Origin of the sequence: Ruegeria sp. HKCCD7251, from assembly GCF_013031165.1 — a bacterium.
Lineage (GTDB): Bacteria > Pseudomonadota > Alphaproteobacteria > Rhodobacterales > Rhodobacteraceae > Ruegeria.
Genome location: NZ_WPZC01000006.1, coordinates 113,956 through 225,906, shown reverse-complemented (window position 1 = coordinate 225,906; position 111,951 = coordinate 113,956). Strand labels below are relative to the sequence as shown.

Below are 111,951 nucleotides of genomic sequence, written 5' to 3'. Positions count from 1 at the left end.
GACAGCGATGAAGACTATGAAACTGATGCACCAAACTGCGAACTTCACCTGTTTGCGTGTGGGCAGGTTTCTGAGCAGTCTAATCATAGTCAAACCTTTCAGACAAAATCCGGTGGGGCGCGGTGCCCCGTGCGATCAGATGATCTTCGACGGCGTCCATCATGGCAGGGGGGCCGCAGAGAACAAAAAGCCAGCTTTCAAATTGTTCAGAAGACAAATTGCGATCCAACAGGGGACCGTCGATCAAGCCTGTCTCTCCGGACCAATCCCTTGGCGGTTCGGATAGAACAAATACTGTTTCTTCTTTGGACAATTCCTGGCGAAAAACAATCTGCTCCTCCACCCGGTTGCCATAGATAAGCTTGAGATAGCGCTGTGTTCTACTCAGTCGAACTTGACGCATAATGCTCAACATGGGCGCGATCCCGACACCACCTGCGATTAAAACAATTCCTGTCTCAGGGCGGTGGCTGATCGACAGATTCCCATGTGGGGCATCCAGATAGACCCGGGTTTGCAGGGCGATCTGTCCGAGACTGCACGTAAAATCCCCAAGTTCCTTTATCAGGAATGAAACTTCGGAGCCTTCGGCTGGTGCCGAACTAATCGAGAATGGGTTCTCGTGCAGCGAGAAAGCACTGTGGCCGACGTTTAGCCAGGCAAACTGCCCTGCTTCGAAGGTTAGTCCGTTGTGACCATCTGGCTTGATGCGAAACTCCCATTGCCTCGGTGTTAGTCGAGACACAGAAGTGACGCGCCACGGCCTTTTCCTCTGACGTAAAGGCCGAACGAGATAGACATACAGCACAGTTCCAACTGCAATACTGGTCAGGGTAAGCCAGAGATACGCCAATAGCGGATGCCCACCGTAGCGCCCAGCATAGACCGTGTGGTGCAACAGCAGGCAAGCAATCACCAAGGCTCCCAGCCAGTGAAAGAGGCGCCATGTTTCGTACTTGTAATCAAGGGATTTACGGGCAATTGCCGAGGCGACCAGAATGAACAGTAAAAAATATGCGCCGATGCCCGATACCAGCGCTGAAAAGTCGGTCGAAATCGTAATTTGATTTGTTTCATCCCACGGTCGGCGTCCGCCAGAAGGCGTACCCTGATACAGAAGCGGGTGTATCAGCGCAAAGCCGAGTGCTGTACGCGCCATCAACTGATGCACCCGCATGGTCACATCCATACCCAAGCCGGAAGAGATGAACCTGAACCGCCCAGACAGCAGGAACTCGACTAAGATTATTGAAAACGCAAGCATTCCAAGCCCGGACGCGAGCTCTTGATGAAAGGATCGTGGTGGCCATCCCAGAGACCAAGAAAAACCCAAGGGAGCCAAGATCAGCAAAACGTAAATCAGCGCCAGATAAAGCCATTTCATACGGTTTCGCTCCACTGTGCTAAAGCTAGGCAGTTCGGGCTCATTCAAAATAAACGCTAGGCTGACCTGGGGTTCCGATCAAGACTACTGAGATTGGTGTTAAATCCACCACGACATGGCAAGCTTGGTGGGCGATGTTACCCGATTCTGTTCGTTCAACCGGTGCGTGCGATCTGGCGAAGGATGAGGTTGCATGCTTGCGCAAGATCAAGGTCCTTGACGGCTTTTTCTGTCATAATGTTGCGCGCGCGAAATCAGACCAAAGGAGGAGGCTCAAAAAATGCTAGAAGACAAAAAATCCCCGCAACTTTTCACTGGAACGCATCCGCTCTCCGACAACTTTCGGCGTGAAATGGAAACCCTGATGTCGCGTTTTTTCGGGGGAGGATCACCTTTCCTACCAATGGAAACGGCTGCGCAACGCACGGGTTTTCCGTCTCTTGACATGACAGGTGCGATTTCACCTGCAATCGATGTCCAAGAAACGGATTCTGCGATTGTCCTGACGGCTGAATTGCCAGGGCTCGAAGAGGATGATGTGGAAATTGAAATCAAGGATCGCAGGCTAATCCTGCGCGGTCAGAAGAAGATTGCGCATGATGAAACGGGCGATCTACGTGTCAGCGAAAGAAGCTATGGCAGTTTTTCTAGAGCCATGTCGCTGCCAGACACTGTGGAAATCGACAAGATTTCAGCTGAATTCGACAAAGGCGTTCTGCACATCGAAATGCCGAAGTCTGAGCCTCAGAATCCAAGCCGTAAGATCAAGGTATCGTCGAAATAGACGGTCTGTTGGCTCGATACCATGCAAAAAAATGCCAATGCAAAGGGTCGATCATGGATCGGCCTTCTTAGAGTTGCGGCCTGATAAGTGTCTTTGGTTGAATCCGGGCAGGTATCGCAAGTGTTTGTATAAATGCGTTTTTTGTACATTCGCACCAGGCCATGGGTTTGGTGTTGCAGCGTGGTAGAATGCCCTCACGCGTTTGGATAGGGGGTCATAATGCGAAAACCAGAAGCGAGTAGCATTACATCCTCAGGAAATGCTGGTGAAGGTGAAGTGCGAGCCTTTCTGGAGAGCCTGACCGGACCCTCGCGCGGAAACGTGAACTGGCTTGTAGATAAAACCCTAACGGTTTCAGTTGACAATGGCAGGGTGCTAAACCTTCGACCTAAAGACAACCTGCCTCCCCATGATAACGATATTGCGACCCTACAGTGGGCTGACGACGGTTACACAATAACCGCATCGGTAGGGCGCAATGTATGGGTAAACGGACAAAAAACCTCATCGGCGTCTCTTAACCATGGCGACATGATCGAGTTTGGCGAAATGGGTCCTATGTCTCGATACAGGTTGTGCGATCACTCATTTCCCGCGCACCATACAGTCGAGGATATCCTCAGTGATGCATATGCTTACACCCGAACGAGCCGTCGACCTTTCGCTAAAAAGATGTCTGGTGCCCTGCGCGATAGTGGGCGGCGGCTTGCCTCTCAAACGACGATATTGTTCAGGATCACAGTTCTTTCGACGCTTCTTGTGATCGCGGGGTTTGGGTACCTGCTTTACCAAAACGACCGGCGCTTGGCGGATAGTATTGAACAGGAGTCCCGCAAGATTGAAGCGGTCGCAGTTATGCTCGCTCAGACGCGAGAAGACGCGCTTACGCCTGATGACTTGGCTTCGTTGCGTGACGCTTTTGAGAACCAGGTTTTGTCGACCGATCAGCGTCTTGGAACCTTGGAGCAACGGGCGGGGGCACCCACACGGGTGATAGCTGCCTCCACTCGATCTGTAGCTTTCCTTCAGGGGGCTTATGGATTGCGCCACGTGGAAAGCGGGAAGATATTGCGGCACGTTTTGGGACCGAACGGAGAAAACCAGAGGACCCCGTTTGGCCAGCCTTGGATAGAACCGGACGGGACCGGCGAACCTGCAGAATTTCAGTTCACCGGAACAGGGTTTTTGATTGCTGGGGTGCCATTGATGGCCACCAACCGCCATGTCGCTTTGCCCTGGACCTCGGGGAACCGAGAGAAAGCGCTGAGCGACGCTGGTCTTGAGCCAGAGATGTTGAGGCTGCTGGCCTATTTGCCTGATCAGACGAAACCAATAGAGGCGCGTTTGGTCCGGTTCAGTGAAGCGGCAGACTTGGCGATTTTGGCAGTTGAGCCAAGCCGCGTTCAGGACCTCGGCCTTCCTTTGGCGGATGCCACGTCGCGCGTCGGTGAAGAGCTTTATCTGTTGGGATATCCAACGGGTTTGAAAGCTTTGATCGCGCAGGCTGGTCCGAGCTTTCTAGAGGAACTGGAGGCAGAAGGAACGATGAACTTTTGGTCGATCGCGTCCCGGCTTTCCGCTCAAAGCAAGATTCACCCGCTAGCAAGCCGGGGGATCGTTGCGCGGACGAGTGGGAGCGCCATCGTTTATGACGCTGAGACTACGACCGGTGGGAGCGGAGGGCCAGCATTGAATCGGCGGGGCGAAGTAGTTGCCATCAATGCTGCGATCCTGCCCGAGTTTGGTGGTTCAAACATCGGCGTCCCGGTCTCACATCTCAGAGTTCTGCTGGGAGAGGTGGAAAGCCAGTAATCATTCGCTCGTTCGGAAGCGCGAGTTTTGAACGACGAACACTGTAGCCAGTGGAACGATCACTGAGATCACGGCCACAGAGATCAGCAAGTATCCAAGTTGACTATAGTCCGCGGTGGACGTGACCTCACCGGTCTCAGGGTTGGTGACAGCGCGCGTGATTACGTACGTCTGGTTGAGGTACTTGGTGCTGAGGCTGCTGGCCGACAATGCCATGTTTGTGAACGATGCCATCACGGCAAAAAAGGTCGCTTTCAATTGAACTGGGGCATTGCGTGCGATCCAAGCCAACATCGGGACCATGGCAATCTGCCCAAGCGGCGATTCAACCGCTGTATCAAGAATGGCAATGAACCTTGCGTCGACAACTCCGCCGGTATGCGCCGCCGTCCATTCATGTACACCGTAGTAGAGGGCAAGGTTGGGCAGTGCGAGAACGCCCGCGGCGATCGTCAGCAATGCTACCACATGCGCAATGGAGCGATTGGCCATAAACGGCCGGAGAACGATTAACCCCAGCAACGCCAGCAGCGAAGTTAACAGAGCCAGAATTGCTAGGAATTGTTCATCGAACCCCAGTTCATCGATTTCAAACCAAGTCAGGCCTGGTCCCGGCAGAGGAACGGCACGGAAAACAAAAATGATTGTCGCTGTCCCGATTAAGGCTTTGGCTTGGGCCGGTTCCAGCTCTTTGAGCAGGCGCGACATGAGGTACAAGATTACCGCCAGGGAAACCGCAAAGACTGTTTCCTGCGCAAATTCGAAATCAGCGGTTCCCAGCACGATGCTAAGCACAACGAATGCCAGGCCGCCCAGCAATATGGACCATTTGACTTCGGTGACTTCATCCGGTGTGTAGGGCGGGTGGCCCGATCTTATACGCTGACGCTGGATCAAGCTGTGAAGGACGACGCCGCTTACAGACAATACAGGGATAGCCAGAGCTATCAGGTAAACTTGGCCATAAAGTGCAAGACGATCGGGCTTTTGCAAGTCCTCTTTTCCAGAGAAAATCCAGATGTTTACAGCCGCAACCGCGGCAAACCCTGAAATAATGGAAACTCTGCCCAAGGTTTGCATCGTCGTGTGCTGAGCACGGGTTTCTTCAGGCGAAAATGGTAGGCCGTTTGGGTCAACCTTTGGCACCGCCTCAACCGTCATGGCGTCGGCAACAACGTCCTGAATGGCATAGCCCGAAGGCGCCAATAGCAACGCGACGACATACCAGTCTTCCAGTGGCATAATGGACGCCATTTGCACGGGAGCGGTCACAAGCCCATACATTGTGAGCAAAGAGAATGTGATCAGGGATGCGCCGAACAGAATCAGCAGGGACTTCCAGCGCCAGAACAGGTCCACGACATGACCAAGCGGCATTTTGAGGATCCAAGGGATACCGGCCCAAAACGCGAGTCCTGCAACGAAAGAGGCGGATAAATCGAGGTAATCTTTCAGGAAAAAAGCGCCGACGACCGAGGTCAGGCCGGACACGCCGGCCGCAAAATAGACCATCAATGGCGGCAGATAGGACCATTGCAGCTGCTGAACTAGATCCACAAACGTTCTATGCCACCAGGCCGAGAGTTTTGATCCTATGGAAGTTTGGTCAGTCGTCATATGCCGTGGTAGCTCGTGGAAGCCTTTGGGTCGTTGTATTTAGTTAGAGAAATCCAGATCCGAAAAGCAATGCGCTGGTGATCACCCCAAGGATCGGTACCATAAGAGGAACGCGGAAGTGCTTGGCAGCCTCGTCCGTCTGCATCTTCAGCAGGATCAGCGAAATGTTGACAAGTACAAAGACACCCAGAACGATCTGGGATGTGCGCTCTGCCAGAGTACCAATCGGTAAAGTTTGAGTCAGCAGTACGATGATCGCCACGACCAGCAAAGTAGCAACTACTGGTGTCTGCGTTGCTTTAGGGACTATCGCCAGAACCTTCGGCAAATGGTCACGGTCAGCTAGTCCGTAGATCACCCGCGAGGCCATGATCATCTGGATCAGTACTCCGTTGACTGTCGCCACAATCGCAACTGCGGAAAAGCCCTGTTTAATCACCTCGGGGGCGTTTGAAAACACAAGCGCGAGGGGTGCTGCGGACGTCGAAAGAACATCGATCGGAACAACAAGTAGAACGGTCATTGAGGTTCCAAGATACAACACGGTCGCCAGAACGAGCGTTAGCATAATCGCTTTTGGGATGGTGCGCACAGGGTCTTTAACCTCTTCAGCGACATTGGCCATGTCCTCAAAGCCAACAAATGCAAAGAAGGCGAGAAGTGATGCTGCGAAAATGCCTCTCCACGCGTCGAGTTCCAGCGGCGGAAGCATCGAACTGATCCCATATCCCTGCGGATCTTGGATCGACATGCCCCAGCCAATCACAAAAAGAAGACCTGCGATCTCAATGATCGTGATGACAGCCGCGACAAAGACCGACTCAGTGATCCCCCAAAGCGCGATTAGACCCATGATCAAAACAACACTGATAGTCAAAATAGGGATCGCAAAACCGGTCAAAGCGTGAAGGTATGATGCTGCGCCAATTGCAACGGCAGAAGCGGAGATAACGCCCGAGGCTGCCACCGCGAGTCCAACGAAAACCGCCATCCAGTTTTTCCGAAATCCGGCCTCAACATAGGCTGCTTCACCTGCGCTGACAGGAAATCGAGTTGCGAGTTCTGCATACGAAAGCGCGGTGAGTGATACGACGAGCGCAGCTACAACGAACGACAACGCCGCAAACGGTCCGGCAATGTCTGCTGTTGCACCGACTAAAACGTAAATGCCAGCACCGACCGTTACCCCAAGGCCATAAAGCGTGAGCAACGGGGTAGTAAGGGCCCGTCTGAGTTTCTGTTCGTTTGGATCAACAGAGTTCATAAGTGATTTCCGCCAACTGCCCATTCCGAACGTCGTCAGTGGCGTCCTTCTCTTTTTGTCTCGATTGGCGCAGCGACTTAATCCTTTGGTCAAAGCTGCACCGAATGCCTTGTGTCTCAACGTCTGGGCGCATTCGGCGCCAATCAACTAACTGGGGGCTCGCCATCACTCCTGCCGAGCCCCCGTGGGTGGAACCTCCACTCCTTCAAAATTCCGTTCACCTTTGTGTTACTTGGGGACAGGACGGTGAACGTAGAATATGTTGAAACATTCGAATTTCACTATGTAGTTCATGTTGGTGCTTTGATCTATGTCAATCAACTCGCGGCGTCGGGTCTGCGAGGCTGAACGCAAACCAACTGTCGTTTGTCGTCGAACTTAAAGGCAAAGCAAATGTGTTAGGCGGTGTGAGATTTAGGGTGGAAAGCTATTCGTGATGTTTTGGAACCTGTTACCAGCCTTGGGCGGCATCGGCCTGTTCCTTGTCGGAATGCTGTTGATGACGGACGGATTGAAGGCTTTGGCAGGGGCGCGACTGCGGGATATTTTGGGCCGGTTCACGTCGACACCGTTTACCGGGGCCGTAACAGGCGCGGTCACGACAGCTGCAATCCAATCTTCCAGTGCGACCACAGTTGCGGCCGTCGGATTTGTCGCGTCTGGTCTGCTCACGTTTCCCCAAGCGCTTGGGATCATCTTTGGGGCCAATATCGGAACGACCATGACAGGTTGGCTCGTCGCGCTCTTGGGGTTCAAGTTAGAGTTGGGGCAAGTGATGTTGCCCGTTGTTTTTGTTGGGGCTTTGCTGGCGCTTTCGGGAAGGAAAGCGGTTGCCGGCCTTGGGCTGGCGTTGGCCGGATTCAGCTTGATTTTCATTGGGATCGAGCAACTCAAATCCGGGCTTGACGCCTTTCGCGGCGTAGTTACCCCTGCCGATTTTCCACCTGATACGCTGCTGGGCAGGCTGAAGCTTGTATTGATCGGTGTCGTTATCACCATGGTGACGCAGTCTTCGAGTGCTGGTGTTGCAACGGCATTGGCTGCGTTGAGCGTCGGTGCCGTGAACTTCCCCCAAGCAGCGGCTCTGGTCATTGGAATGGACGTGGGGACAACTTTCACCGCTGTTCTGGCCACCTTGGGTGGGGGCACGATGGCGCGCCGCACCGGTTTTGCTCATGTGATCTACAACGTGATGACAGGGGCAATGGCATTTTTCCTGCTAGGGCCGTTTACTGCGGTCTTTGTAAGCGGGACGGGGGCTGGAAACTCTCTGACCGCGCTTGTCGCGTTCCATAGTTTCTTCAACGCCATAGGTGTGGCGCTGATCTTGCCGTTCGCGAAACCTTTCGCCAGATTTGTCGAGGCGCTCGTATCCGACAAAGGGGCTGACTTAACGAGACCTCTGGATCCTCTCGTCCTCGGGATGCCGGAAATAGCGGTGGATGCAGCAAAAGCCGCAGTCGAACAAATTGTAAGGGCCGAAGTGGCGCACCTTCGGTCATGTATCGGGGCATCTCAGCCAAGCGGACCCGACTATGGGCGGGACAGCATTGAGACTGCTGTATCGGAAGCGCGCTCGTACCTAGACAAGATTGAACTGCCCAGCAGGTCCGACGCAGAGATATCCAGCATCAAGGGTATGTACCATGTCCTCGACCATCTTGACCGGCTGCTTTACCGGTGTAGCCAAGATGATCGGATAAGCGAGTTACCAAAAGACCGGCGTTTGAAACGGCTTGCTTCGGTGTTGATTACAGCGACTGACGGCTATTTAGAGATCGACAATCCAGTGCGGTGTGAAAGCACGCTGAACCGTCTTCGCCGTTTTATGCGGCGACAGAGGAAACTTCGCAGAGACTTGCTCATCTCCGACGCTGCAACTGACAGTCTGCCGGACGACGTCGTTTGGGCTCGGTTGGATGCTCTCAGATGGCTGCATCGGGTGTCTTATCACCTCTGGCGAATTCGCTGGCATTTGAACGCATTGGAAGGAGTGCCGTCTGGGCGCAAGGGTGCTGAGGTCAATGACGACGTGGCGTAGTTGGAGGCTGGCCTTGATTAGATTTGGCACGTGCTCAAGCGCTATTCGACCTAAACGCCAATCTTCGTGCTGAAGGGTGCAACATGAGCGAGGTCAAAGAAGTTTCTTAAGGATGCGCATTAATAAGATTTGCATCCGGGGCAGCTAATTGGAGGAGCGTATGCAGATTGTTCGCGGGATTTTACTGGCACTGTTCGTCACAAGGCCCGTACTAGCGCAGGAGGTCAGCGTCGATGAGGGACGAGATTTGTACCGGACGTATTGCTGGCAATGTCACGGTTTCGAAGCGACCGGAGACGGACCAATGGCCGAAATGCTGGCTATTCGAACACCCGACCTAACCAAATTGGCGGGCGAAAACGACGGTGTGATTCCGATAGTTCGCATAGCTGAACAGATTGATGGTCGTTCACAATTGCTCGCCCATGGCGGCGAAATGCCAATCTTTGGCGCGGTGTTTGAGACAGACCAACAAATCGCAGTGGCTCTAACTAATGGGCAACCTATGATGGTAGGCCTGCCGTTGGCGAATTTGCTCGCCTTCCTTGAGTCGATCCAGTCTGAATAGTCACTGACCAATCTGCTAGTCCGTGTCAGCCGTGCGTTTGATTGACATGAGAGTCAGTGGCGGCCCCAACACCTCGAAGACCACAGTACTGGCTAGAGTAAAGGCCATGATCGACGCGGCCCAATGCGGAAATTGTTCTCCAGCTACAAGGGCCATACCTACCGCGACACCAGCCTGTGGCAACAAAGCGGGACCGTACCAGCGGGTCTGACGGCGAGGCAGGCCGCCCAGTTTTGCTCCGCAGTAACCTCCGACAAGGCGGGCCACGGCACGCAAGAATAGGAAAAGAGCACCAGCCCAGCCCATCAAACCGAAGGCTTCAATTTCCAACGTGGCGCCAGCCAGTAGGAAGAACAAAATCATGAACGGCCACTGAATATGTTCGATCTCGTGAAAAGCACGATCATGATGGCGGGCAAGATTCCCGATCACTGCGCCCGCAACCATGCCTGCGACCAAGAATGAAACCTCCAGCCAAAGCGCGAGGCCCGCTGTAAGAAAGACTATTCCCACTGCTTCTGCCTGCATTGGCTCTCCCGGTTTCAAGCGGCCAGTCAGGTAAGCGGATGGCACGCCTAGTGCGGAACCCAACAAAATAGCCCCTCCGAAATCCCAAATCGCCGTGGTCGTGACTGTGGCCCAACCATCCGAATGACCGGCCAGAACTAAGGCGATGCTGAAAACTAACAGACCCCAAGCGTCATCAATTGCGACGACGCCCTTTAATGTCTCGGTGAAGCTGTTGGACACCCCAGATTGATTGATCACGTCTGTCATTGCGGCCGGAGCTGTAGCCGTAGCAATTGCCGCCAGCACCAACGCCAACCCGAAGGGTACGCCAATTGCGGTCAGTCCGGCAGACACAATAACAAGGGTTGCCACCACGATTGAAACCGAAATCGTCAGAATGGCTCGGCCATGTTGGACCAGGTTCTCGCGAGTCAAAGATCCTCCAAGAAGAAACGCGACCATCGTCAAGGCCACAATGGATATCTCGTCGAACCACATTGCAACGTCGAGTGGGATCAACCCCATTCCGGCGTTCCCGGCGATCAGACCGAGGAAAAGCAAGGTTGTAACACGAGGAAGATGCGTGGCCCGACCAAATTGATCGGCCGCCAATCCGGCAAGGAAGAGGACACCAAGGGTAATCAGAAAGCCGGCAACGTGCATAGAAAACCAAGCGTTAAGTTCTTGTCTAGATTACTCTAACTCCAACCCTGCCTGCTAGGAACCGGTGTCGGAGAGAATGCGAGCGCCCTGTCGCGGTCTAAGCCGAGAGTGCTAAAGATAAGGGTAATTGATCTGTATTAAGGCGAAAGCATGCCGCAGGTGGCACAATAGCTTATTCAGGAAATGAGGAGGAATTTTCGATGCCGAGAAAGAAATCTAGCACAAATAGCCCGACCTCACTTGTGGATGTTTTCAAGCAAATGCAGCCGCCCATGTCTGGTAATCCGGCCTTCGGTGCCCAGATCGAACAGTTTTGGGACGCACAAGAAAAATTGCTCGAAGAAACAGAGGCCTTTGCACAGCATTGGTTCGAACGGCGTCATGAGGCGGTCCGAACGGCTCTAAAAGCTGCACGCAATGTGTCTTCCGCGCACCCGTCCGATCCCTCTAAAGCCGTTCAGAGCATGGCGGAGTGGCAGCGCCATTCGGCGGAGCGGTTGGTTGCTGACGCTCAGGAATGGTTCGAAACCGTGTCCCGTTGTGCATCTTATGTCGCTGAAACCGAAGCTGAAGCTGTTGAGAAAACAGTTGATGAGGTTGTAGCCGCTACAAAGAGCGCGGGGAAATCTTCAAAGTCCGAGCCTGTATAGGTTTCCTGCTGCCGAGGAACCAAACTGGAATCATCGGAGCAGTAGATAGGAGGTCAAATGTACAAGAATATCCTGATCCCGGTTGCTCTGGACCAAGAACACGACACACAAGCGTCGTTTGAAGCCGCGCGCCAATTGGCTGATGCGGACGCTGTATTCACCGTGATACACGTCCAAGAACCAATTCCGGCGTATGTAGGGTCTCAGATTCCCAGCGAAGTACTTGCCAATACGCGGCATGAAATCCTGGAAAACCTGCATCAAACTGCTTCTGAAATTCCAGGCGCGAAGGCTCGGCTCATCTCTGGGCACGCAGGTAGGGCTATTGTCGACTTCGCAAATGAGAGCGATGCGGATTGCATCTTCTTGGCTTCGCACAAGCCTGGTTTTGAGGACATATTTTTAGGTTCCACTGCAAACAGAGTCGTGCATCACGCCAGGTGCTCGGTTCATGTAATTCGTTGAGCCAATGTTAGCGGTGTGGCTTCCTTTTTGAGTGGCTCGATTCTTAGTGAGCCAAATCAGATCAAGAGAATTGACCGCTGAGCCAAAGAACCCTTGGACTGCAGCTTGCCTGCGGTTTCGAATTAATTAGAACGCTGGATTTCTTTATTGTGAAGAGCAGTTGCTGGTCGGTCGCTTGGACGCTTTCGACACTTGGGTTGCTTCGGAGCTTCAGATTGTGTTTCGAGATGTAGTCTACTTTCCTTTTCTTCGAAGGACGGTTGTTCGATGAAGGCCAAATCCTGCTCCCGCAACCAATATTCCAAACCAGACCGTTCGATCTACAAACAGTCCACCAGATCAATCGATTAATGCCTTCACCGCGTCGTTAGTCGGGGCTTACGCGGCCCCCTTAACCTCAACCCATTAGGTAGGAGTATGACGGAGTCGGGAAATCCTGATTTTATGATTGTTCGCGGTTCGTTGACTCTTAGTGCACTAGAATTGCTTCTCTATCCCAGGCGGGAATTTTCACTAAGGCTTTGAGAAAGAATCAAAATTGATTGGAAAGCTGAAAATTCTTTTCTTGGCTATCGCAACCCTTTGCATTCTTGGGATGATTAGCTCTTCGACGGTTCGCTATAGAAATCGTACCAATCTGGAAGAGAGAATAAGAAACTACGCAATAGAACTGGTTCAAACGGACAGTTTTCTGGTCAAGTTTTTTCCTCCTCCGCACTCACTTGCGGATGTTTACCAGCTTAGAAAGCCGTTCTTTAATGCAACATGGGCTATAGCACCTTTAGAGCAAATTTCTGAGTTCTCAAAGCGGAACCAGAGTAGAGTTAATGGAGATGTTCACGCAATTATTCTCGATAACTGGACGAAAGATGACACAGCTATTTTGTTCACTTTAAAGGACTGCGGCGGGTTTTTTTGCGAGTTGGATAACTCTGACTTACAAGTCGTTCCCCGATCTGATGTTACGTACATTTTGCGGTCGGGAAACCCAAAAGTGAATAGGACCATTAGAAGTGACGGCTACCAAACCGCGAACATAACGCCGGATTTTGCTTCCAAAAAAGACTACTTGGTTACAGCTCAGATAATTCGAAACAATGGCGGCGATATTGTGGAGATATTCGTTTTCTATGAGCGACCGGCATCTTCGTTCGAAAGCTTCGTGCAGTCGTTCACTGGCGATCCACATAACAGACATATCGCAAAAAAAAGGTTTTTCCACTATAACTATGCTCTGCAATGGAGCGTCGAATACTAGATTGATGCGACCCGATCTGACTGCCGAATAATTGCTTCGTCCGGGAGGGCGACAATAGGCTGAAGAGGTTAAAACCGCTTGTGTTTCGTCTCACGCAACGAACTCAATCACTTCCAAGTGGCCTCCAGTTCTATACGCCAAATCCTGCCAAATCAGCTCAGTAATAGCCACTTCTGCAGCTATTACTATGTGATGGTTCCCCCCGGGAATAGGAGGAAGAGGCGCCCAGCGCAAAAATTCCCTGTAGTGCTACTTGCCCGAACACGCGCCCTCAGGACACGGCGTCCGTCGAATGTGTCACTACTTGCAAGTGCTGAGCCAGTTTGTCGACTTCCGACATCCAGCTTTGCACAAGCTTAGGATCGCTGGGGGCGGCATGAACGCCGGCAGGAATTTCGCGATTCAACACAGACTCAACAGCCAGAGACACGGGGATAGACACCAGTCGCGCCATTGCGGTTCCGCGTTCGTCACCCCAGGCATCCATAACATAGGTCTTGTGCCAGACCTCGGAGCCGTCTTTTTCGGCCTTCAGGCCCACGCACAGAACCACGCGGTCAGGCTCGCCTTCGTCATAGGCGTTTTCGTCCCAGAACTGATCCGACATTTCTTTCAGGCGCGCGTCGCCTTCAGGGCCGGACAGGGTTTCGATTTCGGTGAACACGTCCGACCAGGCATCGGCCCAGCCATTCAGGCGCAAGGTGCCGCGGACGAATTCCTTGATCGGCCAGTGATCCTCGAACTGGTATTCGGCCATGAAGGGCAGCGAGTCGCGGTTGGGGTAGACCTCGAAGCTTTCCGGGCTTGGCAGAGGCGCGATGTAGCTGGTGATTGCGTCCCACGGGCGGGCGACGTCCAGTGGTGCGTAGTCACGGACTGATTTTGACGGCGACCGTAGGGCTTTTAACACCCCCAGAGGCGACCAGCTAAACTTGTAGCGGAACGGGTTGGGGTTCTTCGGGATGCCGCCGCAATAGGAAATGAAACTCAGGTGGTTTTGCGGATCAAACGCATCCGAGGCGCGGTAATCGGCGACCAGCGCGTGCGCCATCAGGTGATCAATGCCGGGGTCCAGACCCACTTCGTTGATCAGGGCGACACCGGCTTCGCGCGCCTTTTCGTCCAACGCGCGCATTTCGGGTGCGATGTAAGAAGACGAGACGAAATTCGCGCCCTTCGCAATCGCCAGCTCGGCCAGAGGAACGTGCCAGTCGCCAGGCAGCATGGATACGATCACGTCGCCTTTTTCCAGCACTGCGCCAAGCGCGTCGATGTCAAAGGCGCGGATGTCGTCGGTCAGGTCTCCGACCTCGGCGCGGGCCTTGTCGATGGTCCGGTTCCAGACGGTGACTTTGTGGCCGCCCTCAATCAGGCGGCGCAGGCCGGGGATGGCCGACAGGCCGGTGCCACACCAGTGAATCGTCATCGCTCAGATCCCTCTCATATGAGTTTTGTAGGTTGTTTCGGCCCTGCCCCAGACGCCTTTGTCCAGATCGGTCAGGGTCAGCAGCGAGGGCAACAGTTGTGCGGCGTAGTCTTCCGAGCTTTCGACGGGCAGCATCGACGGCAGGTTGTCAATGGCCATAACGTCCATCACTGGATCGGTCGCCACGCGCAGGGCGGGTGCTTCCCATGTGGTTGCGCGGTCATAGACCGGCACCGGGTTGTAATCGCTGTCGGGGTCACACGCCACGTCGCCAATGGCGGTCAGGTTGCGCGGTGCGCTCATCGCGTCACGCGGGACAAAGACCGGCGTGCCGGGGCGCGCGAAGATGCAGTTCAGGAACAGGTCATGGTCAAGGATTTCAGGGAATGGCCCACCGCTGGCGGTTTCGGCCATGTCCCATTTGGTGACGGCAACGCCCATCGCCTCGCACATATCCGCAGCACCCGTGCCGACGCGGCCCAACGCGCCTATGACAATAGCACGGGGGCGGGTGCCCGTGGCGTCCAGCTCGGCAAGCAGCTCGGCGTTCAGAGCGTACTTGTTCGGATACACTCCGACCGGAGGGCATTCCTGCCCCCGTTGTTGCGCGGCCCATGTCTTCAGCGTGACTGCCGCGCCCGCATACCCCGCCCAATAGCCAAAGGCGGCAACCCGGCGGCTGTCTTCGTCGACCAGATATTCCAGATCATACAGCGTGCCGCCCCCGGCCTTGAATCGCTGGAGCAGCGCCCGGCCCGAATGTTGCCCCTTATAGGCATGGCCGAACATGATGTGGCGGTGGGGCAGGGGCGTGCCGTCTTCGGGCAGTTCCTTGAGGCCGAAGATGATCGCATCCAGCGGGGCGTCCGGCCATGAATTCTCAGTCGCGATCTCGCAGCCTGCATCCTTGTAGCCCTGCAATGGGATGGCGCGGACATGGCTTTCCTCGACCGTCACGCGGATACCTGCGGCGATCAGGGCGGCGGCACCCTCGGGGGTTAGTCCGACCCGTTCCTCGTTCGGGCGCTGTTCCGCCCGGACCCAGAGATGTGTCATATCAGTTCCTTTAGTCAAAGCATTCCGGCAGTGCGTACCGCCTGCACGGAAGGCCGCGCCTCCATCGCCTTGCGAAATGCGATGATCTTGGGAAAGGCCGACACATCAACACCGTCGCCCTCCAGCCAACTACACACCACATAAAGGTAGATATCCGCAAGCGAGACCTCATCCCCCAGTACAAACGGCCCACGCAGCCCGTTCGAGCAAATGTATTCGCAAGAGGCCGTCATCGTTTGTGTGACCTTGCCCTGCATATCTTTCCAACTGGATTCCTTGTCGGCCCACCGTTCACCTCGTACCTTGTGGGCGTGGTTCACATGCATGGTCGAGGCAAGGTAATACATCACCTCGCGCATCCGCGCGGCCATAATCGGGTCAGACGGAATCAACCCGTCCTGCGGAGCCACAGTGGCGATGTAATCCAGCAGCGCACCGGTTTCGGTCAGGATGCCCCCGTCAACGACCAGCGCGGGCACGCGGCCCTTGGGATTGATCTGCTTGTAGGCGGGTTTGGTCTGTTCGCCGTTTGGGAAATCCAGCTTGATCGCCTCATACTCTAGCCCGGCCTCTTCCAGAGCTATGGCAACAGCGATCGAGATCGTGCGGGGGGCGTAATAAAGCTGCATCTGAGCCTCCGGTTACAGGTGGGTCTGGGCGAATTGCCGGTCTGGGGCTTCCAGGTGTGGAACTGCGTTGAACAGCACAGGGGCAAGCTGTGCACCGATCGGGTGCAGACGATGCATTGACGTGTTCATGATGGCAAGAGCCACGCGTGCCATGGAAGGTATATCCAGCCCCATTGCCTGCCGCACCACCATCGAGATCAACCCCCCCGAGGTCACCACAATCGCGGGTCCGCCTTCCGTGCCGATATCACGCAGCGCACCAGATACGCGGCTTTCGAATTCCTCGAAGGTTTCTGGCGCACCTGTGATTTGTCCTTTGGCCCATGCGTCGAACGTGCGCGGCAGATGCTCGACAAACTCCTCGCGGTCGGTCGGAACTGCAATGCCGTGCTGTTCCTCGAACAGTTTCGCAATGGTGAAATACTCTAACTCATTCAACCGGGCGTCCCGCGTTGGTTCCGGCAAGCCCATGCTGGCGGCGGTTTCCACGTGCCGCGCGAGCGTTCCACAAAATACCCGCGGATGATGTGCGCGTGTACTTTGTAAATGAGCACCCAGCCAGCGTGCCTGCTGATGACCCAGATCGCTGAGTTTGTCGTAGTTTGCCTCGTCACGTGCTGCTGTATTCGCCTGGCCGTGACGCACCAGTGTAATATGTGACATGGCCGTCCCTCTTGGGCGGAGTCTTAGGGCAGGTTACCGGTCGGGACCAGAGCCGTTGGGCCAGTGTTTGAAAATAATTCTATTTGTCAGAATGCCTTGCTCAATGCTGAACCGGTCGTGATACATTTCGTGCATGACGGGTGTTGCGTAACGGAAAAAAGTTTCCTATACGCTACAAATCTGCTGTATGCCCCTGTATGCCGAATGGTCGGGTGACCATTGCTTTTTGCACAGCATTGACTGACAACGGGATTGGAAAGGTCACGGATATGACTGACGCACCGAAGCGTACTCCGCTATATGATCTTCACGTCGAGCTTGGCGGTAAGATGGTCGATTTCGCCGGTTGGGAGATGCCGGTTCAATACCCGCTGGGGATTATGGGCGAGCATAAGCAGTGCCGCGAAAAGGCGGCTGTGTTTGATGTCAGCCACATGGGGCAGGTGATCCTGCGTGGCGAGAGTGTGGGCGAGAAACTGGAAACGCTGTGCCCCCAAGCCTATGCGACCCTGAAAGAGGGCAAGGCGCGTTATGGGTTTTTCACGAATGCCGAAGGTGGGATTATGGATGACCTGATCGTGTCGAATGCGGGCGATCATTGTTTTGTCGTCGTGAACGCTGCGCTGCGTCATCAGGACATTTCACATATGCAGGCCAATCTGGACGGTGTCGAGGTAATCGAGATTTTCGACCGCGCGCTGGTGGCCGTTCAAGGCCCCAAGGCCCAGGATGTGGTGGGTGACCTCTGCCCCGCCGCCCGCGATCTGAAATTCATGGAAACCACCGTGGCGGACATCATGGGCACCGAGTGTCGTATTTCGCGGCTGGGCTACACTGGCGAGGACGGGTATGAAATCTCGATCCCCGAGGACAAGGCCATCGAGATCACCCGTGCCTTTCTTGCCCATGACGATTGCGAAGCCGCCGGTTTGGGCGCGCGCGACAGCCTGCGGCTGGAGGCCGGGCTGTGTCTCTATGGTAACGACATCGACCAGACGACCTCACCCATTGAAGCGTCGCTAGGATGGGCCATCCAGAAGCGCCGCAAGGAAGAGGGCGGCTTCCCCGGCGCTGACCGCATCCAAAGGGAATTGGCCGACGGCCCCGCACGCAAGCTGGTGGGCATCAAGCCCGAGGGCCGCGCACCTGCCCGTCAGGGCGTTGAAATCCAGTGCGCCGAAGGCAATACAATCGGTCAGATCACATCCGGCGGGTTTGGCCCCACTGTGGGTGGCCCGGTTGCGATGGGCTATGTGTCCGCGGGCCATGCCGCACCCGGCGAGACCGTCAATCTGATCATCCGGGACAAACCGCAACCCGCACAGATCGTGGCGCTGCCCTTCGTTACCCAGAATTACAAGCGTTGAAGTCAGGAGAGAGACAAGATGGCAACCTATTATTCCGAAGAGCACGAGTGGATCGACGTTGACGGCGACACTGCAACTCTGGGCATTACCAAACACGCGGCCGAACAGTTGGGCGATGTGGTCTTTGTGGAACAGCAGGAAGTTGGGGACGAATTCGCAAAAGACGGCGAGATCGGCGTAATCGAATCCGTCAAGGCGGCCTCGGAACTCTACGCTCCGGTGGATGGTGAGATCGTCGAGGTCAACGAAACGCTTGCCGACAATCCCGGTGCGCTGAACGAAGACCCCGAAGGTGAGGCATGGATCTACAAGATCAAGATCACGGACGCGTCGCAGCTCGAAGATCTGATGGATGAGGCCGGCTACAAAGACTTCATCGGCTAAACCCACGGCGGATCTTTGCACGGATCCGCCCTTCATCTGGCTAAAAATATCCCCGCCGGAGGCTCCCGCAGTCGCCGCCGGGCCTGACCTACCCGACAGGAGCGCACCACATGGCTTTCAAACTGACTGACTACGAAGCCTATGACTTTGCCAACCGTCGCCATATCGGACCCAGCCCGACCGAGATGCGCGATATGCTCAAGGTGATCGGCTTCAAGACGCTGGACCAACTGATCGACGCCACCGTCCCGCCCGCGATCCGGCAGAAGGAACCCTTGGACTGGGGTCCGGCGATGACGGAACGGGATGCGCTGTTCCACATGAAAGAGGTGGCGAGCAAAAACAAGGTTCTGACCTCGCTGATTGGCCAAGGGTATTACGGCACCACCACGCCCGCGCCGATCCTGCGCAACATCCTGGAAAACCCGGCCTGGTACACCGCCTATACGCCTTATCAGCCCGAGATCAGCCAGGGTCGGCTTGAGGCGCTGTTGAACTTCCAAACCATGGTCAGCGACTTGACCGGGCTGGACGTGGCGAATGCTTCGTTGCTGGACGAAGCCACCGCCGCAGCCGAAGCTATGGCGATGGCCAAACGCGGTGGCCGGTCCAAGGCCAACAACGCGGCTTTCTTTGTCGACCGCAACTGCCACCCGCAGACCATCGCCGTGATCAAAACACGCGCCGAACCTTTGGGCATCGACGTGCAGGTGGGCGATCCTGACCAACTGGAGGCCGGTGCCGTCTTTGGCGCGATCTTCCAGTATCCCGGCACCCACGGCCATGTGCGCGACTTCACATCGGAAATCGCGGCCCTGCATGAACACAAAGCCATTGCCATTGTCGCCGCCGATATCCTGTCGCTGGCTCTGCTGAAATCGCCCGGAGAGATGGGCGCGGATATTGCAATCGGCTCGACCCAACGGTTCGGCGTGCCGATGGGCTACGGCGGGCCCCACGCGGCCTATATGGCGACCACCGACAAGCTGAAGCGCGCGATGCCTGGCCGTATCATCGGTGTCAGCATCGACAGCCGTGGCAACAAAGCCTACCGCCTGGCGCTGCAGACCCGCGAGCAGCATATCCGGCGTGAAAAGGCGAACTCGAACGTCTGCACCGCGCAGGCGCTTCTGGCGGTGATTGCCTCGATGTATGCGGTCTATCACGGCCCAGATGGCATCAAGGCGATTGCACAATCGGTACATCGCAAAACCTCGCGTCTGGCCGTCGGGCTGGAGGATGCGGGCTTTGCCGTCGAACCAGAAGTGTTCTTTGACACCATCACGGTCGAGGTTGGCCATCTGCAAAAGACCGTCATGGAGGCCGCCGTGGCCCGTGGCGTCAACCTTCGCAAAGTCGGCGAGACGAAAGTGGGCATCAGCCTGGACGAACAGACCCGCGCCGAAACCATCGAGGCCGTCTGGGGTGCCTTTGGCATCGACCGTCAGGACGACAGTTCTAACGTTGCCTATCGCCTGCCGGACTACGCCTTGCGCGAGACGCCTTATCTGACCCACCCGATCTTCCACAAGAACCGGGCCGAAGCCGAAATGACCCGCTATATGCGCCGTCTGGCCGACCGCGACTTGGCGCTGGACCGGGCGATGATCCCGCTGGGCTCGTGCACCATGAAGCTGAACGCCACGATCGAGATGATTCCGGTCACATGGCCCGAGTTCGGCAATCTGCACCCGTTCTGCCCCGAAGATCAGGCGCAGGGCTATCATGAGATGATTGCCGATCTGAACGACAAGCTGTGCCAAATCACCGGCTATGACGCGATCAGCCAGCAGCCTAACTCGGGCGCGCAGGGTGAATATGCAGGCCTGCTGACCATCCGCAATTATCACTTCGCGCGCGGCGAAGGGCACCGCAATGTCTGCCTGATCCCGACCTCGGCCCATGGCACCAACCCGGCCTCGGCGCAGATGGTGGGCTGGCAGGTGGTGCCGGTGCAATCGGATGAGAATGGCAATATTGATCTGAACGACTTCCGCGCCAAGGCCGAGAAGCATTCTGATCATCTGGCCGGGTGCATGATCACCTACCCCTCGACCCACGGTGTGTTCGAGACCACCGTGCAAGAGGTCTGCCAGATCACCCATGATCACGGCGGTCAGGTCTATATCGACGGGGCCAACATGAACGCCATGGTGGGCCTGTCGCGTCCCGGTGACATCGGCGGCGACGTCAGCCACCTAAACCTGCACAAAACCTTCTGCATCCCGCATGGCGGCGGCGGCCCCGGCATGGGTCCGATCGGCGTTAAGGCGCATCTTGAGGAACACCTGCCCGGCCACCCGGAATACGGCACCGCCGTCGGTCCGGTCTCGGCGGCACCCTTCGGCTCGCCGTCGATCCTGCCGGTCAGCTGGGCCTATGTGCTGCTGATGGGTGGCGCGGGTCTGACGCAGGCGACCAAAGTGGCGATCCTGAACGCCAACTACATCGCGGCGCGTCTTCAGGAGGCCTATCCGATCCTCTACACGTCCGAGTCGGGTCGTGTGGCGCATGAATGCATCCTCGACACCCGGCCCTTGGACGAGGCAGCCCATGTCAGCGTGGATGACATTGCCAAACGTCTGGTCGATTCAGGCTTCCACGCGCCTACGATGAGCTGGCCGGTGGCTGGAACCCTTATGGTCGAACCCACCGAATCCGAACCGATGGCTGAGTTGGACCGCTTCTGCGACGCGATGTTGTCGATCCGGGCCGAGGCGCAGGACATCATCGACGGCAAGATCGACGCGGAAAACAACCCGCTGAAAAACGCCCCCCACACGGTGCGCGATCTGGTCGGCGACTGGGATCGCCCCTATACCCGGGAACAGGCGTGTTTCCCTCCGGGTTCCATGGGTGTCGATAAGTATTGGTCGCCGGTCAACCGCGTCGATAATGCGTATGGGGATCGGAACCTCGTCTGCACATGCCCGCCCATGTCAGAATATGAGGAAGCCGCAGAGTAACGAGAACCCCGCCACGTGCGGGGTTTTTCTTAGGGTTGGAAATTGTCGGGCACGCCGAATGGTGGCGTGTCCACGCTCGTCCCGGTCAGTGCGTTCAGAAACGCCACGAGCTTTGTGATTTCGGCGTCCGACAGTTGCAGCGGAGTGATGTCAATCTTGCTGCGCTGCCGGTCCATTTCCAACTTGTCATCCCAGACCAAGAAATCGGCTTTGTGCAGCCAGGGTACCTTGGGCAAAGCCGCCATGTCGTGGGTCCATTGTGACAGGCTGCGTTCCGGGTTCAGGTGATGGCGGATCATGCTTTCGAGATCGGGAAACGCGCCGTTATGTCCATAAGGCGCGGTCAGAGCCACGTTGCGCAGCATCGGCGTGCGAAAGCGATAAGCATCTTCTAGCCGGTCGCTTTCCCCCATGCGACCGACGTCGCGCACGTAGGGGTCCCATTGCCGGGTACGGCCCGGACCAAAGGGCGGCAAGGCCAGCGCGTGGAATTTCTGATCTGACATCAACGGACCGGAATGGCAGGTGGAACACTGGGCCTTACCGAAAAACAAGGCCATCCCGTCCTTTTGGGCAGGTGTCAGGGCGTTGGCGTCGCCTGCAAGATATTGATCGAACGGGCTGTCCGTGCTGCGCCACTCAACGGCCATGAACGCGGCCAGCGCGTTCGCGATCTGGGTGATCGTGATGTCCTCGGTCGTGATGACCTCATCAAAGGCGGCGACCATCGCAGGGCCATAGCGCGGATCGGTGCGCACGCGTTTGGCAAGGATCGGCCAGCCCAGATCAATCCGGTCGGCAACCGCTCCGGTCACCTGGTTTTCGCCGACATTTCCGGCCATTTCGAATTGCGAGGTTAGCGGAAATAGCGCTTGCGCAGCCAGTAATGAGTTCAACCCTTCAGGCATCCATTCCTGCGCGGGTGAGTTGAAGCCGTTGCCGTAGACATCCGAGACACTCAGGCGGCCATCGTGGAAGACCGTGTGAATTTCTTTCGCACCAAGGTTCCAAAGACCGGGCGAATTGCGTGGAATGCGCTTGCGGATTTTATTCGCACCGACACCCGGTGTGCGCTCTGGCCCCAGCCCCTGTCCGCCTTCCCCAATCCCAAGCGACAACCCGTCGGAGGTGCCGAAATCTGGGTGGTGGCAATGGGCGCAGGCGATGTTCTGATTGCCCGACAGGATAGGATCGTAAAACAGTTGATGACCGATGGCGGCCTGTTCCATATCAAAGAGGATAAAGTCATCATCGGTCAGCGGGCGCGGCAAGTCCTGTGCCGCAGCCGCGCCGACGAACAGGAAGAAAACCCCGTGCGCCAGCTTGTATTTGCCCTTTGTCTTTTTGCATCTCCGGCGCTGGCCGAACTGGAACAGGCCCGCGACATGATGGAAGCCGGTGAATTTGAAACCGCGCGCGAAGAACTGCTGCCAGCGGCACGGTCCGGCAATGCCGAGGCCGAGGAGTTGATCGGCGTCATGTACGGTCTTGGGCTGGGGGTCGAACAGGATTACGAACGCGCGTTTGAATGGTATCTGCGCGCCTCGATGAAGGGGCACCCGGGCGCGCAATCGGGTATCGGCTGGTACTATGAACTGGGTCTGGGAATGCCCGCGCCCGATCTGGTTAGGGCTTATATGTGGTACACGCTCAGCGCCATTGGCGGCGATCCCGACGCGGCGATCAGCCTTGAGGAAGTGGTCAAGAAAATGTCGCCGGAGCAGATCGAAAGGGCGCATGTTTTGGTAAATGACTACAAAGGGTGGATGTACCCGTTTCGGTAAGGGCCGGACGCCATCGCCCGGCCCTGTTCGCTTAGTTCAGGTCCGCATCGCGAGAGGCGTTGATGTCGGCCTCCGCCTCGGCGACGGCCTCGGTCAGCGCGTTGAACACCTCATCCCCACGGCCCACATTGGTCTGGAACCACTCATAGACAGGGGTTGCGGCCTCTTTGAAGGCAGCCTTCTGTTCGGGCGTCGGGACATAGAGATCTCCGCCACCGGCGACGAAATCTTCATAAGCCTGGATCGACTTGCGCTTGGGCGAGGCAAAGGTCGCCTGTTGCAGCGCGTAGAATCCGTCGACCACGACACGGCGCATGTCCTCGGGCATCTCTTGGAACTTGGCGTTGTTCATCCACCACAGCGCGCCCATATAGGCGTGGCCGTCCAGTGTGACGTATTGCAGACCCGCATCGGGGAATTTCATCCCCATGATGTCCGTGATGCCGTTTTTCGACCCTTCAACCACACCGGTCTGAAAGCTGGTGAACAGTTCCGGCCACGGGATCGGGGTGGGCGACGCACCCAACGCCTTAACCAGTTCCTGTGGTAGGTCGGCGACTACGGTGCGGATTTTCAGGCCTTTCATATCGGCTGGTTCAGCAATCCGACGCTGCGTGTTGGCAAAGTTGCGCCAGCCTCCGGTGTTGCCGATGGTCATCAGACGGATCGCGCCACCGGAATCCTCAAGTGCCATTTCGCGCATCTTGCGAGTGAAATCGCCGGACAGCACGTGCTCGGCCACGCGGTCATCCGCCATCAGGTAAGGCAAGTCCAGAACCTGAACATAGGGGAAGATACCCGACGCGCCGCCCGAGGTTGAGATGTAGATGTCGATGGTGCCATCTGCCACGCCCTGCAGACATTCAGCACCGTTCGAGCAAAGCTGGGTGCCAATGAACAGTTCCACCTCGATGGCTCCGTTCGATGCGGCCTCGACATAGTTCTTGAAAACGATCAGACCGTCATAGTCTTCGTCGTTTTCGTTCGAGTTCGCGGTGGCGCGCAGGGTGTAGTCTGCGGCGGTGGCGGCAAGTGCGGATGCGGCCAGCACCGAGGTGGCCACCGCAGCGGTTTTCATAAATCTTCTGAGCATTCGTTTCCTCCCTGTGATACTCAGTTCAGTTTGCAAATCCCGTTATCCTCGGGATCGTCATGGATAGTGCGGGGACATAGGTGATCAGGAAGATCACTATGATTTCGACAGCCAGAAACGGCAGAATCGCCTTGGCGATGGTCTCGACCTTTTCGCGCGACACGGCAGCGGCCACGAATAGCACCAGCCCCATGGGTGGCGTGGCAAGGCCGACGGTCAGGTTGACGCTCATGATAATGGCAAAGTGGATCGGGTCCACACCAAGGCTGGTGAAGATGGGCGCAAGGATGGGGCCAAGGATGATGATCGCCGGGCCTGCGTCCAGAAACATGCCGACGACAAACAGCAGCAGGTTGATCAGGAACAGCAGGATCAGTGGGTTTTCCGACAGGCCAAGGATCAGCGCCGCCAGTTGTTCCGGCGCATGGCTGAGGCTGACAACCGTCTTGAACGCCATCGCGGCACCGACCAGCAGCAAGACGACCGCCGAGGTCAGACCCGCGTTGCTCAGGATCTCGGGCACTTCTTTCAGGGTCAGCGTGCGCAGGACGAAGAACCCGATGATGAATGCATAGCCTACAGCGACCGCAGCGGCCTCTGTCGGGGTGAAGATGCCGCCGAGGATGCCGCCCAGAATGATGACGGGTGTCAGCAGCGGAAAGAACGCTTTGAGGCTGGCCTGACGACGCTCGGGCCATGTGTATTTGCGGCTGGCGACAGGGAAGTCGTACTTGTCGGCCATCACCTTGATCATCAACATCAGACCGACGCCGACCATCACGCCGGGCACGATGCCCGCAAGGAACAGGGCCGCCACGCTTTCACCCATGACGTAGGCGTAAATGATCATGATCCCCGAGGGTGGAATGATTGGCCCGATCACCGAGCTGGCCGCTGTGATTGCGGCAGCGAAGCGGCGGGTATAACCCTGTTTCTCCATCGCCGGAATCAGCATCGACCCCAGTGCCGAGGTATCGGCTACCGCCGACCCCGAGAGGCCAGCGAACAGGATTGAACTCAGGACGTTCACATGGGCCAGACCGCCCCGGAAGTGACCCATCAACGCCTGAGAGAACTCGACCAGACGGATCGTGATGCCGCCGCGGTTCATCAACTCTCCGGCCAGCATGAAGAACGGGATTGCCATCAGGGGAAAGCTGTCCATGCCGTTATAGACGTTCCGATACAGCAACGTGATGTCGTTGGTCTGGCCGTTCAGCCACAACAGAATGCCGGGCGCGGCCAGAAGGGCGAAAAAGACCGGCAGGCCGATCATCAGGAAAATCAGGAAGGTGGGCAGGAACCAGATCAGCATCTATTCAGCCCCCACCGGTGCGTCTGCGATTTTGGGCAACAGGTCTCCGCCCCCCAACAAAGTCAGGATGGCCCGCAGGATCAGCTCGATATTCACCGCGATCAGTAGGATCACCCCAACCAGCAACGAAGCCATCATCCAGCTACGTGGGACGCGGTACCACTCGTCGAACCCGAAGGAGGTGGGGATATACAGCGCAGCCGTCGCAAACTTGCCGCCAAAGCCGGTCACTTCGGACCAACCGATATTGACCGCCACCAACAGAACGGCAAGTGAAACGATCAGCAAAAACAAGGTCAGCAACTGCCCCAGCACACGCGGCAGCATCATGGGCACCATGTCGATTGCAACGAACCCGCCACGCCGGAACGCGGTAGGCGCCATCAACCCGGTCATCCACAACATACAGAACCGCGCGGCCTCATCCGGCCAGGGCAGGGCGTTGCCCAAAACGTATCGGAAGAACACCTGAATCAGGATTGCGATCACCATTAATGCAATCGCAACAATGCCAACCGCGCGGCCAAAACGCAGCACGGTTTCGTTCACGAATGCAATCGGCGCAAGCACCGACGCCAGTCCGCCCATGCGGATCCTCCCTTGTTCAGCCGCAGGTTTGCCCTGCGGTCGTCAGATCGCGCTTAGTTCTGCGCGAATTGGCCGAGTTTCCCGGCGTAAAAGGTCAGCGCGTCTCCATCCGCCATGCTGACCTTGAGAATTTTGCCCACGACGATCACGTGGTCGCCTGCGTCGTGATAGGCGTGCTGTTCGCATTCGAACCGCGCCAGACAATCCGGCAGCAGCGGTGTTCCGTTCCCGCACCGGTCATGGTCAATTTCCCGCAGCGCAAACGCGTCTTTCGAGCATCCAAAACATAGTTCGGCCTGTTCCGACGATAGCACGTGCACACTGAAATGGCGTGCCTTGTGGAAATAGGGGAACCGGCGAGAGTTGCGGTCACCGGCCCACATGATCAGCGGCGGGTCCAGCGACAGGGACGAAAAGCTGTTCGCCGTGATACAGACTGGGCCGTCATCGCTGTTGCAGGTGACGATCGTGACACCTGTGGCGAACCGTCCAAAGGCGTCCCGCAACGTGCGGGTGTCGTCCTTGTGCGGGACGAATGTGTGGGTCATGTCCTTTGAGATTGCATTCATCATGGTACCTCATGCCCCAGCGCCGCCTCGTACAGGCGGAACCAGCTTTCGCGATCCAGATTAACTTTCAATGCGTCCGAGATGGTCTTGATCCGGGACAGGTTGTTGGTGCCCATAACCGGAAGGATACCTGCCGGGTGAGCCAGTAGGAACGCAACAGCCACCGCCGCGCGGTCCACACCGAATTCAGCAGCGATTTCATCCGCGACTACCCCGACAGGTGGGTTTCCGGCCATCAACATCCCGCCTCCCAGCGGCGACCACGCCATCACGGGCTGACCATGCTGCTGGTGAAAGGCCAGATCGCCATTGGTAAATGGGCTGATCTCGCCCAGAGAAATTTCGATCTGATTGGTGACCAGCGGTGTATTCATCGCTGACTGCAGCAGGGTCCAGTCCCAAGGTCGGAAATTTGACACACCAACCGCACGGACCTTGCCGCTGGCAACCATTTCGTCCAGGGCGGCGCCGGTTTCATGGTGATTCATGAACGGATCAGGGCGGTGGATCAGCAGCAGGTCGATATGGTCGATAGCCATTTCGGTCAGAGAAGTCTCAACCGAATTCAGAATATGGGCGCGCGAGGTGTCATAGTATTTGACCTTCGCGTCCGAATATCGCCCGATCGGTGCCACGATATCGCACTTGGTGACGATCTCCATCTTCGCGCGCAGCGCAGGATTGGCGCGCAGGGTATTGCCCAATACAGCCTCGGCCCCGTAATCGCCATAGATATCCGCCTGATCGAAACTGGTAATGCCCTGATCTAGGCAGGCTTGAATCTTGGCCTCGACATGAGCAGCCGAGGTATCGCTGTCATCGCCCAGCCGCCACATGCCATAGACAAGGCGGCTCATTTCCAGCGTGTTGGATAGTTTTACACGTTGCATCAGCGACGAACTCCGTTGCCCAGCGGGGTGGCCGGGGTGGTTGCGGGTACGCGCCCATAGGCTTCGGGCAGCGAACAGGTTTTCAGGTTGGGCATGACACGGGCACCAAAGTGCTTTGCCTCATCCATGTGCGGGTAGCCCGAGAAGATGAAAGCGCGGATACCCATCTTCTGATATTCCTCGATCTTGGACATGACCTGATCGGTCGACCCGACCAAAGCTGCGCCGCAGCCCGAGCGCGCGCGGCCGACGCCTGTCCACAGACCGGGTTCGACATAGCCATATTCATCCGCCAAATCGCGGTTCTTGGCCTGATGCGCTACGCCCAAAGACGTCGCGTCCAGCGCCCGTTCCCGGATCGCACGGCCATATTCGTCGTCCAGTTTCGAGACGATGTAATCCGCATATTCCTGCGCTTCGGCCTCGGTATCGCGGACGATCATGTGCACGCGCAGGCCGTAATCCAGTGTGCGGTCGTAATTTTCTGCAACCGCGTGGACGGCCTTCATTCGTTCGGCCAATTGATCCTTGGTTTCGGGCCACATCAGATAGACATCGCAATGCTCGCCACACAGGTCCAACGCGGAAGGAGAGTACCCTCCGAAATACAGAAGCGGTCCGCCGGTTTGGTAAGGCTTGGCTGGATCAGTGGTCAGGCCCGAGAAGTTATAGACCTCGCCCGCGTGGTTGATTTCATCCTGTGTCCACGCTTGCTTGAGAATCTCGACTACCTCGCGCGAGCGCTGATAGCGGAACGCGCTGTCGGCTTTCTCACCGGGGAAATCGGATGATATGATGTTCACCGTTAGCCGCCCCTGCAGCATGTGATCCAGCGTCGCAATGGTACGGGCCAGCATGATGGGCTGCATCTCGCCACAGCGCACGGCGGCCAGCAGGTTGATCTTTTCGGTGATTGGCGCGCAGCCTGCCACGAAACTCAGCGTGTCCTGACCGACCTGATAGGAAGACGGGCACAGAATGTTACGAAAGCCCTGCGCCTCGGCCTCGCGCACGATGCCGGAACAATGCTCCCAACTCGACCGCAGGTCGCCGTCCGGCACGCCCAAGAACTGATAGTCATCCGAACACAGCGCCGCAAACCAAGAAACTTCGGCCGCATCCAGATCGGGGGATGTGATGGGGACGATTGTCATTTGATTCGTTCTCCGTGCATCTTTTGACTTTCCTCTTGCGTAGCAATCACATTGATGTAGATCAATAGTGTATCAATTTTTTCCGCGACTCGGTGAACCACCCCGAAATGACTGCCAACAGCCGCAACCCCAACGCGCTGCCGATCTATGTTCAGATCGCCGAGCTTTTGATCCGCGATGTTGCTGCGGGTCGCTTGATTGATGGTGAACGGTTGCCGCCCGAGCGCGAGATGGCGGCGAACCTGAATGTCTCAGTCGGGACGCTGCGAAAATCGCTGGCTGAGCTTGAGAAAAAAGGGATGTTGGAGCGTATTCAGGGCTCGGGCAATTACATCCGCGAGACTGGGACGCAGAACAGTGTTTATGCGATGTTCCGGCTGGAACTGCCCCAAGGCGGTGGCCTGCCGCGCGCCGATATCCTGTCGGTGGATCATCTTGAAAAGCCCGCCGATCTGCCGGAATTCGGCACCTCGGCCAAAGGCTCGCGGGTGCGGCGGATGCGCTATTTGAATGACACAATCATCGCGGTCGAGGAAATCTGGCTGGATGATTCCGCCGGAAAAGTCGATCAGGCGCTGCTGTCGGATTCGCTCTATCGTTATTATCAGCAGCAGCTTGGTTTCTGGATCACGCGGGCCGAGGATCGCGTTTCGGTCCGCGCGCTGCCCAAGTGGACACCAGATTCCTTTACCAAACCCGCTGGCGAAACGGCGGGTTATATTGAGCGGTTCAGCTGGTCCGAGGGACCGGAGCCGGTCGAGTTTTCAAAAACGTGGTTCGACCCGGATCGGGCCACTTATGTCCAACGTCTGAAGTAGAAGGAAACGTGCATGACCCGGACCATCCATTACGGGCTGATCGGATGCGGCATGATGGGGCAGGAACACCTGCACAATATCGCGTTGCTAGAGGGCACGCAGGTATCGGCGATTTTCGAACCCGACGCCGAGATGGCCAAAACGGCGCAAGCGATTGCGCCCAGTGCGCAGATGGTGGCGTCGGTCGAAGACCTGCTTGCCGTGGAGGATCTGGATTGCATTGTTATCGCCAGCCCAAATCACTTGCACGTGGATCAGATCGAACAGATCGCGCGGGCGCGGCCTTTGCCCTTGCTGGTGGAAAAACCCCTGTTCACGGACCCGTCGGATAAGGCGCGATTAGAGGCCATCCAGCGCGATTACCCCCATCCGATCTGGGTGGCGATGGAGTATCGTTATATGCCGCCCATCGCTGCCCTGATTGACGAGGCGCAGGTGACCGGCGGGGTCAAAATGCTGACCATCAGGGAACACCGCTTTCCATTTCTGGAAAAGGTCGGCAACTGGAACCGCTTCAACCGCAATACGGGCGGCACGTTTGTCGAAAAATGCTGCCACTTCTTCGACCTCATGCGTCTGATCCTGCAATCGGACCCGGTGCGTGTAACGGCCAGCGGTGGGCAAGCCGTCAATCATCTGGACGAGGCTTACGACGGCGAAACACCCGACATTCTGGACCACGGCTACGTCATGGTCGACTTCGCCTCGGGCGCGCGGGCGATGTTGGAACTGTGTATGTTCGCTGAAGGCGCGCGGTATCAGGAAGAAATCTCAGCGGTTGGTCCGGATGCCAAGATCGAAGCGTTGGTGCCCGGGCCGGGCCGTTTCTGGCCCGAGCATCTGGGCGATGCGCCGGTGCCGCAACTGATTGTCAGCCCGCGCGCGCCCAAGGGGCCGGTCGCCAAGGACATCCCCGTCGATCCGCGCCTTCTGGCGGCGGGTGATCATAACGGATCCACCTTTTACCAGCATCAAGGCTTTCTGGCCGTCCTGCGCGGTGAAAAGCCCGTCCCCGAGGTAACCTTGCAGGACGGGATGTGGGCCGTGCGCATTGGTCTGGCCGCGCAGCAGGCGTTGGAGACTGGCGAGTCTGTGCGCTTCTAGGGTTACTGGGCGGCCTCTTTCTGGTGCGCTGACGCCAGCAGGCTTGCCAGTTCCGGGCGGCATGATCCGCAATTGGTTCCGGCCTGCAACGCGTCGCCAATGGCTTCGACGGTCATCAGACCTTTGGTTTCGACGGCGGTGAGGATGGTGTTCACGCCTACGTCGAAACAGGAACACAGTACCGGGCCGGGGTCGGGCCGGTCCGCAGGTGCACGACCAGACAACAGGTCGGGGACCTGCGGCAGCGTCGCCAGATAGTCGCGCATCACGGCCACCGGTTCAGGTGCGACGAACAAGGCCGCCACCAGACGCCCGTTTTCGTGAAACGCAAGCCTCGCCAAATTGCGTGCCGGGTCCTCAAGCAGTGTGACGTCGGCGCCAGGCAGCCCAAACAGGTTGCGCGCGGCAGTTTGCCAATCTCTGACGCTCTCGGACCCTGCCAATTCCGCGCGGTAGCCGGATTTGGTGGGTGTTTGCGCCCAATATTCGCACGCAGGCGTCATTTCACGATCCGACACCGCAAACCCATACCATTTGGCGTTGAACCGGGTGATGTTCACCACGGACGCTTTGCTTTCGGGTTGCCCCGATACTGGGTCCGTCGCCGCCGCAACCACAGTGTCGATCCGGGCCGAAGGAGCGGTTTCCCCTGTCCAGTGGATGGGCGCAAACACCTGCCCTTTGGTGACATCACGAGTGATCCGCGCCCGCAGGATGGATGTACCATGCGGGCTGGAAACCTGCACCAAATCGGCGGGGTCTATTCCCTTGTCGCGCGCATCGTCGGGGTGGATGTCCAGAAACGGTTCGGGCAGGTGCGCGGACAGGCGCGCGGACAGGCCAGTGCGGGTCATCGTGTGCCACTGATCGCGTAGTCGCCCGGTATTCAGCCAGAACGGATAGCGTGGTTCGGTCTTGGCCGCAGGCGCGCGCCATGTGACCGGCAGCAGCCGGGCTTTGCCGTCAGGATGATAGAACTGCCCATCCGCAAAAAACCGCCCGCCCTGCCGGTTGGCGGTAATGGGCCAGCGCGTCGGCTCCAGAGCGTCATAGCCCGCCGCGTCCAGATCGCTAAGGCCCGAGATGTCGAAATCGCGCCCGAACTTGGCAGCCACACCAGACAGCGTGGCGTATTCGCGGAAAATCTCTCCGGGCGTTTGGTAATCAAAAGCCGAGGCCCAACCCATCCGACGTCCGACCTCGGCCAGAATGTCCCAATCCGCGCGGGCCTGTCCGGGTGCAGGCAAGACCGAGCGTTGTCGGCTGATCGTGCGGTCGGAATTGGTGACGGTGCCGTCTTTCTCGGCCCATGCGGCGGCGGGCAGCAGCACATCGGCCAGTCGCGCCGTATCGGTACGCGCCGTGATGTCCGAGACCACGGTGAACGGACAGGCGGCGATGGCGTCGCGCACTGCGTTGGCCTCGGGCATCGACACCACGGGGTTTGTATGGATCACCCACAGCGCCTTGATGCGGCCGTCGCACACGGCGCGGAACAGGTCGACGGCTTTGAGGCCCGGAGCCTCGGGCATGGTCGGGGCCGACCAAAAATCACGCACGGCGGCGCGGTGATCGGCGTTTTCGATATCCAGATGACAGGCGAGCATATTGGCCAGCCCGCCGACCTCGCGCCCGCCCATGGCGTTGGGTTGACCGGTGACTGACAGCGGGCCGCACCCGGGCTTGCCGATGCGCCCCGTGGCCAGATGGCAGTTCAGGATCGCGTTGACCTTGTCACTACCCGCGCTGGATTGGTTCACGCCCTGACTGAAGATCGTCACGACCTTTTCGGTGCCCATCCACATCTGACAGAACTGCGCGATATCGTCGGGGTTCAATTCTGTGACTGAGACGTCATCGGCCTGCGCGCTGTCCAGCGCCGCCTGAATGCCGGTGGTGTGGGTCAGGAAATCCGTATCCACAAGCCCAGCGGCGTCGATCTGTGTCAGCAGGTGATTGAACAGCGCCACGTCGCTGCCCGCCGCCAAGGGCAGGTGCAGGTCGGCGCTGTCACAAGACGCCGTGCGGCGCGGGTCTATCACGATGATCCTGGTCCCGCGCGCCTGCCGCGCCGCCATCAGGCGCTGATACAGAACCGGGTGGCACCAGGCCAGATTGGACCCGACCAGCACGACCAGATCGGACTCATCCAGATCTTCATATGTGCCGGGTACAGTGTCGGTGCCAAAGGCGCGTTTGTGGCCCGCAACGGTCGATGCCATGCACAGCCGCGAATTCGTGTCGATATTGGCCGAGCCGATAAAGCCTTTCATCAGCTTGTTGGCGACATAGTAATCTTCGGTCAGCAACTGGCCCGAGACATAGAAAGCCACCGAATCCGGCCCGTGTTCAGCGATGGTGTCGCGGAAGCGGTCGGCGACCAGTTGCAGGGCATCGTCCCAGCCGGTCTGCTCGCCCGAGACTACGGGCGACAGCAGCCGTTGCGACAGGCCCACCGTTTCGGCCAAGGCCGAACCCTTGGAACACAGCCGCCCCTGATTGGCCGGGTGATCCGGGTCGCCGGTGACGGTCAGGCCCCCCACGCCATCCGGTTGCAGCAGAACACCGCAACCCACCCCGCAATAGGGGCAGGTTGAGCGAGTGGCGCAGGCACTCAGGTCTTTCACGCGGCGCTCCTTTGCCCCAATGAGGTGCTGTCCAGCAGGATGCGTTCGCCGTCCAACTGTACCGAATAAGTGGCGATCTGGCCTTCATCCGCGCCCTGCGCCTGCCCTGAGTTCAGGTCGAACACCCAATTGTGCAGCGGGCAAGTGACGGATTGCCCATGCACGATGCCCTCTGACAGGGGGCCGCCCTTGTGCGGGCAGGTGTCCGAAGCGGCAAAGACTTCGTCCTCAGCCGTGCGGAACAGGGCAACGCAGCCAACGGGCGTTTTCACCACGCGTGCGCCGCGCAGGGGGATGTCGTCGATATGTCCGATGTCGATCCAGCTCATTCTGCGGCCTCCAATGTCAGATCGGCGATAGGCGCAAAGCGTTGGGCTTCTTTGGCGTGTTCTGCCCACGGGTCTTTGCGATAGATGGATTGGCTGAGTTCAAACCGCTCGACCAGTGCGCGGCGGTTGTCGAGGTCATCCACCACGGTTTCCTTGATCCAGTCGAGGCCGACCTTCGCCATCCATTTATACAGGCGGTCCAGATACTTGCCGCCCTCGCGATAGGCCTGAGTGACGGCCATGACGACCTCGATCGCCTCATCCTCAGTGGGCACCTGAACCAGCAACTCGGTTTCCTTGACGTCCATGCCAGCGGCACCGCCAATGCTGATCTGATAGCCACTGTCGACACAGACCACGCCGATATCCTTGCACGTCGCCTCGGCACAGTTACGCGGGCAACCCGAAACCGCTAGCTTCAGCTTGTGCGGCGTCCAAGAGCCCCAGAGGATCTTCTCTAGCTTCACGCCCAGCCCAGTGCTGTCCTGTGTCCCGAACCGGCAGTGATCGGTGCCGACACAGGTTTTCACCGTGCGCAGACCCTTGGAGTACGCGTGGCCCGAGACCAGCCCGGCCTTGTTCAGATCGGACCAGATATAGGGCAGGTCCGTGCCTTTCACGCCCAGCAGGTCGATACGCTGCCCGCCGGTGACTTTGACCGTGGGAACATCGTACTTCTCGGCCGCATCTGCGATGGCACGCAGTTCTGCCGGGTTGGTGATGCCACCCCACATACGGGGCACGACGCTGAATGTGCCGTCCTTTTGAATGTTGGCGTGTTTGCGTTCGTTGACGAAACGGCTTTGCGGGTCGTCCTGATATTCCACTGGCCAGTCGGCCAGCAGGTAGTAGTTCACCGCCGGGCGGCAGACATGGCAACCGTTCAGCGTCTTCCAGCCCAGCTCCTGCCAGACGGCTTCCTGATTTTTCAACTCTTGCGATTTGATCAGGCGGCGGATGTCTTCGTGGGTCAGGTCGCAGCAACCGCAGATCGGTTGGGCGGTGGGCATCTGGAAGTCATCGCCCAGTGTGACCTGAAGCAATTGTTCGACCAGTCCGGTGCACGTCCCGCAAGAGGCGCTGGCCTTGGTGGTCGCGCGGATCGCGCCCAGATCGGTTGCGCCATCTGCAATGGCTGTGGTGATGTCGGATTTGCAAACGCCGTTGCAGCCACAGATTTCCGCCTCAGGCGGCAATGCTGCAACGGCTGAGAGAGGGTCCGCAGAGCCGCCCCCCTGATAGGCCGGGCCAAAGATCAGCGTCTCACGCATCTCGGATACGTCCTCGCCATTGCGGATCAGGCCGAAGAACCAGTTGCTGTCACCGGTGTCGCCATACATGACCGCGCCGACCAGCTTGTCACCTTCCAGCACCAGCCGTTTGTAAACGCCGCGCGCCGGGTCGCGGAACACGATGTCTTCGCGGGTCTCGCCCTCGGCAAAATCTCCGGCGCTGAACAAATCACAGCCGGTGACCTTCAGCTTGGTCGAGAGCGAACGTTGTTTGAACGCTGCGTCCTCGCCCAGCAGGGTCTGCGCCAGCACCTTGGCCTGATCGTAGAGCGGCGCGACAAGGCCAAAGACCTCGCCCTGATGCTCGACGCATTCGCCTACGGCATAGACATCGGCGTCCGAGGTGATCATTTGGTCATCGACATGAATACCCCGACCCACGGCAAGGCCCGTTTCCTGCGCCAGCGCGGTGTTGGGGCGGATGCCCACAGCCATCACCAACAGGTCGCAGGGCAATTCCGTGCCGTCCTCCAACAGCAGCGCCCGGGCCTTGCCATCCTTGCCCGCGATCTCGGTCGATTTGGCATTCAGCAGAACGGTGATGCCTTTTTCTTCCAGCGATTTCTTCAGCAGATACCCTGCGGCAGGGTCCAGTTGACGCTCCATCAGGTGACCCATGATATGCACCACGGTCACGTCAGCGCCGCGCGCGGCCATGCCTGCGGCGGCCTCAAGCCCCAGCAAGCCGCCGCCAATCACGACGACCTTGTTGCCCGTGCCCATGCCCATCATCTGTTCGGTGTCTTCCAGATCGCGATAGGCGATCACGCCGTCCAGGTCGTGCCCCGGCATCGGGATCATGAAGGGGTTCGACCCGGTGCCGAAGATCAGTTTGTCATAGGGAACGTGACCGTTTTCGCCTTCGACCACTTTCAGGTCGCGGTCGATTTTGACGACCTTCTCGCCAAACCGGCAGGTGATGCCGCGCTCTGCGTACCAAGTGTCGTCATGGGTGACGATCTCTTCATAGGTCTGATCGCCTGCGAGAACTGGGCTCAGCATGATGCGGTTGTAGTTCCCGCGTGGCTCGGCGTTGAACAGGGTGATGTCGAACGCATCGGGGGCAGCGTCGGTCAGGTGCTCCAGCACCCGGCCCGAGGCCATGCCGGCTCCGATGACAACCAATTTCTGTTTCATATCAGTTCACTCCGCGGCAATGGCTTTGGGGGCAGGGGATTTGGGCTTGGGCTTTGCGCCGTGCTCGTATTCCTCGAGGAAATCCAAAACCTCTTGCCGGTATTCGTAGTAATCAGGATGGGCCAGCAGCGCTTTGCGGGTGCGCGGGCGCGGCAGGTCGACATTGGTGATCTTGCCGATGGTGGCCTGCGGGCCGTTCGTCATCATCACCACGCGGTCGGCCAGCAGGATGGCTTCGTCCACATCGTGGGTGACGCAGATGGTGGTCACTTTGGTCCGCGACCAGACCTCCATCAGAACCTCTTGCAGTTCCCACCGGGTGAGGCTGTCGAGCATCCCGAAGGGTTCATCCAGCAGCAGCAGTTTCGGCGACAGGGCAAAGGCGCGTGCAATGCCAACACGCTGGCGCATCCCGTTCGACATATCGGCGGCGGATTTGTCCATCGCGTCGGCCAGACCGACCCGTTCCAGATAGTATTCCACCACATCCTGCCGCTCGGCCTGGCTGGCGCGCGGGTACACACGGTCCACACCGACCGAGACGTTTTCCTTGGCGGTCAGCCATGGGAACAGCGAGGGCGACTGGAACACCACGGCGCGTTCTGGGTCCGCGCCTTCGACGTGGCGGCCGTCCAGCTTGATCGCACCCTTGGAGATTTCGTTCAGACCTGCGGCCATGGTCAGCACCGTGGACTTGCCACAGCCCGAGTGGCCGATCAGCGAGATGAACTCGCCTCGGTTAAGTTTCAGGTTGAAATCCTCGACCACGGTCAGCGGGCCTTTGGGCGTGGGGTAGACCTTGTGCAGCTGGCTGAAATCCAGATAGCGCTCGTCGATCAGACCCGACTGTGCCTCCTTCACCGCAGCCGGAACACCATGGATCGGGGTCACGTCGGGCAGGGTCTTGGTGCCTTCGACCTTGGCCTCGATCCCTACATCCATCAGGTATTTCGTGACCTCGCCGCGCAGGGCCTTGAACGTCTCGTCATGATTCATCGCCGACCGGTCGCGCGGGCGCGGGATCGAGACCTTGAATTCGGTCCCCAGCGTGCCATCGGGGTTCAGCGGGATGATGCGGTCGGCCAGCAGGATCGCCTCGTCCACGTCATTGGTGATCAGGACACAGGTCTTGCGGTCGGACTCCCATATCTTTTCGATTTCTTCCGCCAGATTGCCTCGGGTTAGGGCATCCAGCGCCGACAGGGGTTCGTCCAGCAGCAGCAACTCGGGGTCCATCGCCAGCGCGCGGGCCACGTTCACCCGCTGACGCATCCCGCCCGACAATTCGGCGGGGCGACGACCGGCGGCGTGGCTCAGGCCCACCATGCGGATGTAATGGGCAACCTTTTCCTCTTTTTCAGGTTTGGGCATCTTGGTAAAAACCGCATCCACTGCCAGCCGCACATTGCCCGTCACCGTCAGCCACGGCATCAGCGAGTAGTTCTGGAAGATCACCCCCCGTTCCGGCGCGGGGCCGGTGATGGCTTTGTCGCGGAAGGTGACGCTGCCCTTGGTGGGGAATTCGATCCCCGCCATCAGGTTGATCAGTGTGGTCTTGCCGGTGCCGGAAAAGCCCAGCAGCACCACGAACTCACCTTCCTGAACCGAGAGGTTGATGTCTTTCAGTACATCCGTCGCAGCGGTGCCGGTACCGAAAGATTTGCTGACATTCTTGAAGTCGATCACAGCCATATCGGTCACCGGTTGTTCGAGAAGGTAAACAGCGACTGCAACGCATACATCACGCGATCCAGCAGGAAGCCGATGATGCCGATGGTAAAGACAGCCACCATGATCTTGGCGAGCGAGCTGGAGGAGCCGTTCTGGAACTCATCCCAGACAAACTTGCCGAGACCGGGGTTCTGCGCCAGCATCTCGGCCGCGATCAGGACCATCCAGCCAACGCCCAAGCTCAGACGCAGGCCGGTGAAGATCAGTGGAAGGGCCGAGGGCAGCACCAGCTTGGTGATCTTGGTATAGGTGTTCATTTTCAGAACTTTTGAGACGTTGACCAAGTCCTTGTCGATTGACGCCACACCCAGCGAGGTGTTGATCAGCGTGGGCCACAGCGAACACAGCGTGACAGTGATGGCCGAGATCAGGAAGGACTTCGCGAACCAGCCGTCATTGGTGACGTAAACGGCCGAGACGATCATGGTCACGATGGGCAGCCAGGCCAGCGGCGAGACCGGTTTGAAGATTTGGATCAGCGGGTTCAGCGCCGCATTTGCGGTGGGCGACAGACCCGCAGCGATACCCAGCGGAACGGCCACGATAGTTGCGATCAGAAAGCCGAAGAACACGGTTTTGATCGAGGTCCAGATCTGTGTGTAATAGCTGGGCGCGCCGGTATAGGCGACCTCTTTGACCTTTTCAGGCTGGCCTGCGTCTATGAACTTCTGGTTACGCTTTTCGACCATCGCCTCGAACTTGGCCTTTTTGGCGGCCTTGGCCTGCGCGTCCTGATGCAGGCTGACGGCTTCGGACCAGACCTGCGCCGGGCCGGGGACGGCCCCCAGCGAGGTCTGCACCTTGGGGGCCAGCGTGCCCCACATCAGCAGGAAGGCGAAGATGGCCAGCAGCGGTACGACCAGCAGGCGCCAAATCTCGCCCATCTGGGCGCGCGGGTTGTCGCCTGCGCCAGCCTTGAGGATCGGGGTGATCCAGGCCAGGCCCAGAACCTGAAACCATTTATCGGCGGCGTTGATCCGGGTGAACAGGCGGGCGCGGCGGGCCTCGCGTTCAGCATCAGCGGATAGCGTATCGTGGTTGATGGCTGTCATCTTGCGGTCTCCTGGCCCGGTCGATCAGCGCCAGGCGGGGGTGGAATTCTGTTTGGAAGGGGAAGCCCCGGCCAAACGGGCCGGGGCGAGGGGGCGTTAACCCTGAACTTCGGTGCCGATGACGACCTGCTCACCCTTCAGGCCGATCGGCAGGCTTTGCAGATAGGCGTTGGGCTGGCGGGCGTCATAGGGAATGCCGTCGATGATATCCTCGGCAGGCGTGGGGGCTTTGTAGCCATCGCTGTCCCAGGGGAAATCGGCTTCGTTGGCCAAGCCTTCGTCGACCAGCATTTTCGCAGCGTCCAGATAGATGTCGGGGCGATAGACGGACTTGGCGACCTCGTCATACCACGCATCGGTCTGCGGCTCGGCGATCTGGCCCCAGCGGCGCATCTGGGTCAGGTACCAGATGGCGTCCGAATAAAACGGGTAGGTCGCGTTATAGCGGAAGAACACGTTGAAATCGGGCACTTCACGTTTGTCACCCTTCTCGTATTCAAACGTGCCTGTCATCGAGTTCGCGATCACGTCATAATCCGCGCCCACATATTCCGGCTGGCTCAACATCTCGACCGCAGCGGGGCGGTTGGCGTTATCGTTTTCATCCAGCCACATCGCGGCGCGGATCAGAGCTTTGGTGACGGCGCGGGTGGTGTTGGGGTACTGCTCGGCGAACTCGGCATTAATGCCGAAAACCTTTTCGGGGTTGTTCTTCCACAGCTCGTAATCGGTGATGACCGGTACGCCGATGCCTTTGAACACGGCCTGCTGGTTCCACGGCTCACCAACGCAATAGCCGTAGATGGTGCCTGCCTCCAAAGTGGCGGGCATCTGCGGCGGAGGCGTCACCGACAGGAATACATCCGCGCCAATCTGACCGGTCACGTTTTCAGGGCTGTAGTAACCGGGGTGCAGACCACCTGCCGCCAACCAGTAGCGCAGTTCGTAGTTGTGGGTCGATACCGGGAAAACCATGCCCATGTTAAAGGGCTTGCCTTCGGATTTGTATTTCTCGACCACCGGGGCCAGAGCCTCGGCCGAAATCGGGTGCTGCGGGCGGCCATCGTCCATTTTCGGGATATTGGGCTTCATCTCTTCCCAGACCTCGTTCGAAACGGTGATGCCGTTGCCGTTCAAGTCCATCGAGAAGGGGGTGATGATATGCGCCTCGGTGCCATAACCGATCGTTGCGGCCAGCGGTTGACCGGCCAGCATATGCGCGCCGTCCAGTTGCCCGTCAATCACACCGTCCAGCAGCACTTTCCAGTTGGCCTGCGCTTCCAGCGTGACGAACAGGCCCTCATCCAGAAAGTACCCGTTCTCATAAGCCACTGCCAGCGGGGCCATGTCGGTCAGTTTGATAAAGCCAAAGGTCAGTTCGTCCTTTTCCAGCTCCAGCGTTTCAGCCAGCGCCGGGCTAAGCAGGGCGGTGGTGGCGACAAGGCCTGCAAGCAATTTCTTCATGTGGGTCTGTCCCTTTTTTGGTCCCGGCCATCCGGGAGGGGTGAAAAACAAAAAGCCGCTGCACGCTCTGACCGGGAGGAGTGGTCAGAGTGTGAGCGGCTTTGCTCAGTCGTTCCCAAACTTTGGGAGGAATTCTTGCGGCACACGCCATTGCGTACCGATGGGCTCACAGTGGTAAATGCGCCGGTGCCGTTCAAGTGATTTTGCTGCGACGCGGCGTTAAATGCTGCGATTGCGCACTATGGGGCGCGGTTCTGCCTAATTCTTGGGCGTCAGAAATCCTGTGGGTCAAAAATGCGCCCGTCCAGAAACGCATCCCGTTTCAGCGATAGCTGTCCGTTATGGGATGCAACGGGCGTGGTGCCGCGAATCGCGCCTTCCAGCTTTTCCGACGCACCGGGCAGATCGGCGCCCAGCCCGACCATCTGATCGCGGTAGATATCGCTGCGGAACACGCTGCCTGCCTGCGCCAGCGCCAGATGGGGATCCAGACCGTATCTCTGAGCCAGACGATGCGCGATCCACTTGGCCTGACTGCGCCACGGGAAATTCGCGGCCCCGTCGTGAAACTCGACAAACCCCGGCACCTCGCGCTGCTCGGCATGCCCGGTGATCGTGAACCGACCCGACAGCGCCCGGTCGATCAGTTCCGAGGGCAGGTTCAGATAGGTATCGCGCGCAAGGATTTCGGCGGCGGCGGTGTGACTGCCCGGCTGATCCAACCAACGCCCGGCGCGCCAGACGGCCCGCATCAGCTTGCCCAGCAGGTGCGGCTCGGTATCCGCCCAGTCGGTGCGCACGGCCAGCACCTTTTCCGGCGCAAAGGCCCAGATCGCCTGACCGGGCAGCAGTAACGCCCCTGCCTGCGATTCCACCGCGACCGAGCCCCAGGGTTCCCCCACGCAGAACGCATCTACATCGCCTTCGGCTAAGGCCTGCGCCATCAGCGGTGGCGGGATGGTGCGCACCTCGACAGCGATTTTGGACAGTTCGGTGGCTTCAAGCCAGCAATGCAGCAGTTCCACATGCAGCGAAAAAGGGAAGGGCACGCCAAAAACCAGTGGCCCGTCCGCGACCGAGGCCAGCGTTGCGGCCGCCTTGAACGGATCGCGGAAATCGAACCCGTATCCCGTGTCGCGCAGGCGGGTCTCCAATGCGCGGCTGACGCCGATGACATCTCCATTTACCGACAGGACCGACACAGCGGACAAAGGCTGCGTCACCCCGCCCAGCCCCAATGCCATCGCAACGGGAACCGGCGACAGCAGGTGCGCCGCATCAACCCGCCCAAAGGCCAGCATATCGCGCACCGACGACCAAGAAGGCGCTGCGATCAGGTCCAGCTCGACCCCTTCGGCGCGGGCCAGGCCCATTTCATGCGCCACGATCAGGGGGGCGGCGTCCACCAGTGGAACATAAGCAACGGGCAGGGTCACGGCGTTCATGACAATAGCCCCGAGGCTGTGACCAGCGCCTCGGCCACATCGGCGACGCGGCGGCCCTGATCCATCGCGGCTTTGCGCAGCAGGGCATAAGCCTCTTCTTCTTCAACCCCGCGCGCCTTCATCAGCAGGCCCTTGGCGCGGTCGATTACTTTGCGTTCTTCCAGCGCGCGCTTGGTCTCGGCCAGTTCACGGCGCATCTGGCGCACGATCTGGAACCGCGCGATGGCGGCGTCCAGCACGGGCTTCAAGCGGTCCGGCTGCATCCCGTCGACCACATAGGCTGACAACCCAGCCTCGATCGCGGTCGAGGCCAGATCACCGGCAGCGCCCGACACGAACATGGCCACGGGCCGTTCCAGCGGGCCGGATGCCAGCGTCAGCTCCTCAAGCATGTCACGGGTCGGGTTGTCGATGTCGATCAGCACCACATCGGGCACCAGCGCGGCTATCTTGCGCGCAAGGCTGGAGACATTGCCGATCACATGCACATCATAAGCCCCGGACGACTTGAGCGCGTCGACGATGGCAATCGCACGCTCGCGGTCTTCTTCAACAACGACAATGGTCAGGGTATCGGGCATGGGACCTTTTCACTGTGCTTCAGAATGATCACAAGTGTTCCGGGCCCTTTCCGTTGCGGTCCGAGGGGAGCTGCCTAAAAATTAGTCAAAAGCTCACCGAGTCGCGTTAACGGACTGCAAATCTTTCGCCTATCGGAAACTCATGACTGCGGATCGGGCGAAATTGAATGTCGTTTTCCGACTTTGAAGCGTCTTTTCCGCTTGCTGCAGCGCGGCGGGCTTTCTAGGTGTGGCGGCGGGACACCCCTCCCCAACGAGGGGCGTGTATCTGGAAGGGTAATACACATGAGCATTGAACAACCGGTCACGCGGCCGGCCAATCCGCGTTTTTCCTCGGGCCCCTGCGCCAAACCTCCGACATTTGATCTGACTAAACTGGCCGATGCCGCGCTGGGCCGGTCGCACCGTGCCGCCGTTGGCAAGGATAAGCTGAAGGCGGCCATCGAAGGCACGCGCGAGGTGCTGGGCATTCCGGCGGATTACAAGATCGGCATCGTACCCGCATCCGACACAGGCGCGGTCGAGATGGCGATGTGGTCGCTTTTGGGTGAACGCAAGGTCGAAATGCTGGCGTGGGAAAGCTTTGGCGCCGGTTGGGTTACCGACGTGGTTAAGCAGCTGAAGATCGACGCTGAGGTGAAGACCGCCGAATATGGACAGATTGTCGATCTGACTTCGGTCGATTTCGCCAATGACGTGGTGTTTACGTGGAATGGCACGACCTCGGGCGTGCGGGTGCCCAATGGCGACTGGATCGCGGATGATCGTCAGGGTCTGACGATCTGTGATGCAACCTCGGCTGCCTTTGCGATGGACCTGCCGTGGGACAAGCTGGATGTGACTACCTTTAGCTGGCAAAAGGTGCTGGGTGGCGAGGCTGCGCACGGGATGCTGATCCTCAGCCCGCGCGCGGTAGAACGGCTTGAAAGCTACACCCCCGCATGGCCTCTGCCGAAGATTTTCCGCCTGACCAAGGGTGGCAAGCTGATCGACGGTATCTTTACAGGGGCTACGATCAACACGCCTTCGATGCTGGCGGTCGAGGATTACCTGTTCGCGCTGGACTGGGCGCGTTCAGTTGGCGGCCTGCAAGGGTTGATCGCCCGCGCCAATGCCAATGCGGGTGCAGTGCACGCCTTCTGCGACCAGAACGATTGGATCGCCAATCTGGCCGAAGACTTGGCGACGCAGTCAAACACCTCGGTCTGCCTGAAATTCACAGATGGGCGCATTCAGGACGGTGCAGCTTTTGCGAAAGCCGTGGCCAAGCGGCTTGAGGCCGAGAATATCGCCTTGGACATCGGTGCCTATCGCGACGCGCCTGCGGGCCTGCGGATTTGGTGCGGCGGTACTGTCGAGTCCTCGGATATCGAAGCGATGCTGCCGTGGCTGGCCTGGGCCTTTGAAGCCGAGATCGCGGCACAGTCTGAGGCTGCCTGAACCGCAAGTGCCGGGCTGAAGCCCGGCCTACACCCCCTCTCAACGTAGGGCGGGCTTCAGCCCGCCACCCGTAAAACTTTTTAAAGGACCAGAGAATATGGCCCCCAAAGTACTCGTATCTGACAAGCTCAGCGAAACAGCCGTGCAGATCTTACGCGATCGCGGTATCGACGTGGATTTCATGCCCGATCTGGGCAAGGACAAGGACAAGCTGGCCGAGGTGATCGGCCAATATGACGGCCTTGCCATCCGTTCGGCCACCAAGGTCACGCCGACCCTGCTGGAAAAAGCCGACAATCTGAAAGTCATCGGTCGTGCCGGGATCGGCACCGACAATGTCGACAAGGAAGCGGCGTCTAAGAAGGGCGTGATCGTGATGAACACGCCCTTTGGCAACATGATCACCACCGCCGAACACGCAATTGCGATGATGTTCGCCGTGGCGCGGCAAATCCCCGAGGCCAGCACCTCGACCCATGCGGGCAAGTGGGAAAAGTCGAAATTCATGGGGATCGAGTTGACCAACAAGACGCTTGGCGTCATCGGTGCAGGCAACATTGGCGGGATCGTCTGTGAACGCGCGCTGGGTCTTAAGATGAAAGTGGTCGCCTATGACCCTTATCTGGGCGAAGAGCAAGCCGCAAAGATGGGTGTCGAAAAGGTCGAGCTGGATGAGTTGCTGGCGCGGGCCGATTTCATCACCCTGCACGTGCCTTTGACGGATCAGACCCGCAACATCCTCAGCCGTGAGAACCTGGCCAAGACCAAGAAGGGCGTGCGCATCGTGAACTGTGCGCGTGGCGGTCTGGTCGACGAGGACGCGCTGGCTGACCTGCTGCAATCGGGCCACGTTGCGGGCGCGGCCTTTGATGTGTTCAGCGAAGAACCAGCCAAGGAAAACGCGCTGTTCAATCTGCCCAACGTGGTCTGCACACCGCATCTGGGTGCTGCAACGACCGAGGCGCAGGAGAACGTCGCGCTGCAGGTTGCCGAACAGATCTCGAACTATCTGCTGACCGGTGCCGTGGAAAACGCGCTGAACATGCCCAGCGTGACGGCTGAAGAAGCCAAGATCATGGGGCCGTGGATCAAACTGGCCGGGCATCTGGGGAGCTTCATTGGCCAGATGACGGATGAGCCGATCAAGGCGATCAACATCCTGTATGACGGTGTCGCGGCTGAGATGAACCTGGCGGCTCTGAACTGTTCGGTCGTGGCCGGGATCATGAAGAAATTCAATCCCGAGGTGAACATGGTTTCAGCGCCGGTTGTAGCCAAAGAACGGGGGATCAAGATCTCGACCACCAATCAGGACAAATCGGGCGCCTTCGAAGGGTACATCAAAGTGACCGTCGTGACAGAAAAGCGCGAGCGGTCTATCGGTGGTACCGTTTTCAGCGACGGTAAGCCGCGTTTTATCCAGATCAAAGGCATCAATATCGACGCCGAGGTGGGTTCGCACATGCTCTACACCACCAACGAGGACGTGCCCGGCATCATCGGTGCACTGGGTCGGACCATGGGCGACCACGACGTCAACATTGCAAACTTTACTCTGGGCCGGTCCGAGGCCGGGGGCGAGGCCATCGCCTTGCTGTACGTGGATGAGCCTGTTCCGGCCGAGGCGCGAGCGCAATTGGCGGAAACCGGTCTGTTCACACAGATCAAGCCGCTGAAATTCGACGTTGCGTAAGCATCTTTAAACGGACAACAAATTTAATGCCCGCGCTCAGGTAGTGCGGGCATTGTCTTTTTTCGCTGACCATCATAGGCCGCACACGCGGCGCGCTAAGAAAGGGCATTGCAGTGACGACACCAATCTACGCCGTCGGGGATATCCATGGGCAGCTTGATATGCTGCAGGATGCGCTGTCGCGGATCGAGAAAGATGGCGGTCCCGATGCGCGTGTCGTGTTTCTGGGGGATTACGTGGACCGGGGGCCGAACAGTCGCGGCGTGCTTGACCTATTGATCGAAGGTCGGCGCGCAGGGCGGAACTGGGTGATGGTCAAAGGAAACCACGACAGGATGATGGCGCGGTTCGTCCAAGACGCCGAGATCGCCGACACGCACCTTCCGATCACGCTCAACTGGTTGCACCCGCGTCTGGGTGGGCGCGAGACCCTGGCCTCTTACGGGGTTATGATCGACGATACAGACCGTATCTATCAGGCTTATGAACGCGCGCGTGATGCAGTGCCGCAAGCGCATCTTGATTTCATCAATGCCTTGCCGACTTACCACACGGAAGATGATCTGTTGTTTGTGCATGCCGGTATTCGCCCCGGGGTGCCCTTGGATCAGCAGTCGGAGAATGATCTGGTTTGGATTCGGCACGAATTCCTTAGGGACATGAATGCGCATCCATGGCTGATCGTGCATGGGCATACGCCGGTGGATCAGGTTGAACATTGCGGCAATCGGGTCAATCTGGATACGGGTGCTGGCTACGGTCATCCACTGTCGTCAGCCGTGTTCCAAGGGCGGCAGTGCTGGCTTTTGACGGATCGCGGGCGGATGCCGCTTATGCCTGTGTGAACAAGTCCTGATACCTTTCCCGCAGTATGTTTTTCTGAACTTTTCCCATCGTATTGCGGGGCAGTTCGTCCAGCACGATAAGCTTGCGCGGATGTTTGAAACGGGCCAGTTCTTTTTGCACATTTGCCTGAATCAACGCGATATCCGGTGTTTGGCCCGGTTCCACCACCAGAATACCCAGAACGGTTTCGCCAAAATCCGGGTGCGGTACGCCGATCACGGCGCTTTCCAGCACGCCGGGTTGATCATCCAGCACCAGCTCTACCTCTTTTGGGTAAACGTTATATCCGCCCGAGATTATCAGGTCTTTGCCGCGCCCGACGATATGAACATACCCGTCCGCGTCCACGTGCCCGAGATCACCCGTGATAAAGAACCCATCGTCGCGCAATTCGGCGGCTGTCTTTTCCGGCATGCCCCAATAGCCCTGAAAAACATTGGGGCCGCGCACCTCGATCATTCCAATTTCACCCTGAGGCATCGCGTCGCCGGTGTCCGGATCGGTGACCTTGAGCTCGACATCCGGCAAGGGAAAGCCAACTGTTCCGGCACGGCGTTCCCCGTCATAGGGGTTGGACGTGTTCATGTTGGTTTCGGTCATGCCATAACGTTCAAGAATGCGGTGACCAGTGCGTGCCTCAAACCGCTCGTGCGTTTCTGCAAGCAGGGGGGCCGATCCTGAAATGAACAGCCGCATGTGCTGCGCCAAATCGCCGGTAAATCGGTCATCGGCCAGCAGGCGCGTGTAAAAGGTCGGGACGCCCATCATGGAGGTGGCCTGCGGCATCAGGCGCAGCACGTCGTCCAGATCGAATTTCGGCAGAAATATCATCGACCCACCTGATGCCAGCACCACGTTCGTCGCCACAAACAGCCCATGTGTGTGAAAGATCGGCAGCGCGTGCAAAAGCACATCGTCGCGGGTGAACCGCCATTCCTGCACCAAAGTGTCTGCGTTGGACAGCAGGTTGGCTTGTGACAGCATCGCCCCCTTGGATCGTCCGGTCGTGCCCGAAGTATAAAGGAAAGCCGCCAAGTCATCCTCGGTCCGTCGAACCGGCTCAAAGGCGGGCAACATGCCAAGCGCACGCCGCATAAGGCTGCCTGTGCCGTCAGAACTCAGAGTTTCAAGCCGCGCATTTTGTGCTTGGGCGATTGGCGCAAGGTCTGCCTCGTTTCGGGGATCGCACAGGACCAGCGACGCGCTGCTGTTTTCGATAAAATAGGTCAGCTCGCCAACCGTGTACCCCGTGTTGAGCGGCAGAAAGACCAATCCGGTTTGCGCACAGGCCGCATAGACGGCCAAGGCTTCGGGCGACTTTTCCACCTGAACGGCAACCCGGTCTCCGGGCTCCAGGCCATATCCGGTCAGTGCGTTCGCGATCCGTGCCGCCATGTCCAGAAACGCGGCATGGGTCAGTGTCTGGCCACCCGGCAATTGCAGGAACGGGGTGTCTTTGCCCGCGTGAATGCCAAACAAGCGATCATAGAGCGGGTTGCCCATGCCATCAGTCCCTTATGCCGGAATATCCGGTTCTGAATCTGGCTTGGATTGCAGGGGCGGTAAAGTCAAAATTGCGAAAACCCTGACCCTCTCAGAACTGAGTGGTCATGCGGTACCCGGCTGCAAAATACATCTTGGCAAAGGTAACCGGTCGCCCCTCAAGCCACGTGATGCGTTCACCTGTAAAAACCGGCTCACCTTCTGCGACATCCAGAAAATCAGCCAGTGCTGCATCGGCGCGACTGGCCAGAAAGGTCAGTTCCACATTGGTGAAAGGCACGGTCTGGATCAGCCATTCATTCGGGCCGATCTCCGAAAAATTCGCCTGCTTCACTTGCGGTACGCTGTCGGTAACGATCCAGCGGTCCTCGTACTGAAATGGGGTGTTGCCCGAATAGTGCATGCAGCGCACATGCATGACGTCCCGACCCGGCGATAGGGCAAGCCGCGCGGTCAACCAGTCGGGTGCTGTTTTCTGATCGCAGGATACAAGCGCATAGCGATAGGTTCCGCCCAACGCCTCAACCTCGTCCCGCACCATGGGGATGGTGAAGCGCGCCTGTCGTTGCGGTGCGCTCAAGACCCGCGTTCCGGCCTTGCGGCGACGTTCCAGATATCCTTCCTCGGCCAGTTCCCTCAGCGCCCGGTTGACGGTGGTACGGGTGCACGAAAACTCGGTGGCAAGTTCCGATTCATTCGGCAGCAGCGAGTCCGGCTGCCAATCACCGGACCGAATACGTGCCAGAACGGTTTTCTTGATGTCTTTGTAGCTGGTGTTTTCGGTGGATTGGGTCATGTGGCCTCGGGTTTGGTACCTTGTCTTAGAGTTCACTCAGCAGTTCAGCAATCGCTTCCCGGTACGCAGGGATGATCTGATCGCGATGAATGTGCCGCCCTTGCCGCACCATATGGCGCCCTGCCGACCACAGATCTGTCACCAGCCCATCGGCGGCTGCAAAACACAGGCCGTCCAGCACCTGACCGTCGCGCAAGGCACACAGCGTCGGGTGCGATTGGTCGATGGCAACAAGGTCTGCTAACTTGCCTACGGCAATTTCCCCTCCCTCACGTGCCAGCGCCTGCGCGCCACCGCAGGCCGCACCTGTGTAAAGGGCGTGGCCAACCGACCCTTCTGGCGAAACCATAATGGTGCGCGCCCGGTCACGGAGGCGTTGCGAATACTCCAGCATCCGAAGCTCTTCGGACAGTGAGATTCGGATGTTTGAGTCTGATCCGATCCCGAACCGCCCACGATTGCTGATGTACTCCGCCCCGTTGAAGATACCGTCCCCAAGGTTGGCTTCGGTGATTGGGCACAGCCCTGCCACGGCCTCGGATCGTGCCAGCCGCTGTGTTTCCTCGTCGGTCATGTGCGTGGCATGGATCAGGCACCAGCGGCTATCCACGTCAAAGTTGCTGAGCAGCCAGCTTAATGGACGGTCACCAAGGGCGGCTTCGACGGCGGAGACTTCCTGCACCTGCTCGGCGATGTGCATGTGAACAGGACCGGTTGGCCGCTCGTCGAGTACGGCCCGAATGTCCTGCACTGTGGTTGCACGCAGTGAGTGGGGTGCGACCCCGATTACAGAATCCGCATGGGGTAGGGCCTTTTGGCAGTCTTCAACCAGTTTCAGAAACTGATTGGTCGAGTTGCCAAATCGCAATTGCCCGCCGGTCAAAGGCTCCTGCCGCACGCCACCATAGGTGTAGAGCACCGGCAGATGTGTCAATCCGATGCCGGTCTGACTTGCGGCGGCAAAGATGCGCTGACTGAGTTCGGAAGGCGAGTCGTAAGGCTGCCCACCGGGTTGGTTGTGGACATAGTGAAACTCACCCACCGACGCGTATCCGGCCTCCTGCATCTCCATGTAGACCAATGCTGCAATGGCTTGAATCTGTTCCGGGGTTAGCCTGTCCAGAAAGCGGTACATCAGGGTGCGCCACGTCCAAAAGCTTTCGCGTCCGGCTGCGCGCACTTCGGTCATGCCTGCCATGGCCCTTTGGAAGGCGTGGCTGTGCAGGTTTGCTAAGGCTGGCAACAGAACATCGACGCGCACGTCATCCGGTTTGGCCGCGACCCCGGTTTGTAGCTGCGTTATCCGGCCATTCTCGACCTTGACCCAAAGGTCGTGGACCCAATCAGAGCCTAATAAGGCAGTTTTGGCATGGACCGACATAGGCATTCCAATTTGTATAGACTTTAAATATTTATACATATACGAAATAGCAAATTGCAACGGGAACCCCAAGGAATCGTCATGGCGGCACAATCGGTCCTTTTCTGTTCTCAGGTGGCCTCGATGATGCCGGGGTCTGAGCCATACGGTTTGGGCCGGGAAATGGCGGTTGCGGTCGAAGGTGAGAGAATTGCGTGGTTCGGCCCCAAGTTAGCCTTGCCCCAGCATTATAAGGCGTGGCCAAGCACGGATTTTGGGGACAGATTGATGACACCGGCCCTGATTGACGCCCACACGCATATTGTATTCGGGGGCAACCGGGCAGCAGAGTTCGAGATGCGGCTGAACGGTGCCTCATACGAACAGATTGCGCGCGCGGGGGGCGGAATCCTTTCGACGGTCACGGCGACACGACAGGCCAGTGAAGCAGAGCTATTGACCGATGCCCTGACGCGCGTGGATGCATTGATGGCCGAAGGTGTCGCCTGCATCGAAATCAAATCCGGTTATGGGTTGGATACTGAAACCGAACTGAAAATGCTGCGCGTGGCGCGTCAGATCGGGCAGGCTCGCCGGGTTCGGGTCAGAACAAGCTTTTTGGGCGCACATGCTGTGCCACCTGACCATGCGGGCCGGCCAGACGACTATCTGTATGACGTTTGCCTTCCAACCCTGCGCGCGGCTCAGGCCGAGGGGTTGGTGGATGCGGTAGACGGCTTTTGTGAAGGAATAGCCTTTTCGCCAGACCAGATCACCGTTGTTTTTGACGAAGCCAAGCACCTTGGGTTGCCCGTTAAACTGCATGCCGAACAGCTTTCAAATCTTGGCGGCGCAAAACTGGCGGCCAGATACGGGGCTTTGTCCGCTGATCATATCGAGTATCTGGACGCGGATGGCGTATCGGCAATCGCGGAAGCGGGCACCGTAGCGGTGCTTTTGCCGGGGGCGTTCTACACCTTGCGGGAAACGCAGGCTCCTCCGGTGCAGATGCTAAGAGACAGTCATGTGCCTATCGCGCTGGCGACGGATTGCAATCCGGGGTCGTCACCGTTGGCGTCCATTTTGCTGACGATGAACATGGCCTGCACCCTGTTCCGCCTGACCCCCGAAGAAGCATGGGCCGGGGTCACCCGGAATGCGGCCCGCGCGCTTGGGCTTCGGGATACCGGCACGATCGCTGTAGGTCAGCGCGCCGATCTGACAGTGTGGGATGTTCAGCATCCGGCAGAGTTGCCGTACCGGATTGGATTCAACCCCCTGCATACGCGCATATCCGGAGGTCAGGCATGACGCGCTACGCTTTGGTGCCGGGACAGGTTTCGCTGTCTGATCTTGCGGAGGTCTATTGGACGCAGGCTTCGGCTTTTCTGGAAGACGGGTGCAGGCCGGCAGTCGATGCGGCAGCGGCACGTGTTCGTGAGGCCGCCGCAGGAGAAGCCGCCGTTTATGGCGTCAATACCGGCTTTGGCAAGCTGGCCAGCCATAAGATCAAGGCGGATGACACCGCCAAGCTGCAGCGTAACCTGATCCTCAGCCATTGCTGTGGCGTCGGGTCTGCTGTGCCCCGCCGCATTACCCGGCTTATGATGACGCTTAAACTGATCTCGTTCGGGCGCGGAGCGTCGGGTGTGCGTTGGGACTTGATCGAGCTGTTGCAAAATATGCTAGAGCGCGGGGTTACTCCGGTTGTGCCTGCGCAGGGGTCTGTAGGCGCTTCTGGCGATCTTGCACCGCTGGCGCATATGACAGCCGTGTTTATCGGAGAGGGTGAGGCCGACGTAGACGGCAGCCTATTACCCGGGCGCGAAGCGCTGAATTCGGTCGGGTTAGAGCCTGTTGAGCTTGGACCAAAAGAAGGGTTGGCCTTTATTAACGGCACCCAATTCTCAACCGCATACGCGCTGGCCGGATTGTTCGAAGCCTGGCGTGCAGCCCAGAACGCTTTGACCATTTCAGCGCTTTCGACGGACGCGATAATGGGATCTACCGCCCCTCTGCGGCCCGAGATTCACGCCCTGCGCGGTCATCGTGGGCAAACCGAAGCCGCAGGTGCCATGCGATCCATTCTCGCCGGGTCCGAAATCCGTGAGAGCCATCGTGACGGGGACACCCGCGTGCAGGACCCGTATTGCATCCGGTGCCAGCCACAGGTCACTGGCGCGGCGATGGATGTCATGCGTCAGGCGGCGACCACGCTGGGGATTGAGGCCAACGCCGCCACGGATAATCCGTTGGTGCTTGAGGACGCAATTCTGTCAGGTGGGAATTTCCATGCCGAACCCGTGGGATTTGCGGCGGATATGATCGCACTGGCCCTGTCAGAAATCGGCGCGATTGCGCAGCGCCGTATTGCTTTGATGGTTGACCCTGCGCTCAGCTTTGACCTGCCGCCCTTCCTGACGCCCGAGCCGGGATTGAACTCGGGCCTTATGATCGCCGAAGTCACCACAGCCGCGTTGATGAGCGAAAACAAGCATCAGGCGAACCCTTGCGTGACAGACAGCACTCCAACATCTGCCAACCAAGAAGACCACGTCTCGATGGCTGCACACGGGGCGCGGCGTCTGATGCGGATGGTGGACAACCTAAGCTATATTCTGGGGGTCGAATTGCTGTGCGCTGCTCAGGGTGTGGAATTTCGCGCTCCGCTGAGGACCAGCGTGCCGTTGCAGCAGGTCATCAAGCGTCTGCGCGCGGACATCGACCCGCTAAAGGATGATCGCTATCTTGCCCCGGACCTTGAAGCTGCGAAAAAGCTGGTTGCAGGTGGGGATATCCTGCGCGCGGTAGGCACCCCAATGCCGGGGCTGAACTGATGCAAGTGGTCAACGTCCTAAAGGGCGACGGGCCGATCGTGCTGGGGCAACCTCATGGCGGGACATTTGTACCCGCCGATATCGCGGCGCGCCTGAATGATACCGGCCGTGGGCTTAGCGATACCGACTGGCACATAAACAGGCTCTATGATGGCCTTTTTGACGGGGTTTCCGTCGTTCAATTCAACATCCATCGCTACGTCGTTGATGCCAATCGCGCACCGGATGGGGCGTCGCTGTATCCCGGGCAAAACACGACGACGCTTGTCCCGTTGACAGATTTTGACGGGCACCCGATCTGGGCCGAGGGTCAGACTCCTTCGGCGGAGGAAACGGAAAGCCGGCGGCTGGCGTTTCACGCACCCTATCACGATGCTTTGCGGCAAGAGTTGGAACGGGTCCGCGATCGCCACGGTGTTGCAATCCTGTTCGATTGCCACTCGATCCGGTCGGTGATCCCTTATCTGTTTGAAGGCGAATTGCCGGTGTTCAATACAGGCACAAATGTCGGCCAGAGCTGTCATCCCGCTGTTGAGCAGGCTGTGCATCACTTCGCGACTGAGGCGGACGGGTTTTCATCCGTTCTGAACGGTCGCTTCCGGGGGGGATGGACGACGCGCCATTACGGCCGCCCGTCCGAGGGTATCCACGCGATCCAGATGGAAATCGCACAGCGGGCCTATATGGACGAAACACCCCCCTGGACGTGGCGGGATGACCGGGCCGCAGCCGTGCGACCTCATCTGCGCAATATGTTGTCCCGTTTAAACGAACTGGCGCTTTCAGGCGAACTCACCAACACAGGAGCCCACACATGAGCGATCCGCGTAAAAACACCCGCGATGTCTATCCGCCGACCGGCCCCGAGTTGAATGCCAAAAGCTGGGTAACCGAGGCCCCGCTGCGGATGTTGATGAACAACCTGCATCCGGATGTGGCCGAAAACCCGCATGAGCTGGTGGTTTATGGCGGTATCGGACGGGCGGCGCGCACGTGGAAGGATTTCGACAGGATCGTGGCTGGCCTAAAGGATCTGGAGGAGGACGAGACCCTGATCGTCCAGTCTGGTAAACCTGTGGCCATCATCCGCACGCACAAGGATGCGCCGCGCGTCTTGATCGCCAATTCCAACATCGTGCCGCATTGGGCGACATGGGACCATTTCAACGAGCTCGATAAGAAGGGCTTGATGATGTACGGCCAGATGACTGCGGGGTCGTGGATCTATATCGGCACGCAAGGCATCGTTCAGGGCACCTATGAAACCTTTGCCGAAGCTGGACGCCAGCACTATGGCGGCGATCTGACGGGCCGATGGATTCTGACCGGCGGTCTGGGCGGCATGGGCGGCGCGCAGCCTTTGGCGGCTGTTTTCGCCGGGGCCTGTTGTTTGGCGGTCGAGTGCAATCCCGACAGCATCGATTTCCGCCTGCGGACAAAATATCTGGACGAAAAGGCCGACACTCTGGACGAGGCATTGGCGATGATCGACCGCTGGACTAAAGCGGGAGAGGCGAAATCGGTTGGTTTGCTGGGCAATGCTGCTGAGGTTTTCCCCGAGATTTACCACCGTATGGCCGACGGTGGGATGCGCCCTGACATCGTTACTGACCAGACCAGTGCACATGACCCGATCAACGGCTATCTGCCCTTGGGATGGTCGATGGCCGAATGGCGCGATAAGCGTGAAACAGACCCTAAATCGGTCGAAAAGGCCGCGTGCGCATCAATGAAGCAGCACGTTGCGGCGATGGTGGACTTCTGGAACGCAGGCGTGCCGACTCTGGATTATGGTAACAACATCCGACAGGTGGCGCAGGATGAAGGGCTGGAGAATGCCTTTGCCTTTCCCGGTTTCGTTCCTGCCTATATCCGACCGCTGTTCTGCAAAGGGATCGGTCCGTTCCGCTGGTGCGCGCTGTCCGGTGACCCCGAGGATATCTACAAGACCGACGCCAAGATGAAGGAACTGTTCCCCGAGAATGAGCACCTCCATCGTTGGCTGGACATGGCCCGAGATCGGATCGCATTTCAAGGGTTGCCTGCCCGTATCGGTTGGATCGGGCTGGGGGACCGGCACCGCGCGGGTTTGGCTTTCAACGAGATGGTGGCCAATGGTGAGTTGAAAGCCCCGGTCGTGATCGGACGCGACCACCTGGACAGCGGCTCGGTCGCCAGTCCCAACCGCGAAACCGAAGCGATGCTGGATGGATCCGACGCGGTAAGTGACTGGCCTTTGCTGAATGCGTTGATCAACACGGCCAGTGGCGCGACATGGGTATCGCTGCACCATGGCGGCGGTGTTGGCATGGGCTTCAGTCAGCACGCTGGCGTGGTGATCTGCGCCGACGGAACCGAGGATGCAGCACGGCGGTTGGAGCGTGTGTTGTGGAACGACCCGGCCTCGGGTGTGTGGCGACATGCGGATGCGGGCTATGACATCGCAAAGGATTGCGCACGCGACCATGGTTTGCGGTTGCCGGGAATTCTGGGCTAGGCCGCATCAATCTGTCTCTGGCGAAAATGCTGCACCTGCGATATGCGCAGGGCAGCTTGCAGGAGACCGAAGATGTACGTTGCCACACTGATCACCAACCCCGACGCGCCGACGCTGAACCAGACACTGGTGGACTCGTTGCGCAATGCGTGGGGCGGGGGCGACATCGTTTGGCTCAGCCCGAACGAGGCGGCCGAGTTTTCGGTTACTCGGACGCCGGACAATCAATGGGACGTCTGGGCGGATTTGCAGAAGATGGGTGTTGATCTCGTCCTGCAGCCCACCGAAGGACGGCGAAAAAAGATGCTGCTGGCCGATATGGACAGCACCATGATCCAGCAGGAGTGTATCGACGAATTGGCGGACGAAGCGGGCGTCGGCGACCGTGTCAAGGATATCACCGCCCGCGCGATGAACGGTGATCTGGATTTCGAAGGCGCGCTGACTGAACGCGTCGGTCTTTTGAAAGGTCTGGACGAGGCCGTGATCGCCAAAGTGCTGGCCGAACGGATTACCCTGATGCCCGGCGGTCAGGAACTGGTCGCGACCATGCGTGCAACCGGCGGATACGCAGCGCTTGTTTCAGGCGGGTTTACGGCCTTCACAGCAAAAGTCGGAGAGGTTTTGGGCTTCGATGAAAACCGGGCCAACACCCTGCTGGCCGAGAACGGCAAACTGACAGGCGACGTTCAGCACCCAATTCTGGGACGGCAGGCCAAGGTAGACGCCCTGGAGCAGATCACGGCGCGGCTGGGTTTGTCTGAGGAGGACGTGATTGCCGTGGGCGACGGTGCAAATGATCTTGGGATGCTGGGCCGCGCTGGAACGGGTGTCGCGCTGCATGCCAAGCCCTCAGTCGCCGAGAAATGCGATGTTCGGGTCAACCACGGTGATTTGACTGCTCTGCTATACGTGCAAGGATACGCTCGGTCCGATTTTGTCTGTGCGTGATATCTGGGCTTTTCTAAATTTAACAAAAATGTTAATAATCGGTTATGAACACACTTCTGACCGCTTTTTCCGCATTGTCCGATGCCACCCGGTTTTCGATCGTCGAACAGTTAATGCAAGACGGAGAACTGCCTGCCGGTGACCTGATCGAAGGGCGCGGCATGTCCGGTGCTGCGATCTCGCGGCATTTGAAGGTGCTGCGTGAGGCGGGTCTGGTTCAGCAGCGTGTGCATGGGACGCAGCGCATGTATTCCATCCGGGCCGAAGGGCTGCGGGCCGTTGCTGAATGGACCATCTCGAAACGGCAATTCTGGGAAAGCAGCCTTGATCGTCTGGGCGACGCTATCGAAAAGGAGCAGTCATGGCCGACCTGAAACTGGAGCGAGAGTTCCCGATAGACCCCAAGGACCTGTTTGCCTGGATCAGCAATGCAGAAAAGCTGTTGCTGTGGTGGGGGCCGGAAGGCGTGCATGTGCCCGAACACAATCTGGATTTTTCACGCCTTGGCCCGTGGTATTCGGTGATGCAGAACGCAGAGGGCCAGCGGTTCAAGGTATCGGGGCAGGTCACACACGTTGATCCGCCCAAATCCGTCGGGTTTACGTGGGGCTGGCATGACGATCAGGATCGGCGCGGCGCGGAAAGTCACGTGACGCTATTCGTTGAAGCCGCTGGCCAAGGCGCACGGTTGATCATTGATCACCGCGAACTGGGTGACGACGATATCGCAGCCAACCATGAAAAAGGCTGGACCTCGACGCTCAACAAGCTTGCTGCGCAGTTGAATTAGATTTCAGTAGGGAGGAAAGAATGCCGCAATTTCTTTTTGTTTATCACGGTGGTCATACTCCGACCGACCCGGCCGAGATCGAAGCGACCATGGCCGCCTGGGGCGCTTGGTTCCAGAATATGGGCGCGGCGCTTGAAATCCCGGGAAACCCGGTTGGTCAGTCCTATACGGTCAGCTCCAGTGGTGTGGTTGACAATGGCGGCGCAAACCCGGCCTCGGGCTTTACTGTCATCAAGGCCGATAGCATGGATGCCGCAACCGAGATGGCCAAGGGCTGCCCGATGGTGGTGAACGGTTCAGGCTCGGTCGAGGTGGCCGAGGTACACGAGATCGAGATGTAACGCCTAGCCGGGGAAACCCGGCGCTGGGCGTATTAGCCCGCATTCCAGACCACGACGGCTGTATTGTATGGCGTTCATGAACTTACGGGTGGCCGGGTGATCGGCCTCCAGCACACCAAGGCTGACCAGAATGGCGGCAATGGCACATTCGCTGGCCCGCGTGGTGCCGTCGGTGATCTTCAGCGCGACCCCCATGCGTTTCTCCGGGAGTATTGCAACAAAAACGGCCTCAGCCCCGGTTTTGATAGCTGCACGGCCACCCATGGCGCGCATTAATTCGGTGCAGGCGCGGCTTTCCCCGGCAACCAGTTCAGGATGTTTGATCATCGCAGCCGTCAGTTGCGCCGCCGCATCGCTGGCGCGATCCGACCGGTCCGCGGCGCTGGCAAACCGTGCCATCGACCGCGCCAACCCAGCCAGCGAGGTTGCAAAGTTGGGGGCCGAGCAACCGTCGATCCCATAGGCCGGGCTGGTCTCGCCGGTTGTTTCTTCGATGGCTGACAGGCACGCCTGTTGCACGGGGTGGTCGATCTCAAGGTATTCTGGCCCGGCCCCCATATGCTGGGCCACGGTCAGGAACCCGCAATGCTTGCCAGAGCAGTTGTTGTGAATCTGGCAGGGTGTGTCATCCGCCAGTATCAAGCCGTCGCGTGCCGCCATGTCTTGCGGTTCTTGCGGGCCGCAGCGCAGATCGTGTTCGGTCAGGCCCAGATGATCCAGCCAGGCCGACACCCGATCCGTGTGGATGTGCGCGCCGCTGTGGGACGCGCAGGCCAGTGCCAGATGTTCCGAATTCAGCCCGTATTTCGCCGCCGCCCCGGATGTAATCAGCGGAAGCCCCTGGATCATCTTGGCCGAGGATCTCGGATAGATCACCGCGTCAGGATCGCCCCAGCTTTGCACGATCTGGCCGCTGTCATCGCAGATCACCGCGTGGCCCAGATGCAGGCTCTCCAGCAAGGGGCCGCGCCACAGTTCTGTCATTGGTACCGGCTGCGTCATCTGGACCCTCCGTAACATGCGCAAAATTCTGCCAATCGCCCTTTCGCCTGTGGCGAAACCTGCGTTAGTGTGTGTATGTCGGCAATCACCGGATTACGCAACTCACAGACGAACCAGGCAGGGTTCGCAGGCATGTTCGGTGGGTATGAGGTATTAGGTCGAGCTAGGAGGCTGGACAATGGGATCAAAGCTTGTCCGCGTGATCGCGGGTCTTTGCGTGGCAGGGATGGCTACAACAGCAACCGCTCAGCAGGCGACCAGCACAAATCGCGTTGCAGCCAAAACTGACTGGAGCGTGTTCGTCGAGGATGATCCCACGGAATGCTGGAGCGTATCCGCCCCGAAAGAAACGGTAAACACACGCGGTGGGCGTGTTGTGTCGGTCCGCCGCAGCGACATCCTGTTGTTCGTCTTTTACCGCCCCAACGCCGAAGTGAAGGGTCAAGTCACGTTCACCGGCGGCTATCCCTTTGCAGCTGGTTCAACTGTTAACCTGGACGTTGACGGCACCAAGTTCGAGCTTATCACCGAAGGCGAATGGGCATGGCCCGCAACTGAAGGCGAAGACCTCAAAGTGGTTGCAGCTATGAAGCGCGGCACCGAAGCTGTCCTGACGGCCCGGTCCGAGCGTGGCACGCAGACCAAGGACACGTTCTCGTTGCTGGGGTTCACGGCTGCGATTGAAGACGCAGAAAAGCGCTGCACCAACCAATAGGTTTGTTCGGCAGATCGCCCCGTCATTTAGCTGGGTTCTCTTTTGCCGGGTGTTGACCGTCAATTTGATCCGTATCAAAGCGAGGAGCCTCATTTTCTGAACTCATCGGTTCAGTAATGATGAAGGAACCTGCAGATGCTGAACAAATCCCTTTCTGCGTTGTTGATGGCGGCCACCGTGTTTCTTGGTGCGTGTGAAAAAGAAGCAGATACCTACCCAGTAACCGGGGACCAATGCGGCCCGGATGATCCGGTGAAAACATTGGACGCCTCGGACTGTGATATCCTGCCTGCCGGGGTCTGAGCGTCTTTCGGCGGCACAACTCAGTCCGAACAAACCTTAGGGCATCGGCCGCATAAGCCCAGCTGATGCGGCCAACACGCGTTTGGGGTCGCTGCCGATTGCGTGCTATTATAGCAATTGCCGCACCAGTGATTTCAGGGGGTTGGTCATGCGTTTTGCTTTTTTCGTCTTGTTGCTTTCGTCCTCCGCAGCGGCGGATCCTGCTTTGGAGTGTGGGGACGCAAGTTCCCAGGTCGAAATCGGAACATGTGTCGGCGACATGGAACAGCGCGTCGAACTGGCACTGGAGACAAGTTATGCCATTGCGATGCAGTCCGCGAAAGAACTGGACGACGTGACGCAACGCGTTGTCGTCCAGCCTGCCTTGGAAGCGTCGCAAGATGCGTGGATAAGATACAGGGACGCGCAGTGCGAAGCAGTGGGTGCATCGTATGGGGGCGGGTCGGGGACAGGCATCGGCATCAGCTCTTGCCGTGTTGAGCTTGGCCGGGTGCGCGTGGACGAACTGCTGCGTCTTGCAAATTGATCTGTACGATTCCTTTTGATCTTTGCGCTGGGTCCTATATAGAGGCGCATCCCAAGCCAGAATCTGCCGAGATAGCCCATGTCGCCCAAAGCGCCGATCACTCAAGACGTCATGACGATCCCCCGCAAATTGCCCGAGGGGAAAGTGAACCTTGTCGGGCTGACCCGTGACCAGTTGCGCGCGGCGCTGATCGACCATGGCACGCCGGAAAAGCAGGCCAAGATGCGCACCGGTCAGATCTGGCAGTGGATTTACCAGTGGGGCAAGCGCGATTTCGCCGAGATGACAAACCTTGCCAAAGCGTATCGCGCCCAACTGGCCAAGCATTTCGTCATCGAAATCCCCGAGGTCGTGACCCGTCAGGTGTCCGAAGACGGCACCCGCAAATACCTGTGCCGCATCGCCGGTGGGCATGAGGTCGAGGTTGTCTATATCCCCGAGGAAGATCGCGGCACGCTGTGCATCTCGTCTCAGGTCGGATGCACGCTGACCTGTTCCTTCTGCCACACTGGCACGCAGAAACTGGTGCGCAACCTGACCGCTGCGGAAATCGTCGGTCAGGTTATGATGGCGCGCGACGATCTGGACGAATGGCCCACCCCCGGCGCGCCCAAGGATGAAACACGCCTGCTGTCGAACATCGTTCTGATGGGCATGGGTGAACCGCTCTACAATTTCGAAAATGTCCGCGACGCGATGAAGATCGCCATGGACCCCGAAGGCATTTCTCTGTCACGTCGCCGGATCACATTGTCGACCTCGGGCGTTGTGCCTGAGATTGCGCGCACTGCCGAAGAAATCGGATGCCTGCTGGCGATCTCGTTCCACGCCACCACGGACGAGACGCGCGACGTACTGGTGCCCATCAACAAACGCTGGAACATTGAGGAATTGCTGGGCGCTTTGGCCAGCTATCCCAATGCGTCGAATTCTGAACGGATCACGTTCGAATACGTGATGCTGGATGGCGTGAATGACAGTGATGATGACGCGCATCGTCTGATCGACCATATCAAGCGCCACAAAATCCCGGCCAAGATCAATCTGATCCCCTTTAACGAATGGCCCGGTGCGCCCTACAAACGCAGCTCGAACAACCGCATCCGGGCCTTTGCGAACATCATCTATCAGGCGGGATACGCGTCGCCGATACGGAAAACGCGCGGTGAAGACATCATGGCGGCCTGCGGCCAGTTGAAATCGGCCACCGAACGCGCCAGAAAATCCCGCAAGCAGATCGCAGCAGAAGCGGGCCTGGACGGGAACTAAGCCCTAAATTTATGCCATCCTCTGCCAGATTTTCTGCGTCAAACGCTGTCTATTGCATGCGTAGTTTGATATATTTGTCTGATCTAGACTCGGCATTTGCCTTCACTCAAGCACACAAAGCGGTGAAGGTAGGTACCCGGACATGGCGCGATTGTTCAAGAGCGCTATTGTTGCTCTTGCACGGCACGCGGCTTTCAACTGAACGAATTGACCATTTGGGCGATCAGTATGTTTTCTCGTTTGATAGCACTAAGACTTTGTTTAATTTACGCACTTTCATTTGCAATTATTGATGCGGGTCAGGCGCTGGCTCAGTCCGGGGGGGAGGATGCGCATCTGGCGATTGAAAACCCGGCAGAGTTGTCAAAGGAAGAAGCGCTGCAAATCTACACATCATTGCAAAGGCGAATGGCGCAAGGATATGCGGCAGCGCAGTTTGAACAGTTGAGAAATTACCAGAACTGGCCTCTGTTCAATGACGCGCCCTATATATCAGCGACGCATGGGCAGCGGTTCGTGAACAGCTATGCAAACCGTATGGCGCACAATTATGGGACTTTGCAGGAAGGTGAAAAACTGCCGATCGGGTCGGTGCTGGCCAAGGACAGCATGACCGTGACGGACGAAGGAAACACCCATCCCGGTGCGTTGTTCGTCATGGAAAAACTGGCCGAAGGCACCAGTCCGGAAACGGCTGACTGGCGCTATATCATGGTCATGCCGGACGGGTCCCTGTTTGGCGACACAATGGGGGATCGCGCAGATAACGTCGCCTATTGCCACGATTGTCACGAGGCCGTCGCGGATCGTGACTATACCTTTTTCGTGCCCGAGGAATACGTGGTCGGTAACTGACCAGTCACCTGGGGCCGAACCGCGCCGCGCCGATTACTTCGATCAGGGTTTGCCGCACGGGGTCGGGCTGGGCTTGGACCGCGCTCAGAACCTCGCGCAGTTCAGCACGCAACCCGTGCATCTGGTCAATCAACGAGATCATCATGGCCAGCGCGTCAGTTTCCATGTCGTATTGCTCGTGCAATTCACAGGCCAGCTCCAGACGCGCCACATCCAGAGTGTGATATACCAATCCCCGGTTTGTCTGCTCCGGGATGACGATTTCGGCGGCGAGATATTCGGACAGCCGGGTCGACGTCAGCCGGGCAACGGTTGTGATCAGTTCCTCTTCGGTCAGGGTGCGTGTCATGACGGCATTCCTTTGCGCGGGTCATAGCTGTGGGCTTCGCGCCATGTTTCGAAGAAAGTTTTCAGGTCTGCATCTATCTCGTCTGGCAGGGCAACAGTCAGTTCGATCAACTGGTCGCCCCGTTCAGATGACCCGCGTTTTTTGACTCCCTTGCCACGCAACCGCAGCGTCTTGCCGCTGCTGGTTCCTGCAGGGACGCTGACATTGACGCCACCATCAATCGTTGGTGCAGGGACTTTTCCACCCAATATGGCCTCATCAATCGAGATGGGCAGAGTGATGTGGATATCGTCCCCCTGACGGTCAAAGACCGGATGCGGCGCGACCGAAACCGTGACCAGAGCATCACCCGGCGGCCCTTCTCCAAAGCCGGGATCGCCTTTGCCCCGCAGACGGATTGTCTGGCCATCGGTGATGCCCGCCGGAATTTTGACCTCGATCCGGTCGCCATCGGGCAGCGTCAGCTTCTGACTTGCCCCGAACACAGCATCCAGAAAACTGATTTGCAGGCTGTAGCCGCGATTGTGGCCGGGCGCGTGAAACTCCTGAGTGCGCTGGCCAAAGCCACCGCGCCCCCGCATGAACTCGGCAAAGATGTCGGACATATCGTCCGGGTCCGCAGCCCGCCCGCGATAGGGGTTTCCAGCGGCCTCGGCATAGTCGCGGTAATATTGCTTCTGGGCGCGTTCCTGACCCGAGGCGTCAATCTCGCCATTGTCGTATCGCGCGCGTGTGTCGGGATCTTTCAGCAGGTCATAGGCAGCAGCGGCAGCTTTGAACTTGGCCTCTGCCTCGGCGTCGCCGGGTTTCAGGTCTGGGTGACATTCCTTGGCGATACGCCGATAGGCTTTCTTGATTTCGGCAGCGGTGGCGTCTTTCGCAACACCAAGGACGGAGTAAGGATCGTCGCTCATCTCACCTCTCATCGGTGGGGGTCTGATCTTGATAGTTCCGTTTTATCATGCGATTTCAACAGGCCAAAAGGAAGGGGCTTTTGAAACGCCTCGCTAAATTGCTTAGTTCTGCTAATATCTTCATGTTTCTAATTGATTGCTGACGGAGACCTCAATGACGCGCAGACTCAAGTCCATTCTGGCCCTGCTGGTCGGTAACGCCATCGGGTTGTTGCTTGCCGCGATTTTGCTGCCCGAATTCGCGATCCGGCCGATTTCGTTCATCGTTGTGGTGATCGTCTTTACGCTGGTTCAGTGGATCGCGGAGCCGCTGATCCTGAAGCTGGGTGAAAAGCGCGCCCCCGCGATCAAGGGCGGTATCGCACTGATCGTGACATTCGTGGGGCTGTTGCTGACCGACCTGATTACCAACGGTCTGACCGTGGGTGGAATTTCGAACCTGCTGGCGGCGACCTTGCTGGTCTGGCTGGGGGCGTTGATCGCCAGCATCGTGCTGCCGATCTATGTGTTCACTGAGCTGCGCGAGCAGAAGAAAAAGTAATCACAGCGCAGTCAGGCTGGTATTGATCGCCTGCCAAAGTTCTTCGACGGGTTCGCAACCAACTGAAAGGCGGATGAAGGCCGGGTCCACATCGTCGCCCCACCGCGCGCGGCGTTCGGCTGAACTGTGGACACCGCCGAAGGATGTGGCGGGGCGCAGCATCGGGCAGGCGTTGATAAAGGTTTCGGCCTTGTCTTCGCTGTCCAGCGTGATCGACAGCAGGAATCCGAACCGCGCCACTTGCGCCTTGGCCAGCGCGTGCGCAGGATCAGAGGGCAGGCCGGGATAACGAATGGACTTTACCGCCGGGTGATCCGCCAACCGTTCTGCCAGCACCTGCGCCGAGGCACACATCCGGTCGAACCGCACATCCAGCGTTTCCAACCCGCGATGCAGCAGCCATGCCTCATGCGGGCCGGGGATTGCGCCTGAAACTTTGCGCCACTCCTCAACCCGCTCCATGATCTGCGCGTTGCGGCTGGCGACATGGCCCATCAGCAGGTCGGAATGCCCACCCATCGCTTTGGTATCCGACGCGACAACCACATCCACGCCCAGATCTAGCGGCCGCTGACCCAGAGGGGTCATGGTGGTGTTGTCGGCAATCGTGATCCCTCCGACCGCGCGCACGGCTTGGGCAATCGCGGGCAGGTCCATCATATCCAGACCAGGGTTTGAGGGGCTTTCGACAAAAACTACATCGAACCCGTCAAACCCGCCCTCGGTGAAACTGGTAGTGGACCGTTCAGTAACGGACACGTCCAGACCCGACAGGAACCGATCCGCCAGAACGCGGGTGACGTAATAGCCGTCGGACGGGATCAGGATGCGCGACCCGGCCTTGATGGTGGCAAAGAACGCCGCCGAGATCGCGGCCATGCCTGATGGGAACACAAGGCACGGCGCGTCCTCCAGATGGGCCAGAACATGTTCCAGATGCACCCAAGTTGGGTTATCGACCCGCCCATAGGTGGGCAGACTATCCGGCGCGCCGGGCAGGTGGTACATGCTGCTTTGCGTGAGGGGCAGCGCCACAGGGTCGCCTGCATTCAGGGCATTGCCGCGCAGGTGCAGCATCTCTCCGGGTTTTGGGGCCATCATTCAGCGCCCCGGAATGTCGTCACGGGGCGGGGCGGGTTCCCAGTTCTCGATGATCTCGACCGCCTCTTGCGCGGTGTCGACAAAGCGGAACAGGTCAAGATCTTCGTCCGATATGGTGCCTGCATCCGCCAGCGCCTCCCAGTTGATGACCTTTTCCCAGAATTCACGGCCAAACAGCAGGAAGGGCACGCGATCCATCCGGCCGGTTTGAATCAGGGTCAGGGATTCAAACAGCTCATCCATTGTGCCGAACCCGCCAGGAAAGATCGTGATGGCGCGGGCGCGCATCAGGAAGTGCATTTTACGGATGGCGAAATAGTGGAAGTTGAAGCTGAGTTCGGGTGTCACGTATTCATTCGGCGCCTGTTCGTGCGGCAGTACGATGTTCAGACCGATTGAACAGCCGCCCGCATCCAGCGCGCCGCGATTGCCAGCCTCCATCACACCGGGGCCGCCGCCGGTGACGATCACATTCTCGCGGCAACCGGTCTGGTTCGATTTCTCGGTCATCAGCCGGGCAAACTCGCGTGCCTCGTCATAATATTGCGACAGACCGGCCAGCGTTTCTGTACGCGCGGTGTGTTTCTGCGATGGTTCCGGAATGCGCGCACCGCCGAACATGACGATGGTTGAGGTGATCTGGCGTTCGGACATGATCATCTCGGGCTTGAGCAGTTCCAGTTGCAGGCGAACCGGGCGCAGTTCATCGCGGCACAGGAATTCATCATCGGCAAAGGCAAGGCGATAGGCGGGCGAGCGGGTCTGCGGCGTATCCGGCACCTCGCTCGCGGTCGAGCGGTCGGTCTGCGCGTCGCGGAACGGGCTGTGGCGGTCTTCTCTCATAGGTGAAGTTTCCCTGCTTGCGTGTTTCCAAAACAGCTATAGGGTTCGCGGTCAGAGTGCCAGTCACGGAAGAACAAGAATGAATTGGAAGAGCGAAATTTCAGCAGCCGCCGACCGGATTGCCGGATATGCACAGGTCACGCCGGTGATGGAAAGCCGTGCGCTAGGGTTGGACTATCCGGTTGAGATGAAGCTGGAGCATATGCAGCACACCGGCAGCTTCAAGGCGCGGGGGGCGTTCAACACGCTGCTCAGCATGGATGTCCCCGAGGCCGGTGTTGTGGCCGCGTCGGGTGGTAATCATGGCGCTGCGGCGGCTTATGCGGCTCAGACATTGGGGTATCCGGCCAAGATTTTCGTGCCTGAACTGGCCGGACCGTCCAAGATCGCGTTGATCCGGCAAACGGGCGCGGATTTGAGCGTGGTGTCGGGCGAATACGCCAACGCGTTGACGGCGGCAAAGGCGCATGAGGACGCGACCGGCGCGATGCAGATACACGCTTATGACGCGCCTACGACGGTGGCTGGTCAGGGCACCTGTTTCGCCGAATGGGACGCGCAGGGGTTGCAGGCGGACACTATTCTGGTCGCGGTCGGAGGCGGCGGTCTGATCGCCGGTGCGCTGGCATGGCTACAAGGGGCGCGCAAGGTTGTGGCGGTCGAGCCCGAGACATCCTGCGCGCTGAATGCCGCGTTAAGGGCCGGGGAACCTGTGGATGTCACCGTTTCGGGGATAGCGGCCAATGCGCTGGGCGCGCGGCGGATCGGGTCGATCTGCTTCGGACTGGCGCAGGGCATGACATCGGTTCTGGTGTCGGACGAGGCTATCGCTGAAGCGCAGAGGGTGTTGTGGCGCGCCCATCGGATTCTTGTCGAACCTGCGGGCGCAACAGCTTTGGCCGCGCTGCTGTCGGGCGCTTACAAACCCGATCCGCAAGAGCGGGTGGCGGTGCTTATCTGCGGTGGCAACATCTCTCCTGACCCGCTAGGCGGCTGAAACCGACCCGACCGGACGCAAACTGTGCCTGCTGCGTCGCATTGCGGCCAGTCCTTTGCTTGCGTATAGGCAAGACCAACGTGAACAGATTCTGCAGGGAGCCCTCCATGTCCAACGCTCAACTCGAAGCCGCCATCGAAGCCGCCTGGGACGCGCGCGACTCAATTACCCCCGCCACCACGGGCGAGCAGCGTGAGGCGATCGAGGATACGCTGAACGCACTGGACAGCGGCGCATTGCGCGTGGCGGAAAAGCTGGAGAGCGGTGATTGGCATGTGAACCAATGGGCCAAGAAAGCGGTTTTGCTGGGCTTCCGCATCAAGGATATGGAAATCCAGACCGGGGGCCCGCAGGACGGCGGCTGGTGGGACAAGGTGGACAGCAAGTTCACCGGTTGGGGCGAGGACCAGTGGAAGGATGCTGGGTTCCGCGCCGTTCCGAACTGCGTGGTCCGCAAGTCGGCCTATATCGCGCCGGGCGTGGTGCTGATGCCGTCTTTCGTGAATCTGGGCGCATATGTGGACGAGGGTACCATGGTTGATACCTGGGCTACCGTCGGATCCTGCGCGCAGATCGGCAAGAACGTTCACCTGTCGGGCGGCGTCGGCATCGGCGGCGTGCTGGAACCGATGCAGGCCGGCCCAACCATCATCGAAGACAACTGCTTTATCGGTGCACGTTCGGAAGTGGTCGAGGGCTGCATCGTTCGCGAAGGCTCGGTTCTGGGCATGGGCGTGTTCATCGGCAAGTCGACCAAGATCGTCGACCGCGAAACCGGTGAGGTCATGTATGGCGAAGTGCCGCCCTATTCGGTAGTTGTCGCCGGTTCGATGCCGTCCAAGAACAATGTCAGCCTGTACTGCGCGGTGATCGTGAAGCGGGTGGATGAAAAGACCCGCTCGAAAACAGGGATCAACGAATTGCTGCGCGATTAAAACTCGCTCCAGCCGGAAAAGGGCCGCAGCATCGCGCTGCGGCCTTTTTGTTAGCCTTTTACCGGATAGCGGTCGGGTTCTTCGAACACGTCGATCACCCGAGACCCGGCTTTGATTTTGCCGCCATGTTCGACGCCCGTTGGGATCGTATAGCTGTCGCCGGGGCGGTAGGTTCGCGTTTCATCCCCGATGGTCAGTTCAACCTCACCTTCGATTACCGTTCCCCATTGGGCCTTGTGCGAATGCGGGGGCAGTTCAAAATCCTTCAGGAAAGTGAAAAACGCCACCAGTCCGGCATCGGACCGGATCACGGCGGTTTGCACGACGTCCTCGGGGAAGGGCACGTCGAGGCTGGGAAAATCGGTGATGAAATCTGGATATGTCATGAAGCACCTTTTTGACTAACGGCGGGGCCACTATGACGATGCGCATGCGTCAGCGCAATCGCTTGACCGGGAAGGTGCACGGGGCTATGGCCCCCGCATGGAAAAGCAAAAGAAACCGTCCCGTCAGCAAGTTTACACCCTGCTTGTGCAGATCGGTCGCAAGGATGGCGACGGCCTGCCCGAAGGCGCGACCGGGGCGGCGTTGATGTGTTTCGCCAGTGGTGTGGATGAGGCCGAGGCGGTGCGCGAGACCGTGGCGATCCTGAAGCAGGCGGACACGGCGCCTCTGGATGTGACCGGCTATGGCACTCTGGCCGAGCGTGAGGCGCAAGGCCACGACATTGATCCTGATGAGCGGGCCCTGATGCAGCGCGCGCTGGACGAGAACGCGGTTATCGTCGCGCAGATGACACCGTTTTTCGGAGATGAGGAACCGGCTTAGGCCGCCTTAGTTCCGCACCCCGAACCACTTGCGATAAATCTCGTCATAGGTGCCGTCCTCACGCAGAGACAGCAGCGCCTGATTGACGTCCTCGACCAAAGGCGAGCCCGTCGGGAAAGCGATCCCGTAATTTTCGCGCAGGAAAACACCACCGGTGACCGATGCGATCCGCCGCCCTTCATGTGAGGCAAAGTAGGCCAGGATCGGGGCATCGAACACGACCGCATCGAGCTCTTCATTCTTGAAGGCGTCAAGCAATGGGTCCAACCCGTCGTAGCCGACAAACTCGATCTCGCGCCTGTTCAGGAAATTGGCTGCGGTTGAATTGGAAATCGTGCCAACCTGCTTTCCGTAAAGATCATTGACCGAATTCACATTGCCGCTGATGGCGTCGACGGTCATCACAGAGGTAATCCGCGCGGTGAAAACGGATACGATAAACAGCGAAGATACGACCAGAACAACACCCAACAGCCGACCAAACGGGGTGCGCGGCATCCGTTCCTCGAACCCGCCATTGACCACAAGGTTCAGCGCCCACCAGAAGGACGGGAACCATGCTTCGTCCAACTTGCGGTCGAAATAGGGTTGCGAGCGGCGTTCGAATATCCACATCAGCATGCCGCCACCCAGAAGGATCGCAAAGGCAAGCCCGATGGCGATAAACAACTCGACCGATAGCAATGCCTGCAGCAGTGACGGTCGCCGCACAGCGTCAGACGGGACCATGATCTGCAAACCAGCCTCGAAAATGGGTTGGCTGAAATCCATCTGGGTTTCGCGTGAGGCGGTGATCGAAATATTTGCGATGGCCAGATCAGCAGACCCGTCCTGAACCGACCCCAGCATTTCGCCAAAAGCCTCGACTCGGTTGATCTCGTAGTCCCAGTTCAGGGACTCGGACAGCGCCGCAAGCAGATCCATCGAAAAACCGGTCTGTGCCCCATCCTCTACATAGGAAAATGGGGTACGGGTCACGGTTGCGACCGACAGCGTCTGGGCCTGGCTTTGCTGTGCGAGAACGGCGAAAGTCAGGCAGATCAAAGCGAAAAGGACTCGTTTCATCGTCAATTTACCTGTTTCGCCGCCCTGTAACTCAGTTTTGAACAAGGCGGCAAGATGGTCTTGGGGTAAACGGGCATGTTTTATTGAGATATCAAACTGAGGCCTATGCAAAAAAGCCGCGGGAAATGGGGGTGTAGGGGTTGGCAATTCACCCAATTCGTTGAATCTGTGCGCGATCCTGCGAAGCCACAATCAGAAAGGGCGAGAAATGACAGATCCGGTAGAACTCACGGCAGACCTGATCCGTTGCCCTTCGGTCACACCCGAAGAAGGCGGTGCCATTGTCTTGCTTGAGCGCACCCTGTCCGACGCCGGGTTCGAGTGCACGCGCGTGGACCGGGGCGGCGTCAGCAATCTGTTTGCCCGTTGGGGCGCGAAAGGACATGCGCGCAGCTTTGGGTTTAACGGTCACACCGACGTTGTTCCGGTTGGGGATGAGGCCGCATGGACTATGCCGCCCTTCGGGGCCGAGATCAAAGATGGTGTCATGTATGGCCGCGGAACGACGGACATGAAGTCCGGTGTTGCGGCCTTTGCTGCGGCTGCCGTTGATTTCGTGCGGGACACACCTCCGGACGGGGCGGTGATCCTGACGATTACGGGCGACGAAGAAGGTGACGCCGTGGACGGGACGACCGCGTTGCTGGACTATATGGAACGCGCGGACGAGAAGATGTCGGTTTGTCTGGTGGGTGAACCGACCTGTCCCAATACGATGGGCGAGATGATGAAGATCGGCCGCCGTGGGTCCATGAATATCTGGTTCACCGTGACTGGCGTGCAGGGGCACGCGGCCTATCCGCACCGGGCCAAGAATCCGATGCCCGCAATGGCGCGGTTGATGGATCGTCTGTCCAGTCACGAACTGGATCAGGGGACGGATCACTTCGACGCCTCGACGCTGGCCGTGGTCACGATTGACACGGGTAATCCGGCAACCAACGTGATCCCCGCGCAATGTACCGGCGCGGTGAATATCCGGTTCAACGACCTGCATTCCGGGGCCAGCCTCAGCGATTGGCTGCGGGCCGAGGCCGCTGCGGTGGCGGAGGCGTTCGGGGTTGAGATCGACCTGCGGATCAAGATTTCAGGCGAAAGCTTCCTGACACCCCCCGGCCCTTTGCCTGATCTTGTTGCCAAGTCGGTTGAGGCGGAAACGGGCGTGAAACCTGAGTTGTCGACCACTGGTGGCACCTCGGACGCGCGATTTGTGAAGAACCACTGCCCGGTGGTGGAATTCGGTCTGGTCGGGCGCACGATGCATCAGGTGGACGAATGCGTTGAGGTAGCGCAGATCGAACAGCTCAAGGCGATCTATACGCGCATCCTGCGGGACTATTTCGCCTGACATGCAGCGTAGTTTGGTCATCATGGTGAAAGAGCCGCGCCCGGGGCGGGTAAAAACCCGGCTGGGCCGCGATATCGGCATGGTCGGGGCAGCGTGGTGGTTTCGCCATCAGACCCGTTCGCTGATCCGACGCCTGCGCGACCCGCGTTGGCAGATCGTGCTGGCAGTCGCGCCCGACCGCGAGGGGCTGATCAGCCCCATCTGGCCTGCTGATCTGCCACGCGCCGCGCAGGGGCGCGGAGATCTGGGCGATCGGATGGGCCGGATGCTGCGCGGGATGCCGCCGGGGCCGGTCTGCCTGGTCGGCGCAGATATTCCGGGCATTACGCGTACTCATATTGCAGGGGCCTTCAAGTCGCTGGGGGCGGCGCAGATGGCATTTGGTCCTGCGCACGACGGTGGCTATTGGCTGGTGGGCGCGCAGCGATACGGCGCGCTGCCCAGCGGCCTGTTCCGTAATGTGCGCTGGTCCACCGAATATGCACTGGCGGACACGCTGTCCTCTGTCCCCGGTCAGCGCGTGGCGCTGCTGAACCCGTTGCGAGACGTTGACACGGTGGCCGATCTGAAACCCTGATCCGTTTTTGGTCATGACGCCGTCGCACGCCCGTGTTACGCCAAATACATGAGTCGTATCCCCACCAAGCAGGAGGTCCTTGACTGGATCTCGGTGAACCCCACCCTGACCTCGAAACGCGATATCGCCAAAGCCTTTGGGATCAAGGGCGCGGCGCGGATCGACTTAAAACGCATCCTGCGCGAGCTTGAGGCCGAGGGCCATCTGGAAAAACGCAAACGCAGCTATGGCGACCCGGATCGTCTGCCGCCTGTCAGCGTGTTGCAGGTGAAGGCTCCGAACGCCGATGGCGATCTATTCGCTCGTCCGCTGGAATGGCATGGCGAAGGGGTCGAGCCCATCGTCTTGCTGATCACCCGCGCCAGCGACCCTGCATTGGGCGAGGGCGACCGGATTTTGGCCCGCCTGACCGTGGTGCATGAGGAAGACCACAACTACGAGGCCCGCCTGATCCGCCGGATCGGCACCAACCCTCGCAAGATCGTCGGCATTTTCCGCAAAGGGGCCGAGGGCGGGCGGATCGTGCCCATCGACAAAGCAGGCTCGACCGAATGGCTGGTTGCAGATGGTGCCGTTCTGGGAGCCAAGGATGGCGAACTGGTCGAGGCTGAACAGGCCGGGCCCAAGAACCGCATGGGCCTGCCGCGCGCTCGTATTGTCGAACGGCTGGGCGATCCGACCGCGCCTAAGGCGGTGTCGCTGATTGCGATTCACCAGCACGGTATCCCGGATGACTTCCCCGACAAGGTGATCGCCGAGGCGGACAAGGCCAAACCGGTTGGCCTGAAGGGCCGCGAAGACCTGCGGGATATGTCGCTGCTGACCATCGACCCTTCGGATGCGCGGGACCATGATGACGCTTGCTATGCCCATGCCGATGACGACCCGAAAAACCCCGGCGGCCATGTGATCTGGGTCGCCATCGCTGATGTGGCTGCCTATGTGCAGCCTGGTACCGCGCTGGACCGCGAGGCGCGCAAGCGCGGCAATTCCAGCTATTTCCCCGACCGCGTGGTGCCGATGCTGCCGGACCGGCTGTCGGGCGACCTGTGTTCGCTACACGAAGGCGTCCCGCGCGCCTGTATCGCGGTGCGGATGCAGATCGACGCCGAGGGCAACAAGATCGGCCATCGCTTTGTGCGGGGGCTGATGCGATCCGCCGCGTCGCTGCATTATGCCGAGGTGCAAGAGGCCATTGATGGCACCCCAAACGACCGCACCGGGCCTTTGCTGGATACGGTCTTGAAGCCGCTCTATGCCGCTTATGCCGCGCTGAAAACCGCGCGGGCGGAACGGCAACCGCTGGAGCTGGATCTGCCCGAGCGCAAGATCGTGCTCAGCGATGCGGGCGAAGTGACCAGCGTGGCCTTCCGCGACCGGCTGGACGCGCACAAGCTGATTGAGGAATTCATGATCCTCGCCAATGTTGCCGCGGCTGAAACGTTGATCGCCAAACGCCGCCCGCTGCTGTTCCGGGTCCACGAAGAACCTGCGCCCGAAAAGCTGGAAAGCCTGCGGGAAACGGCGCAGGCGGCGGGGTTGAACCTCGCCAAAGGGCAGGTGTTGCAAACCCGGCATCTGAACGCGCTGCTGAATGCCGCCGCCGGGACCGAGGATGCCGAACTGATTAACCTGTCGACGCTGCGGTCTATGGCGCAGGCGTATTACAACCCTGAAAATTTCGGCCATTTCGGGCTGGCGCTGCGCAACTATGCGCATTTCACCTCGCCCATTCGCCGTTACGCCGATCTGATCGTGCATCGGGCGCTGATCTCGGCGCATGACTGGGGCAAGGACGGGCTGACCGAGGATGAAATCGCGCGGCTGGACGAAACCGCCACCCATATCTCGGACACCGAACGCCGCTCAATGATGGCCGAGCGTGATACGACCGACCGCTATCTGGCTGCCTATCTCAGCGAGCGGGTGGGCAATGAGTTCTCGGGCCGCATCAGCGGTATTGCCCGGTTCGGCGCTTTTGTGAAGATGGACGAAACCGGGGCTGACGGTCTGGTGCCGGTGCGCTCGTTGGGGCGTGAATTTTTCCATTTTGACCGCGAGGCCGGGACGCTGATGGGATCAGACACCGGGCTGATCATCGCCATTGGCCAACGAGTCACTGTACGGCTGACACAGGCGACGCCGGTGACTGGCGGGTTGGAACTGGAACTGCTCTCAATCGACGATCAGGCCCTGCCGCGTGGTCGGGGCCTTGCGAAACGTGGTACTCGCCGTAAGGCAGCCAGCAACAAGCGCAAAAAAGACAAGATCAAGCGCAAGGTCGAACGCAAACGCCGTCAGAGGTGAAAACGCGTTTCAGAAATATGTCGTATCGTTTTTAGTTGCCTTTTGGCTTTGCCCTGAATGCGAAAAGCGATCCAAATTCATCTGGTTTTCTCTGTAACATGATAAGTCAGCGCCCTGGCAATCAGCCAACCATGGCGGTTTGCGTCGATCTGCCCGGGGTGATCGAACAGGACCGCGCGATTGCCGTCCAGCCGGTCTTCGCCGGGAAAGACCGAGTTATAGTCGCCGATCAGCCGTGTCTGGCAATGCACAAATAAAGCGAAATTGGCAGACTTGTGCCCTCCCAGCCTGAGTGTTGACCCTTTGGGCGCAAGATAGGCTGGTTGACCCCAACGCAGAGCCTCTTGCATGGGGTGCGTGTCGGGCAGCGTCTGGGCGGTTTCAAAGATCAGATCCCGCAGCGCCAGCGCACCTTTGCGGGTGCTCTGGGGGAAGGCGTCGAACAAGGCTTCGACGGCAGGGTCTTTGAAGGGCATCATACGGGAATCGCCTGTTCTATGCGGTCGATATAGCTGCTGAGCAGCGTATCTTGTTTGATTCGCCGGGTCAGCGGCGTTTCTACCGGTGTTGCGCGCATCGCTGCCAGAATTGGGCCTACGCTCATATCTGCTGCCGTGGGGGTGTCTCCCATCAGGAAGGGAGATTGCCAAAGCAACGCGGAAATCGACTCGAGGTCGCGTTCCAGACGTCCTCGGCGTTCGGACTCTGAGAATCTCGATACACCAACCCCGTCCAGACGCCTGAGCACCGACCGGCGAATTGCGTTGGTCACAGGCCTGCGGATCAACGCTGGGATTTCAGTGAAGAACGTGTCGCGCAGAATCGGCCATGCCTCATCGTTGCCCCGACGATCCAGTACAATGTGGTGATAGATATGCTCTTCGGCCATACGAATCAGGGCGCGGGACTGCGCCTTTTGCGCGTCAGTCAGCGCCTTGTCGAAATCGGCGCCCTGCGATTCCAGCCAATCCCGGATCAGGTCGCTGTCGGGCAAAAGACGGTCCGGTGTGCGCAAGACGGGCAGCTTTTGGTGGGGCATTTTGCTGGGGTTCAGCAAGTCGGATCGCTGCCAGCGTTGGCCTGAGTATTGCAGCATCAGGGCCGTCTTGACGCAGAATGGGCTGGCGCTGAAAGACCCAAAAGCGGCTGGAAAGGTCAGTAAGGTCAACATTGGCATCTCCCTTGGTTGGACGCCACTTGGTTACGTTGAGCTGATGACAAAAACTGTCATTAGGACTACGGTAACTTGCGCTATGTCCCGCACCGCCCGTCTGTTCCAGTTGATGCAAGCCTTACGCTCTGGCCCAACGCCGAAAACATCGGTGCAATTGGCGCAGGATTTGGGTGTTTCAGCCCGTACCGTTCATCGTGACATAGGCGCGCTGCGTGGTTTGGGCGCAGTGATTGACGGAGAGGCGGGGTTCGGGTTTACCCTGATCGAAGACGCGACCTTACCGCCATTGGGCTTTACCGATGATGAATTGGAAGCCTTGGTTCTTGGCCTGCGCGAGGTGCAGTCGATCGGTGATCCGGGGTTGGCCGAAGCCGCCGGTGACGCGCTTCGAAAACTGCAGGGCCGTTTGCCGTCGCGCCAATCTCATCGGTTAAGTCACGCGGTACTCGCCGCCGCCCGGTTTGTACGCCCGGCCAAGCCTACAATCGAAGTGGCCGATCTGCGGCGGGCCACATGGGACGAGCGCACCATTGATTTTGCCTATACGGACGGCAAAGGCGAGGAAACGCGCCGAAGGGTGGACCCGCTTAGTATTGTCTATATGGATCGCGCCAGCGTTCTGCTGTCGTGGTGCCATCTGAGACAGGATTTCAGGGTCTTTCGTTTGGATCGCATGCGCGAAATGTTCGTAACAGACGATAGCTTTAGGCCAAATCGCGTTCCTATGTTGCGGCAAGCGCTGGCTCAGATACGGGCCGAGCGGGAAGCAAAAGATCGCGAACAGAACACATGACCGCTTTGTCGAAGCGCGGTTTTGCGCTATTCTGTGGATGAGCAGTAATCAGGAAAAATCGGAATGCGTAAATGCATAGGCGGCGTCATGACCGCTGCATTATGGGCATCCATAGTGCAGGCGGAATCGCAGGAAAAGTCAGACGGGTTGCAGATCTTGCAGTTGGCTTCGGCTGATGTAACGGTCTCGATCCGACCGGTCGTTCGACCACCAGCCAAGGAGTATTGGGTGTCTACCGAAGGAAACGCGCGGTTTCAGGCGTGGCTGGGTGCCTTTCGTAAGCGCGCCCTTGAACAGGGCATTTCCGCTGCGACGTTGGACCGGTCTCTGGAGGGTCTGACATATGACAAGGACGTCATCAAACGGGACCGCAATCAGGCGGAATTCTCAAAGCCCATTTGGGAATATCTGGACGCGGCGGTCTCGGATCGGCGCGTTTCGGATGGCCGCGCAGGATTGCAGCGCCACAGCGATACGCTGACCCGGATTGAGGCGCAGTACGGCGTTGAAAAAGAGGTTGTGACCGCGATCTGGGGGCTTGAGACATCCTTTGGATCCTTCAGGGGAAGTGACCACACCATCCGATCTTTGGCCACGCTTGCGTTTGATGCGCGTCGCGCGCGGTTCTTTGAAACCCAGTTGATTGCCGCGTTGCAGATCATTGAGGCCGGGGATGTCAGCCCTCATAACATGGTCGGAAGCTGGGCCGGGGCGATGGGGCATACGCAGTTCATGCCGACCTCGTATCTGGATCACGCCGTGGATTTTGACAGGGATGGCCGACGCGACATCTGGTCGGATGACCCGACGGATGCGCTGGCCTCTGCCGCGTCTTATCTGGCGCGCCATGGTTGGACGAAAGGGCTGCCGTGGGGCGTTGAGGTGCGCCTGCCCGGTGATTTCGATTTTTCTACTGCCAAGCGAGATTACACTCTGTTGCCATCTGAATGGGCGGCGCGGGGTGTGACTGCGATGAATGGCGAAGCCGTGGCGGATCATGGGCAGGCCGCGATCCTGCTACCTGCGGGCGGACAGGGCGTTGCGCTTATGATTTTCGATAATTTCAGCGTGATCGAGGCGTATAACGGGGCAGATGCATATGTGATTGGTATCGGTCATCTTTCAGACCGCCTGTCCGGACGTGCCCCGTTTCAGGCCGGTTGGCCGCGCGGCGACCGCGTGCTGAGTTTTACCGAAAAAAAGGAACTGCAGACGCGGCTGACCCAAGCAGGTTTCGATACACAAGGCATCGACGGGCGGACGGGACCGAATACGATCAACGCCGTTCGCGCCTATCAACTGGCGCAAGGGCTTTTGCCCGATGGGTATCCCAGCCTGACACTTCTGGAACGTATGCGTTGAAAAAGGGCGGCTCCAAAGAGCCGCCCGTTTCAGTTCCCAAACAAGGTCAAATGCCACTTATGATGCGGCTTTCATCAAACCCTGTTCGATGATGTCGGTTTGCGCCTCATCCAGCGATTTGTGGATACGCACGAACATCTCGTCGATCTCTGACGGAGTCAGGATCAGCGGCGGCGAAATGATCATACGGTCGCCAACGTGGCGCATGATCAGATTGTTGGCAAAACAACGATCGCGGCAGATATAGCCTACTGTGCCGGGGGCCGAGGCGAACTTGGCGCGGCTGGCCTTGTCCGGGGTCAGGGCAATCGAGGCCATCATGCCAACGATCTTTGCCTCACCCACCAGCGGATGATCGGTCAACGCCTCCCACTTTTCCTTGAGGTATGGCGCGGCGACGTCGCGGACGTGCTCGACGATCTTTTCCTCTTCAAGGATACGCAGGTTCTCCAGCGCAACGGCAGCCGCAACCGGATGGCCGGAATAGGTGTAGCCGTGATTGAACTCGGTTCCGCCGATGACTTCGGCAATCTCATCGTTGACGATTGAGCCACCGATGGGCGCGTAGCCCGAACTGAGGCCCTTGGCGATGGTCATGATATGCGGGCGGATACCCACGGTTTGTGACCCGAACCAGTTGCCGGTGCGGCCGAACCCGCAGATCACCTCATCCGCGATCAGCAAGATGTCGTACTTGTCGCAGATACGCTGGATTTCGGGCCAGTAGGTGTCAGGTGCCACGATTACACCGCCCGCGCCCTGCACGGGTTCGGCGATGAAGGCCGCGACACGGTTTTCACCCAGTTCAAGAATCGCCTCTTCCAACTCGCGCGCACGGGCCAGGCCAAAGTCTTCGGGCGACATGTCGCCGCCTTCGGCCCACCAGTTCGGCTGGTTGATGTGGTGGATGTTCGGGATCGGAATGCCGCCCTGCGCGTGCATTCCGGCCATGCCCCCAAGCGAGGCCGAACCGACGGACGAACCATGATAGGCGTTGTGGCGGCTGATGATGATGTTCTTGTCGGGTTGGCCTTTTTCGGCCCAATAGGTCCGCACCAGACGGATATTGGTGTCGTTGGCCTCGGACCCGCCAGCGGCGAAGAAGACATGGTTCAGGTCGCCGGGCGCAAGTTCGGCCAGCTTATTGGCCAGCGCAATGGCGGGAACATGTGTGGTTTTGAAGAAGGTGTTGTAATAGGGCAGCTCTCGCATCTGGCGGGCGGCGACCTCGGCCAGTTCGTCGCGGCCATAGCCGATATTTACGCACCACAGGCCCGCCATGGCATCCAGAATTTCTTCGCCTTCACTGTCAGTCAGATAGACGCCCCTGGCACGGGTGATGACGCGCGCGCCTTCTTTCCCCAGCGCGCCATTGGCTGAAAACGGATGCATGTGATGGGCTGCGTCAAGCGCCTGCAATTCGGCGGTTGGCATGTGATTGGTGATGGTCGACATCAGGGAATCTCCTGCAAGAGCGGTTGGTGATCACAATATGATCAAATTTTTCCCTGTCAATCGAATCGCGCTGATCTAGACGTTCGCAAGTGAGTCCGCCATGAGCTCCATCCCCTGTTCGATGTCCTGAGCGGTTGCTTTTGCAACAAGATCGGCGTTTTGATCACGAAGCGCCCGGATAATATCCTTGTGGCGGTCAGGAAGGCTCTGGGTTCCGAATCGGCCACAGACCACACGCAGGGACGGCCCGAACCGGAGCCACAGGCGTTCCGCCAGATCATTGAGAATCGGCGCGTCGGCATGAGCATATAGCGTTTCGTGAAACAGATGATTCAAACGCAGGTAGCCGCTGACATCCCCATCGGCGATTGTTTGATCCAACTGTTGATCAATGCGTTCCAAATGATCGACGTCCGCAGGTGTTAGATTGGCCGTTGCCTGCCGTGAAAGCTCTGATTCTATTGATATTCTTGCATAAATCATCTGCTTGACGTCACGCGTTGACAGCATGGGCACGCTGACCCGTCGATTTCCTTGGAACACCAGTGCTCCGTCGGAAATCAACCGCCGGATAGCCTCACGCACGGGGGTCATTCCGGCGTTTAGCGAATCAGTCAGTCCCTGAATGGTGACGGGCTGCCCGGGAACCAGATCGCCATACATGATCTGCGATCTGAGTGAATGATAAACCTGTTCGTGTGCAGGCCGCTTTGGCCCACTGCCGGACGACCCGACCGCCTTATTTTTGATCAAATCCAATTGGTTTGCCCTGTTTCCAATGATGCTGACTTGCCAGGTGCCTGACCTCGTGAAACCATACGCGGGATCGGGGGAAAACGCAAAACTTGATCAAATCCAAAAAAACGGGAAAATACCCGGACACTTGCAGGGAGAATAAAATGTCAATCAAAACGCTGACCATGACAGCGGCCATCGCACTGGGGACTTCGGCAGCCTTCGCCGAAGAAGTGCGCGTCTACAACTGGTCCGACTATATCGACGAAGAGCTTCTGACGAAATTCGAGGAAGAAACCGGTCTGACACTCATCTACGACGTGTTTGACAGCAACGAAGTGCTGGAGACCAAAATGCTGGCTGGTGGGTCGGGCTATGACGTGGTTGTCCCGTCCGGCACGTTCCTTCAGCGTCAGATTCAGGCCGGAGCGTTTCAGGAACTGGACGCGTCACAACTGTCCAACTCGGGCAATCTTTGGGACGTCATTCAGGAACGCACCGCCGGATACGACCCGAACAACGCCTATTCGATCAACTACATGTGGGGCACCACCGGTATCGGTGTGAATGTCGCCAAGGTCAAAGAGGCGCTGGGCGACGATGTTGCCCTGAACAGCATGGATCTGGTGCTGAAGCCAGAAAACATGGAAAAGCTGGCTGCGTGCGGTGTGCATTTCCTGGACGCACCAGCGGAAATGATCCCGATGACTTTGCAGTATCTGGGTGAAGACCCGGACAGCCATGATCCGGACGTCATCAAAAAGGTCGAAGAAGTTCTGACCAGTGTCCGCCCGCATATCCAAAAGTTCCACAGCTCGGAATACATCAATGCGTTGGCGAATGGCGATATCTGCGTGGCCGTGGGTTGGTCTGGTGACATTCTGCAGGCGCGTGACCGTGCGGCCGAGGCCGATAACGGGGTCGAGATCGAATACCACCCGTTTGCCGAAGGCTCGCTGATGTGGTTCGACCAGATGGCGATTCCGGCGGATGCTCCGAACCCTGAAGGCGCGCACAAGTTCCTGAACTTTATTCTGGATGCCAACAACATGGCTGCGGCGTCGAACTATGTGTACTACGCCAACGGCAACCAGGCGTCGCAAGAGTTCCTTGAGGAAGACGTGATCGGTGATCCGGCGATCTATCCGGATGATGCGACGATGCAGAACCTCTACATCACCACGCCTTATCCGGCGAAAACGCAGCGGGTCGTGACCCGTCTGTGGACCAAGATCAAATCGGGCACCTGATCCGATTTACCAAGGCAGGGCGGCATGTCCGCCTTGCCCTTTTTCCAGATTGCCGAACGGGGGCCGTAGTGAACTCTGAAGTATTTGCGCCGTGGGAGGACCCGCAGGCGAAACCCTTGATCCAGTTCCAGAATGTCACCAAACGATTTGGCGACTTTACGGCGATCGACAACCTGTCTCTGGATATTTTCGAGAAAGAATTCTTCGCTCTGCTGGGGCCATCAGGCTGCGGCAAGACCACGATGATGCGGATGCTGGCGGGGTTCGAAACGCCCACCGAAGGCCACATCATGCTGGGTGGTCAGGATATCGACCCGATCCCGCCGAACAAACGGGCGGTGAATATGATGTTCCAGTCCTATGCGCTGTTCCCACACCTCAGCATCTGGGAAAACATCGCTTTCGGCCTGCGCCGGGACAACATGCCCAAGCACGATCTTGAAGATCGGGTCGAGGAAATGCTGCGCCTGACCCGGCTAACGCAATTTGCGCGCCGCAAACCGCACCAGATCTCGGGCGGGCAGCGGCAGCGGGTGGCGCTGGCCCGGTCTCTGGCCAAGGCGCCCAAGCTGCTGCTGTTGGACGAACCGCTGGGTGCGTTGGACAAGAAACTGCGGCAGGACACGCAGTTTGAACTGATGGATATTCAGGAAAAGACCGGCACCACCTTTGTCATCGTGACCCACGACCAGGAAGAGGCCATGACCGTGGCCAGCCGCGTGGCCGTTATGGATCAGGGCAAACTGATGCAGGTCGCTACCCCGGATCGGATTTATGAGAACCCGAACTCGGTCTATGTCGCCGACTTTATCGGAGACGTGAATATCATCGAGGGCCGTGCCTCCGCCAATAGCGAGGATACCTATCAGATCGACTGGGCCGAAGGGCAGGCCCCGCTGACAGCGACCTCGGCCAACAGGCTTTCGCAGGGGCAGGCTTGCCATCTGGCGATCCGACCCGAAAAGGTGACGATTTCCGCCGACCGTCCGGCAGATGCGATCAACGCTGTGCAGGGCAAGGTGCATGACATCGCCTATCTGGGCAACCTGTCCACCTATCACGTTGAGCTGCCCAACGGCACGATCATCAAGGCGCAGACGGCCAATACCCGCCGCATCTCACGCCGTTCATTCACTTGGGAAGACCCGGTCTGGCTGTCCTGGACAGCAACGGCTGCGGTTCTGCTGGCCGACTGATGCGCCGCGCGTTCCTGATCGCCATTCCTTATGTCTGGCTGCTAGCGCTGTTTCTGGTGCCGTTCTTCATCGTCCTGAAAATCTCGCTGTCGGATATCGCGTTGGCGATTCCGCCTTATACACCGACTCTGGACTTTTCGCAGGGCTGGGCGGGGATAAAGGATTTCTTCAGCCAGTTGGACTTTGAGAACTTCATCTGGCTGACCGAGGACGACCTGTATTGGAAGGCGTACCTGTCCAGCGTCAAGATCGCTGTGATTTCCACGTTTTTCACGCTGCTGGTGGGCTATCCCATCGCCTATGGTATGGCCCGCGCGCCGGTCGAATGGCGACCGACGCTGATGATGCTGGTGATCCTGCCCTTCTGGACCTCATTCCTGATCCGCGTTTACGCGTGGATGGGCATCCTGTCGAATGAAGGTTACTTGAACCAGCTTCTGCTTTGGACGGGCATCATTTCGACCCCGCTGACCATTTTGAACACGCAGACTGCGGTCTATATCGGGATCGTCTACACCTATCTGCCGTTTATGATCCTGCCGATCTATTCGGCGCTGGAGCGGATGGATGAATCTCTGATCGAGGCCGCTGAAGATTTGGGCTGTTCGCGCGTGCAGGCATTCTGGCTGGTGACGATCCCACTGTCGCGCCCCGGTATCATCGCGGGCTGTTTCCTGGTCATGATCCCGGTGATCGGTGAGTTCGTGATCCCCTCGCTTCTGGGCGGTTCGGGTACGCTGATGATCGGTAAGGTGCTGTGGGAGGAGTTCTTCTCGAACCGCGACTGGCCCGTTGCCAGCGCCGTGGCCGTTGTGCTGTTGCTGATCCTCGTGATCCCGATCGTGCTGTTCCAGCGCAACCAGCAGAAACAGACGGAGGCCGAGCAATGAACAGGCTAAGCTGGTTCAACGCGGTCTCGCTGACACTGGGATTTGCGTTCCTCTACATCCCGATGATCATCCTGATCATCTTTTCCTTCAACGAAAGCAAACTGGTCACCGTCTGGGCCGGATTCTCGACCAAATGGTATGGTGAGCTGGTCCAGAACGAGGCATTTCTGGATGCCGCCTGGGTCACGATCCGGGTGGCCGTCTTTTCGTCAACGCTGGCGACTGTTTTGGGTACCGCCGCGGCCTATGTGCTGGTACGTGGCGGGCGGTTCTTTGGGCGCACGCTGTTTTCCGGCATGATTTACGCCCCGCTGGTCATGCCCGAGGTGATCACGGGCTTATCGCTGTTGCTGTTGTTCATCGGCATCGGACTGGATCGCGGTATCCTGACCATCGTGCTGGCGCATACGACCTTTTCGATGTGTTTCGTCTCGGTCGTTGTCTCGTCGCGTTTGGTGACGTTCGATCAGTCGCTTGAAGAGGCCGCTCTGGACCTTGGTTGTTCGCCCGCGCAAGCGTTTCGCCTGGTGACGTTGCCGATCATTGCGCCTGCCGTGATCTCGGGCTGGTTGCTGGCCTTTACCCTGTCGCTGGACGATCTGGTGATTGCGTCCTTCACCTCGGGGCCGTCGGCGACAACCTTGCCGATCAAGATATTCTCGGCCGTGCGTCTGGGGGTCAGCCCCGAGATCAACGCGCTGTCGACGTTGATGATTGCTGTTGTGACCGTGGGCGTCATCACCGCGTCTTTGGTCACAAAACGCGCCATGATGCGGCAGAAACAGGATGAGATGGCGGCGGCCCGTACCGAATGAAACGGCTGTTCCCGGATTACACCTATGGCTCCGGCCCGCGTGAGGGCTGTTGGTGGGACGAGACAATCGCCGCTCCGGATTGGACGGACCTGCAGGGCGATCTGAGTGTCGACATAGCCATCGTCGGGGCAGGGTTCACAGGTCTGTCTGCGGCCCTGCATCTGGCTAACGCCGGGGTTTCTGTTGCCGTGCTCGAGGCTGAAACACCCGGTTGGGGCGCGTCGGGCCGGAATGGTGGGTTTTGCTGTCTCGGTGGCTCGAAACTCAGCCACAAAGCGATGGCGCGGATTTACGGTGCCCCGGCTGCTGAACGCTATGACGCGGCAGAAGCAGAGGCGGTTCACCTTGTTGCCGAGTTGTTGGACGCCCACGGGATCAATGCGGACACCCATTCAAAAGGGGAAACCCAACTGGCCCACACCGCGCGTGCAATGGAAAAACTTCGCCGAAACGCAGACGCATCCGGAGTGCTGCACGAGGCTCAGGACCTTCCCGGGCTTGGCATCGGGGGGGCGTTTTACGGCGGATACACCAATCCGGTCGGTTTCGGCCTGAACCCCAGAAAATACCTGTTCGGACTTGCGAAAGCGGCAGCTAAGGCCGGTGCGAAGCTGTTTCAGAAAACTGGTGTGCACGCCCTACAGAAATCCGCGCGCGGTTTTGACCTTCGTACAGCGGCAGGCCGGGTGCGCGCTGAAAATGTTCTGATCTGCACCAACGGATATTCAAGCGAAGATATCCCAAACTGGATGGCAGGCCGCTACATGCCCACCCAGTCAACGGTTCTTGTGACGCGCCCAATGTCCGAGGGTGAGCTGCAGGCTCAAGGTTGGACCACGGATCAGATGTCATACGATACGCGCAACCTGTTGCATTACTTCCGTCTTATGCCGGACCGGAGGTTCCTGTTCGGTATGCGCGGTGGTTTGCGGTCATCGGCCAGGGCCGAAGCTGCAATTCGTCAAAAGGTTCAATCGGACTTTCGGAAGATGTTCCCCGAATGGGCGCATGTCGACGTCACGCATATGTGGTCCGGCATGGTGTGTTTGTCCCGCGATCTGACTCCGTTTGCCGGGGCGGTGCCGGGGCAATCAGGGTTATTTGCCGGGTTTGCGTATCACGGAAATGGTGTCGCGATGGGCACCTATTGCGGGCGTGCCCTGTCCCGACTGGTCTTGGGGCAGGATGCGGGGCTGCCAGAGGTGATTGGCCAAATTCCCGGCCGTTTCCCTCTTGGGTTCTGGCGGCGTGCTTTGCTTCCACCGGCATATGCAATGATGTCGCTTGCCGATCTTTGATATTACCCAAGGGCTGCGATTTCCAAATCCAATGCGGCTGAGTAATCGCTCGCACCATTTTCTATGCGCCACAGACAATATGCCGCCATCCGCCACGCAAACCACTTTTGTAGTTCGCGGTATCTGTGCGTTATCTCAGGTTGGTCATAGGCAGACAGGAACTGCGCCTCTTCGGCTGCGCGCAACGGGGCACCGCGATAAAGCTGTTGCATCCCGGGCGACAGGAACAGTGCGATATCCTCGCAGGGATCGCCACGGGCCGGACACTGCCAATCAATGAGCGTCAGCCCCGTTGCATCCACCAGTATGTTTCCGGCAACCGGGTCACCGTGAACCAAACAGGTGTGGTTTGTTGCAGGCACCGGGCTGACAGGGCGCAATCGCGCAAGTTGTGCCTTTTGATCCGAACGGCACATGTCCAGAATTTGTTGCGTCTGATGCGCAAGATCGGCGCTGCCGTTGCGCCCTGAGGGCACGTCTATCGAGATGTTCAGCATGTGCAGTTTGCGCAGCAAAGCGGCAACGCAGGTTGTTTCTGACTGCCATGGTGACCCGGGCGCGTGATCATAAAACACCCAAAGGCCGTTGTCGTGTTTGCCCGTTGCCCGCAGGCGTGGCGCAAAGCCCATCGGTTCCAGCGCATTCAGGCATCGGGCTTCCAGTTCGGCGTCGTTGCGAAACAGCGGGTTGCGCAGCTTGGACCGATAGAGTTTCAGCACTTTGTCCCCGTCACCGCCCAGAACCTTCCAGACCTGATTGGTGCGGCCCCCATACAATGTCCGAAACCGGGCACTGGCGTCGACAATGCCCGTGCTGCGGAGGTGGTCAACAAGATCACGTGGTGGGGCGGTTTGGTCGGGCAGAAGGTTCACCAGTTCTGTAAGCGAGTCGAATCTGGCAAAGCTTTGGCCTGCCTTGGCCGTCAGATCAAGTTCCAGATCGTACGGCACTTACCAGGCTGACGGGTATAACTTGCCCGCTTTCCAGCGTTAGCAACAGCGCGTCATCCACGGCCTGTGCTTCGACGACGCGGTTATACGCTGATGCTGTCTGGTCGGACAGCAGATCCTCTCCATCATAGCTTTCCAACGTGGCGGAATAGGTCCCTGCAGGAACTGAATTGTCAGCGCTGTCTGCCCCGGTCCACACGAACTCGGAATTGCTGGGCGATGCCGGGACGCGGTCGACGACCGTTCCATTGGCGTCCCGAACCACGATAGATGCTGAGCTTGCGGCGACGTCGGGTTGCGCGAACAGTTTGACCGGCGCACCGTCAAATTGAAAGGCCGAGGCCGATCGCACATCCATTCCAACCCAGCCCGCAAGTTGTTCCAACCCGACATTGCCCATCGACACGGACAGGCCGGACAGCAACGCGTTGGTTTGTGCCTGCTGCTCGACCATTGAAAATTGTGCCAGTTGCGACGCGTATTCCGATGAATCCAAAGGCTCCAGTGGGTCCTGGCTTTTCGCCTGAGCGGTCAGCATCAAAAGGAATGTCTCAAAATCTGATTCTAACCCCGTTGTCTGAGGCTGAGAGGCCGGTGTCTGAGCGCCGGGTTGCATGGTGGAGGTGGTCGGATTGATCATGTCAAAGCCTTATGTCGATGCGCCCAGACGCACCAACGCGCGATGGGACCTGTGTATTTGAAGGGGAGGGGGCCTCCCGCTCTGGTTCAAATGGCGATTGGGCCATGTCGTCCTGACCATTCTGTTGGGCATCAGATGAATATCCCAAGTCGAAAGACAGATCGCCGAAACCAAGGGCCCTGAACCCTGCCTCAAGAACGGAAATATGGCGGCGCATGATGTCCAGCGTTTCCGGGCGCTCGGCCGCGATTGTCAGGTGGACGCCATCGTCGCGGCCATTCAGTACGATAGAAACGCGCCCCAGCTCTTCGGGGTTCAATGCTATTTCTATCGCCCCGGCCTGACGTCGCGTATGTATGACGGCGGCCATCTGCCCGGCAATGGCGCGCGCCACTTCAGCGCGAACGTTTGCCCCAAGTGCATGCACGGCTGAGGTGGGTTCCCGAGTAGTCTGCAAAGGGGAATTGTCCCTTAGCTGTTGAGGTGCCTCCATGTCCGGAACCTCAGCCTCAGCTTGGGTGTCCTGCTTTGCCATCAATTGCATTTGGACGAATTGCTGCGCCTTGTCCGGCGCGGAAGGGGCCTTTACCTGCGGTGTGCCGTCCGCTGTCTCAGGGCTGGGAACAGCATCCGTTTTCGGCAACTCAGCGGGTGCGGGCCTGGCTTGGTCCGGGGTGGGCTGCATACCAAACCTTGCGCTGTGCAAGAGTCTACCCTCAGCAGACGCTGGAGCGTTACGCGCTAGGCTTTCCGTTCGGACAGGCTGAACCTCTGTCACAGGATCATCTGCAGAAACGTCAGGGTGGCCTTTGAAAAAGCCGCCTGACGCGATTTCTACCCCGTTTTGTTGGTCCGAAACAGAATCGTTTGAATGGTCGCTGGACGCCCAAACGGCAAGGTTATTGCCCTGAACCTCGCCCTTTGGTTCGGCCAATGAAACCTGTCGCGACGCGACATCTGGAATGGCCACGATGTTAGGTGTTGCGTCCATCGGCTCGCCGTCTTCGACCGTTTCCGACGAGTCCCCCCCGGTTTCCGGAACCGGATCTTCAGCAGGATGGGCGTCTTCAGCCTGTTGTATGATCTGTTCTTCCAGAACGGCTTCAAACGATCTTTCCGCCTTTTGCTCAGGCATATCAGTGGACGATCCGCCGGATTTGGCATTGGCGTTGGACGGGGCGATCGCTGTCAAAAGAGGGTTGGGCATTTTGCTCCGACTCCGGTTGTGTGAACCGAAATCTGACCGCAGGAAGTTACGTTTATTTTAACCGCTTTCATCTTTGTTCGACAAAGTTCGATGCAAATTTCGGAGAAAGTGATGAAAGTATCTGTCCCCGTTTCCCAACCAATGCCCGCGTCCTCGGTCGAAAGACTAAAAACCGCAGCGGTTGAGCTTGAGGCAACTTTTCTGACCGAGATGCTGAAATCCGCAGGGCTGGGCGAGGGTCGCCAGTCTTTTGGCGGTGGGGCCGGTGAGGACCAGTTTTCGACTTTATTGGTTCAGCAGCAGGCGCATCAGTTGGCCAAGGCCGGTGGGGTCGGCCTGCAAGACGTTTTGTTCCAGTCCCTGATGGAGAAGGCCCATGCCGAGTAAATCCGAGTCTGACGTGATCACCTCACTTGAAGAGGTTCTGGATCTTGAGCGGAACGCGCTTGTGCAGGGCGATCTGGATCGGTTGGGTCAAATGATGCCCGAAAAGGAAAAGTTGATTGGCGCGCTCAACCAGTTTCCGGTTCGGGAAAGCGATGAACTTGTTCGGCTTCAGAGGAAGGTCGAAAGGAATCAGGCGCTTCTTAACAGTGCGGCCGACGGGATTCGGGCCGTTGCCGATCGTATGGCCGAACTTCGCCGCGTTCGAAACGAGCTCAGCACCTACAGCGCCGACGGGCAACGCAAGGGTTTTGCGGTTCGCAGCAACGCCACGTTGGAGAAACGCGCCTAGCGTCGGGTTTGATTCAAATCCGAATTTTCCGGATTGCGGGTCTTAGCACTCCGTTAGGGGATCGGCGGCAATGGTGGCGACGCACCTGAAACGGCAGGTGGCGCGAACAGCCGGACGGCCGATCGCAGTGATCAGAAAGACGTTAAAGCCCGCAGGTGGTGCGGGGTTGGCACGGGCACAAAGGGCCCATACGAAAAAAGGAAGACGTTATGTCCATTCTGACCAACAACGGCGCTACGGTTGCGCTGCAAACCCTGAAATCGGTCAACAAGAACCTGGCCACGACCCAGAATGCGATTTCGACCGGTAAAGATGTGGCGACGGCCAAGGACAATTCGGCAGTCTGGGCCATCTCGAAAGTCATGGAATCCGATGTGAAGGGTTTTAACGCGATCAAGGACAGTCTGGCGCTGGTTGAATCGACCGTTGCGGTGGCGCGGAATGCCTCGGAAACTGTGACCGACCTTCTGAACCAGATGAAGGGCAAGATCGTCGCGGCGCAGGAAGACAACGTGGATCGCGGCAAAATCAATGCGGACGTGACCGCCCTGCGCGATCAGATCACTGCCGTTGTTGGGGCAGCCCAGTTCAACGGGCTCAACCTTGTCAACGGATCGGCGGCCTCGGCCTCGATCTTGTCCTCGCTGGACCGCGATTCGACTGGTGCCGTGACCGCCTCGTCGATCACCGTAGCTGGACAGGATCTGTCGGTTGGTGGTTACACAGCCAATGACATCTTCTCGGGCAGTTAGGCGGGGGCGTCTGCAAACGGTGATACTGTAGCTATCGCGCTGGATAATGGTGGCGGCAACGAGCAGATTGAAATTGCAGAAAACGCCACGGCCTTTGCTGCCGGGGACAGTGTCAGCCTGACCGTTGGCGATCAGACTGTGTCTTACACCGTGACTGCAGACGATGCGGCGGCAACAACCACGGCTGATATCGTTGCCGTTGCCCTGAAAGGCAAGATTGATGATCTGGGCATCACCGGTTTGACCGTGGACTATGACAGCGGCACGCCGGGCACCCTTGATTTCACTAACGCTGGTGGCAATGACCTGACTGTCAGTGGCCAGTTTGCCAATGCCGGTTCCGGCGGTCTGGGTGCGCTGGCTGGCATCGATGTATCCACCGCAGCGGGCGCAACCGCTGCTCTGGGCACCATCGAAGGTCTGATCGACACCGCTATTGACGCCTCGGCGGCCTTTGGCTCGTCGCAGGGCCGGATTGAAACCCAGAAAGAGTTCATCTCGAATCTGGCAGATTCATTTAAGTCCGGTATCGGCTCGCTGGTGGACGCCGACATAGAAGAGACCTCGGCCCGTCTACAGGCCTTGCAGGTTCAACAGCAGTTGGCCACGCAGTCTCTGTCGATCGCGAACCAGGCTCCGCAGTCGGTCCTGTCGTTGTTCCGTTAATCTTAAAACCCTGGTCGGGGCGTTAGAAAGGCGCCCCGACTCTGATTGCCAAAAGACGGACTATTGGAAGGATTTCAAGTGACACCGCAAACCATGGCACACCGCGCCTATGCCCAAACCGCGGCTCCGACACGTACGCCACGGGATACCGAATACGAGGCCATTTCGAAAATCACACATCGCCTCAAAGCCGCTGCCGCCCGACAGAAATCCGACTTTGGCGGATTTGTTCAGGCATTGCATGAAAATCGTCGTTTGTGGTCAGTTCTGGCTAGCGGCGTTGCGGATTCAGAAAATGCTCTTCCGAACGAACTGCGCGCGCGGATTTTCTATCTGGCCGAGTTCACCGAGCAGCACAGCAGTCAGGTGTTGGGAAAGAAGGCAAGTGTCGATCCGTTGCTTGAAATCAACATGGCCGTCCTGCGCGGTTTGCGACAGATGAGGGCAACTTAATGGGCGGGCTGGTTTTGAAACTCGCCCCAAAAGAGCGGGTGTTGATCAACGGAGTCGTCTTGGAAAACGGGGATCGGCGCAGTCGGTTTTCAATTATGACGCCGCAAGCGAATGTCTTGCGCCTGCGCGATGCTATTCACCCTGACGAGGTCAATACACCTGTGCGCCGCATGTGCTATGCCGCGCAGCTAGTCTTGTCAGGAGACATGGAGCCTGAGGACGCAAGACAGCAATTATTGCGCCGCGTTGAAGAGTTGAGCCAGGTGTTCACGGATGCAGACAGCCGCAAGGTCCTTTCGGAAGCCACTGACGCGCTGCTGGCAGAGCAGTATTACAAGTGTCTTAAGTCTCTTCGCGCGCTGCTGCCGAGGGAAGAGCGGTTGATGGCTTACCGGCAATGACGTTTCAACCTGTTGTACCGGTCGGGGGCATCGTGGGGTGGCGCTTTCTTCAGCGTAGTTATGACGCACAGCTAGAGAGTTTTTCCGCGTCGGAGGCGAATGAACGAGAAACCCGGTATTTTCTGGAAAACATCGGGAAGGTTCTGACAGCCGAAGATCTGGTCTCGGATCGCCGGTTGCTGCAGGCGGCGCTGGGCGCTTTCGGTTTGGAAGGTGATCTGAATAACCGTTTTTTCATTCAAAAAGTGCTGTCTGACGGCACATCCGCCGAGGACGCGCTGTCCAATCGGTTGTCGGACAAACGATATCGCGAATTTTCCGAGGCTTTCGGTCTGGGTCCGGGTGAAATTCGCCGAACCGGTCTTCAGAGTTTTATGGAAGATATCGCGCAGGACAACTTGGTCTCACGGTTTGAGGTCGCCGTGGGTGAGCGTGATGAGACAATGCGCATATCACTGTATGCGCAACATGCTCTGGCGGAATTGGCAGTTCAGGAAAGTGGGGCTGACACCAAATGGTTCGACTTGATGGGCCTGCCGCCATTGCGCAACATGATGGAAACAGCGCTTGGCCTTCCTTCAAGCTTTGCTCAGTTGTATATCGACAAACAGCTTGTTGAGTTCAAGGACAGGTTAAAAGGTCTCACTGGTTCAGATGATCTGGCGCAGTTTTCGGATAAGGCGGCGATCAATCGGCTGACGGACCAATTCCTGGCGCGAAGCCAGGTCGCACAGCTCCAAAGCACGATATCACCCGCACAAACTGCGTTAATTCTTCTTGGGGGCTGAATTCATCAACGCGCACGTCTTAAGGGCCGGGACGTTCAGTTGTTTCCGCTTTGGCCAGACACCACCATGCTGCAGGACTGCGACTGGCTCAGGAATTCAGCACAGCATCCGCCGAAGTTCTGAGCGCGAAGGACGACACAGGCCGTGAAACATTGTGAAGCTTAACGTCCCCCAATGGCACAGCGTCGGCGCAGGCGGGTGCTATGTCAGCCGACACGACGATCCGGTGATCCACCGTCTTGCCGTATTCACCTAACCGTGCCGCGATGTTTGCGGCCTGCCCAATAACGGTAAAGTCCAGCCGTTCGCGTGAGCCGACATTGCCGTATGTCACACGTCCGTAAGCAACGCCAATAGAACAGTCACAATGCAGGTCAGAGCCCGCCTGACGCAGATCGCCCAGCTTCTCGACGATTTCAACGGCCGTACGCTGCGCGTTGCTGCGGGCGGTCATCGCATCGTCACTTTCCGGAAAAACGGCCAAAACCGCGTCGCCGATGAATTTCAGAACCTCGCCGCCATTATCGTGCACAATATCCGACACAGTGTCGAAAAAGTCATTCAGCAGGACAATATAGTCCGTTCGCCCAAGCCGCTCTTCCAGGATGGTCGAGTTGCGAAGATCACAAAACATGATGGCCGCGTCGATTTCGTCACCATCGCCACGCCGAATTTCGCCCCCCAGAACGCGTGCGCCCGATCGCTTGCCAACGTAGGTCTCTAGCAGAACCTGTGCGTTTTCACGCTGCATGAAGACTTCGTAGAACCGTGCAATGACCGATGAGCATTCAAACACCAAACCCAGATTTTCAGTGGTGAAGCCATCGGGATGATCGCAGGTTAACGTCAGAACATTGGTGCGGCCGTCCGAAAAGGGAAGGGGCATTGCGACATAGTCGGTTGCCCCCTTGGCGCGCAAATCCTCCATGATTGGAAAGCTGTTGTGAGGGTTGTCGTCATTCAGCCTTTGGCGCACACCACCCTGCCCGTTCGACACATGCCGAAGCGGGCTGTTGATATAGGCCGGGTGATCGTGAATTTCGTATGTCGGTACGTTGGTCGAGATTTCGGCCTCACCCTTTTCCCAGATATAGTGTTTACCTGCGATCAGGGGGTGCAGCGACCAGACCAGAATGCTGAGGCGCTGAATCGCTATCCCGTGTTCCAGCATCTTCTCGGCCAGCGCCTTGGTGAAGTCTTCAGAGGTCGTAAGCTCGGACGCGCCGCGCATCAGCCAGTCAATCAAAGGGCCGCTGATACTGCCATCATCGGGTTCCCGAAGTCGATTTTCGCCCAGGTCGATCCGGTCATAGGCTGACGACAGGAAACCGATATGACCTTGAATCGCTTTGCTTTCCGGCAAAGCTTCTTCATAGGCCCAGACACTGTTTTGCAGGCGTTGACCGTTCAATACGACGTCGTGATAGGTCGCGGTTCCTTTGAATGGGCAAAAGGTCTGGAACTCGGTCTCTTCTCCAAGATCCACACATACGTCCTCGCGGGGGATATAGATTGTTGGGGACAGCCGGGTTTCATACATGACCTTGGCATTATCGCTTTTGGCCAAAAGCACATCGCCGCGGTAGATCGCGACCGATCCGTTCAACGATTCGACCGAAATTCGATACCCTGTGGATTGCGGTGTGGCGTGGACGTTCATGATCAACCTCCGAGGCGCAGGTTCCCTAATGATGGGTATTTTTCCCGAATTTCCAAGGGGCAGAGATGACGGTTTCCCGGATAACCAGTGTGCGGAACCGTTTGGTCAGACCATCTGAATTACATCTTTGTCGATCGACAACATATAGCCTTTCTTAGCGATATTCTTGACCAGCAACTCACTGACCATCTGGTTTCCTAAGGCATCACGCAGCCGCTTGATCCGCGTCGCACCAGCGGCTTCTTCGCAATCCGAGGCGTCTTTGCCGGAAATGACGGCCTCAATCTGGGCGCCGGACAGCATTTCGTCGTCCAGTCTGGACTCGGCCAGAACCGCCAGCGTTTCCATCGCGGCAGGTGTCAGTTTGAAGTCCATATTGTTCAGATAAACCGTGTTTTCTTCGCGGCTGATCAGCAACGAGGTCACCTGAATGCCCGTCCTTTCGATCTGCGCCATCCGTCGGTTCAGCAGCACGAGCATCACCAGAAACACCAGCGCCGTGACGAGCATGGTGCTGGCGAAGACCAACAGAACAAAAATGACCATCCTGTAGCTGGACAGAGTATCCGCAAAGGCTGTTCCCGATTGTGCGAGAATTTCCAGCAGGCGGATCTCGGCCGGCGAGGTCAGGTCGCTTTCGACAAACAGCCGTTCAACGCGCGCGTTAAAGGCGTTGGCGTCGGGCAAGGTCCAGAACAGAAAAATGGCGGCGGTTATCAGAATCAGAACGATCGCCGCAATGCCGACGCCGACCAGCCGTGTCCCGGATCGCCGCGCTTCAGTAACGGAGATAGAATTGTCCGGCATTGGCCTTCCTTTTGTCCAACCCATCCGGCCCAAACACCGACATCACGTTCAGCAAGGTCCATCCTGAGCCGCGCAGGCGTTGCGAGATCTCTTTTTTTGCCTTGCCCTTGTCGCAGGCGGATACCTGCATGACGCCGTAGTGCAGGCGCAAAGGATTGTCCTGTTTGGCCTTGTAATCGGCATAGCATCCCGCCGCGGATGCGGCAGTACCGACCGATATCAGGGCGCAGACAGCCAGAGAAGAGAAGATCTGTTTCATAGGCTGCATCCTGCGCATGGCTCGGCGCGATATTCAATAACTCAAGGGGTTTCGGGGCGCTGATATTTGATAACACCCGCCCGTTATTGCGTGTCTTTCAGGGCTGCGACCAGTGTTGAGGTAAGGAAAACGGCCACCGCGCCGGATCGCCCTAGCACTTGGAAAAGGACAAATACCATGCACCGGAAATTCATTACTCTGATCGTGGCCACGGCAATTGCCATCACCGGCGTTTCTGTGTCTCAGGCGCGGGCCGCAGATGCCAGGGATATACTCGGAGGGTTGGCCGCCATCGCGCTGATCGGCGCTGGTGTCCACTACTACAACAAAGAGAAAGACAAAGAGCGCGCCAGCCGAAACCGGGCACCTGTCTACAAGGCCAAGCCCGACCCCTCTTACTATCCTGTGCGTCCGCTACCGGGCCGTGTTGCCAAATACGACTTGCCACAAAAATGCCTGCGCACATTCGATAGATATTCGGCAAAGCGTCCGCTGCTGGGGCCTGCGTGTCTGAAGAAGCATTACAAGCATGTCAAAAGCCTGCCGCAAGAGTGCAAGGTCGGTTTCTGGAACGGCAAAAAGGTCAAGCGCGCTTATGAGCCTGCCTGCCTACGCCAAAAAGGATACCGCGTGGTTTACCAGTAATCGGGTTCGAGCAGGAGCGGCGTCACAGAAGCGCCGCGGGGAAGGGGGCAGCGCAGTCTGCCCCCTCCTTTTTGCTTGCGATCGGTCTTGAAACACGGTCTTTCCAAGGCATGACGAAACCTGATTACGAATTGGAAAAAGCCACCATTGCGCAGGGCTATAAACGGATCGCGGGTGTGGATGAGGTTGGCCGTGGTCCGTTGGCAGGCCCGGTGGTTGCTGCGGCGGTGATCCTGAACGCCGATGACATCCCCGAGGGGCTGAACGATTCAAAGAAGCTGACTGCCAAGCGCCGTGCCGGTCTGGATGCCGAAATACGCGCGCGGGCTGAGTTCGCAATAGCCGAAGCAAGTGTTGCTGAGATCGACGAACACAACATCTTGCGTGCCTCGCATCTTGCGATGGAACGGGCTGTGGCCGCGCTGGACCCGCCGCCAGACTATCTTTTGATTGATGGAAACCTGATTCCGCACGGGCTGACGATCCCTTCTCAGGCCGTGGTTAAAGGCGATGCGCACTCGGTGTCGATTGCAGCCGCATCTATCATTGCGAAAAACTGGCGCGATCAGGTGATGGTGGATTTGGCGCAACAGCATCCCGGCTATGGATGGGAGACAAACGCCGGTTACCCGTCAAAACAACACAGGGAGGCGCTGCAAAATCTTGGTGTGACCCCACACCATAGACGTTCGTTTAAACCTGTACACAATATCTTGTATCAAGAGTAAATCGTAAGTCGCTGATTCAAAAAAGAAATTGACGGCGAATCGTCTTTGACTCATCCTTGTATCAACCAAATGAGCGCAAAAGCGCCGTGGATACTTGAGGCAGTATAATGACGACAACCACCAAAAAGGGCGCGAAAGCGCTCCCTTTAAACACGATTCTATCCGGTGACTGCATCGACGTGATGAACAGTCTGCCCGAGGCATCGGTTGACCTGATCTTTGCGGACCCACCCTATAATTTGCAGTTGAAAGGTCAGTTACATCGGCCTGATAACAGTCAGGTGGATGCGGTTGATGACCACTGGGATCAGTTTTCCAGCTTTGCGGTCTATGACCAATTCACACGCGATTGGCTGAAGGCAGCGCATCGGCTGCTAAAGCCTAACGGCGCAATCTGGGTGATCGGCTCGTATCACAACATCTTCCGTGTGGGCTCGGCCCTGCAGGACGCGGGATACTGGATTTTGAACGACGTGGTGTGGCGCAAGTCGAACCCGATGCCGAATTTCCGTGGCAAGCGGTTCACCAACGCGCATGAGACGATGATCTGGGCGTCCAAGCGCGAGGGCGCGAAATACACGTTCAATTATGAGGCGCTGAAGGCCCTGAACGAAGGTGTGCAGATGCGCAGCGACTGGGTGCTGCCGATCTGCACAGGGCATGAACGTCTGAAAGATGAAAACGGCGACAAGGCACATCCGACGCAAAAGCCGGAATCGCTGTTGCATCGGGTACTGATTGGCTCGACCAATCCCGGTGATGTGGTGCTGGATCCGTTCTTCGGCACGGGGACAACGGGTGCCGTCGCCAAGATGTTGGGGCGTGAGTTTATCGGCATCGAACGCGAGGAAAGCTATCGCAAGGTGGCCGAGAAACGCATCGCCAAGGTCCGTAAATTTGACCGCGAGGCGTTGGAGGTCAGCACCAGCAAACGCGCCGAGCCGCGCGTACCGTTCGGCCAGTTGGTCGAGCGCGGGATGCTACGCCCGGGTGAGGAATTGTACTCTATGAACCAGCGCCACAAGGCCAAGGTCCGCGCCGATGGCACGTTGGTGGGCGACAACGTCAAAGGCTCGATCCATCAGGTTGGGGCGCATCTGGAAAACGCGCCGTCCTGCAACGGCTGGACCTATTGGTGCTTCAAGCGCGACGGAAAGACCGTACCGATCGACGTGCTGCGTCAGCAGATCCGATCAGAGATGCATAACTGATTTCACGAATACCGCCGGTGCCTGTGGCCTGACACAAGGCACTAAGCCTTGCCCCGCCGATCTCGGCGGGGTCTTTTGTTTTTCACATTCCCCTTTCGATGTGAGACTTCTAGGATGTGCAATGCACCGAAGGAGCCTCAGCCATGTCGGACACCGCAGCCAACGAATCTCGGTTCAGTCGATTTTTTGTGACGCGCCCGGATCAGTACGATCTGGACAACAAATATACCGAAGCCGCGTTAGAACGGCACAAGCGCGAAGGGCTGGAGTTGGCGGTCAGGGCGCGTTGGATCGCCATGGGTCTGACGGGAATATTGCTGATCTTCCTGAACCCGCATTGGGAAGTGATGTGGTATCATTTCATTCTACTATTGATTTGCGCAAACGGCTGGTTGATCCGCAGGGCTGGTCAGGTTGGGCAATCGCGGACCGAACTTCTGCTGATCTTCGTGGACCTTGTGATCATGACCTTGGGCATGATCGTGCCCAACCCGTTCAGCGATGACGTGCGGCCATTGGCCATGCAGTACCGGTTCGACAACTTTCAGTATTTCTTCATTATTCTGGCCGCAGGTACGCTGGCCTATTCATGGCGCACGGTTGTTGCAATCGGTTCGTGGACTGCGTTGATGTGGACGGTGGGATGGGTGATTGCGTGGTGGGTCTCGACCCCGATACCGGGCATTAGTGAACGTGTCGCGCAGGCTTTGTCAGGTTACCCGGATGTGGCTGAACTGCTTGACCCCAACAGCTTTATGCCGTCACAGCGGGTTCAGCAGGTGATCGTGTTTATGATGGTTGCTGTAACGCTTGGCATCTCGATGCGGCGTCTCAATCAACTGCTGTTGACCAATGCCGGTCTGGAGCGAGAGCGTGCAAACCTGTCCCGGTATTTCTCGCCAAATGTCGTCGATCAGTTAAGCCAGAATGACGAACCCCTCAAACAGGTGCGTAAGGAAAACATTGGGGTTCTGTTCATTGATATTGTCGGATTTACCAAATACGCCGCCGGGCGGGACCCTTATGAGGTGATCGAGGTTCTACGCGGTTTTCACGCCCGCATGGAGACCGAAGTCTTTCGGCATCATGGGACATTGGACAAGTATCTGGGCGACGGGTTGATGGCCACGTTTGGAACTCCGGTCCCAACCCCGCTGGATGCCACGAACGCTGTGGCCTGCGCCCGCGACATGGTGCGTGTAGTCGACCGTTGGAACGTCGAACGAAAACGTCAGGGTGAGCCCGAAATTCAAGTGGGCATTGGTGTCCACTATGGTTCGGTCGTACTGGGTGACATCGGGGCAAACAGGCTGGAGTTCGCCGTCATTGGCGATGCGGTCAACGTTGCGGCCAAGCTGGAAGCATTGACCCGCGATTTCGGCGCGCGTGCCGTTCTGAGTGATGCAATAAACGTGCAATTGCGACAAGAAGGCCAAAACCTACCGGAAGTGATGGAAGGTTTTGCCAAGTACGAAAACCAGACAGTACGCGGTGTCGAGGAGCGGATGGACGTCTGGGTGCTATAGGGGCGGTCTCCCGCCGATTTCATGTGCATCAAAGGTGCGAACAAATTCGTTGGGCCGGGCAGCGCGCTGATGCGCGCTGCGGTCAGGCCCTTGGCAAAGGATTTCGCGACGCGTTGTAGGGCGCCCAATCGGTGATTTCTGGATAATATTGCCGTCGCCAGGCCCGAACACGCGGGTTCATGACCCGGCGCCAAAGTGGTGGGACCATCGCGGCGACCGTCATCACCGGATAGCCAAATGGAAGTTGCGGCGCGGTGTCTTCCGAGTGATGTTGCAACAGCGGAAACCGGCGGTTGGGTTTGTAATGGTGATCCGAGTGCCTTTGCAGGTTGATCAGCAGCCAGTTGGACGCCTTTTGCGATGCGTTCCAAGAATGGCGCGGTAGAACGTGTTCGTATTTTCCATCACCCAGGTGTTTGCGCGTCAGGCCATAGTGTTCGACATAGTTGACCAGCTCAAGCTGCCAGATAGCGACGCCTGCCTGAAGCAGGAATAGGGCCAAGCCCGACCAGCCACCAATCAGAAATGCCAGCAACAGCATCCCACCCTGTAATGCCCAATACCGCCAGAAGGGGTTGGCGAGGTCGGTCCAGGGGCGGTTCTTGCGCGCCAGCTTGTCCTTTTCGGCGCGAAACGCCGACATCAGGCATTGCCACAAAACGCGGGGGTAGAACCGGTGAAACCCCTCGTTATAGCGCGCGGTTACGGGGTCCCGCGGGGTGCCGACATAACGGTGATGGACCAGCAGGTGTTCGGACCGGAAATGAGAATACAGGACCATCGCCAAAAGGATGTCGCTCAGCCAGCGTTCCAATCGGCCCTTTTGGTGCATCAATTCGTGGCTGTAGTTGATGCCGATCGTGCCTGAAAGAACACCCATTCCAAAAAACAGGCCGATTTTCGACAGTGATGACAGGTGATCCGTATGCGATGCGTACCAGATCAGGCCATAGAGAGTCAGAAACTGCGCCGGAACCCACGCTTTGGTCAACAGGATATACCATCGCAAGGTTGCGTCAGAGGTGTCGGGATCTGCGTTCCCCAGCTCAAGCCCCGTCAGCCGGTCCAATAGTGCAAAGGCCCACCAGGTCGACAGCGGCACCAGCAAGACCCACCATCCGCCCGCAAATGCGGTGATCCAGATCAGCGGGATCAGCAGGAAAGATACCCAGAACGGGAGGGCAGATTGCCAGCGACTGAGGGTTTCTGCTGCGATCATCGAGTGGCTCCGAACGATTGCGCCAAGATTAGTCCTAGTCTGGTATTCCGCACAATGGGTTACCGTGCGCGCCAAAGGTCATGCGCTTTGCGCATGACGGTCGGCAGATCGCTGGGTTGAAACCTATGTTTTTCCACGACAATCAGGTCTTCGGGACGCAAACCTCGGGGAAGCTGGGTGGTCCAAATTTGCAGGATCAGGTGGAAATGGGTGAACGTGTGGCGCACCTCACCCGAAAGCCGCTGCCATTCTGCTGGAAACGGAGGGGAATTCTCGGGCGCGTCGGACCAGTCCGAGCCCGGCCAGCCCAACATGCCACCTAACAGGCCTTTGTCCGGACGCCGTTCCATCAGCATGTCGCCATTTTCGGCCTGAGCAATATAGATATGTCCGAATCGCGTTGGTTTCGGTTTCTTGGGGATCTTCCGAGGCAGGTCAGCTTGAGTTCCGGCGCTGCGCGCCTGGCAGGGGTCGCGCAAAGGGCAGATGCCGCAAGCCGGGGACTTTGGCGTGCAGATTGTTGCCCCCAGATCCATCACCGCCTGCGCATAGTCGCCGGGTCTGCTGTCGGGCGTCAACACGGTGGCATGTTCCTTCAATACCGGTTTTGAACCCGGCAGGGGATCGTGAATATCGTAAAGGCGGGACATGACGCGTTCGACATTCCCGTCGAGCACAGTTTCGGGCCGGTCAAACGCAATCGCCGAGATTGCGGCAGCCGTATATGGGCCGATACCGGGCAGTTTCAGCAGGGCGTCATAGGTGTCGGGGAACGTTCCACCGTAATCATCTGTCACCACGCGCGCGCATTTCAACAGATTGCGGGCGCGGGCGTAATAGCCCAGCCCGGCCCACTCTGCCATGACTTGATCGTCGGGCGCTGATGCCAGAGCCTGAACGGATGGCCAGCGGGTCGTGAAGCGCAGGAAATAGTCCCGCACGGCAGCAACCGTGGTTTGCTGCAACATCACTTCGGACAGCCAGACGCGATAGGGATCGGGCTGCACCCCCGCAGCCCTGTCCGCAGGCCCGACCCGCCACGGCATTTCCCGCGCATGGCGGTCATACCAGGCCAGCAATTCCTTGCTTACGTTCAAATCGGCAGAGTCACGCAAGTTTTATGTATCTCCGTGTCGGGTTTCGCTGGCGCCCAGTGTCCTGCCCTTTACAATAGCGGCGCAGGAGTTGGAAACCAGATGCAGCGCAGACGTTCTTCGACCCGCGGGTTCAAACGCACCGCGACATTGCTGAACGACCAGATCAGGCACGCCGGTGAAAGCCGGGGGTTCGCCGTAACACGCCTTTTGACTCATTGGGCCGAAATTGTGGGTCAGGACATGGCCGCGATCGCGCGACCTGTGAAGGTTGGCTATGGAAAAGGCGGGATGGGGGCCACGCTGACTGTGCTGACCACCGGGCCGCAGGCTCCGATGCTGGAAATGCAAAAGGAACAATTGCGCGGTAAAGTGAACGCTGTCTACGGCTATAACGCGATCAGTCGGGTACGTATCACGCAGACAGCTCCGACCGGATTTGCCGAGGGGCAGGCCAGTTTCGACCACAAGCCGAAAGCGCCAAAACCCAAGATCGAACCAGAGATTGCGGCCGAGGCGGACCGCGCCGCGCGGGATGTTCACGACGGAGATCTGCGCGCAGCCCTTGAACGTCTGGGCCGTAACGTACTAACCAAACAAAAACGCTGAGAAAGGGCCATGACATGAGCCGTATTGCAACCGGAATCTGCGCGGCTGTCGCCATAGCCGCTGGCGGCTATTGGCTGTCGCTGTCCAATTCAAACTCTGCCTATCCGCTGATCAGCAGCGCCGAAGCGCAAGAGGCTGATCTGGACACATCGACCATCGTGGAAATGACACTGGGCGCCGAGGATGCCCCGGTAGAGATCATAGAATACGCATCCTATACCTGCCCGCATTGTGCAAATTTTCATGCTGGGCCGTACAAGCAACTGAAGAAAGACTTTATCGACACCGGTAAGGTCAAGTTCATCTACCGCGAAGTGTATTTTGACCGCTACGGCCTTTGGGCTTCAATGGTGGCGCGCTGCGGCGGGCCCGAGAAGTTCTTTGCTATTTCCGATCTGATTTATGATGGCCAGCCCGAATGGACCCGCGCTGGCGGCCCGGCTGAAATCGTGGATGAGCTGCGCAAGATCGGTCGTCTGGCCGGTATAGACAATGACCAGTTGGAAGCCTGCCTTCAGGACGGAACACGCGCGCAGACGCTGGTGGCCTGGTATCAGGAAAATGCCGAACGCGATGGCATCCAGGCAACCCCGTCGTTCCTTGTGAATGGCAAGAAGGTCGACAACCAGTCTTACGATGACTTCAAAAAGCTGATCGAAGACGAGCTGGGAAGCTAAGTCTTGGGATGGCCGGTCTTTGGACCGGCCACAGATCAAGGTGAAGGGGCGGCTTGCAGAAGCAATTGATTGACTTTGTCGCCCTCGTTCACGTTCAGGCGCACCGGCAGGGTTATGACTTTGCTGCGAAACGCGACAGGCAGGCGCACGGCATCCTTCTCTGTCGTGACCATCTGCGCCCCAAGCGCGCGCGCCTCAGTCTCGAGCCGCGTCATTAGTGCTGGCGTCAAGGGCTGGTGATCATCCAACGCTTCGGCACGCAAAAGGGTGGCACCCTGCTGGCGAAGGGTTGCAAAGAATTTCTCGGGATGGCCAATACCAGCAAAGGCCAGCACAGGCGTATCGGCCCAGTCCATTCCTGTTTGCAAAGGGGCAACCGCGCCGGTCGCATGGGGTACGGTCAGGGCGTTTCCCCAAGTATCCGCGAACTGGTTCTGCGCGTTTTGCTGTCCCAACGAAAGCACAAGATCGGCGCGTTTCAGGCCAATGTCGACGGGTTCCCGAAGGGGGCCAGCAGGAAGACACAGGCCGTTTCCAAAACCCCGCTCCGCGTCCACAACGATGATCGAGAAATCTTTGGCAACAGACGGGTTTTGAAACCCGTCATCAAGGACGATGACCGTGGCGCCTTCGGCTGCGGCAGCGCGCGCACCTGCCGCGCGGTCCTTGGCGACCCAAACATCTGCAAATGCTGCAAGGAGCAGCGGTTCGTCACCAACTTCGGCGGCGGAATGTTTGGCGGGATCAACCCGAACCGGGCCTTCCAGCGCGCCCCCATGTCCACGAGTAACCACATGCGTTGTGTGCCATGCGTCGCGCAACTGTTCGATGATCCAGATTACGGTTGGGGTTTTGCCCGTTCCACCCGCATTCAGGTTACCGACGCAAATAACGGGCACACCGGGGTTCAGACCCGGCCCCGAGGCTACCCGGCGCGCGGTGGCGGCTGCGTAAATACGCCCCAGCGGTGACAAGACCCGCGCTTGCAAGGTCAATCTGTCGGGAGTGGTGTTCCAGAAGTTAGGTGCTCGCATCAACTCAACTCCGCTGATCCAGACAATCCTGCACGATGTCGATCAGGTGATCTGCCTGGGGTGCGCCCTCGGTCACGATCTGCCATCCGGCCAAGGCCATGTCCGCTGCGCAATCCGGGGCCAGAAGAGAGACAACGGCATCACCAAGCTCAGTCGCGGATTTTACGGTTCGTGCCGCATTTGCCCGGTCCAATTGATCGTACAGTTGCTGATGGCGATGCACAAATGGGCCGTGAATGACCGCAGAGCCAAGCGCGGTCGCGATCAGCGGTTCCTGTCCGCCCGCGCCGCGTTCCAGAGAACTGGCCATGAAGGTCACAGGTGAGACACGTTGCCAAAGACCCAGATCTTCAGGCTCTGCCGACAGGATGACCTGAGTGTTGTCTTCGATGGTTCCGCCATCGTCCCAGTTAATACAGCGCAGGTCCATGGATTCCAGGCGTCTGTGCAACGGACCGGCTTCGGAAATGTCGGCGACGTGAAGGACAAGCGCCAGTCGGGGCAGCATCCGCATGGCCTGACGATGCGCGCTGAGGACCGAGATGAACTCTTTGTCCTGAACCCATGCCGCCAGCCAGACCGGTCGGCCCGAAAAGGCATGCGTCATCTCGATCAACTCGTCTTCCGGCCAGGGGCTTGGGTTGGGGCTGACATGCAGGGGCGGAGAGACCTCGGCCTTGGACGAGGAGACACCCAACCGGCGAATATGGCGCACGACGTCCGGCGTGGTCGCAAGGATCGTGTGGAAACAGTCAAACGTATATCGGGTAATGTCCGGCAGCCAGCGCCCACCGCGTGCGACTTTGATGTCGACTTTAGCCTCGATCAGGATCAGGGGAATATCCCGCTCGGATGCGCGGGTGATCAGGTTGGGCATAAGCCCGCCGCCGATCCAAAGCCCGATATCCGGGCGCCAATGGTCCAGAAAAGCGCGGGCCGCACCGGTTTGTTCCGCAGGCAGATTAACCAACGGATGCGGGCAGGCATCCCATCTGGAAAGATCCGCCTCGGGCGGTGCAGACATGATGATCGAAAGTGTAGGGCGGGATTGCCGCAACCGCTGGCAAAAGTCGACGGCCGCGCGTTGCCGGTCCTGTGCTCCGACGTGGATCCAGATCACCTCACCATCAGGTCTGGGAATATAGGGATCGTCTGTCGCGTTGGGCACGCCCCAGGACAGGATGCGATACGCTGCAAGGCTGAGTGAGCGCGGCTTGCTCATGGGATAATCCCCGAGCCCCGCGGGTCAAGCTGTTCGAAAAGCAGATCGTGAACGGCAGTGCCAGCCGCAATAACTCCGGTCAGTCGGGGATGGGGGTTGTTGAACCGCAACGGCTGTCCAGCACGGTCCGAGCATACCCCGCCTGCCTCGCGAATGATCAGGTCCCCGGCGGCGATATCCCATTCCCAACTGGGGCGAAGCGTCAGCATTCCGTCGAACCGGCCCTGAGCCACAAGCGCCAGACGATAGGCCAGCGAAGGTCGATAATTGCGAAGGAACTCGGGCGGGTGACCGTGCAGCCAATGGCGTGCGTCCAGATTGGGTTTTGCAGCCAGTATTTCGGCGGACTTCAAATCAGTGACGCCAGATACCCGGATCGGCGCGCCGTTCAGCGTCGCGCCTTGTCCCTTGGCGGCCGCATACAGCAAATCGCGACGCGGCAGGTAGATCACCGCCGCCGTCACCTCGCCATCTTCGGCAATGGCCAGAGAATGCGCCCATGTGCGTGACCCTTCGGCAAAACTGCGTGTGCCATCAATCGGGTCGATGATGAACACGCGGGATTTGCTTAACCGGTCCTGCGAATCCTCGGTCTCTTCGCTGAGCCAACCGTAACCGGGCCGGGCGGCAGGAAGATCCCGTTCAAGCATCGCGTTGACGGCCAGATCAGCTTCGGTGACCGGTCCTGCGCCATCCGGTTTGTCCCAGCGCCGCGCAGAACTGCCCGTGTAGCGCGTGGCGATCTTTCCGGCCTCCAGTGCGGCATCAATCAGCAGAGGCAGGTCAGTTGCCGGCAAGTGTCATTCCTTCGATCAGCAAGGACGGAACCACACGGGACAGGTATGTCCGCGCGTCGTTTGCCGGAATGATCCGTTCGAGCATATCGCGTAAGTTGCCTGCGATGGTGCATTCGTTGACCGGATAGGCAATCTCGCCGTTTTCGACCCAGAAACCGGATGCACCGCGCGAATAGTCGCCCGTGTTCGGGTTGATCGTCGATCCGATCATTGAAGTTACAAGCAACCCTGTGCCCATGTCGCGCAGCAATTCCGCTCGGCTTTGATCCCCTTGTGTCAGGCTCAGGTTCCAGTTGCTGGGCGATGGTGGGCCGGACACGCCCCGCGCGGCGTTCCCGGTTGATGCCATATCAAGCTTGCGCGCACTGGACAGGTCAAGGGTCCAGCCGGTCAGGGTGCCGCCTTCAACGATGGCCCTGCGTCGGGTGGGCAGACCTTCGGCATCGAAGGGGCGCGAACCCGAAATACGCGGGCGGTGCGGGTCTTCGATCAGCGACAGGTGGTCAGGCAGAACCTGTTCACCCAGACAATCGGACAGCCAGGATGCGCCACGCGCGATGGCCGCGCCGTTGCTGGCCCCCAGAAGATGACCAATCAGCGATGACGAAATACGCTCATCAAACAGAACCGGATACGTCCCTGTTGCGGGTTGGCGGGAGCCGACCTGTTGCACGGCGCGTTCTCCGGCACTTTGGCCGATATCAGTCGGGCTGCGTAGGTCTGACTGGAACGTGCGGCTGTCGCCGTCGTAATCACGCTCCATCCCGGTGCCTTCACCCGAGATCGCAACGCAGGATGTGGATCGGCTGCTGTGCACGTAGCCGCCTGAAAACCCGTTTGTGGCGGCCAGATGGACGCGATGCGTCCCGTATGAGGCGGCCGCGTCAGAAACTTGAGTAACGCCCTGAACAGAAAGCGCCGCTGCCTCGGCCGCCAGCGCGTCCTGCATCAGATCTTCGGCAGAAGGTTCAGCTGTGGGGTCAAAGAGTTCCAGTGCCTCAATGTCCCAATCCGTTGCAAGCTGGTCAGATTGGGCAAGGCCTGTATAGGGGTCTTCGGGTGCTTCACGCGCCATGGCAACAGCGCGTTCGGCCATAGCCTTCAGGGTTTCCGGGCGGCTGTCCGAGCTGGAAACAATAGCTTGGCGTTTCCCGAGAAAAACGCGCAGCCCCAAATCGGTACCTTCCGACCGTTCCGCATGTTCCAGCGCCCCGCCGCGGACCTCGACCGAGACCGATGATCCGTCAAGCACGATGGTATCTGCTGCTTCGGCTCCGGCTTTTATGGCCGTTTCCAACAGGACTTGGCTGATGTCTTCAGGTGTTCGGGTCATGAGGTCTCCGGTCTGTATACATTGGACCTAGCGTTGCACCGCGCCGCTCGCAAGACCTGAAGCCGGGCAAGGGCGAATCCGGAATTCAAACTATGGTGCAAATTGGACCCTGGTGAGGTTTTCGACGAGGCTCCAAGGGTCGCTGATCACGGCACATTGCCTGAAACTATGGAAATCGGCCTGCCGGGTCGGGCCTGTGCCTTCGTCCGTCAATTTGATCTGACAGCCCGGCAGCAGCGTCGAGGGAAGGCCGGTTGGCCTTCTCTCGCAAATGGTTACTTGAGACGTTGACCGTTGGCCACGATATGCCCGTCTTCGGTAAACTCGATTTTCGAGTTCAGCGTATCGGGTTCTTCGCCGGGAACAGCCATCAAACCCATCATCATCCGTGCGCCCAGTGCGTCGCTGTCCGAAATTAAACCCATGCCGATCAGTTTGTCGATCAGTGTATTCGCGCCAGTCAGCGTCAGGTTTGCAGCCCCTGTCGGGTTAGGCAATCCGCCTAGTTCTTCGGTGTTGCTGTTGTCGAAGGTAAAGTCACCGGTACCCGTCAGCTTTGCACCGACCAGCGAGATCAGCAATTCGTTGATCTTGAGAGAGTGCAGTTCGCCCGGCGCGTCTTCGGCGAATTCCAGCGATTCTACGGCTTCGGGATCGAAGAAGTTGGTCATGACCTTGGCTGTGCCCGAAGTATCAATCGAAATTGTGGCCGGATCGCGCGGAAGTGCGCCCGCCGGATCAAACATGCTCCACAGGACGTCGGACATGGTGAAATCGGTCATGTTGATGGCAAATCCAAAGGGCTGGATTTCTTCGGACTGCTGAATGGGAAACTCGAACTTCAGCCCGGCATTGGCCATTGCTATTTCGATCGGGAAAGGAAGATCGGCGGTTGTCACAGCCAGTTTTGCGCTGTTTTGCTCTACGTCATAGGCCAGCCGCTGTGCGTCAAAGCTGGCGGCAAAGCGGCCGCCCTCGGACTCGCTGCCCATCGAGAACGCCTCGCCATCGCTGGTGCCCGCCATCGCGGTCGTGCCAGAGCCGTATGTGAACAGGCCCGAAAACTCGAACCCGGCATCGTAAAAGGCTTGCGGGTCCGACATGTCAAAATCGGACGGGATCACGCTGGTGCCTTCAAAATCAAGCTGGCTGAGGTTGCCGTCGATCTTTGCGGTTTCGTCGCTTTCGGGATCTTCGAATACCAGACCATAGGTCAGTCCAGCGGCCTTGAACGTCTGATCAACACTGCGGTTTTCGCCAACCTTCATCCGCGAACTGCCGGTCAGGTCGTTCATTTCCATATTGGCGCCAAGGATATCGCCGGGCATTTCTTCACCGTTGACCTCTACACCATCCAGCTTGATGCCAAGCGAGGCTGCGGAATAGTCATAGGTCATATCTTCGGGCGCCCCGGATACAACCATTTCAAGACCGTTATGGGTGTAGAGAATATTGGCCGAGAAAGTCTCGCCCTCACCCTCGCCTGAAACGGTCATGGGGAAGCTTTCGGGGAAACCGATGCTGACAGTCCCGTCCCCGTTTTCGGTAAGGGTCATCTGCGGAACCAGCATCTGGAATGTGGCGTCTTCCTCTGGCAGAGCCATTGCGATGCTCATGTCGCTGACGCTCGTCACGTTTCCGTCTACGGATTGTTCGCCGGACACGGTATATCCCATCTGGGTAAGATAGGACTGCCAGTCGTTCCAGACATCCTGCGCGGTCAAATCGGCCAGCGCGCCCTGAGTCACAATGGCATAGGCAAATACTGCGCCGCAGCTACGGCGAAGAAAAACGGACATTACAGAACCCTTCTTGATAAATCTTGCGCGCATCGTCGTGTCTGTGGCGGCGGGCGTCAAGGGGCAAGGGGTGGACCCTTTCCCCCTTCGCACGGTAGAGGTTCACACAATTTAAAAACAACGGAGGTACAGGGTTCATATGCAAGGAAAAACCGTACTGATCACAGGGGCAAGCCGCGGCATCGGGGCCGAGGCTGGGCGTGTTTTTGCCGCAGCCGGGGCAAACGTCGCTCTGGTCGCGCGCAGCCGCGATCAAATTGCAACCCTGGCCGACGCGCTGGGCGAAAACGCACTGGCACTGCAATGCGACGTGAGCGATTTTGCTCAGGTGGAACAAGCCGTTGCCGATTGCGTGGACAGGTTTGGTGGATTGGACGTTTTAATCGGGAATGCAGGTGTTATTGACCCGATCTTTCACATGTCCAGCGCCGATGTCGCGGCGTGGAGCAGTGCGATCGACATCAACCTGAAGGGGGTCTTTTACGGAATGCGCGCGGCACTGCCCGTGATGCGTGCGGCCGGTGGCGGCACTGTGCTGACCGTATCCTCAGGCGCGGCATCAAACCCTATCGAGGCGTGGAGCCATTATTGCGCCTCGAAAGCGGGGGCGAAGATGCTGACTGAGTGCTTGCATCTTGAAGAAGCTATTCACGGCATCCGCGCGATGGGGTTGTCGCCCGGAACCGTCGCCACCGATATGCAGCGCGTCATCAAGGCCAGCGGCATCAACGCGGTAAGCCAACTTGATTGGAGCGATCATATCCCGGCTGATTGGCCTGCCCGTGCGTTGCTTTGGATGTGTTCCGAGGATGCGGATGAGTTTCTGGGCACTGAAATTTCGCTTAGGCGCGAAGACATTCGGCAAAGGGTGGGGCTGACGTGATCCAACTGACCAAGACTGACGGGTTGTGGACCGTCACTCTGAACAACCCGGGCAAGGCCAATGCATTGACCGGGGCGATGCTAGCCGAACTGTGTGAAATCGCAGAAAATGCGACTGAGGCTCGCGCCCTGATCCTGACCGGTGCAGGAAAGGTTTTCAGCGCCGGTGCCGATCTGGGCGAAGCCCGCGCGGGCCTTGCGACCTCGGACCTGTGGGAGCGTTTGTCAGGTGCCATCGCCGCCTTGCCATGCCTGACGGTCGCTGCGCTGAACGGCACTTTGGCCGGTGGTGCCAATGGTATGGTTCTGGCCTGCGATCTGCGCATTGCGGTGCCATCGGCCAAGTTCTTTTACCCGGTGATGAAGCTTGGTTTTCTGCCACAACCTTCGGACCCAAAGCGTATGGCAGCATTGATCGGCCCGGCACGCACCAAGATGATTTTGATGGCGGGACAAAAGATAACTGCGGATGAGGCGTATTCCTTTGGTCTGGTGGATCGCGTTGTAGAACCTGACCTGCTGATGCAAACGGCGCATGAGCTGGTTGCCGACAGTGTGCAGGCCGATCCCAGAATCGCGCAGGGTATCGCAAGGCTGTGCGAATGAGGTTATCCGCCCTTCGGTTGCGCGTGTCTGATCCGGAACGATTGTCGGCATTTTATCGGGACATTCTTGGCATGACTGTCCAAGGCCAAGGGGTGTGCCAACGTGTCGGCTACGGCGGCCCTGACGCCGACGTGGTCATGATGCCAGGTGGCGGCAAATACAGCCACGATCAGGGGCAACGATATTGGAAGATCGGAATAACCCTGCCGGATGTGGATCTGGCGGCGACCTTCCTGCGTGAAAAGGGGGTGGAGGTTTCGGAGCCGAAGCAATTTCTGGATATCGGTTACATGTGCCATCTCAAAGACCCCGAGGGCTTCGTGATCGAACTCTTGCAGTGGGATTTTGAAGGTAATCGGCCTGAAAATGCGGCCACTTCGTCACATCCCTTTACAGAAGCGCGTCTTGGTCAGATCACGCTGCGCACGGGCGATATCGCTGCCGAGGATGCATTTTGCCGCGCACAGGGGATGCGCTTGTTGTCTATGCAGGATGTTGCCCAATACGGTTTTGACCTGCATTTCTATGCGTTCACGGATGAAACGCCCCCAAATGCGGATTTATGGGCTGTCGAAAACCGGGAATGGCTGTGGAAAAGGCCGTATACCACGCTGGAGTTTCAGCATGTTGCCGGTGGAACTTTCGCGCCTTCCCCGGACTATCGCGGGCTTGAGGTCAGCGGGCTTTCGTCCCCGGTACGGGACGCGTTTGGGGATCAAGTTTGGCCCGATTAACTATCGCGCCCGCCTGCGCCCCGGCACTTTCGAGCGAAAACTGGGCGGGCGCTTGCGAACCCAAGTCAGGAATTTTTCCAACCTTGGATGAGCGCGCAAAGCCTCTACTGTATTGAATTCCCGCGCCAACTGGCCCTCGGTCAGGGTTGCGTGGATTTCTTTGTGGCAGATCACGTGCAGTAAAACGGTGGGCCCGCCCTTGCCCCCTTTGAGTTTTGGGATCAGATGGTGCAGGCTGCCGTGCCCATCTGGTATCGGACGGTCGCAAAGTGGGCAGATTGGATCAATTTCTGACATAACTTGGCAAGAGTTGCGTCGGATTCGGCAGAAGGCAATAGGACAGGAATGGCACAGGCAGTGGTGATCGGGGCAGGGCCCGCTGGCCTGATGGCTGCGCAAGAGCTTGCAGCGGCTGGTCATGACGTATTAGTGGCCGAGGCCAAGCCATCGGTCGCGCGCAAGTTCCTGATGGCCGGGAAGTCTGGCTTGAACCTGACCAAGGATGAGCCATTCGAGGACCTGATGCAATTCTATGGTCCTGCTGCCCGGTGGCTGCGTCCTATCGTGGCCGAATTTGACGCAACCCATGTTCAGGACTGGGCCCGTGATCTGGGGCAGGAAGTGTTTACCGGGTCCACTGGGCGCGTATTTCCAACTGCGATGAAAGCCTCCCCCTTGCTGCGCGCATGGCTGGGTCGGCTCGGGTCGGCTGGCGTTGAGATCAAAACGCGGTGGAGGTGGATCGGATGGGAGGACGGGGCTCTGGTATTCGAAACCCCCGACGGCAAACAAAGCGTAAACTCGGATGCAACGATTTTGGCACTGGGCGGTGCAAGTTGGGCGCGGTTGGGCTCTGACGGGCAGTGGGCCCCAATTCTGGCGGCCAAAGGGATTCCACTTGCCCCGTTTGAACCGTCGAATTCGGCCCTTTCGGTGGATTGGAGCCATCACATGCGCCCTCATTTCGGTGCGGCCCTGAAGTCGATTCAATGGGTGGCCGGGGATATCGCCAGCCGGGGGGAGGCCACGATTTCTACCCATGGGCTGGAGGGCGGAGGATTGTATTCACTGACCCCAGCCCTGCGCCAAGGTGCTTCGTTGTTTGTCGATCTGACGCCTGACCTGAACACGTCGGTCCTGACAGAACGCCTAACTGCCAAAAAATCCAAGACAACCGTGTCGCAGTGGTTGAAGAAATCACTGCGACTGCCCCCTCAAAAAGTCGCGCTGTTCCACGAAATGACAAAGGGTGAAGTTCTTGCGCCGGAGAAATTGATCTCTGCGATCAAGCGCTTACCCATTAATCACACCGGTCTGCGCCCCATGGACGAGGCGATCTCGACAGCCGGAGGCGTTGCCAAAGCCGCCGTGGATGACAGGCTTATGCTTACGTCTTTGCCGGGGGTGTTTTGTGCTGGTGAAATGCTGGATTGGGAGGCCCCGACCGGGGGATATTTGTTAACGGCATGTCTGGCAACCGGGCGTTGGGCGGGTCGCAGCGCTTGCGTGTGGCTGGAAACCGGGCGCTAACGCGGTCGT

General features: G+C 58.4%; 110 protein-coding genes and 1 pseudogene (1 of these 111 only partly in view). 59 read left to right on the top strand and 52 right to left on the bottom strand.

Annotated features, from left to right (window positions below):
• Positions 1-79 precede the first annotated feature (79 nt).
• Positions 80-1,384, bottom strand: a complete 1,305-nt coding sequence (locus tag GOX75_RS15750; RefSeq protein WP_171124663.1) for a ferredoxin reductase family protein — start codon at positions 1,382-1,384, stop codon at positions 80-82.
• Between the two features lie 280 nt (positions 1,385-1,664).
• Between GOX75_RS15750 and GOX75_RS15745 the strand changes: the two genes are divergently transcribed.
• On the top strand, positions 1,665-2,168 hold the full coding sequence (locus GOX75_RS15745) for an Hsp20/alpha crystallin family protein (protein ID WP_171124661.1): 504 nt from the start codon (positions 1,665-1,667) through the stop codon (positions 2,166-2,168).
• A 219-nt stretch (positions 2,169-2,387) separates the two neighbouring features.
• Positions 2,388-3,980 carry a trypsin-like peptidase domain-containing protein gene (locus tag GOX75_RS15740; RefSeq protein WP_171124659.1) on the top strand — a complete coding sequence of 531 codons (1,593 nt, stop codon included), beginning with the start codon at positions 2,388-2,390 and terminating at the stop codon, positions 3,978-3,980.
• On the opposite strand, the gene GOX75_RS15735 is transcribed toward GOX75_RS15740, so the two are convergent.
• Both GOX75_RS15735 and GOX75_RS15730 read right to left on the bottom strand, forming a co-directional pair.
• A complete protein-coding gene (locus GOX75_RS15735) occupies positions 3,981-5,597 on the bottom strand; it encodes a hypothetical protein (protein ID WP_171124658.1) in 1,617 nt (538 codons plus the stop codon). It abuts the gene before it with no gap.
• 43 nt (positions 5,598-5,640) lie between these two features.
• Positions 5,641-6,861, bottom strand: a complete 1,221-nt coding sequence (locus GOX75_RS15730) for an APC family permease (RefSeq protein WP_171124656.1) — start codon at positions 6,859-6,861, stop codon at positions 5,641-5,643.
• A gap of 436 nt (positions 6,862-7,297) precedes the next feature.
• On the opposite strand from GOX75_RS15730, the gene GOX75_RS15725 reads away from it, so the two are divergent.
• Together GOX75_RS15725 and GOX75_RS15720 are read left to right on the top strand one after the other, a co-directional pair.
• The gene (locus tag GOX75_RS15725) at positions 7,298-8,902 is read left to right on the top strand and encodes a Na/Pi cotransporter family protein (RefSeq protein ID WP_171124694.1); all 1,605 of its coding nucleotides are present in this window, start codon (positions 7,298-7,300) and stop codon (positions 8,900-8,902) included.
• 160 nt (positions 8,903-9,062) lie between these two features.
• Positions 9,063-9,470: a cytochrome c gene (locus GOX75_RS15720; protein WP_171124654.1), complete on the top strand. Its 408-nt coding sequence runs from the start codon at positions 9,063-9,065 to the stop codon at positions 9,468-9,470.
• Between the two features lie 15 nt (positions 9,471-9,485).
• Here GOX75_RS15720 and GOX75_RS15715 read toward each other — a convergent pair whose 3' ends face one another.
• The gene (locus tag GOX75_RS15715) at positions 9,486-10,643 is read right to left on the bottom strand and encodes a cation:proton antiporter (RefSeq protein WP_171124652.1); all 1,158 of its coding nucleotides are present in this window, start codon (positions 10,641-10,643) and stop codon (positions 9,486-9,488) included.
• Positions 10,644-10,843: 200 nt separating this feature from the next.
• On the opposite strand from GOX75_RS15715, the gene GOX75_RS15710 reads away from it, so the two are divergent.
• From GOX75_RS15710 to GOX75_RS15700, 3 genes are all read left to right on the top strand, one after another.
• Entirely contained in the window at positions 10,844-11,293 is a 450-nt protein-coding gene (locus GOX75_RS15710; RefSeq protein WP_171124650.1) for a phasin family protein, read from the top strand.
• A gap of 57 nt (positions 11,294-11,350) precedes the next feature.
• Entirely contained in the window at positions 11,351-11,758 is a 408-nt protein-coding gene (locus GOX75_RS15705; RefSeq protein WP_171124648.1) for a universal stress protein, read from the top strand.
• 538 nt (positions 11,759-12,296) lie between these two features.
• The gene (locus GOX75_RS15700) at positions 12,297-13,016 is read left to right on the top strand and encodes a hypothetical protein (RefSeq protein ID WP_171124646.1); all 720 of its coding nucleotides are present in this window, start codon (positions 12,297-12,299) and stop codon (positions 13,014-13,016) included.
• Between the two features lie 271 nt (positions 13,017-13,287).
• On the opposite strand, the gene GOX75_RS15695 is transcribed toward GOX75_RS15700, so the two are convergent.
• Genes GOX75_RS15695 through GOX75_RS15680 form a run of 4 tightly spaced genes read right to left on the bottom strand, consistent with a single transcriptional unit; the run spans position 13,288 to position 16,790 of the window.
• A complete protein-coding gene (locus GOX75_RS15695; protein ID WP_171124644.1) occupies positions 13,288-14,442 on the bottom strand; it encodes a saccharopine dehydrogenase family protein in 1,155 nt (384 codons plus the stop codon).
• A 3-nt stretch (positions 14,443-14,445) separates the two neighbouring features.
• Positions 14,446-15,498, bottom strand: a complete 1,053-nt coding sequence (locus GOX75_RS15690; protein WP_171124642.1) for a saccharopine dehydrogenase — start codon at positions 15,496-15,498, stop codon at positions 14,446-14,448.
• 14 nt (positions 15,499-15,512) lie between these two features.
• Entirely contained in the window at positions 15,513-16,127 is a 615-nt protein-coding gene (locus tag GOX75_RS15685) for a glutathione S-transferase family protein (RefSeq protein WP_171124639.1), read from the bottom strand.
• Positions 16,128-16,139: 12 nt separating this feature from the next.
• A complete protein-coding gene (locus GOX75_RS15680) occupies positions 16,140-16,790 on the bottom strand; it encodes a histidine phosphatase family protein (RefSeq protein WP_171124637.1) in 651 nt (216 codons plus the stop codon).
• A gap of 269 nt (positions 16,791-17,059) precedes the next feature.
• On the opposite strand from GOX75_RS15680, the gene gcvT reads away from it, so the two are divergent.
• The 3 genes from gcvT (at position 17,060) to gcvP (ending at position 21,507) form a co-directional block, all read left to right on the top strand.
• Positions 17,060-18,157 carry a glycine cleavage system aminomethyltransferase GcvT gene (gene gcvT, locus GOX75_RS15675; RefSeq protein WP_171124635.1) on the top strand — a complete coding sequence of 366 codons (1,098 nt, stop codon included), beginning with the start codon at positions 17,060-17,062 and terminating at the stop codon, positions 18,155-18,157.
• Between the two features lie 18 nt (positions 18,158-18,175).
• Positions 18,176-18,541 carry a glycine cleavage system protein GcvH gene (gene gcvH, locus GOX75_RS15670; protein WP_171124633.1) on the top strand — a complete coding sequence of 122 codons (366 nt, stop codon included), beginning with the start codon at positions 18,176-18,178 and terminating at the stop codon, positions 18,539-18,541.
• Between the two features lie 110 nt (positions 18,542-18,651).
• Positions 18,652-21,507, top strand: a complete 2,856-nt coding sequence (gene gcvP / locus GOX75_RS15665; RefSeq protein WP_171124632.1) for an aminomethyl-transferring glycine dehydrogenase — start codon at positions 18,652-18,654, stop codon at positions 21,505-21,507.
• 29 nt (positions 21,508-21,536) lie between these two features.
• Here the strand turns inward: gcvP and GOX75_RS15660 are convergent, their stop codons facing one another.
• A complete protein-coding gene (locus tag GOX75_RS15660) occupies positions 21,537-22,736 on the bottom strand; it encodes a cytochrome-c peroxidase (protein WP_254429645.1) in 1,200 nt (399 codons plus the stop codon).
• Between the two features lie 84 nt (positions 22,737-22,820).
• On the opposite strand from GOX75_RS15660, the gene GOX75_RS15655 reads away from it, so the two are divergent.
• Entirely contained in the window at positions 22,821-23,291 is a 471-nt protein-coding gene (locus GOX75_RS15655) for a tetratricopeptide repeat protein (RefSeq protein WP_171124693.1), read from the top strand.
• A gap of 31 nt (positions 23,292-23,322) precedes the next feature.
• Here GOX75_RS15655 and dctP read toward each other — a convergent pair whose 3' ends face one another.
• From dctP to GOX75_RS15625, 6 genes are read right to left on the bottom strand one after another with little or no spacing between them, the layout of a single operon-like run.
• The gene (gene dctP, locus GOX75_RS15650; RefSeq protein ID WP_171124628.1) at positions 23,323-24,384 is read right to left on the bottom strand and encodes a TRAP transporter substrate-binding protein DctP; all 1,062 of its coding nucleotides are present in this window, start codon (positions 24,382-24,384) and stop codon (positions 23,323-23,325) included.
• 25 nt (positions 24,385-24,409) lie between these two features.
• Positions 24,410-25,699, bottom strand: coding sequence for a TRAP transporter large permease (locus GOX75_RS15645; RefSeq protein ID WP_171124626.1), 1,290 nt, complete (start codon positions 25,697-25,699; stop codon positions 24,410-24,412).
• Complete coding sequence (locus tag GOX75_RS15640; protein WP_171124624.1) at positions 25,700-26,287, bottom strand: TRAP transporter small permease; 588 nt, start codon at positions 26,285-26,287, stop codon at positions 25,700-25,702.
• A 53-nt stretch (positions 26,288-26,340) separates the two neighbouring features.
• Complete coding sequence (locus GOX75_RS15635) at positions 26,341-26,856, bottom strand: flavin reductase family protein (RefSeq protein WP_171124691.1); 516 nt, start codon at positions 26,854-26,856, stop codon at positions 26,341-26,343.
• The gene (locus GOX75_RS15630; protein ID WP_171124622.1) at positions 26,856-27,746 is read right to left on the bottom strand and encodes an aldo/keto reductase family oxidoreductase; all 891 of its coding nucleotides are present in this window, start codon (positions 27,744-27,746) and stop codon (positions 26,856-26,858) included. The genes GOX75_RS15635 and GOX75_RS15630 overlap by 1 nt, the downstream gene beginning before the upstream one ends.
• Complete coding sequence (locus GOX75_RS15625) at positions 27,746-28,900, bottom strand: LLM class flavin-dependent oxidoreductase (RefSeq protein WP_171124620.1); 1,155 nt, start codon at positions 28,898-28,900, stop codon at positions 27,746-27,748. Before GOX75_RS15625 ends, GOX75_RS15630 begins: the two co-directional genes overlap by 1 nt.
• A 107-nt stretch (positions 28,901-29,007) precedes the next feature.
• Here GOX75_RS15625 and GOX75_RS15620 point away from each other — a divergent pair, with 107 nt between their 5' ends.
• Positions 29,008-29,718, top strand: a complete 711-nt coding sequence (locus tag GOX75_RS15620; protein WP_171124618.1) for a GntR family transcriptional regulator — start codon at positions 29,008-29,010, stop codon at positions 29,716-29,718.
• Between the two features lie 12 nt (positions 29,719-29,730).
• On the top strand, positions 29,731-30,822 hold the full coding sequence (locus tag GOX75_RS15615; RefSeq protein ID WP_171124616.1) for a Gfo/Idh/MocA family protein: 1,092 nt from the start codon (positions 29,731-29,733) through the stop codon (positions 30,820-30,822).
• Between the two features lie 2 nt (positions 30,823-30,824).
• On the opposite strand, the gene GOX75_RS15610 is transcribed toward GOX75_RS15615, so the two are convergent.
• The 8 genes from GOX75_RS15610 to GOX75_RS15575 form a co-directional block, all read right to left on the bottom strand.
• Positions 30,825-33,449, bottom strand: coding sequence for a nitrate reductase (locus GOX75_RS15610; RefSeq protein WP_171124614.1), 2,625 nt, complete (start codon positions 33,447-33,449; stop codon positions 30,825-30,827).
• Positions 33,446-33,778: a nitrite reductase small subunit NirD gene (nirD, locus tag GOX75_RS15605; RefSeq protein WP_171124612.1), complete on the bottom strand. Its 333-nt coding sequence runs from the start codon at positions 33,776-33,778 to the stop codon at positions 33,446-33,448. The genes GOX75_RS15610 and nirD overlap by 4 nt, the downstream gene beginning before the upstream one ends.
• Positions 33,775-36,207, bottom strand: coding sequence for a nitrite reductase large subunit NirB (gene nirB, locus GOX75_RS15600; protein WP_171124610.1), 2,433 nt, complete (start codon positions 36,205-36,207; stop codon positions 33,775-33,777). The genes nirD and nirB overlap by 4 nt, the downstream gene beginning before the upstream one ends.
• A gap of 6 nt (positions 36,208-36,213) precedes the next feature.
• The gene (locus tag GOX75_RS15595) at positions 36,214-37,899 is read right to left on the bottom strand and encodes an ABC transporter ATP-binding protein (RefSeq protein WP_171124608.1); all 1,686 of its coding nucleotides are present in this window, start codon (positions 37,897-37,899) and stop codon (positions 36,214-36,216) included.
• 5 nt (positions 37,900-37,904) lie between these two features.
• Entirely contained in the window at positions 37,905-38,990 is a 1,086-nt protein-coding gene (locus GOX75_RS15590; protein ID WP_171124606.1) for an ABC transporter permease, read from the bottom strand.
• Between the two features lie 96 nt (positions 38,991-39,086).
• A complete protein-coding gene (locus GOX75_RS15585) occupies positions 39,087-40,454 on the bottom strand; it encodes a CmpA/NrtA family ABC transporter substrate-binding protein (RefSeq protein ID WP_171124603.1) in 1,368 nt (455 codons plus the stop codon).
• Positions 40,455-40,726: 272 nt separating this feature from the next.
• Positions 40,727-41,899, bottom strand: a complete 1,173-nt coding sequence (locus tag GOX75_RS15580) for a CmpA/NrtA family ABC transporter substrate-binding protein (RefSeq protein ID WP_171124601.1) — start codon at positions 41,897-41,899, stop codon at positions 40,727-40,729.
• The gene (locus GOX75_RS15575) at positions 41,896-42,480 is read right to left on the bottom strand and encodes an ANTAR domain-containing response regulator (RefSeq protein WP_171124599.1); all 585 of its coding nucleotides are present in this window, start codon (positions 42,478-42,480) and stop codon (positions 41,896-41,898) included. The genes GOX75_RS15580 and GOX75_RS15575 overlap by 4 nt, the downstream gene beginning before the upstream one ends.
• 285 nt (positions 42,481-42,765) lie before the next feature.
• On the opposite strand from GOX75_RS15575, the gene GOX75_RS15570 reads away from it, so the two are divergent.
• The 3 genes from GOX75_RS15570 (at position 42,766) to GOX75_RS15560 (ending at position 46,458) form a co-directional block, all read left to right on the top strand.
• Positions 42,766-43,920 (top strand): phosphoserine transaminase, encoded by a 1,155-nt coding sequence (locus tag GOX75_RS15570; RefSeq protein WP_171124597.1) that lies wholly within the window; start codon positions 42,766-42,768, stop codon positions 43,918-43,920.
• 97 nt (positions 43,921-44,017) lie between these two features.
• Positions 44,018-45,613, top strand: coding sequence for a phosphoglycerate dehydrogenase (gene serA, locus GOX75_RS15565; protein ID WP_171124595.1), 1,596 nt, complete (start codon positions 44,018-44,020; stop codon positions 45,611-45,613).
• A gap of 113 nt (positions 45,614-45,726) precedes the next feature.
• The gene (locus tag GOX75_RS15560) at positions 45,727-46,458 is read left to right on the top strand and encodes a metallophosphoesterase family protein (protein ID WP_171124593.1); all 732 of its coding nucleotides are present in this window, start codon (positions 45,727-45,729) and stop codon (positions 46,456-46,458) included.
• Here the strand turns inward: GOX75_RS15560 and GOX75_RS15555 are convergent.
• The 3 genes from GOX75_RS15555 to GOX75_RS15545 form a co-directional block, all read right to left on the bottom strand.
• Positions 46,445-47,962 (bottom strand): malonyl-CoA synthase, encoded by a 1,518-nt coding sequence (locus GOX75_RS15555; RefSeq protein WP_171124591.1) that lies wholly within the window; start codon positions 47,960-47,962, stop codon positions 46,445-46,447. The genes GOX75_RS15560 and GOX75_RS15555 overlap by 14 nt on opposite strands.
• Positions 47,963-48,053: 91 nt before the next feature.
• Positions 48,054-48,758: a GntR family transcriptional regulator gene (locus GOX75_RS15550; protein ID WP_171124589.1), complete on the bottom strand. Its 705-nt coding sequence runs from the start codon at positions 48,756-48,758 to the stop codon at positions 48,054-48,056.
• A 25-nt stretch (positions 48,759-48,783) separates the two neighbouring features.
• Positions 48,784-50,139, bottom strand: a complete 1,356-nt coding sequence (locus GOX75_RS15545) for a formimidoylglutamate deiminase (RefSeq protein ID WP_171124587.1) — start codon at positions 50,137-50,139, stop codon at positions 48,784-48,786.
• Between the two features lie 81 nt (positions 50,140-50,220).
• On the opposite strand from GOX75_RS15545, the gene hutI reads away from it, so the two are divergent.
• The 8 genes from hutI (at position 50,221) to GOX75_RS15505 (ending at position 57,534) form a co-directional block, all read left to right on the top strand.
• The gene (hutI, locus tag GOX75_RS15540) at positions 50,221-51,429 is read left to right on the top strand and encodes an imidazolonepropionase (protein ID WP_171124585.1); all 1,209 of its coding nucleotides are present in this window, start codon (positions 50,221-50,223) and stop codon (positions 51,427-51,429) included.
• Positions 51,426-52,955 (top strand): histidine ammonia-lyase, encoded by a 1,530-nt coding sequence (gene hutH, locus GOX75_RS15535; RefSeq protein WP_171124583.1) that lies wholly within the window; start codon positions 51,426-51,428, stop codon positions 52,953-52,955. The genes hutI and hutH overlap by 4 nt, the downstream gene beginning before the upstream one ends.
• Complete coding sequence (gene hutG, locus GOX75_RS15530; protein ID WP_171124581.1) at positions 52,955-53,773, top strand: N-formylglutamate deformylase; 819 nt, start codon at positions 52,955-52,957, stop codon at positions 53,771-53,773. Before hutH ends, hutG begins: the two co-directional genes overlap by 1 nt.
• Positions 53,770-55,452: a urocanate hydratase gene (hutU, locus tag GOX75_RS15525; protein ID WP_171124579.1), complete on the top strand. Its 1,683-nt coding sequence runs from the start codon at positions 53,770-53,772 to the stop codon at positions 55,450-55,452. Before hutG ends, hutU begins: the two co-directional genes overlap by 4 nt.
• A 72-nt stretch (positions 55,453-55,524) precedes the next feature.
• Positions 55,525-56,403: a phosphoserine phosphatase SerB gene (serB, locus tag GOX75_RS15520; protein WP_171124577.1), complete on the top strand. Its 879-nt coding sequence runs from the start codon at positions 55,525-55,527 to the stop codon at positions 56,401-56,403.
• Positions 56,404-56,447: 44 nt separating this feature from the next.
• Positions 56,448-56,777 (top strand): helix-turn-helix transcriptional regulator, encoded by a 330-nt coding sequence (locus GOX75_RS15515; RefSeq protein WP_170388839.1) that lies wholly within the window; start codon positions 56,448-56,450, stop codon positions 56,775-56,777.
• Complete coding sequence (locus GOX75_RS15510) at positions 56,765-57,193, top strand: SRPBCC domain-containing protein (protein ID WP_171124575.1); 429 nt, start codon at positions 56,765-56,767, stop codon at positions 57,191-57,193. The genes GOX75_RS15515 and GOX75_RS15510 overlap by 13 nt, the downstream gene beginning before the upstream one ends.
• A gap of 20 nt (positions 57,194-57,213) precedes the next feature.
• The gene (locus GOX75_RS15505) at positions 57,214-57,534 is read left to right on the top strand and encodes a YciI family protein (RefSeq protein ID WP_170388837.1); all 321 of its coding nucleotides are present in this window, start codon (positions 57,214-57,216) and stop codon (positions 57,532-57,534) included.
• Positions 57,535-57,537: 3 nt separating this feature from the next.
• Here GOX75_RS15505 and GOX75_RS15500 read toward each other — a convergent pair whose 3' ends face one another.
• Positions 57,538-58,536, bottom strand: coding sequence for an asparaginase (locus GOX75_RS15500; protein WP_171124573.1), 999 nt, complete (start codon positions 58,534-58,536; stop codon positions 57,538-57,540).
• Positions 58,537-58,714: 178 nt separating this feature from the next.
• Between GOX75_RS15500 and GOX75_RS15495 the strand changes: the two genes are divergently transcribed.
• From GOX75_RS15495 to GOX75_RS15475, 5 genes are all read left to right on the top strand, one after another.
• Entirely contained in the window at positions 58,715-59,251 is a 537-nt protein-coding gene (locus GOX75_RS15495; RefSeq protein WP_171124571.1) for an invasion associated locus B family protein, read from the top strand.
• A 135-nt stretch (positions 59,252-59,386) separates the two neighbouring features.
• Positions 59,387-59,554: a hypothetical protein gene (locus GOX75_RS15490; protein ID WP_171124569.1), complete on the top strand. Its 168-nt coding sequence runs from the start codon at positions 59,387-59,389 to the stop codon at positions 59,552-59,554.
• Positions 59,555-59,702: 148 nt separating this feature from the next.
• Positions 59,703-60,080 carry a lysozyme inhibitor LprI family protein gene (locus GOX75_RS15485; RefSeq protein WP_171124567.1) on the top strand — a complete coding sequence of 126 codons (378 nt, stop codon included), beginning with the start codon at positions 59,703-59,705 and terminating at the stop codon, positions 60,078-60,080.
• 78 nt (positions 60,081-60,158) lie between these two features.
• The gene (gene rlmN / locus GOX75_RS15480; RefSeq protein WP_171124566.1) at positions 60,159-61,349 is read left to right on the top strand and encodes a 23S rRNA (adenine(2503)-C(2))-methyltransferase RlmN; all 1,191 of its coding nucleotides are present in this window, start codon (positions 60,159-60,161) and stop codon (positions 61,347-61,349) included.
• A gap of 228 nt (positions 61,350-61,577) precedes the next feature.
• Positions 61,578-62,204 (top strand): cytochrome P460 family protein, encoded by a 627-nt coding sequence (locus GOX75_RS15475; protein WP_171124564.1) that lies wholly within the window; start codon positions 61,578-61,580, stop codon positions 62,202-62,204.
• Between the two features lie 4 nt (positions 62,205-62,208).
• On the opposite strand, the gene GOX75_RS15470 is transcribed toward GOX75_RS15475, so the two are convergent.
• Positions 62,209-62,553, bottom strand: coding sequence for a hypothetical protein (locus tag GOX75_RS15470; protein ID WP_171124562.1), 345 nt, complete (start codon positions 62,551-62,553; stop codon positions 62,209-62,211).
• Positions 62,550-63,467 (bottom strand): DnaJ C-terminal domain-containing protein, encoded by a 918-nt coding sequence (locus GOX75_RS15465; protein ID WP_171124560.1) that lies wholly within the window; start codon positions 63,465-63,467, stop codon positions 62,550-62,552. Before GOX75_RS15465 ends, GOX75_RS15470 begins: the two co-directional genes overlap by 4 nt.
• Positions 63,468-63,621: 154 nt before the next feature.
• Here GOX75_RS15465 and GOX75_RS15460 point away from each other — a divergent pair, with 154 nt between their 5' ends.
• The gene (locus GOX75_RS15460; RefSeq protein WP_171124558.1) at positions 63,622-64,008 is read left to right on the top strand and encodes a hypothetical protein; all 387 of its coding nucleotides are present in this window, start codon (positions 63,622-63,624) and stop codon (positions 64,006-64,008) included.
• Here GOX75_RS15460 and GOX75_RS15455 read toward each other — a convergent pair whose 3' ends face one another.
• Entirely contained in the window at positions 64,009-65,109 is a 1,101-nt protein-coding gene (locus GOX75_RS15455; protein WP_171124556.1) for a cystathionine gamma-lyase, read from the bottom strand. It lies immediately after the preceding gene.
• The gene (locus GOX75_RS15450) at positions 65,110-65,952 is read right to left on the bottom strand and encodes a TIGR00730 family Rossman fold protein (RefSeq protein ID WP_171124554.1); all 843 of its coding nucleotides are present in this window, start codon (positions 65,950-65,952) and stop codon (positions 65,110-65,112) included. It abuts the gene before it with no gap.
• 79 nt (positions 65,953-66,031) lie between these two features.
• Between GOX75_RS15450 and GOX75_RS15445 the strand changes: the two genes are divergently transcribed.
• A complete protein-coding gene (locus tag GOX75_RS15445) occupies positions 66,032-66,949 on the top strand; it encodes a threonine/serine dehydratase (RefSeq protein WP_171124552.1) in 918 nt (305 codons plus the stop codon).
• Positions 66,950-67,056: 107 nt separating this feature from the next.
• Complete coding sequence (gene dapD, locus GOX75_RS15440) at positions 67,057-67,884, top strand: 2,3,4,5-tetrahydropyridine-2,6-dicarboxylate N-succinyltransferase (protein ID WP_171124550.1); 828 nt, start codon at positions 67,057-67,059, stop codon at positions 67,882-67,884.
• Between the two features lie 50 nt (positions 67,885-67,934).
• Here dapD and GOX75_RS15435 read toward each other — a convergent pair whose 3' ends face one another.
• Positions 67,935-68,270: a cupin domain-containing protein gene (locus tag GOX75_RS15435; RefSeq protein WP_171124548.1), complete on the bottom strand. Its 336-nt coding sequence runs from the start codon at positions 68,268-68,270 to the stop codon at positions 67,935-67,937.
• Between the two features lie 97 nt (positions 68,271-68,367).
• Between GOX75_RS15435 and GOX75_RS15430 the strand changes: the two genes are divergently transcribed.
• Positions 68,368-68,712: a hypothetical protein gene (locus GOX75_RS15430; RefSeq protein ID WP_170388822.1), complete on the top strand. Its 345-nt coding sequence runs from the start codon at positions 68,368-68,370 to the stop codon at positions 68,710-68,712.
• 6 nt (positions 68,713-68,718) lie between these two features.
• On the opposite strand, the gene GOX75_RS15425 is transcribed toward GOX75_RS15430, so the two are convergent.
• Positions 68,719-69,777: a transporter substrate-binding domain-containing protein gene (locus tag GOX75_RS15425; protein ID WP_171124546.1), complete on the bottom strand. Its 1,059-nt coding sequence runs from the start codon at positions 69,775-69,777 to the stop codon at positions 68,719-68,721.
• Positions 69,778-69,985: 208 nt separating this feature from the next.
• Here GOX75_RS15425 and dapE point away from each other — a divergent pair, with 208 nt between their 5' ends.
• From dapE to rnr, 3 genes are read left to right on the top strand one after another with little or no spacing between them, the layout of a single operon-like run.
• Positions 69,986-71,125: a succinyl-diaminopimelate desuccinylase gene (gene dapE / locus GOX75_RS15420; RefSeq protein WP_171124544.1), complete on the top strand. Its 1,140-nt coding sequence runs from the start codon at positions 69,986-69,988 to the stop codon at positions 71,123-71,125.
• Position 71,126: 1 nt separating this feature from the next.
• Entirely contained in the window at positions 71,127-71,702 is a 576-nt protein-coding gene (locus GOX75_RS15415; RefSeq protein WP_171124542.1) for a DUF2064 domain-containing protein, read from the top strand.
• Between the two features lie 48 nt (positions 71,703-71,750).
• The gene (rnr, locus tag GOX75_RS15410; protein WP_171124541.1) at positions 71,751-74,009 is read left to right on the top strand and encodes a ribonuclease R; all 2,259 of its coding nucleotides are present in this window, start codon (positions 71,751-71,753) and stop codon (positions 74,007-74,009) included.
• Between the two features lie 77 nt (positions 74,010-74,086).
• On the opposite strand, the gene GOX75_RS15405 is transcribed toward rnr, so the two are convergent.
• Both GOX75_RS15405 and GOX75_RS15400 read right to left on the bottom strand, forming a co-directional pair.
• On the bottom strand, positions 74,087-74,488 hold the full coding sequence (locus GOX75_RS15405) for a DUF1801 domain-containing protein (RefSeq protein ID WP_171124539.1): 402 nt from the start codon (positions 74,486-74,488) through the stop codon (positions 74,087-74,089).
• Positions 74,485-75,180 carry a glutathione S-transferase family protein gene (locus tag GOX75_RS15400; RefSeq protein WP_171124537.1) on the bottom strand — a complete coding sequence of 232 codons (696 nt, stop codon included), beginning with the start codon at positions 75,178-75,180 and terminating at the stop codon, positions 74,485-74,487. The genes GOX75_RS15405 and GOX75_RS15400 overlap by 4 nt, the downstream gene beginning before the upstream one ends.
• 82 nt (positions 75,181-75,262) lie before the next feature.
• Between GOX75_RS15400 and GOX75_RS15395 the strand changes: the two genes are divergently transcribed.
• Both GOX75_RS15395 and GOX75_RS15390 read left to right on the top strand, forming a co-directional pair.
• A complete protein-coding gene (locus GOX75_RS15395) occupies positions 75,263-75,976 on the top strand; it encodes a YafY family protein (protein WP_171124534.1) in 714 nt (237 codons plus the stop codon).
• Between the two features lie 63 nt (positions 75,977-76,039).
• The gene (locus GOX75_RS15390) at positions 76,040-77,338 is read left to right on the top strand and encodes a lytic murein transglycosylase (protein ID WP_254429644.1); all 1,299 of its coding nucleotides are present in this window, start codon (positions 76,040-76,042) and stop codon (positions 77,336-77,338) included.
• A 57-nt stretch (positions 77,339-77,395) separates the two neighbouring features.
• On the opposite strand, the gene GOX75_RS15385 is transcribed toward GOX75_RS15390, so the two are convergent.
• A complete protein-coding gene (locus tag GOX75_RS15385) occupies positions 77,396-78,793 on the bottom strand; it encodes an aspartate aminotransferase family protein (protein ID WP_171124530.1) in 1,398 nt (465 codons plus the stop codon).
• 75 nt (positions 78,794-78,868) lie between these two features.
• Entirely contained in the window at positions 78,869-79,552 is a 684-nt protein-coding gene (locus GOX75_RS15380; protein WP_171124528.1) for a GntR family transcriptional regulator, read from the bottom strand.
• 140 nt (positions 79,553-79,692) lie between these two features.
• Between GOX75_RS15380 and GOX75_RS15375 the strand changes: the two genes are divergently transcribed.
• The 5 genes from GOX75_RS15375 to GOX75_RS15355 all read left to right on the top strand — a co-directional run bounded on the left by GOX75_RS15375 (position 79,693) and on the right by GOX75_RS15355 (position 84,977).
• Positions 79,693-80,778, top strand: a complete 1,086-nt coding sequence (locus tag GOX75_RS15375) for a polyamine ABC transporter substrate-binding protein (protein WP_171124526.1) — start codon at positions 79,693-79,695, stop codon at positions 80,776-80,778.
• Positions 80,779-80,846: 68 nt separating this feature from the next.
• Complete coding sequence (locus tag GOX75_RS15370) at positions 80,847-81,974, top strand: ABC transporter ATP-binding protein (RefSeq protein ID WP_171124524.1); 1,128 nt, start codon at positions 80,847-80,849, stop codon at positions 81,972-81,974.
• Positions 81,974-82,864, top strand: coding sequence for an ABC transporter permease subunit (locus GOX75_RS15365; protein WP_171124522.1), 891 nt, complete (start codon positions 81,974-81,976; stop codon positions 82,862-82,864). Before GOX75_RS15370 ends, GOX75_RS15365 begins: the two co-directional genes overlap by 1 nt.
• Complete coding sequence (locus tag GOX75_RS15360) at positions 82,861-83,679, top strand: ABC transporter permease (RefSeq protein WP_171124520.1); 819 nt, start codon at positions 82,861-82,863, stop codon at positions 83,677-83,679. Before GOX75_RS15365 ends, GOX75_RS15360 begins: the two co-directional genes overlap by 4 nt.
• Positions 83,676-84,977 (top strand): FAD-binding oxidoreductase, encoded by a 1,302-nt coding sequence (locus tag GOX75_RS15355; protein ID WP_171124518.1) that lies wholly within the window; start codon positions 83,676-83,678, stop codon positions 84,975-84,977. Before GOX75_RS15360 ends, GOX75_RS15355 begins: the two co-directional genes overlap by 4 nt.
• Before the next feature lie 2 nt (positions 84,978-84,979).
• Here the strand turns inward: GOX75_RS15355 and GOX75_RS15350 are convergent, their stop codons facing one another.
• From GOX75_RS15350 to GOX75_RS15340, 3 genes are read right to left on the bottom strand one after another with little or no spacing between them, the layout of a single operon-like run.
• The gene (locus tag GOX75_RS15350) at positions 84,980-85,927 is read right to left on the bottom strand and encodes a phosphotransferase family protein (RefSeq protein WP_371808184.1); all 948 of its coding nucleotides are present in this window, start codon (positions 85,925-85,927) and stop codon (positions 84,980-84,982) included.
• A complete protein-coding gene (locus GOX75_RS15345) occupies positions 85,905-86,567 on the bottom strand; it encodes a flagellar hook capping FlgD N-terminal domain-containing protein (protein WP_171124516.1) in 663 nt (220 codons plus the stop codon). The genes GOX75_RS15350 and GOX75_RS15345 overlap by 23 nt, the downstream gene beginning before the upstream one ends.
• Position 86,568: 1 nt before the next feature.
• Positions 86,569-87,774 (bottom strand): flagellar hook-length control protein FliK, encoded by a 1,206-nt coding sequence (locus GOX75_RS15340; protein ID WP_171124514.1) that lies wholly within the window; start codon positions 87,772-87,774, stop codon positions 86,569-86,571.
• Positions 87,775-87,885: 111 nt separating this feature from the next.
• On the opposite strand from GOX75_RS15340, the gene GOX75_RS15335 reads away from it, so the two are divergent.
• The 6 genes and pseudogenes from GOX75_RS15335 (at position 87,886) to GOX75_RS15310 (ending at position 91,570) form a co-directional block, all read left to right on the top strand.
• The gene (locus GOX75_RS15335; RefSeq protein WP_254428816.1) at positions 87,886-88,161 is read left to right on the top strand and encodes a rod-binding protein; all 276 of its coding nucleotides are present in this window, start codon (positions 87,886-87,888) and stop codon (positions 88,159-88,161) included.
• The gene (locus GOX75_RS15330) at positions 88,151-88,510 is read left to right on the top strand and encodes a flagellar export chaperone FlgN (protein ID WP_171124510.1); all 360 of its coding nucleotides are present in this window, start codon (positions 88,151-88,153) and stop codon (positions 88,508-88,510) included. The genes GOX75_RS15335 and GOX75_RS15330 overlap by 11 nt, the downstream gene beginning before the upstream one ends.
• 209 nt (positions 88,511-88,719) lie before the next feature.
• A pseudogene (locus GOX75_RS15325) lies at positions 88,720-89,928 on the top strand (flagellin).
• Positions 89,929-90,006: 78 nt separating this feature from the next.
• Positions 90,007-90,381, top strand: coding sequence for a flagellar biosynthesis regulator FlaF (flaF, locus tag GOX75_RS15320; RefSeq protein WP_171124508.1), 375 nt, complete (start codon positions 90,007-90,009; stop codon positions 90,379-90,381).
• The gene (flbT, locus tag GOX75_RS15315) at positions 90,381-90,782 is read left to right on the top strand and encodes a flagellar biosynthesis repressor FlbT (RefSeq protein WP_171124506.1); all 402 of its coding nucleotides are present in this window, start codon (positions 90,381-90,383) and stop codon (positions 90,780-90,782) included. Before flaF ends, flbT begins: the two co-directional genes overlap by 1 nt.
• Positions 90,779-91,570, top strand: coding sequence for a DUF1217 domain-containing protein (locus GOX75_RS15310; protein WP_171124504.1), 792 nt, complete (start codon positions 90,779-90,781; stop codon positions 91,568-91,570). The genes flbT and GOX75_RS15310 overlap by 4 nt, the downstream gene beginning before the upstream one ends.
• A gap of 88 nt (positions 91,571-91,658) precedes the next feature.
• On the opposite strand, the gene GOX75_RS15305 is transcribed toward GOX75_RS15310, so the two are convergent.
• From GOX75_RS15305 to GOX75_RS15295, 3 genes are all read right to left on the bottom strand, one after another.
• Positions 91,659-93,230: a DUF427 domain-containing protein gene (locus GOX75_RS15305; RefSeq protein ID WP_171124503.1), complete on the bottom strand. Its 1,572-nt coding sequence runs from the start codon at positions 93,228-93,230 to the stop codon at positions 91,659-91,661.
• Between the two features lie 105 nt (positions 93,231-93,335).
• Positions 93,336-94,037, bottom strand: coding sequence for a helix-turn-helix domain-containing protein (locus tag GOX75_RS15300; protein ID WP_171124500.1), 702 nt, complete (start codon positions 94,035-94,037; stop codon positions 93,336-93,338).
• The gene (locus GOX75_RS15295) at positions 94,009-94,296 is read right to left on the bottom strand and encodes a hypothetical protein (protein ID WP_171124499.1); all 288 of its coding nucleotides are present in this window, start codon (positions 94,294-94,296) and stop codon (positions 94,009-94,011) included. The genes GOX75_RS15300 and GOX75_RS15295 overlap by 29 nt, the downstream gene beginning before the upstream one ends.
• 177 nt (positions 94,297-94,473) lie before the next feature.
• On the opposite strand from GOX75_RS15295, the gene GOX75_RS15290 reads away from it, so the two are divergent.
• The 4 genes from GOX75_RS15290 to GOX75_RS15275 all read left to right on the top strand — a co-directional run bounded on the left by GOX75_RS15290 (position 94,474) and on the right by GOX75_RS15275 (position 98,406).
• On the top strand, positions 94,474-94,941 hold the full coding sequence (locus GOX75_RS15290; RefSeq protein WP_171124498.1) for a hypothetical protein: 468 nt from the start codon (positions 94,474-94,476) through the stop codon (positions 94,939-94,941).
• Positions 94,942-95,051: 110 nt separating this feature from the next.
• Positions 95,052-95,669, top strand: a complete 618-nt coding sequence (locus GOX75_RS15285; protein ID WP_171124497.1) for a ribonuclease HII — start codon at positions 95,052-95,054, stop codon at positions 95,667-95,669.
• 107 nt (positions 95,670-95,776) lie between these two features.
• On the top strand, positions 95,777-96,880 hold the full coding sequence (locus GOX75_RS15280; protein WP_171124496.1) for a site-specific DNA-methyltransferase: 1,104 nt from the start codon (positions 95,777-95,779) through the stop codon (positions 96,878-96,880).
• Between the two features lie 143 nt (positions 96,881-97,023).
• Positions 97,024-98,406: an adenylate/guanylate cyclase domain-containing protein gene (locus GOX75_RS15275; protein ID WP_171124495.1), complete on the top strand. Its 1,383-nt coding sequence runs from the start codon at positions 97,024-97,026 to the stop codon at positions 98,404-98,406.
• 82 nt (positions 98,407-98,488) lie between these two features.
• Here GOX75_RS15275 and GOX75_RS15270 read toward each other — a convergent pair whose 3' ends face one another.
• Together GOX75_RS15270 and mutY are read right to left on the bottom strand one after the other, a co-directional pair.
• Positions 98,489-99,625: an alkane 1-monooxygenase gene (locus GOX75_RS15270; RefSeq protein ID WP_171124494.1), complete on the bottom strand. Its 1,137-nt coding sequence runs from the start codon at positions 99,623-99,625 to the stop codon at positions 98,489-98,491.
• Positions 99,626-99,684: 59 nt separating this feature from the next.
• The gene (gene mutY / locus GOX75_RS15265) at positions 99,685-100,740 is read right to left on the bottom strand and encodes an A/G-specific adenine glycosylase (RefSeq protein WP_171124492.1); all 1,056 of its coding nucleotides are present in this window, start codon (positions 100,738-100,740) and stop codon (positions 99,685-99,687) included.
• Positions 100,741-100,821: 81 nt separating this feature from the next.
• On the opposite strand from mutY, the gene GOX75_RS15260 reads away from it, so the two are divergent.
• On the top strand, positions 100,822-101,328 hold the full coding sequence (locus tag GOX75_RS15260) for a DUF721 domain-containing protein (RefSeq protein ID WP_171124490.1): 507 nt from the start codon (positions 100,822-100,824) through the stop codon (positions 101,326-101,328).
• Between the two features lie 14 nt (positions 101,329-101,342).
• Positions 101,343-102,005, top strand: a complete 663-nt coding sequence (locus GOX75_RS15255; protein ID WP_171124488.1) for a DsbA family protein — start codon at positions 101,343-101,345, stop codon at positions 102,003-102,005.
• A 35-nt stretch (positions 102,006-102,040) separates the two neighbouring features.
• Here the strand turns inward: GOX75_RS15255 and lpxK are convergent, their stop codons facing one another.
• The 5 genes from lpxK to GOX75_RS15230 all read right to left on the bottom strand — a co-directional run bounded on the left by lpxK (position 102,041) and on the right by GOX75_RS15230 (position 108,190).
• Positions 102,041-103,039 (bottom strand): tetraacyldisaccharide 4'-kinase, encoded by a 999-nt coding sequence (gene lpxK, locus GOX75_RS15250; protein WP_171124485.1) that lies wholly within the window; start codon positions 103,037-103,039, stop codon positions 102,041-102,043.
• Between the two features lie 4 nt (positions 103,040-103,043).
• A complete protein-coding gene (locus GOX75_RS15245; protein WP_171124483.1) occupies positions 103,044-104,261 on the bottom strand; it encodes a 3-deoxy-D-manno-octulosonic acid transferase in 1,218 nt (405 codons plus the stop codon).
• Entirely contained in the window at positions 104,258-105,058 is an 801-nt protein-coding gene (locus GOX75_RS15240; protein WP_171124481.1) for a 3'(2'),5'-bisphosphate nucleotidase CysQ, read from the bottom strand. The genes GOX75_RS15245 and GOX75_RS15240 overlap by 4 nt, the downstream gene beginning before the upstream one ends.
• Positions 105,045-106,391 (bottom strand): TldD/PmbA family protein, encoded by a 1,347-nt coding sequence (locus GOX75_RS15235; RefSeq protein WP_171124479.1) that lies wholly within the window; start codon positions 106,389-106,391, stop codon positions 105,045-105,047. The genes GOX75_RS15240 and GOX75_RS15235 overlap by 14 nt, the downstream gene beginning before the upstream one ends.
• Positions 106,392-106,666: 275 nt before the next feature.
• On the bottom strand, positions 106,667-108,190 hold the full coding sequence (locus GOX75_RS15230; protein WP_171124477.1) for a DUF2125 domain-containing protein: 1,524 nt from the start codon (positions 108,188-108,190) through the stop codon (positions 106,667-106,669).
• Positions 108,191-108,329: 139 nt separating this feature from the next.
• Here GOX75_RS15230 and GOX75_RS15225 point away from each other — a divergent pair, with 139 nt between their 5' ends.
• The 3 genes from GOX75_RS15225 to GOX75_RS15215 are packed head-to-tail and all read left to right on the top strand — an operon-like array spanning position 108,330 to position 110,412.
• Positions 108,330-109,073, top strand: a complete 744-nt coding sequence (locus GOX75_RS15225) for an SDR family oxidoreductase (protein ID WP_171124475.1) — start codon at positions 108,330-108,332, stop codon at positions 109,071-109,073.
• On the top strand, positions 109,070-109,678 hold the full coding sequence (locus tag GOX75_RS15220) for an enoyl-CoA hydratase/isomerase family protein (protein WP_171124474.1): 609 nt from the start codon (positions 109,070-109,072) through the stop codon (positions 109,676-109,678). The genes GOX75_RS15225 and GOX75_RS15220 overlap by 4 nt, the downstream gene beginning before the upstream one ends.
• Positions 109,675-110,412 (top strand): VOC family protein, encoded by a 738-nt coding sequence (locus GOX75_RS15215; protein ID WP_171124472.1) that lies wholly within the window; start codon positions 109,675-109,677, stop codon positions 110,410-110,412. Before GOX75_RS15220 ends, GOX75_RS15215 begins: the two co-directional genes overlap by 4 nt.
• On the opposite strand, the gene GOX75_RS20370 is transcribed toward GOX75_RS15215, so the two are convergent.
• Complete coding sequence (locus GOX75_RS20370; protein WP_254428817.1) at positions 110,413-110,709, bottom strand: HNH endonuclease; 297 nt, start codon at positions 110,707-110,709, stop codon at positions 110,413-110,415. It abuts the gene before it with no gap.
• 48 nt (positions 110,710-110,757) lie between these two features.
• On the opposite strand from GOX75_RS20370, the gene GOX75_RS15210 reads away from it, so the two are divergent.
• Positions 110,758-111,942 carry a TIGR03862 family flavoprotein gene (locus GOX75_RS15210; RefSeq protein ID WP_171124470.1) on the top strand — a complete coding sequence of 395 codons (1,185 nt, stop codon included), beginning with the start codon at positions 110,758-110,760 and terminating at the stop codon, positions 111,940-111,942.
• Here the strand turns inward: GOX75_RS15210 and holA are convergent.
• Positions 111,939-111,951 carry the 3' portion of a DNA polymerase III subunit delta gene (holA, locus tag GOX75_RS15205; protein ID WP_171124468.1) on the bottom strand. It continues 1,016 nt past the right edge of the window, so 13 of the gene's 1,029 nt are visible here — the last part of the coding sequence; its start codon lies beyond the right edge, outside the window; its stop codon occupies positions 111,939-111,941. The genes GOX75_RS15210 and holA overlap by 4 nt on opposite strands.

What these genes read in the sequence shown, in the direction of transcription:
- GOX75_RS15750 (WP_171124663.1), bottom strand. Translation starts at nt 1,384, where the DNA reads ATGAAATGGCTTTATCTGGCGCTGATTTACGTTTTGCTGATCTTGGCT.
- GOX75_RS15745 (WP_171124661.1), top strand. Translation starts at nt 1,665, where the DNA reads ATGCTAGAAGACAAAAAATCCCCGCAACTTTTCACTGGAACGCATCCG.
- GOX75_RS15740 (WP_171124659.1), top strand. Translation starts at nt 2,388, where the DNA reads ATGCGAAAACCAGAAGCGAGTAGCATTACATCCTCAGGAAATGCTGGT.
- GOX75_RS15735 (WP_171124658.1), bottom strand. Translation starts at nt 5,597, where the DNA reads ATGACGACTGACCAAACTTCCATAGGATCAAAACTCTCGGCCTGGTGG.
- GOX75_RS15730 (WP_171124656.1), bottom strand. Translation starts at nt 6,861, where the DNA reads ATGAACTCTGTTGATCCAAACGAACAGAAACTCAGACGGGCCCTTACT.
- GOX75_RS15725 (WP_171124694.1), top strand. Translation starts at nt 7,298, where the DNA reads ATGTTTTGGAACCTGTTACCAGCCTTGGGCGGCATCGGCCTGTTCCTT.
- GOX75_RS15720 (WP_171124654.1), top strand. Translation starts at nt 9,063, where the DNA reads ATGCAGATTGTTCGCGGGATTTTACTGGCACTGTTCGTCACAAGGCCC.
- GOX75_RS15715 (WP_171124652.1), bottom strand. Translation starts at nt 10,643, where the DNA reads ATGCACGTTGCCGGCTTTCTGATTACCCTTGGTGTCCTCTTCCTTGCC.
- GOX75_RS15710 (WP_171124650.1), top strand. Translation starts at nt 10,844, where the DNA reads ATGCCGAGAAAGAAATCTAGCACAAATAGCCCGACCTCACTTGTGGAT.
- GOX75_RS15705 (WP_171124648.1), top strand. Translation starts at nt 11,351, where the DNA reads ATGTACAAGAATATCCTGATCCCGGTTGCTCTGGACCAAGAACACGAC.
- GOX75_RS15695 (WP_171124644.1), bottom strand. Translation starts at nt 14,442, where the DNA reads ATGACGATTCACTGGTGTGGCACCGGCCTGTCGGCCATCCCCGGCCTG.
- GOX75_RS15690 (WP_171124642.1), bottom strand. Translation starts at nt 15,498, where the DNA reads ATGACACATCTCTGGGTCCGGGCGGAACAGCGCCCGAACGAGGAACGG.
- GOX75_RS15685 (WP_171124639.1), bottom strand. Translation starts at nt 16,127, where the DNA reads ATGCAGCTTTATTACGCCCCCCGCACGATCTCGATCGCTGTTGCCATA.
- GOX75_RS15680 (WP_171124637.1), bottom strand. Translation starts at nt 16,790, where the DNA reads ATGTCACATATTACACTGGTGCGTCACGGCCAGGCGAATACAGCAGCA.
- gcvT (WP_171124635.1), top strand. Translation starts at nt 17,060, where the DNA reads ATGACTGACGCACCGAAGCGTACTCCGCTATATGATCTTCACGTCGAG.
- gcvH (WP_171124633.1), top strand. Translation starts at nt 18,176, where the DNA reads ATGGCAACCTATTATTCCGAAGAGCACGAGTGGATCGACGTTGACGGC.
- gcvP (WP_171124632.1), top strand. Translation starts at nt 18,652, where the DNA reads ATGGCTTTCAAACTGACTGACTACGAAGCCTATGACTTTGCCAACCGT.
- GOX75_RS15660 (WP_254429645.1), bottom strand. Translation starts at nt 22,736, where the DNA reads ATGGAACAGGCCGCCATCGGTCATCAACTGTTTTACGATCCTATCCTG.
- dctP (WP_171124628.1), bottom strand. Translation starts at nt 24,384, where the DNA reads ATGCTCAGAAGATTTATGAAAACCGCTGCGGTGGCCACCTCGGTGCTG.
- GOX75_RS15645 (WP_171124626.1), bottom strand. Translation starts at nt 25,699, where the DNA reads ATGCTGATCTGGTTCCTGCCCACCTTCCTGATTTTCCTGATGATCGGC.
- GOX75_RS15640 (WP_171124624.1), bottom strand. Translation starts at nt 26,287, where the DNA reads ATGGGCGGACTGGCGTCGGTGCTTGCGCCGATTGCATTCGTGAACGAA.
- GOX75_RS15635 (WP_171124691.1), bottom strand. Translation starts at nt 26,856, where the DNA reads ATGAATGCAATCTCAAAGGACATGACCCACACATTCGTCCCGCACAAG.
- GOX75_RS15630 (WP_171124622.1), bottom strand. Translation starts at nt 27,746, where the DNA reads ATGCAACGTGTAAAACTATCCAACACGCTGGAAATGAGCCGCCTTGTC.
- GOX75_RS15625 (WP_171124620.1), bottom strand. Translation starts at nt 28,900, where the DNA reads ATGACAATCGTCCCCATCACATCCCCCGATCTGGATGCGGCCGAAGTT.
- GOX75_RS15620 (WP_171124618.1), top strand. Translation starts at nt 29,008, where the DNA reads ATGACTGCCAACAGCCGCAACCCCAACGCGCTGCCGATCTATGTTCAG.
- GOX75_RS15615 (WP_171124616.1), top strand. Translation starts at nt 29,731, where the DNA reads ATGACCCGGACCATCCATTACGGGCTGATCGGATGCGGCATGATGGGG.
- nirD (WP_171124612.1), bottom strand. Translation starts at nt 33,778, where the DNA reads ATGAGCTGGATCGACATCGGACATATCGACGACATCCCCCTGCGCGGC.
- nirB (WP_171124610.1), bottom strand. Translation starts at nt 36,207, where the DNA reads ATGAAACAGAAATTGGTTGTCATCGGAGCCGGCATGGCCTCGGGCCGG.
- GOX75_RS15595 (WP_171124608.1), bottom strand. Translation starts at nt 37,899, where the DNA reads ATGGCTGTGATCGACTTCAAGAATGTCAGCAAATCTTTCGGTACCGGC.
- GOX75_RS15590 (WP_171124606.1), bottom strand. Translation starts at nt 38,990, where the DNA reads ATGACAGCCATCAACCACGATACGCTATCCGCTGATGCTGAACGCGAG.
- GOX75_RS15585 (WP_171124603.1), bottom strand. Translation starts at nt 40,454, where the DNA reads ATGAAGAAATTGCTTGCAGGCCTTGTCGCCACCACCGCCCTGCTTAGC.
- GOX75_RS15580 (WP_171124601.1), bottom strand. Translation starts at nt 41,899, where the DNA reads ATGAACGCCGTGACCCTGCCCGTTGCTTATGTTCCACTGGTGGACGCC.
- GOX75_RS15575 (WP_171124599.1), bottom strand. Translation starts at nt 42,480, where the DNA reads ATGCCCGATACCCTGACCATTGTCGTTGTTGAAGAAGACCGCGAGCGT.
- GOX75_RS15570 (WP_171124597.1), top strand. Translation starts at nt 42,766, where the DNA reads ATGAGCATTGAACAACCGGTCACGCGGCCGGCCAATCCGCGTTTTTCC.
- serA (WP_171124595.1), top strand. Translation starts at nt 44,018, where the DNA reads ATGGCCCCCAAAGTACTCGTATCTGACAAGCTCAGCGAAACAGCCGTG.
- GOX75_RS15555 (WP_171124591.1), bottom strand. Translation starts at nt 47,962, where the DNA reads ATGGGCAACCCGCTCTATGATCGCTTGTTTGGCATTCACGCGGGCAAA.
- GOX75_RS15550 (WP_171124589.1), bottom strand. Translation starts at nt 48,758, where the DNA reads ATGACCCAATCCACCGAAAACACCAGCTACAAAGACATCAAGAAAACC.
- GOX75_RS15545 (WP_171124587.1), bottom strand. Translation starts at nt 50,139, where the DNA reads ATGTCGGTCCATGCCAAAACTGCCTTATTAGGCTCTGATTGGGTCCAC.
- hutI (WP_171124585.1), top strand. Translation starts at nt 50,221, where the DNA reads ATGGCGGCACAATCGGTCCTTTTCTGTTCTCAGGTGGCCTCGATGATG.
- hutH (WP_171124583.1), top strand. Translation starts at nt 51,426, where the DNA reads ATGACGCGCTACGCTTTGGTGCCGGGACAGGTTTCGCTGTCTGATCTT.
- hutG (WP_171124581.1), top strand. Translation starts at nt 52,955, where the DNA reads ATGCAAGTGGTCAACGTCCTAAAGGGCGACGGGCCGATCGTGCTGGGG.
- hutU (WP_171124579.1), top strand. Translation starts at nt 53,770, where the DNA reads ATGAGCGATCCGCGTAAAAACACCCGCGATGTCTATCCGCCGACCGGC.
- serB (WP_171124577.1), top strand. Translation starts at nt 55,525, where the DNA reads ATGTACGTTGCCACACTGATCACCAACCCCGACGCGCCGACGCTGAAC.
- GOX75_RS15515 (WP_170388839.1), top strand. Translation starts at nt 56,448, where the DNA reads ATGAACACACTTCTGACCGCTTTTTCCGCATTGTCCGATGCCACCCGG.
- GOX75_RS15510 (WP_171124575.1), top strand. Translation starts at nt 56,765, where the DNA reads ATGGCCGACCTGAAACTGGAGCGAGAGTTCCCGATAGACCCCAAGGAC.
- GOX75_RS15505 (WP_170388837.1), top strand. Translation starts at nt 57,214, where the DNA reads ATGCCGCAATTTCTTTTTGTTTATCACGGTGGTCATACTCCGACCGAC.
- GOX75_RS15500 (WP_171124573.1), bottom strand. Translation starts at nt 58,536, where the DNA reads ATGACGCAGCCGGTACCAATGACAGAACTGTGGCGCGGCCCCTTGCTG.
- GOX75_RS15495 (WP_171124571.1), top strand. Translation starts at nt 58,715, where the DNA reads ATGGGATCAAAGCTTGTCCGCGTGATCGCGGGTCTTTGCGTGGCAGGG.
- GOX75_RS15490 (WP_171124569.1), top strand. Translation starts at nt 59,387, where the DNA reads ATGCTGAACAAATCCCTTTCTGCGTTGTTGATGGCGGCCACCGTGTTT.
- GOX75_RS15485 (WP_171124567.1), top strand. Translation starts at nt 59,703, where the DNA reads ATGCGTTTTGCTTTTTTCGTCTTGTTGCTTTCGTCCTCCGCAGCGGCG.
- rlmN (WP_171124566.1), top strand. Translation starts at nt 60,159, where the DNA reads ATGTCGCCCAAAGCGCCGATCACTCAAGACGTCATGACGATCCCCCGC.
- GOX75_RS15475 (WP_171124564.1), top strand. Translation starts at nt 61,578, where the DNA reads ATGTTTTCTCGTTTGATAGCACTAAGACTTTGTTTAATTTACGCACTT.
- GOX75_RS15470 (WP_171124562.1), bottom strand. Translation starts at nt 62,553, where the DNA reads ATGACACGCACCCTGACCGAAGAGGAACTGATCACAACCGTTGCCCGG.
- GOX75_RS15465 (WP_171124560.1), bottom strand. Translation starts at nt 63,467, where the DNA reads ATGAGCGACGATCCTTACTCCGTCCTTGGTGTTGCGAAAGACGCCACC.
- GOX75_RS15460 (WP_171124558.1), top strand. Translation starts at nt 63,622, where the DNA reads ATGACGCGCAGACTCAAGTCCATTCTGGCCCTGCTGGTCGGTAACGCC.
- GOX75_RS15455 (WP_171124556.1), bottom strand. Translation starts at nt 65,109, where the DNA reads ATGATGGCCCCAAAACCCGGAGAGATGCTGCACCTGCGCGGCAATGCC.
- GOX75_RS15450 (WP_171124554.1), bottom strand. Translation starts at nt 65,952, where the DNA reads ATGAGAGAAGACCGCCACAGCCCGTTCCGCGACGCGCAGACCGACCGC.
- GOX75_RS15445 (WP_171124552.1), top strand. Translation starts at nt 66,032, where the DNA reads ATGAATTGGAAGAGCGAAATTTCAGCAGCCGCCGACCGGATTGCCGGA.
- dapD (WP_171124550.1), top strand. Translation starts at nt 67,057, where the DNA reads ATGTCCAACGCTCAACTCGAAGCCGCCATCGAAGCCGCCTGGGACGCG.
- GOX75_RS15435 (WP_171124548.1), bottom strand. Translation starts at nt 68,270, where the DNA reads ATGACATATCCAGATTTCATCACCGATTTTCCCAGCCTCGACGTGCCC.
- GOX75_RS15430 (WP_170388822.1), top strand. Translation starts at nt 68,368, where the DNA reads ATGGAAAAGCAAAAGAAACCGTCCCGTCAGCAAGTTTACACCCTGCTT.
- GOX75_RS15425 (WP_171124546.1), bottom strand. Translation starts at nt 69,777, where the DNA reads ATGAAACGAGTCCTTTTCGCTTTGATCTGCCTGACTTTCGCCGTTCTC.
- dapE (WP_171124544.1), top strand. Translation starts at nt 69,986, where the DNA reads ATGACAGATCCGGTAGAACTCACGGCAGACCTGATCCGTTGCCCTTCG.
- GOX75_RS15415 (WP_171124542.1), top strand. Translation starts at nt 71,127, where the DNA reads ATGCAGCGTAGTTTGGTCATCATGGTGAAAGAGCCGCGCCCGGGGCGG.
- rnr (WP_171124541.1), top strand. Translation starts at nt 71,751, where the DNA reads ATGAGTCGTATCCCCACCAAGCAGGAGGTCCTTGACTGGATCTCGGTG.
- GOX75_RS15405 (WP_171124539.1), bottom strand. Translation starts at nt 74,488, where the DNA reads ATGATGCCCTTCAAAGACCCTGCCGTCGAAGCCTTGTTCGACGCCTTC.
- GOX75_RS15400 (WP_171124537.1), bottom strand. Translation starts at nt 75,180, where the DNA reads ATGTTGACCTTACTGACCTTTCCAGCCGCTTTTGGGTCTTTCAGCGCC.
- GOX75_RS15395 (WP_171124534.1), top strand. Translation starts at nt 75,263, where the DNA reads ATGTCCCGCACCGCCCGTCTGTTCCAGTTGATGCAAGCCTTACGCTCT.
- GOX75_RS15390 (WP_254429644.1), top strand. Translation starts at nt 76,040, where the DNA reads ATGCGTAAATGCATAGGCGGCGTCATGACCGCTGCATTATGGGCATCC.
- GOX75_RS15385 (WP_171124530.1), bottom strand. Translation starts at nt 78,793, where the DNA reads ATGTCGACCATCACCAATCACATGCCAACCGCCGAATTGCAGGCGCTT.
- GOX75_RS15375 (WP_171124526.1), top strand. Translation starts at nt 79,693, where the DNA reads ATGTCAATCAAAACGCTGACCATGACAGCGGCCATCGCACTGGGGACT.
- GOX75_RS15365 (WP_171124522.1), top strand. Translation starts at nt 81,974, where the DNA reads ATGCGCCGCGCGTTCCTGATCGCCATTCCTTATGTCTGGCTGCTAGCG.
- GOX75_RS15360 (WP_171124520.1), top strand. Translation starts at nt 82,861, where the DNA reads ATGAACAGGCTAAGCTGGTTCAACGCGGTCTCGCTGACACTGGGATTT.
- GOX75_RS15355 (WP_171124518.1), top strand. Translation starts at nt 83,676, where the DNA reads ATGAAACGGCTGTTCCCGGATTACACCTATGGCTCCGGCCCGCGTGAG.
- GOX75_RS15345 (WP_171124516.1), bottom strand. Translation starts at nt 86,567, where the DNA reads ATGATCAATCCGACCACCTCCACCATGCAACCCGGCGCTCAGACACCG.
- GOX75_RS15340 (WP_171124514.1), bottom strand. Translation starts at nt 87,774, where the DNA reads ATGCCCAACCCTCTTTTGACAGCGATCGCCCCGTCCAACGCCAATGCC.
- GOX75_RS15335 (WP_254428816.1), top strand. Translation starts at nt 87,886, where the DNA reads ATGAAAGTATCTGTCCCCGTTTCCCAACCAATGCCCGCGTCCTCGGTC.
- GOX75_RS15330 (WP_171124510.1), top strand. Translation starts at nt 88,151, where the DNA reads ATGCCGAGTAAATCCGAGTCTGACGTGATCACCTCACTTGAAGAGGTT.
- flbT (WP_171124506.1), top strand. Translation starts at nt 90,381, where the DNA reads ATGGGCGGGCTGGTTTTGAAACTCGCCCCAAAAGAGCGGGTGTTGATC.
- GOX75_RS15310 (WP_171124504.1), top strand. Translation starts at nt 90,779, where the DNA reads ATGACGTTTCAACCTGTTGTACCGGTCGGGGGCATCGTGGGGTGGCGC.
- GOX75_RS15305 (WP_171124503.1), bottom strand. Translation starts at nt 93,230, where the DNA reads ATGAACGTCCACGCCACACCGCAATCCACAGGGTATCGAATTTCGGTC.
- GOX75_RS15300 (WP_171124500.1), bottom strand. Translation starts at nt 94,037, where the DNA reads ATGCCGGACAATTCTATCTCCGTTACTGAAGCGCGGCGATCCGGGACA.
- GOX75_RS15295 (WP_171124499.1), bottom strand. Translation starts at nt 94,296, where the DNA reads ATGAAACAGATCTTCTCTTCTCTGGCTGTCTGCGCCCTGATATCGGTC.
- GOX75_RS15290 (WP_171124498.1), top strand. Translation starts at nt 94,474, where the DNA reads ATGCACCGGAAATTCATTACTCTGATCGTGGCCACGGCAATTGCCATC.
- GOX75_RS15285 (WP_171124497.1), top strand. Translation starts at nt 95,052, where the DNA reads ATGACGAAACCTGATTACGAATTGGAAAAAGCCACCATTGCGCAGGGC.
- GOX75_RS15280 (WP_171124496.1), top strand. Translation starts at nt 95,777, where the DNA reads ATGACGACAACCACCAAAAAGGGCGCGAAAGCGCTCCCTTTAAACACG.
- GOX75_RS15275 (WP_171124495.1), top strand. Translation starts at nt 97,024, where the DNA reads ATGTCGGACACCGCAGCCAACGAATCTCGGTTCAGTCGATTTTTTGTG.
- GOX75_RS15270 (WP_171124494.1), bottom strand. Translation starts at nt 99,625, where the DNA reads ATGATCGCAGCAGAAACCCTCAGTCGCTGGCAATCTGCCCTCCCGTTC.
- GOX75_RS15260 (WP_171124490.1), top strand. Translation starts at nt 100,822, where the DNA reads ATGCAGCGCAGACGTTCTTCGACCCGCGGGTTCAAACGCACCGCGACA.
- GOX75_RS15255 (WP_171124488.1), top strand. Translation starts at nt 101,343, where the DNA reads ATGAGCCGTATTGCAACCGGAATCTGCGCGGCTGTCGCCATAGCCGCT.
- lpxK (WP_171124485.1), bottom strand. Translation starts at nt 103,039, where the DNA reads ATGCGAGCACCTAACTTCTGGAACACCACTCCCGACAGATTGACCTTG.
- GOX75_RS15245 (WP_171124483.1), bottom strand. Translation starts at nt 104,261, where the DNA reads ATGAGCAAGCCGCGCTCACTCAGCCTTGCAGCGTATCGCATCCTGTCC.
- GOX75_RS15235 (WP_171124479.1), bottom strand. Translation starts at nt 106,391, where the DNA reads ATGACCCGAACACCTGAAGACATCAGCCAAGTCCTGTTGGAAACGGCC.
- GOX75_RS15230 (WP_171124477.1), bottom strand. Translation starts at nt 108,190, where the DNA reads ATGTCCGTTTTTCTTCGCCGTAGCTGCGGCGCAGTATTTGCCTATGCC.
- GOX75_RS15225 (WP_171124475.1), top strand. Translation starts at nt 108,330, where the DNA reads ATGCAAGGAAAAACCGTACTGATCACAGGGGCAAGCCGCGGCATCGGG.
- GOX75_RS15215 (WP_171124472.1), top strand. Translation starts at nt 109,675, where the DNA reads ATGAGGTTATCCGCCCTTCGGTTGCGCGTGTCTGATCCGGAACGATTG.
- GOX75_RS20370 (WP_254428817.1), bottom strand. Translation starts at nt 110,709, where the DNA reads ATGTCAGAAATTGATCCAATCTGCCCACTTTGCGACCGTCCGATACCA.
- GOX75_RS15210 (WP_171124470.1), top strand. Translation starts at nt 110,758, where the DNA reads ATGGCACAGGCAGTGGTGATCGGGGCAGGGCCCGCTGGCCTGATGGCT.